The sequence below is a fragment of the Staphylococcus sp. Marseille-Q5304 genome (assembly GCF_943737015.1).
GTDB lineage: Bacteria > Bacillota > Bacilli > Staphylococcales > Staphylococcaceae > Staphylococcus > Staphylococcus hsinchuensis.
Window position 1 is genome coordinate 1499459 of record NZ_CALSFP010000001.1, and the last position, 115343, is coordinate 1614801.

The following is a 115343-nucleotide window of genomic DNA, read 5'->3' on the forward strand; positions in this document are numbered from 1 at the left end:
CTATTTACCCCATTTTAATGTTACAGCGCCCCATGTGAGACCGCCACCGAAACCTACAAGTACTAAAACATCTTCATCTTTTATTTTACCATTTTCTAATTCCTGAGCGATACTTAAAGGAATTGAAGCTGCTGATGTATTACCGAATCTATCTACTGAAACACTCATTTTTTCTTTAGGAATGCCTAAGCGTTCTCTAGATGATTCCATGATTCGAATGTTTGCTTGGTGTGGAATAAACATATCCACATCTTCTGGTGTTAAGTTTGCTTTTTCTACTGCATTTGTAGATGCTTCACCCATAATTCTAACAGCAAATTTGAATACTTCTCTTCCATTCATAAATATTTTACCGTTATCTGGATTTAAGTATAAGTATTTTCCACCTGAACCATCTGAACCTAATTCATAACTTAGAATTCCTCGACCTTCTGATACTTGTCCAACAACGACTGCGCCTGCACCGTCTCCGAATAGAATTGCAGTCGAGCGATCAGTCATATCTGTAATTTTAGAGAGCTTATCAACTCCGACTACAAGTATATTTTGATAGTCTCCAGATTGGATAAATTGCTTCGCATTGATTAATGAATACATAAAGCCACTACAAGCAGCCAGTTGATCCATAGAGGCAACTTTACCTATACCTAAGCGTTCTTGTAACGAGTTCGCTACAGTTGGGAAAGGATGCTCCCCTGTTGAAGTAGCTACAAGTATCATATCAATCTCTGATGCTTCTATGCCTGCATCTTCAATTGCTCTAACACTTGCCTTATATGCTAAATCAGTTGTGTCTTCATCTTCATTCGCCCAACGACGTTCTTTAATACCAGTCATTTTAGAAATCCATTCATCTGAAGTTTCTAAAAATGATTCAAAATAGGCATTATCTACAATATTTTCAGGTGCATAAGCACCGAAACCTTTAATACCCACATTCATGGTTGTACACCTTCTTAAACTATATTTTTAATACCAGGTATTAATTTAACATAATTTTTCTTTCAATTACAAGAATGTCGATCCTTATGTAGTTGTCTCTTTATAAAAAGAATCTACAGTTACATAATGGCACATTTTTCTTCATCTTAATAGTGTGAAAATGAAATGTAGAATCATAGATAAATGATTGAACTACTTGATTGCTACTATACAAATAGTACTGAGTTATTTATAATGAAGTTATATAAAACTTATTGGAGGCATTACATAATGAGATACCTCGCAGTTCTATTTTGGTCTATTGTTTTAATACAAATGGTCAATTTCGTATTAAATAGTTTACAAGGTGGCGGGACTTTAAATCTAATTACACCACTCATTGTGGCAGTAATATTTACAATTTTTGTAATCTTATTTGATTTAGCCATTAAACCTACTACCAAACATCCAGATAAACAGCAATAGATTCAATATAAATAAAAAAACCATGGTACTTCATCAGTACCATGGTTTTTTGTTATGCATTTTGAGGTTGGTTAACTTCGAATGTTAATCCATCTTCAGATAATCCGACATTAACTGTTGTACCTTCGATTAAGTTTTCTCTAATCATCTTTCTAGCTAATGGAGTTTCTATTTGTCTTTGTACAAATCGTTTTAGTGGACGTGCACCGAATTGTGGTTCGTATGCTTCTTCACCTAACCATTTTTTAGCTTCGTCTGAAACGTTGATAGAGATACGTTGATCCATTAATCGAATATTTAATTCATTAATAATTTTATCGACGATGTGTGACATATCGTTTACAGTTAATGGTTTGAATAATACAATATCATCCATTCTGTTAATAATTTCTGGTTTGAAGTATTGATTTAGACTCGTCATTACAGATTTTTCAGTACTTTCAGTAATAACGCCTGCATCTTTAACATTTTCAAGCAAGATTTGTGAACCAATATTGCTTGTCATGATAATAATTGTGTTTTTGAAATCTACGACTCTACCTTTGGAATCTGTTAAACGACCTTCTTCAAGAATTTGAAGTAATACATTGAATACATCTGAATGTGCTTTCTCTATTTCATCTAATAAAATCACCGAATAAGGGTTACGACGCACAGCCTCTGTTAATTGACCGCCTTCATCATGACCTACATAGCCTGGAGGTGCCCCAATTAATCTAGACACAGAATGTTTCTCCATATATTCACTCATGTCGATACGAATCATATGTTTCTCTGAATCAAATAATGTTGAAGCTAGTGATTTTGCTAATTCTGTTTTACCTACACCAGTAGGACCTAAGAATAAGAAACTACCGATTGGTCTATTAGGATCTTTGATTCCGGCACGCGCTCTTACAACTGCATCCGATACTAAATCTACTGCTTTATCTTGTCCAATTACACGTTCGTGTAAGATATCAGATAGATTTAATAGTTTTTCTCTTTCAGTTTCGACTAATTTAGAAACTGGAATACCTGTCCATGAACTTACGATGTCACCAATCTCTTCATCAGTAACAATTTCTCTAATGATTCGATCTGTGTCTCCATTTTGTTCGTCTTGGAAAGTTGCTTCCATTTCACGTAATTCTTTTTCAATTTGTGGTATTTTTCCATGTTGTAGTTCTGCTGCTTTTTCTAAATTATAGTTCGTTTCAGCTTCTTCTAACGCTTTACGGCTTTCATCTAACTCTGTACGTTTTTCTTGAAGTTTAGAAATTTTACCTTTTTCTTCTTCAACATGTGATTGAATCGCATTTTGTTTTTCTTTTTCATTTGATAATTCTTCCTGTAATTCTTGTAGTCGTTGTTTACTTGCGTTATCTGATTCATTTTTTAATGCAGATTCTTCAATTTCAAGTTGCATTACACGACGATTGACTTGGTCTAACTCAGTTGGGTTAGAACCCATTTCTGTTCGTATTGTCGCACATGCTTGGTCAACAAGGTCGATAGCTTTATCTGGCAAGAATCGATCTGTGATATAGCGGTCAGATAATTCTGCTGCTGCAACTAACGCTCTGTCTTGAATACGTACCCCATGATAAACTTCGTAGCGTTCTTTCAAGCCACGTAATATTGAAATCGTATCTTCTACATCTGGCTCTGAAACGTTAACCTTTTGGAAACGACGTTCTAAGGCAGAATCTTTTTCAATATATTCACGGTATTCGTTTAATGTTGTTGCGCCGATACAATGTAATTCACCACGTGCAAGCATTGGTTTTAGCATGTTGCCAGCATCCATTGCACCTTCTGTTTTACCTGCACCTACGAGCATATGAATCTCATCAATGAATAGTAAGATTCTGCCTTCTGATTCTTTAACCTCTTTCAATACCGCTTTCAAACGCTCTTCAAATTCGCCACGATATTTTGCACCTGCAACAAGTGCACTTAAATCTAACTCAAATATTGTTTTATCAAGTAATGAATCAGGCACGTCTTTACGTACAATTCTTTGAGCAAGCCCTTCTACAATTGCAGTTTTACCTACACCAGGCTCACCGATAAGTACAGGGTTGTTTTTTGTTTTTCTACTTAATATACGAATCGCATTTCTGATTTCTTCATCACGACCAGTAACGGGATCCATATTACCTTGACGAACTTCTTCTACAAGGTCACGTCCGTATTTTTCTAATGCTTCATAGTTTGCTTCTGGATTTTGTGAAGTCACGTGATTCCCTCCTCTTATTTTTTTAATAATTTCTTTAATTACTTCATCTTTATTATTTACGAATCTTTTAGTTGTGTCATCTTCTTCCATGGCAGCCAAAGTTAAATGTTCCATCGAAATAAATTCATCTTCATATGCTTTCATATTAGCTTCAGCTTTGTTAAGCAATTGGTTCGCTTTAGGACTAATATATTGGCCATACTGTACATTGTCACCTTGGACAGTTGGATAATTTTTCAATTTCTGATTATAAGCTTCTATCAATTGTTCTGTATCAATATTTGCTCTCTCAAATACACTTTTAAATAAACTTTCATCTTGTTGTAATGCCGCTTTTAAAATGGCTTCTATTTCTACATTTTGGTTTTGATTTTCTTGTGCAATTTCAACAGCTTGTTGTAAAGTGCCTTGCATTGCATAAGTCATTTGATTAATATCCAAATCATTCACCTCACTATGTGTGATAGATCAAAGATTTATTTTTGACTTTGACTTTCTTTGACCTTAGTTTAATTATAATACTTACTCATCTATTATTCAACAATTTAAGTTCATAAAACACAAATTTTTTAATATTATTTGTTATTATCATTTCACTCATTTTATAGCATTTAAACTCAATAAAAAATAGACAAACCCTTCTCAAATTATTAAGGGTTTGTCTATTTTCTAATATTATTTTTTATCTTTTAATTGTTTTAATATTTCATCTGATAATGCCTCTACACCTGATTGTTGTAAATGAATACCATCAGATGCAAAGTATTCTGTGTGCCCCTCTGAACGTTTATGCCAATCGACTAATGTGACGTTTTTATGTTTCTTCGCTGCTTGAGCCATAAGCTTATTCACATGGCTTTCGTAGTTACGAGGAACACGTGTATTAACGAGATAAATATCGGCTTTACCAAATTCACCAATTAATTTGTTTAATTGATCTTCATTGAAATCACCATTTGTACCTAATTCTAATATAACTTTATCATCTTTCTTGTTATATTCACCGTACTTACTTTTCGCGTCTGGTAATACATCATATAAATTTCGACCAACTTTACCATCAATTTTGGCTTTCGGTACACGTGTTTTGAAGTTTTCTCCTATATCGACCATTACTGAGTCACCTATTAATAATGGCTTAATTTTTGTATATACCTTAGTATCGCTGTTGCTATCTTTTTGTCCAGTCAATTTCGATACATCAATAGGTAATGGTTGTACAATCTTATTATCTGCCTTTTCAGTATTAAATGTCGTCTTTTTATGTTTCGTTGTATCTTTACCTAAAGAATCAAATGCACCTGCAAAAATGATTAACGTCGGTACTGCAAATATTAATAATACAACTGTACGGATTAACGCTTTCGTTTTGAAACGATTGAACGTAAATGCTTTGAAACCTTGCTTTCTAAACGGTTGTTCAACGTATCTATATGACAGTTCTGCTAAGAGTAACGTTAAAATAATATCTATAAAATAAACATAGAACGGTATTTGACCATCAACAAAATAAGAATGGACAAAACTAATCACTGGAAAATGCCATAAATATAAACTGTATGAACGCTTACCTATATAAACAAATACTGGATTGCCTAAAGCTTTGGCAAAACGTCCTGTAGGATGAACTGCACTTAAAATAATAAATAGAGCTAGTACAGAAATTAAATAAAATCCTCCATTATAAATCCAGTTGCTATTATCATTAACAAAGAAAAATAATAGACATGTACTTAGTAATCCAAATACTCCGATTCCGTCAATTATATGCTTTAATATTGGTGCAGGATTTTTCTTTAATTTAAATGGAGGCCAAATAAACGCAAATAGTACACCTAACAAGATAGTTTGCAAACGTGTATCAGTACCAAAATATACACGTGAGTGTCCAACATTGGGTTGCGAAATAATGACCATTAATAGTAATGAAATCAAAGAAACTATCCAAAATATTAATGCAACATTTCTATATTTCTTTAAAGTAAGTAATAACGTTATCAATATAATAGGAAAGAATATATAAAACTGTTCTTCAATTGCTAATGACCATAAATGTTTTAATGGCATAAATGCAAATTGCTCGAAATAATTTACATCTGATGCAATATACCACCAGTTTGAAACATAAAATATAGCCGCCCAAGCATCGTGTTTAATATCTACAATATGCGCAGGTTTCAATATGAGTGTTGCTAACGTTACAACACTAACTAATACGAGCACTGCTGGTAATAACCTCTTTATACGTCTAATCCAAAAGTTCTTTAAATTAATAATTCCCGTTTGTTCGTATTCCTTCAAGAGTAAACTCGTTATAAGATATCCTGAAATAACAAAAAATGTATCTACACCAAGAAAACCGCCTGTGAGCCATTGTTTATTCAAATGGTAGATAATTATTCCAATAACGGCGATGGCTCTTAATCCATCTAATCCTGGCATATATCTTGAAGGATGTGCCTTGTTCTCACCATAATTTGAATTTTGATTCATGTTCCCCAAACTTTCATTTTTTATATTAATCGTTTAAATTTAATTCATACCATTTATTTATTGTAATATTTTTGTAATATTACTGCAATCTTTTATGTAACGACTCGCTAACTTTTTTAATGATTATTTTTATTTCACATAATAAACAGTATACAAGTAAAATGTTACCTTTTCCAAATAATCGTATAAAAATTAACATATAAAAAACTAGCCTGTTTGAAGTAAAGACTTAGGAAGCAACTTACCACCACATCTTCTGGTCGACAGTTACATTCTCGTACATCTTCCTTCATTCAGGCTAGTCTATATATAATTAAGCAATTATATTAGCCAATACCTAGAGCGATTTTTGCATAGCGAGACATCATCTCTTTACCCCATGGTGGGTTCCATACAATATTTACATCAGTATCTGATATTTCTGGTATTTCAGCTAAAACACTTTTCACTTGGTTAGTAATTTGCGGTCCAAGAGGACAACCCATTGAAGTTAAAGTCATTTCAACCGTACATAATCCGTCATCGTCTACATCGACGTTATATACTAAACCTAAATTTACGATATCGATACCTAATTCAGGGTCAATAACCATTTCTAGTGCATTTAAAATGCTATCTTTTAATCCTTCATCCATTTGTCTCACCTCTCCTTAAAAATATGATAACTACAATATATCAAATATCTTACAAAACGCCAATAAAATGCTATGATATTGATACATTACTGAAAATTCAATAAGGAGCTTTGCATGGAAACTCACTTAATATGTTTAGACCTAGATGGAACACTTTTAAATGATGAAAAGGAAATTTCATCTTATACTAAAAAAATATTAAAACAATTACAATCGCAAGGACACCAACTGATGATTGCTACTGGGCGTCCTTATCGAGCGAGCCAAAAATATTATCATGAATTAAATTTAGATACACCCGTTATAAATTTTAATGGTGCATACGTACACCACCCTAAGAATGATCAATTTGAAACCTTACATGAAGTTCTAGATTTAGAATTATCAAGAAGTATTATTCAATCATTAAATGACTATGGCGTTTCAAATATCATAGCTGAAATACAAGATCGTGTGTTCCTCGATAACTTTGATCAGAAATTATTTGACGGTTTCTCTATGGGTGATCCTAAAATAGAAACAGGTGATTTACTCACAACTTTAACTGAATCACCTACTTCTATTTTAGTAGAAGCTGAAGAAAATATGATACCGCGCATTAAACAAATGTTAACACGTTTCTACGCTGAGAATATTGAGCACAGAAGATGGGGTTCACCATTCCCAGTTATAGAAATTGTTAAAAAAGGTATCAGTAAAGCAACAGGTATCGATTACATCACAGATGAATTAAATATTGACCGAAATCATATCATTGCTTTCGGTGATGAAGATAATGATTTAGAAATGATTAAATACGCGAAACATGGCATTGCAATGGAAAATAGTTTAGACGAAATCAAGCACGTTGCAAACGAAATCACATATTCAAATAATGAAGATGGAATCGGCAGATATTTAAATGATTATTTCAAATTAAATATACCTTATGAAAATCATATCTCGACCCATATTTAATTTATACTTAAGGAGGTATAGATATGAATAAAATTGTTATAGTAGGAGCTGTCGCAGGAGGCGCCACTGTTGCTAGCCAAATAAGAAGATTAGATTCAGAAAGTGAAATCATTGTATTCGAAAAAGATCGTGACATGAGTTTTGCCAATTGTTCATTACCTTATTATCTCGGAAAAGTGGTAGATTCTCGCGATAAAGTTGTCGAAACAACACCTGAAATATTTTTCGATAAAAAACAAATCACTGTTAAAACTCATCATAAAGTAACGAGTATCAATGAAGATGATCAAACTGTAACCGTTCATAACCTTCAACAAGATAAAACATTTGAGGAAAGCTACGATAAACTCATATTAAGCCCAGGTTGTAGCGCAAATACTTTAGGTTTAAATAGCGACATGGCTTTCACGTTAAGAAACCTGGAAGATACAGATGATATTGATGCATATATTGAGCAGCATAACGTTTCAAACGCTTTAATTGTAGGTGCGGGCTATATTAGTTTAGAAGTGCTTGAAAATTTTTATGCACGAGGCATCACACCGACTTTAATTCACCGCTCCACACATATTAATAAACTCATGGATGAAGATTTAAACCAAACGATTATCGATGAATTAGATAAACGTGAAATCAATTATCGATTTAATGAAGAAATCGATAAAGTTGAGGGAAAAAAGGTTTACTTCAAATCTGGAAAAGTCGAAAGCTACGATATGATAATTGAAGGTGTCGGCATTAAACCAAATTCTGATTTCATTGCATCTTCCAGCATACAATTAGACGATCAAGGTTATATACCAGTGAATAATCGTTTCCAAACGAATATACCGAATGTATACGCTTTAGGCGATATCATAAAAGCTTGTTATCGTCATGTAGATCTCGAAGCCCACATCCCACTTGCTTGGGGTGCGCATCGTGCCGCCAGTGTTATTGCTGAACAAATTGCAGGTAATCCAAATATGGTATTCAAAGGATTTTTAGGTGCTAATATAGTTAAATTCTTTGATTATTCTTTAGCGAGCGTAGGTGTTAACCCTCAATTATTAGACCAATTTAATTATGAATATGTAGAAACTACTCAGGGTACACATGCTGGTTATTACCCGGGTAATACTCAAATAACATTACGTGTCTATTTTGATAAGTCTAATCGCCGCATCTTGCGTGCGGCCGCTGTGGGGCAACAAGGCGTAGATAAACGTATTGATATATTATCGATGGCGATGATGAATCAACTTACCATAGATGAACTTACAGAATTTGAAGTTGCATACGCCCCACCTTATAGTAGCCCAAAAGACGTTATTAATATGATTGGTTACAAAGCGCGAAATAAATAATGGTGACATTTATTAAATGTGTATAATGTTATATAAAAAGCCCATCATAAAAAGTTTATGCTTCTTATGATGGGCTTTAATTTATTTATTCATCTCTTATAGGCCGAACATTTGTGTAATTGGGCCTCTTGGTAAAATCGTACCTAAAGTCATTGTAATAAGGATTAACACGATAGTAATCCATAACATCCCATTACTAGGTTGTCCTTTTTTTCTTTTTGCTATTGTCACTTCCATTAAAGCGATAACGCCTACACCGCATAACATTTTAAGTAACAATACGATATGACTACCTGCGTTGTCCATAGTAAATGCTTGAATCCATAACCAAAAACCAGAAATCAGTACTAATACCATAAATAATCTTAGTAACATATGAATTGGTTTGAAGTATGGCGTCGCACCTTGCTTTTCTGAAAAGTTAAAGTAAGTGGCGAAAAATAGTATAATCGCCAACGCCCATGTCATAATATGAATATGTAACATAGTTGGTCCCCCCTACAATTTGAACTAATAAAGTAAAATAAACATGTCTTTGTAGCGTTAGTAAAAACATACAATTGTACATTTAACTCAATATTGTATGTCATATTGTTAATGTAGCAAAACATAAACGATTGCTCCATACACATTCCCATGATACTGAACTGTTAATCATTTTTAAAGATTTTTCTAAAGATATACCTAGCCTTTTCACCAACAATGCAAAAGGTAGATAGTTATTACATGTATTTCAGTATAACTATCTACCTTGTTTATGCGTGATTTAATTTATTTCTCAATATAATTTGTTAATGTACCAATGTTATCGATTGTTACTTTTACTTCATCACCTGGTTGTAGGAATTGTGGTGGTTCCAACCCAGCACCAACGCCTGCCGGTGTACCTGTAGCAATAATATCGCCTGGGTGTAATGCAACGTATTTTGAAATTTCTTCAATTAATTCATCAATTTTAAGAATCATTTCGCTTGTATTGCCATCTTGACGGATTTCATTATTTACCTTCGTTACGATATTTACATTTTCCGGTGTTGGTAATTCATCTTTAGTAACGATGTAAGGTCCAATAGGACATCCACCTGTTAAACTTTTAGAAAGGAATGCTTGATCTTGTGATGATTGCGCCTTACGATCAGTAATATCATTGATGATTGTATAGCCATACACATAATCTAATGCTAAACCTTTAGGTATTTTCTCACCTGATTTACCAATTACTACACCAAGTTCACCTTCGTAATCTAGTTGATCAGTAATATCTTTGTGGTTAGGAATCGTACTATTGTCACCAGTTAATGATGAAGCTGCTTTAGTGAATACATATAAGCGTTCTACTTCATGATTTAACTCGCTTGCATGTTCTTTATAATTACGTCCAAAAGCAATGACGTTATTTGTCGGCGTTACTGGTGGTAAAAATTCAATATCTGAAAATTGTACTTTATAATCTTCTCCTTTACCACTTTCTTCAGCAGCTACAACTGACTTACGTACTTGCTCTTGAAAATCTATCGTTTGATTTTGTTGTAGTCCGTTTAGTAATTGTTTAGGGTGAAATTCTCCTTCTGAAAAATCAGCAAAAACTTTCTTCAAGTCCCAAGCCGCTTCTTCGCGTTTTACTTTCACACCATAAGATGCCTCTCCGTCATGTCTGAATGATAGGAATTTCATTCAATATCAGCTCCTCATCTTTTATTAATATTTATTATAACTTCATCAAGGATGAAATAACAAATAAATACGCATTAAAATTCTTAAAATTCTAACAAATTTGTTAAAGTATGAAATTACTTAAGATAAGTGAATTTTCGCCATATCCATTCAAATGGACCTTTCTTAAATTTCTTCAAATAATAGTAACTCAATATCATTTGAAGTATAAATATTACAATAGCAATCATATAGGACTGATATAGTGCCAAACGGTCATATAAACCGAACCCAAAACCTAAACCGCCGTAAATAAGTGTGAAAATTATACTTTGTGTTAAATAAATTGTGAGACTTAACTTCCCCGGATATTTAAACATTGAAATGAAGCGCACAAAATTACTTTTTTGACATAATATTATAAATAATAATACATAACCTGTTGCAACTAGTGGACCACCAAGCATTGTACTCAAAGTTGACAATGCCTGATTGGCGTAATCTATAGCATATGGCAATTTAACTAAATATCCTATTATGAGAAAGGTACAACCCCACTTCATCGCTTTTCGTTGATTATTTCGTATGTAGTCAATTAAGTTTACCTTTTGAGCAACCATACCTAATAAGACATAAGGCAGAAATTCAAAAAAAGCACCAAACGTCACTAAATCTAAAATGTGCATTGTTTTTTCATAAGTATTTAAAGCAATATTACTCATATAACTTCCATGTTGCTTCGTATTAATAAGCTTCGATATAGATGTGCCCGTAAAGTTTGCAGTGTCATAGCGACCATTCAACCAAGTAAAGAGTGATTTTGGTATAGCGATAAGTACTATTTTTACTGTAAATAATACAATCGCTGTAATAAATAAGGCTTTTGGTCTTTTCTTAATTAAAAGTACAGCAATCATCCCAGTAATTGCATAATCAACTAAAATGTCCCCTGAAAATATGAAGTAACCATGGATTAAACCTAATGCTAATAAAAAGGTTAACCGTCTAAATATCACTGGATAGTACCCGTAATCACGTTGCACGCTATGGTCAAACATTATCGCCAGACCATACCCAAATAAAAAGGTAAATATAGGATAAAATGAACTGATAATTAACGTCGTGACAATACGAATAATCAGTTCATCCACCCCATCTACTTTATCAGGTAAAAAAGATTCATCGTATGGAAAACTAAATGGCAAAATATTCATTAATAGTATTCCAAATAAGCTCAATCCTCTCAGTGCATCTAACTCAAATACTCTCTTAGATGTTGTCATTTACGTTGCTCCTTTATTAAGATTAATCAATTGAGAGTTGACCAAATTTAAAGAAATAGAGGTATCCTTTTACTTCTTTATTTAATATTGTCTCCAACGTATTTCTATAATATGCCATCTGTATTTTATAACGATCTTTCAATTGTTGACCTATTTCCTCATCTGTCATACTGCGACGTCTATTGAAAGCATCTGTTTTGTAGTCTACAAAGTAATATTCACCGTCACTTACAAAGATTAAATCAATCATACCTTGAATGATTGAAGCATCTTGGTCATCTGGCCTTTTATCTACTTTATTCTGATTAACTACAAATGGAAGTTCACGATAGATTGCATCACTATTTGCAATTTTGCGATATAGCGGACTTTCGATAAAATGCATAATATCATCTATTTGAATATCTTTTTTAGCATCTTCTGTAATAATATTCTTATCAATTAAACGGTCGATGTAATTTAAGAGTTGCTCACGTGTTAAACCATCTTCAGTAAATGGTAAGTGTTGCATTACTGTATGCATCAACGTACCAATCTCATTGGCTCTACGTACTTTTGTATGACTCAAGAAAGCAGGTCGTTCATATGTTCTCGTACCGATACGATATTGACGAACGCGATCATAGTTCGTATCTGTTTGAGCTGTTTCTAATTGTCGTTTCAACTCAGAAACTGATTGTTTAGATGGTTGATGTATAGCAGTTTGATATGGATATCGGAAAGCTAACTGACGTTCGATTTGCATTCTAACTTCTTCGTTACCTGAATTAAATGATTCCATTTCGTTTAATGTATGCGCACGCTCAATCTCACCCACTGATTCAGTTGCGATATCCTCATAAAGATCAATATTTAATTGAACATAAGGTTTCATTGAGGTATCAACCTCATCAATATTCCGTTCAAAACGCAACTCATTGGACAGTTCTGTAGACTGATACTTTGAAAGTATCGGATAAATCATTGAAATTGGACTTTGTGCAGTTAAACGGTAACTCACTGGAAGATGCGTACCTGAAACAGAAACTTGTTCCCAATTTTGTAACTCTTTCTCTGACTTTACACGTCCGATTAAAAAGAGTTGCTCTTTCGCACGTGTTAATGCCACGTAAATTAATCTCATTTCTTCAGAGATCATTTCCTTTTCATTGATAGCTTTATACGTAACTGAAGATAATGATGGGAAAGTTAATTGATGTTCCACATCATAATATTCCATTCCTAGACCATATTGTTGGTTCAAAGTAACCGGTTTATAAAGATCTGCACGACGAAACTTTCTTGATAAACCTGAATAAATGACAAAAGGAAACTCTAAACCTTTACTACTATGAATCGTCATCATACGTACGACATTGTCATTTGGTCCAACGACATTTTCTTCACCAAAATCTTTTCCTCTATCTATCAATTCGTCTATAAATCTTATAAATTGATATAACCCTCGGAAACTAGAATCTTCAAATTCCACTGCTTTATTAAACAATCCATATAAGTTAGCGCGACGGCCTTTCCCACCAGTAATACCACTAAAATATTGAATGACGAAATGGTCATTATAAAATTTATCAATTAATTGATAAACGGCATGTGTTTGACTATATTCTTGATAAAGCTCGATATCTGTTAAAAATGCTTTTAACTTTTCAACGAGATTTTGATCAACATCATCATGTTGAATATAATGTTGAATCGACTGGTAAAAATAATCATCATTCGGACTGATAATTCGAATATTTGAAAGTTCGTCTTCAGTAAACTGATAAATGACTGAACGCATCAACCCGACTAAATATATATCTTGTAACGGATTGTCTATAGTTTTTAAAAATGACAAGATTAACTGTACTTCAGTTTGTTCGAAGTACCCTTCTTTGCTGTTAACATGAAATGGTATATTGTGATCTTTAAACGCTTGTTGAATATTACGTGCTTGGCCGTAAGAACGTTCAAGTATAACGATATCTTTGTATTCAGCTGGACGATATTGCTCAGTTTTAATGTCATAAACTTTATAGTCATTTATAATTTTTTCCACTTGTTGCACAATGTACTCCGCTTCTTGTTCAGAACCTTTTAAATCTGATTGATCATCTTGGATAAGCATATTCAAATGTACATCATGATTTTCCGTATCAAATGGTGCTCCGTAATAGAGTTGTGCTGCAGCATCATATTTTATTTCGCCAACCGCTTCATCCATCATGTGTTTAAATAAATAGTTGGTTGTAGTTAATACCTCTTTCCTGGAACGGAAATTTTGAGATAAATCGATGCGCATACCGTATTCAGAGCCATCAGTTGTAAATCTGTTATATTTTTCAATAAAGAGGCTTGGATCGGCTTGCCTAAACTTATAAATCGATTGTTTTACGTCTCCGACCATAAATAAATTCCCATCAGATTCGGTTCCACGTTTAATACACGTTAGAATTTGTTCTTGCACGCGGTTCGTATCTTGATATTCATCGACGAGTAATTCTTCAAACTGCTTTCTATAAAGGTCTGCTATTTCCGTAGGTTCTCCGTCATCATCCATTAAGATACGTAACGCGAAGTGTTCATAATCTGAGAAATCTAATATGTTACGGCGACGTTTTTTCTGATTAAATTGATTTATTACATCTGATGTGATCTGTGTTAAATATTGTATGCGTGGTGCCAACTGTTGCATATCATTAGTTAAACTTTCCGCATCTCTGGAATAGTAATCTGTTTGTACTTTTGTGACTAAATCTTTGTATTGGTCGTAATATTTTTTAGCATCATCATAGACATCCATCATCATTTCATTCGCTTCTTTGACCTTTTTATTTTTGGCAGGGAAACGTACGATAAATTGATGATCTGCAATAAGTTGTGAATTTAAATATCCATCTTCCATAGCCTGTGCCATAAACTGGCGTTCTGTCTCTATGACTTCTACTTGTTTTTCAACTGATTCTAACATCATAAATAAATCATAACTCTTATTCAGTGCTTCCAATGCAGAGGTCATAAATATAGACGCAATGTCATTTAATAATGTTAGTAATTCTTGTTGCTGCTGTTCATCTTCATATGGATCTGATAAGTGAGCTAACCAGTTTAACGGGTTAGGGTTAGCCACACTAAAGTAATACAGCTCTTTTACAGTGTCGCGCAATAGTTCATCATTACGGTCAGAAGATAAATGTTCCGTTAAATCAATAAAATGCGGGTCTAGTTTGTCATAATGTTGCTCTAATACTTCATCAATTGTTTGCTCGAGTAATAAAATATTTTCCGCTTCACTACTCGTTTTAAAGTTTGGATCTATATCTAATACATCATAATGTTGTTGAATTAATTTCAAACAAAAACTATGTAATGTTGAAATTTGTGCTTGATGAATTTTGATACGTTGATTTTTTAAATGTGTATTCTCTGGTGCTTCCAATGATGCTTCTTGAATGCGTTGATCAACACGATGTTTCATCTCACGTGCACTCGCATTTGTAAACGTCACGACTAATAAGCGATCGACGTCGATCTCATCTTTAATGATACGTTGGATAATACGTTCAACAAGTACTGCAGTCTTTCCTGACCCAGCTGCTGCAGCTACGAGTACATCTTGGCCTTTAGCATAAATACTGCGCCATTGACCATCCGTCCAACGTGTATTTGTCGGCTTTATTGGAATTTGACTCATCATTTACTCACCCTCTTCGCTTTCATCATTTCGCACTGCTTCTAACGGATCAATGGATTCATCTACAACACGATAACGTTTACTATCAATCATCCCGTCCACATGACAAACGGATTTGTAGTTACAAAATTCACACGGTAACTTTTGATCATATTTTAACGGTGCAACTTCTGTATGTCCGTCCATAATATCCGATGCAGTTTTAATAAAATTACGTTTGTTATGCTGGATTAATTTATAAATCGTATCTTCATCAGCAACTTTACTTTGACTTTTTAACCCGCCATCTTTTTTAAGTCCAATCGGAACGATATCAGAAGTATAATTAGGTTCAATTCGCGTATCCACGGCTTCTATAACTGATTCATCATCATTAATTAAACCGCTCAATTTAAATGAATTAATAAACTCTTTGTTACGTTTCTCTTTATCAATTTCACTCCATGCAAGTTTGATACGAGGTTGGTGTACATGGAAGTATAATAATCCACCTGGTTTAGTTTCAGGTGTAAGTCCGAGTCGTTCTTTGTTATTAAGGACGATATCCATATACGTCATCATTTGCATCTGCATGCCATAATACACTTTAGTTAAATCTAACGTGCCACTATATTTTGACGATTTATAATCGATAACATTTACGAAGCTACGACCGTCACGTTGATAAGTATCAATACGATCAATTTGACCGCGGATATTTATTGGTACACCTTGAGAAGTTTTCAGTGTTTCAGCAAGTAATTCTTGGTTATCGCGTGGTTTTCTTCTAAATCCTGCTTCAAAACGCTCTGGCGTAAATTTTGAATAGTTACCTTGATATTTAAGTGCAGTTAGTGTCGTTTCAACGATTGCACCAATTTTCTGTGAAAGATAACGATAGTACGCTGTTGAATTAAGTAAATTAAATTGAACGCCAGGTAAAATATCTGACAGTGCTTCCGCCGTTAATTTATGAATTTGATTCGTATTTAAATTTTTAAAGTCCCCTTGAATTTTATCTGAGATTGCCTTTAATACTCTGTGGAAGATATCACCTAAATCAAAGTTCTCCAATTTATATTTCGTACGTTCATTTAGACGCAGACCATGCGATGCGAAATGTTTAAACGGACATGCTTGATATCCTTCAAAGCGCGATACACTTGCATTTATCGTTGAACCGTATAGTGATTTCGCTTGTTTTTCTGAAAGTTGAACTGTCTCATTATCATAAGTTAATGCAGTTAATAGATAATTAAGTCCTTTGTTGAGTTCATTATTATCACGGATAACTTGATATGTGTCTAACCAAATATCGGCGACAATTTCATCATCTAACCACGACTTTAATGCTTCAAATAAAGAGATTTTTGTCTGGTGCGGATGCTCAATTAACGTTAACGGATGTGCTTGATGATTATATTGAATATTCGTAGCATCTAGATTTGTATATAATGCGCACACTTGGTCTAAAAATGGACTCGGTTCTTTCTCATCACCACTCACGCCCATTAATGAATATGAAAATGTCACTGCTGCTTGACTACGTGTCATCGCAATGTAAAATACGAACGCTTCATCCATTTGCAACACGTCAGAAGTTGGACTCAACTCAATATCTGTTTGTTGTTGGAAATTTTTCTTTTCTTCATCTGTAATTAATCCTGAAGAAGATACTGTTTGTGGCATGACACCATCATTCACACCAACTAGATATACATGTGCTTTATTATCAACTTTGGCTAAATCCATCGTTCCGATGCTCACCTGATCTAACGTTTGAGGAATCATAACGAATTCCAATTGATCCAAACCAATATCTAACAATTCTAAAAATCTAGATTTTTTCATCGATTGATCTTCGAACACAGTTACAACATCATCAAGTGTTTGAATTAAACCATTCCATATTTGATCAATTTCTTCAGCCTTTTGATGATTACCCTCTGCATCGTACGTATCTCTTTCTGTCATTAATTGACTAGGTAATTCAAATGCCTCCATGGATTCATAAAATGCCGTCGCAAAGGATATTGCAGTTGAAGCTTCATTCATTTTACTTTCGAAAATTAATATTTTATCAATAACATTATTTTTCAACTGTACAACACGATTAAATGTTTCGCGTTCTTCGTCTGTCAGTTTATTTCGTTTAATGCCCATAATTCGAAATTGTTCGATATCAAAAAATGAATCATCTAACCAACGCTTACCATATATTCCACGTTCTAATACAAAGTTTTCCAATATATCAATAAGATATTTACTCTCTTTAATAGATTTCGTAAGGACGTTCGTTTTAAATAGTCTCATCATCGGTTCGAAGTTCCAATTTGACTGAATCACTTCAATCATTGACCGAATCATTTCCATAATAGGATGGTGTGTCATAGATTTTTTGACATCGATATTGTATGGAATATCATACTGCTCTAGAATAGATTCCAATAAGAATGCGTATGACTCATCTCGATACAAAATTGCAATATCTTGATACCTTCTATTTTGTTCACGTGTTTCCTTTAATATGCGTCTCGCTATCTCATTTACTTCTTCACGCATCGCTGAAGATTCTAGTATTTCAACACTTTGTTGAGCTGGTATTGTTTGTGGCTGCAACGCATTAAAATTGCTTTCAAGATGTTCCAAATCTTTGTTTTCAAAGCGATACGTTTGGTCAAAATAGGTTTTATTTAATTGAATATTCAAATCTTGTGCAACTGTTTCTAAATGCGTTAACGACTCAGATGGCTTTCTAAATAAACTGAATGGGTCTTTATCACCATCTGTAGTTAATAGTACAGTCACTTTCTTTGCATTCTTTACAAGCCCACGAATCATTTCATATTCAATTGTTGAAAAGTTATGGAAACCATCAATGTAAATTTCACTTTTTTTCAACCATTCTGATTGATCCATCATTTGAATAAATCGTTTTAAACTGTCTTCTGAAGATACGTAATTCCCTTGCATACGTTCTTCTAACTTTTTATATACTAATGCAATATCTTGGAGTTTGTGTTTTGATCGTGTTGGTAATTGATTTTCTGTTATGTATGTTTCTAACGCTTCTGGAGAAACTGAATATTTTTTAAAGTCTTGTATTTGTTCATACAATTTCTCACTAAAACCATAATATTTCACTTGGGATTGATATAAATTCAACTCACTTTGGTGTCGTTGAATAATATCGTAAATCATCATTTCTGTGCCGACTTTAGAAAGTTGCTGTTCTAATATGCCGCCCACTTCTTGAAAAACTCTATGACTTAGACGTTCAAAGTGAAGCACTTCTGTTCTTAAACTGCCATTTAGCGATGAATCATTTACAAACGCTTGTTCAAGTTGAAATGTATTTTGGGTCGGGGCAATTAAAATGATAGGCTCACCTAATGGTTGTTCACGCATTTTTTGTCGAATCTCGTCAATCATCTTTGAAGATTTACCTGTCCCTGCTCTTCCAATATAGGCATTTAATTCCATAACCATCCCACTCCTTTGTTTTCCATTTTAACATATAAAGTGTTACACAATGATAATGATCAACAGCTAATTTCAGCATCCATGCATAAAAAAGCTAGAACATTTTTAACATGTTCTAGCTCTTATAATTCTTTATTTACCGTAATCTGTATCTGGATCAAATCCAAATTTCATACCATTTAATGGCCAATATCTAAACCAAACTTTACCTACAACTTTATCTTTATCAATTAAGCCAAATGAACGGCTGTCTTTGCTGACTTCACGATTATCTCCAAGCACTAGTAATTTGCCTTTAGGAATTTTATTTTTATGTGTTTCTCTATCTATATCTTTTGTTTTAAAGCTTCCAGTAATATAATCATAATGTTTGTGTTTTTCATTATAGTTTAAGTAAGGTTCATCGACTTTCTTACCGTTAACATAAAGTTTGTCTTTTTTATATTCGATTGAATCTCCAGGCGTACCGATAACACGTTTTACGTAATCAGCATTTTTTGTAGCGTGGAACACAATAACGTTACCTTTTTTAATGTCGCCTAGTTTGTAATCAAATAAGTTTACAGCTACGCGTTCTCCGTCTTTCAATGTAGGATCCATTGAATCACCTTTAACTGTATATGACTTTGCAACAAAATTTGTTACTAAAAAAAATATAGCAAGCGCTGCAATTATTGCGACAATCCATTCTATTACTTCTTTTCTCAATTTGTACACCTCATCTATTTAGTTAAAATTAGCCGTGAATTGATCAAATGGATAATACTTTAAACTCACGTTGCCAATCACATCTCGTTTTTTAATCAGTCCGAATGTTCTTGAATCTTTATCATTACCTCGGCGATCATTTAATACAAAATATGTATCGGGTGGTAATATATCGCCTTCGGAGTGTTTCACTTTTCTTAATGATAACGATTCAATTTGTTTGCCATGAGTATAAGGCTCATCAACATATTTATCATCTCGATAAAGTTTACCATGTTTATATTCAACAGATTGACCAGGTTTCCCAATAACTCGGCTTACATGGACTTTGTCACCCTTACGATACAATATAATATCACTATTGCCTAGTAAATTAAAAGTAGTTTTTAGTTTATTTATTATAACACGGTCGTCTTTTTGTAAAGTCGGTTTCATCTGATTATCTTGTATCACAGCACCAGAAATGACAAAGGCTTGTAACATCAGCACAAAAATTAAAGCACATATTAAAGCGATGATATGTTTGATGATGCGTTTCACATAGACACTCTCCTGACGTTTTTTCAACCTTTACACAATAATACAAACTACGGTATTTCATTATAAGTGTAAAAACACCTTATTGGAACCATTTAATATCTTTTTACTTAAAAATCGGTCTCTAGTCCCAGGTAGTTTCGACTATTAAAATTAAAGATTTATAATTTTATTGTGTTATTTATGAATGTTTATATAAAAAACAACCCAATCATCATCGTTTTTGTTAGAATTAGAATATATAAGTAAAATCCAATTACTCATAATAACTTTGATACTTCTTACCTTTGAATAGTAATGACACTTGCCATTGGAATTTATTTTAATTTATCCAACAATTTCTATTTGAATGATGCAATATGTTGAATATTTTTTAATGAAAATCAAGGAGACGATTCAATGAAAAAGTTAGGAGTCATACTTTCGTTTTTAATTTTACTTTCAATCTATGCTCCGCTATATACATTTGCTGGACAATCCCCATACCAAATCGCAGAAAATGAACATATTCATGTAAATAAACAAAATAATCCAAAAAGCGCTCAAGTTACTACCAAAAATGGACAAATTTTATATAACTACAATATTCATAAACAAGTCGATCCTGCTTCAACTACAAAACTTATGACCCTCGCCCTCATTCTTGATGATATCAAACATAAAAAGTTCAATTTTTATGACACAGTTAAAATCGATTTAAGGGAACAAAAAATGTCCCAAATACCTAATTTGACAACTTTCCCTTTAAAAACAGGCCAAACCTTTTCTATACTCCAATTGGTTAAGCAAGCTATGCTTGAATCTAGTAATGCTGCTACTTTAGTACTCGCAGAAGAAATTGATGGAAATTCTTCTCATTTTACAAACCGTATGAACAAAAAAGCGAAACAAATCGGTATGCAAAACACTCATTTTACAAATCCAAGCGGTGCAAACATTAAACTACTCAAACCGTTTGCGCCTAAACAGTATCAAAATCAAACTTATAGTTATACGACTGCCAACGATATGTCATTATTATCACATTATATATTAAACCACTATCCTGAAGCTTTAAAAATCACAAGTCTAAAAAGCGATTTACAATATCACAAGTCTCTACACAATACGAATACATCTCTCCCCTCTTTTCCAGACGGAATGAAAGATGTCGATGGTTTAAAGACTGGAACAAGTGATAATGGATATAATTTAGTATTAACCGCGAAAAGAAATCATTTACGCGTAATTTCTACATTGTTTAATACACAACCTTATCCAAGTGATAAAGCAAAGCATGCACGACAACAAATTTCTAATGGATTAATTAAACATGCTTTTGACCATTATGAATACCGCAAAGTTTTAACTAAAGGTCGACATACAATAAACGGTAAAGTATATAAAGTAAAGCATGACCTATACGATGTCGTTCCTACAAAGTTACATGATTACAGTTTCAAAATTTCAGATGATAACACATTGACTCTCAATTATAAGCGTACATTTTTAAAAGGCGCCCACCCACCTAGTGTTGAAGTTGAACCTGTGATTAATTGGAAACAAATCATTACCTATATATTTATTGCTATATTACTAATATTTATAATCATCATGATATTTGTACTTAAAAATACGTATAAGAAAAAACATAGTTAGCAATGCATGTGCTTTATTTTTAATACAAAGGTCAACCCAAAAGAAATTAATCTTAAGGGTTGGCCTTAATTTTGTACTTATGTCAAAGCTTCTTCAAATGAATTTTTTATAAACGTTCTTCAAGTTCTTGTTTCTTATCTTCAAATCCTGGTTTACCTAATAACGCAAACATATTTTGTTTATATGCTTCAACGCCTGGTTGATTAAATGGATTCACACCGAGTTGGTAACCACTCATAGCACAAGCTAATTCAAAGAAATAAACCAAGTAGCCAAATGTCTCTTCATCTAATTGAGGTACATTTACAACTAAATTAGGCACGCCACCATCAGTATGTGCAAGTAAAGTACCTTCAAATGCTTTCGTATTAACCTCATCAATTGTCTTACCAGCTAAATAATTTAAACCGTCTAGATCATCTGGGTCTGCTTCAATCTTAATATCATGTTTAGGTGTATCTACTTTAACTACTGTTTCAAATAAGAAACGACGCCCTTCCTGAACATATTGTCCTAATGAATGTAAATCAGTAGTGTAGTTAGCGCTTGATGGATAAATACCTTTAAAGTCTTTTCCTTCAGATTCACCAAATAATTGTTTCCACCATTCATTGAAATATTGTAATGATGGTTCGTAGTTAATTAACATTTCTGTCGTATACCCTTTTGTATAAAGAATGTTACGAATTGTCGCATATTGGTAGGCAATGTTTTCTTCTAATTTGTCTGATGATAGTTCCTCACGTGCTTTCGCTGCACCGTTCATGATGGCTTCGATATCAATACCTGCTACTGCAATTGGTAATAATCCTACTGCAGTTAAAACTGAGTAACGGCCGCCGATATCATCAGGTACAATAAATGTTTCGTAACCTTCATTTGTCGCTAATTGTTTTAGCGCACCCTTTTCTTTATCAGTTGTGGCGAAGATGCGTTTTTTAGCTTCTTCTTTTCCGTATTTATTTTCTAATAATTGTTTGAACAGTCTAAATGCAACTGCAGGTTCTGTTGTCGTACCTGATTTAGAAATAACGTTTACAGAAAAATCTTTTCCATCTAAATAATCAACTAATTGTTGAGTATAAGTTGATGATAAATGATTACCGACGAAGACGATTTCTGGATATTCATCACTATTTCTAAATGATGATGTCAACATTTCAATCGCTGCACGCGCCCCTAAATAAGAACCTCCAATACCAATGACTACTAATACTTCAGAATTCTCTTTCACACGTTTAGAAGCTTCTAGAATACGTGAAAATTCGTCTTTGTCATAATCTACAGGTAAATCTAACCAACCTAAGAAATCATTTCCTGCGCCTGTACCTTTATGGATTATATTATGAATCGTAGAAACCACTTCTTGTTGTTGTTGCATTTCATGTTCACCAAAGAACTCTAAAGTCTTACGATAGTCTAATTGAATATGAGTCATGTGAATTGCCTCCCGTGTTTATATTTCAAAACTAATTTTACTAAGTTTAAATTCACTATTCAAACAACTGGCTTTGTACAAAATAAGTTTTCACACAATTGACCCTGAAAACAAATTGTTCACCAAACCTAATATACATATAATATACAATATCCAAACACATTAGAATAGACAAAAACGATTATTCAACTTACTTATAAATTGTTGCCAAAAGATTTTATTTTCTGAAATTTGCATATTTATGTAATTTATTGGTTTTATTTTCCTAACAAATCTGCTATACTCATTTTTAACAAATTAAATTTCAATTAATATATAGAGGTGAAACTTATGAAAGAGAAAATCGTATTAGCATATTCAGGCGGATTAGACACAAGTGTTGCAGTAAAATGGATATTAGATAAAGGTTATGACGTGGTAGCTTGTTGTTTAGACGTCGGCGAAGGAAAAGATTTAGAACTTGTACACCAAAAAGCATTAGATATGGGTGCAGTCGAATGTCATATCATAGATGCTACAGAAGAATTCAGTGAAGACTTCGTAGCCTATGCAATCAAAGGTAACTTAATGTATGAAGGTACTTACCCACTCGTTTCTGCTTTATCCAGACCTCTAATTTCAAAAAAATTAGTAGAGATCGCTGAGAAAACAGATGCAGTAGGTATTGCCCACGGTTGTACAGGTAAAGGTAACGATCAAGTTCGTTTTGAAGTTGCAATAAAAGCTTTAAATCCAAACTTAAAAGTTTTTGCTCCAGTTAGAGAATGGGCTTGGAGTCGTGAAGAAGAAATCGATTATGCATTAAAACATAATATTCCAGTTCCTATTGAACATGATTCACCATACTCAATTGACCAAAATTTATGGGGTAGAAGTAACGAATGTGGCATACTTGAAGATCCTTTCGCAGCACCACCTGCAGATGCATATGATTTAACTCGTGAGTTAGAAGACACACCTGATGAAGCTGAAGAAATCTTACTAACTTTTGAAGAAGGTCTACCTACTTCACTAAACGGACAAACTTATAAACTCAGCGACTTAATTTTAGAATTAAATAAATTAGCTGGAAAACATGGTATAGGAAGAATAGACCATGTTGAAAATAGACTTGTCGGTATTAAATCAAGAGAAGTTTATGAAACACCTGCAGCAGAAGTTATTTTAAAGGGACATAAATCCTTAGAAACCATCACATTGACAAAAGATGTTGCGCATTTCAAACCAGTCATTGAAAAGCAATTTTCTGAGCAAGTCTATAATGGCCTTTGGTATTCACCACTCACAGATAGCTTAAAAACATTTATAAATAGTACGCAAAAATATGTTAGTGGTGAAGTACGCATTAAATTATACAAAGGTAATGCAATTGTTAATGGTAGAAAATCTCCTCACACTTTATATAATGAAAAACTAGCGACATATACAAAAGAAGATGCATTCAATCAAGAATCAGCGGTTGGATTTATCGATATCTTTGGTCTTCCTACTCAAGTGAACGCAATGTTACATGGAGGTTATAACGATGAGCAATAAAGCTTGGGGTGGTAGATTTAGTGAAAAACCCGAAGATTGGGTAGATGAATTTAATGCTTCAGTAGGATTTGATCAAATATTGATTAAATATGATGTTCAAGGAAGTATTGCACATGCGAAAATGTTAGCCAAACAAGATATTATTTCTCAAGCTGATTGTGATGCAATTATCAAAGGATTAACTGAAATACTAAAGGATTACGAAAATGGAAACTTGCCTTTAGATATATCTCTAGAAGATATACATTTAAATATAGAACATGAGTTGATTAAACGTATAGGCGATGCTGGAGGTAGATTGCATACTGGTCGTAGTAGAAATGATCAAATCGCGACGGATATGCATTTATACACAAAAGATGAAGTTAATGAAATAATTTCCCTCATTAACGCTTTCCAACAAACAATCGTTGATATAGCTGAAAAGCACATCGAAACAATTATGCCAGGTTATACGCATTTACAAAGAGCGCAACCAATTTCATTTGCACATCATATATTAACGTATTATTGGATGCTCGATAGAGACAAAACACGTTTCCAAGATAGTTTAAAACGTATCGACATATCCCCTCTTGGAGCAGCAGCATTAAGCGGAACAACTTATCCTATCGATCGTCATACTACGCAAGAATCACTAGAGTTTGCAAATCTATACGAAAATAGCTTAGATGCAGTAAGTGATCGTGATTACATTGTAGAGACACTCCACAATATTAGCTTAACGATGGTACACCTTTCTCGTTTTGCTGAAGAAATTATTTTTTGGTCTTCAGCTGAAGCCAATTTTGTCACGTTATCTGATGCATTTTCAACTGGCTCATCTATTATGCCCCAAAAGAAAAATCCTGACATGGCTGAACTCATTCGAGGTAAAGTGGGGAGAACAACAGGTCATTTAGTAAGTATGCTAACAACATTAAAAGGACTGCCTCTCGCATATAATAAAGATATGCAAGAAGATAAAGAAGGATTATTCGATGCAATCCACACCATTAAAGGCTCACTTCGTATCTTTGATGGTATGATCGCATCGATGACGGTAAACGTAAATCAACTACAAAGTGCTGTTGAACAAGATTTTTCAAACGCAACCGAACTCGCTGATTATCTCGTAAATAAAGGGGTTCCTTTTAGAACAGCACATGAAATCGTAGGTAAACTTGTATTATGGGCTATACAACATAATGTATATTTATTAGATGTCCCACTTACACAATACAAAGATGCCCATGCGAGCATTGAAGCGGATATTTATGAGTATTTAAAACCTGAAAATTGTATAAGTCGTAGAACAAGTTACGGTTCAACAGGACATGATGCCGTAAAAAAACAAATCGAAGTCATCAAACAAAAATTTAAAACTACAAATGAATAATATGGTTAATGCGATACAGAAATATTTTCAAAAATTTTCTGTATCGCATTTTTAGTATTACAGTAAAAATTGAACAAAATTAATCCAATATTTATATTGTTATGGATGAGTTAACATTATTTATTTTAAATAAAGATAGCGTAAATAGTATTCTATTCACTCCTCTTTTTTTGTAATGTGAGAATATAGTAAAAATTGAGGAGTGAACGTATTTATGAAAAAAGCGACAAAATTAATGGTTTCAAGCGTTACTGTATTATCATTATCTTTACTAGGTACTTCTGCTGTATCACAAGCAAGTACTAACGACAATTCAAACAAAGGTCCAAATGAAAATCGTTATTCTTCAGCATCACAATTAAAATCAAATCCAAACAATGCTAGCCATAAAGAAGCGCATAATTTAACTGGCGAGAAACACACAACTATCGCACACAGAGGCGCAAGTGGTTATGCACCTGAACATACATTCTATTCATATGACAAAAGTCATAACGAATTAGGCGCATCATATATTGAAATTGACTTACAAAGAACGAAAGATGGTCATTTAGTAGCTATGCACGACGAAACAGTGGATAGAACTACAAATGGTACAGGCAGAGTTGACCAATATACATTAGATGAATTAAAAAAATTAGACGCTGGTAGCAAATTCAATGCAACACATCCTGAATATGCTAACGAAAAATACGCTGGTGCAAAAATACCTACTTTAGACGAAATCCTTGAACGTTACGGCCCAAATGCAAACTACTATATCGAAACAAAATCACCAGATGTATATCCAGGTATGGAACAAGATTTACTTAATACATTAAATAGACACAACATGTTAACAAATCAATCACTTAAAAATGGTCACGTAATGATTCAATCATTCTCACAAGCAAGCTTAGAAAAAATGAAGAGATTAAATCCAAGCGTACCTCTTGTGAGATTATTAGATAAAGGTGAATTAACGAGCATGACTCAACAAGACTTCAATACTTTACGTCAAACTGCAATTGGTGTTGGCCCTGAATATACAGATTTAACTGCTCAAAATGTTCAAAACCTTAAAAAAGCAGGGTTCCTCGTTCACCCTTACACTGTAAATACAAAAGCTGATATGGAACGTTTAAATCAATACGGCGTTGATGGTTTATTTACAAACTATGCTGACATGTACGAGCAAGTAAACCAAGAACAATAAACTCAAATACATTTACTATTAATCTATGACATAGACCGTCATATATCATAAACAAAGCCCTACCAAAGATGTTGATTATAAATCTTTGGTAGGGCTTATTTAAATTCTTCAAAATGTATACAAAAGCATTTGGAGACTTTGATTTTATAGTCGAAATGACTATGACGATTTATTCTGTATAACTGATATTAGCAAAATCACAAAAAAGAGTTGGAAACTAGATAAGTTTCCAACTCTTTTTATCTTAAACAAACACTATTAAATATTATGCCCAACCACGGTAACGTGCAGCTTCTGCTGTACGTTTAATACCTACGATGTATGCAGCTAAACGCATATCAATCTTACGGTTTTGTGAAAGTTCATAAATCGTATTAAATGCTGTAGTTAATTTCTCACGTAATTTTTCATTTACTTCTTCTTCAGTCCAATAATAACCTTGGTTATTTTGTACCCATTCGAAGTAAGATACCGTTACGCCACCAGCACTTGCTAATACGTCTGGTACTAATAAGATGCCACGTTCAGTTAAGATACGTGTACCTTCTGGAGTAGTTGGTCCATTTGCTGCTTCAACTACTACATCAGCTTTAATGTCATGTGCATTGTCAGCTGTAATTTGGTTCGCAATGGCAGCTGGCACTAATACATCACAATCAATTTCGAATAATTCTTTATTTGAAATTGTCTCTTCAAATAAGTTTGTAACTGTACCAAAACTATCTCTACGATCTAATAAATAATCAATATCTAACCCTTCTGGGTCATGTAATGCACCATATGCATCTGAAATACCGACTATTTTTGCTCCCATATCGTATAAGAATTTAGCTAAGAAACTACCAGCATTACCGAAACCTTGGATAACGACACGAGCACCTTTAAGCTCTAGGTTTCTTCTTTGAGCAGCTTGTTCAATCGCGATAACTACACCTAACGCAGTTGAACGATCGCGTCCTTGAGAACCACCTAATACTAGTGGTTTACCTGTGATGAATCCTGGTGAGTTGAATTTATCTAATGAACTATACTCATCCATCATCCATGCCATGATTTGTGAGTTAGTAAAAACATCTGGCGCTGGAATATCTTTTGTAGGCCCTACGAATTGAGAGATAGCACGAACATATCCACGTGATAAACGCTCTACCTCATGTATACTCATTTGGCGTGGGTCACAAACGATACCGCCTTTACCGCCACCGTATGGTAAGTCTACGATGCCACATTTCAATGACATCCACATTGATAATGCTTTAACCTCTTCTTCATCTACATCTGGGTGGAATCTTACCCCACCTTTAGTTGGCCCAACAGCATCATTATGCTGTGCACGGTAACCAGTGAACGTCTTAACTGTACCATCATCCATACGTACAGGAATTCTTACTTGAAGGAATCTTAAAGGTTCCTTAACAAGATCATACATACCATCGTCAAATCCCAGTTTGTGCAAAGCTTCTTTAATAATGTGTTGCGTAGAAGTAACTAAACTATTATTCTCAGTCATGATCCTTTTCGCCTCTTTTTCGTTACTAATGTTTTCGCTTTCATGCTAATTGTAACATAAGATAATGCATTTTAAAGTGTTAATAAAACTTATATTACATTTTTTGATAATTATTCAAATACAGCTCTAACTTTATCTAAAGCAAAGTCTAATTCTTCTTTAGAAATGATAAGTGGTGGAGCAAAACGAATTACTGTTTCATGCGTTTCTTTACATAATAGACCTTTTTCCTTAAGTGCTTCACAATATGGTCTTGCATTTTCAGTAAGTTCGATTCCAATGAATAAGCCACGGCCACGTACCTCTTTAATAGCCGGATGGTCTATCTTTTGTAATTCTGATTTGAAATATTCACCAAGCTCTAATGAACGACCTGGTAAATCCTCATCAATGATAACATCTAAAGCAGCATTTGAAACAGCACAAGCTAATGGATTTCCACCAAATGTTGAACCATGTGAACCTGGAGTAAATACGCCTAATACTTCTTTATCTGCTAGTACTACTGAAATTGGTAATACACCGCCACCTAAGGCTTTCCCAAGAATATAAACATCTGGTTTCACGTCATCCCAATCAGTTGCGAATAATTTACCTGAACGACCTAACCCAGCTTGGATTTCATCAGCAATGAAAAGTACATTATGTTCATCACATAACTCTCTGATTTGTTTTAAGTAACCTTCAGGAGGTACGTTAATACCTGCTTCCCCTTGAATTGGTTCGATTAATATAGCTGCAGTATTCTCATTGATACTTTCTTTAACCGCTTCAATATCACCGAAATCTACTTTACGGAAACCATCAAGTAATGGGCCATAACCTCTTTGATACTCCGCTTCTGATGAAAGTGAAACAGGTGCCATAGTACGACCATGGAAGTTACCATTGAATGCAATAATTTCTGCTTTGTTCGGTTCAATGTTTTTAACTTCATATGCCCAACGTCTTGCAGCTTTTAAAGCTGTTTCTACAGCTTCAGCACCAGTATTCATAGGTAGTGCTTTCTCTTTTCCAGAAATTTTACAAATCTTTTCATACCATTCGCCTAAATTATCACTATGGAAAGCACGAGAAACAAGTGTCACTTTGTCAGCTTGATCCTTTAATGCTTGAATAATCTTTGGATGTCTGTGACCTTGGTTAACAGCTGAATATGCTGACAACATATCCATATACTTGTTACCTTCAGGATCTTTAACCCATACCCCTTCGCCTTCTGAAATAACGATAGGAAGTGGTACATAGTTTGAAGCTCCAAAATGATTTGTTAATTCAATGATTTCTTCTGATCTTGTCATGATATCTCCCCTTAGTTTAAATATTAGCGTCTCAAATGCACTTTCAACACTTATCAATAGCATAACTCATTTTACTGTCTAACTGAAACTATATGCTAATTCTAAAAACGCTTTGAATTAGGATTTCAGCTTAATATTTAGAGGCCTTTAATACACCTCTATATTAGGTCATTCAGCGTTATGAAAACCCTTACATATATAATGACATATAACGATATAAATATACAAGTCTATTACATAAAAAATTCAAAATCTTTAAATAACTCTTTATACCAATCTTTTATTAGAATAAAAGAATTATTAGAGCCAATTCATTGGATTAAAATATATACTAAAAACGACTATATATGCTTACAAGCATATATAGTCGTCTCTCATACTCATGAATTATTCTTCTTCATCTGTTCTTGGCAATGGATAGAAACCATTATTGAATTGATCCCATAAATTTGGTGGTAATTGATGTTTGTCTTTTCGCTCTGGATCAAATTTAGAAATAATTTCATCTTCTTTGCCCGCTTGTATTTTTCCAACGAATTCATAGTCTAATAATATTTCTCTACCTAAAGCAATAAAGTCAGCATCTGTATTTTCAATTGCATCAAGAGCTTGTTCTGCAGTAAAGATTGAACCGATACCTAGTAATGGCATTTCACCATCTAACCATTGGCTTAATAATTTAATTCGACTTTGATCTTTATATTTTCCTTCGCGAGTTTTTGAATGAATGTCCATAAGTGAAGCGTGAACATAATCTAATGGTTTTTCTTTTAATAATTGAATAAGTGATTCTGTAATCTCCATACTAATACCAGGTTCTTCTGCTTCTTCAGGTGAAAGCCTATAGCCAATGATGAAATCATCATTACCATAGTGACGTGCTGTATTTACAACCTCATCTACTACGAGTGATGGGAATTTAAATTTATCTTTACCCCATTCGTCTGTACGACGATTATAATATGGTGAAACAAATTGGTGTATTAAATAATGATTTGCACCGTGGATTTCCACACCATCAAATCCAGCTTCTATAACACGGCGTGTCGCTTCGCCGAAAGCTTTAATCGTTTCTTCAATTTCTTCCGATGTCATTTCTCTCGCATCGTGTTCTTCTTTTTGTCCGAAACTTTTTAATGAAATTGGGCTTGGACCAGCAACGTCTCCATCTGGTGTTAAATTAGGCAGAGCTTGTACACCACCATGATGTATTTGAACAATGGCTTTTGCTCCATTTTTCTTCATCACTTGGGCAAGTCGTTTTAATCCTCCAATGTCACTATCATGTGCTACAGAAGGTTGTCCTGGGAAAGCTTTTCCTAAATCAGTTACATTACTTGCTGCCGTGATAGCGAGACCTACATCTTGAGAGCGTTGTTCCATATATGCAATCTCATCTTCTGAAGCTGTACCATCATCATTTGATGACACATGCGTTAATGGGGCTAATACAAATCTATTGCGTAACTTAACCTTATTTGGCAACTCCAATTCTTCAAACAATGGGTTAAACTTATCATTCACGTTACATTCCTCCAAATCAATTGATTGTAATTACTTACTTTCATATTGTATTTAACTAATTCCTATTTTAGTGATACGTTTTATCAAATGAAACTTTTTTGCTTACATTTAAACTCTAATTTTTTAAAGTTATAATATACCTTTATTTGATATAAAAAAATAAGGTTAAGACACAACACATGCCCTAACCTTATTCATTAATTAAGATTCATTATTCATCTTATTTTTTGACTGTTTAATCCAAACCGGTAAGCGTTCTTTTATTGTTTGAAACCCATATTTTTCGGTTTCCTTTATTTCATCTAATACTGATTGTTTTTCTTTCTTACGTTCATAATTTTTAAAATAGTCATTATCTTTTAAAGAAAGATTCAATTTGCCTTCTTTATCAATCGAAATTACTTTCGCTCTAACAATTTGGCCTTCTGATAAAAACTTTTTCAAATTATGGACGTAATCATCCATAATTTCCGAAATATGGATTAATCCTTCAGCATTATCCGGGGTTTCAACAAACGCGCCATACGGTTGAATACCAGTCACACGTACTTTGATATGTTGACCTACATTATAGTGATGATTCAACGTTATAACCCCTTACTTCGTAATACTTAACACTATTATAATAGCACATATTAATTCTCGGCACTAATATTATAAATAATATGGGGTTACCACGCCTTTAAGTTCCAACACTATAAAAAAACAGAATCAACTCCTTCGTTTAATTACACCTCATATTTACAGTGTAGATTAAATTCAAGAATGTTAATCCTGTTATAATTTCCACTTTGCCCCAAGTAATTAAACTTATCATGCTAACACTTAGGACAAAATCATATATTCAACTCTTTACAATAAGTATTGATCACTTAATTCTAGACTTATTCTTCAACTTCAATTTTATCGATAGTAATATCGAAATCGGGTTTATCTTGTGCACCTACTTTAGTCGCTGCGATATCTTCTAATGTAGATTCACCTTCAATAATTTGACCGAAAACAGTATGTTTCTGGTCTAACCATGGCGCGCCGCCTCGTTCACCATAAGCATCAGCAATTTGTTCAGGCCAACCTCCATCTTTCAATTGGCTTAACATTGATTCAGGTACTTCTTTCGCTTGAACGATAAAGAATTGTGATCCATTTGTATTAGGGCCTGCATTGGCCATTGATAAAGCACCATATAAATTGAAAGCTTCTAATGAGAACTCATCTTCAAATGGTCCTCCATAAATACTTTCACCACCCATACCTGTTGCTGTAGGGTCGCCTCCTTGAACCATAAAGTCTTGGATTACTCTGTGAAATGTAATGCCATCATAGTAACCATTCTTTGCATGCGTAACAAAGTTTTCTACTGTTTTTGGTGCGATTTCTGGAAATAGTTTGAATGTCATATCTCCTTTATTTGTGTGCATTACTAATTTAATTTCATTATCTTGTACTTGTTTATTTAATTGAGGATAGTTCGTCATGTTCATTCTCCATTTCATGTTAATATGATAAATGTATTTTAACATAAAAGAATAGAAAGGATGAAATGAATGGAGTTATATAAATTTGCACATAAAACAGGCGTTTACGGTGTAACGATTAAGGAGCAAAATGATGATCAAGTGTTAGTCCAAATCGAACAAGTGATTAAACATCCGAAGCAAGGTGATTTACATAATCCAAAGGAAACAGAAAATGTATTTTTCCATGAACGTAAAGCTTTGAGTCAATATGAAAAGCGTTACACGACAATGGCGCAACTTAAACCATTTAATGTAGAGCAATTACCTTATACCCAATCACTTCAAAATGCGATTACAGAACTTGAAGAAAAATTAAAATCTAAAGATACATTGCACGCTCAAAAATCATTAAACAATTTGCAACAATTGAAACGAGATTATGGTATTCAGTATAAACAAGAATTTGTATAAAAATTGATTTTTTTAACGCGTTTCTTCCTATTTAACAACCTCTTAAATATTGTCAATATGGGGAAGATCGTTGTTTTTCAGATCCGTATAATTCATGTATAATGACGTTATACTCAGTTTTTTTAAAGGAGGATAAATAATGAGTTTGTTACATTTAGCGGTTCTCTTGCCGTTAATATTTGCACTCATTATTCCATTTGTATATCGATTTCATAAACGAATACATATAGGATGGTTTGTGTTACCAATCCCCGTCGTCTTATTTATATATTTCTTAACTCAAATTTCGACGACGATGTCAGGAGATACCATCTTAAAACAGGCTAAGTGGATGCCTCATTTTGGGATGAATTTTGATTTATATGTAGATGGTTTAGGTTTACTATTCGCACTACTTATTACTGGTATCGGAAGTTTAGTTGTTTTATATTCAATTAGCTATTTAAGTCGACAAGAACAGTTAGGGAACTTTTACTGTTATCTCTTACTATTCATGGGTGCAATGTTAGGTGTTGTTCTATCCGATAATATTATTATTTTATATTTATTTTGGGAGTTAACATCATTTTCAAGTTTCTTATTAATTTCATTTTGGCGTGATAAACAGAAATCAATCTACGGAGCACAAAAGTCAATGCTCGTCACTGTATTTGGTGGCTTGTCATTACTTGGTGGATTGATTTTACTTACAATGTTAGGTGGAAGTACAAGTATACGTACTTTAATTGCACATGCCTCAGAAATACAAATTAGTCCGTTATTTATATTAGCGATGGTATTTGTACTTATAGGTGCAATGACTAAATCTGCTCAGTTTCCATTTTACATATGGTTACCAGATGCGATGGAAGCCCCTACTCCGGTAAGTGCTTATTTACATTCAGCAACTATGGTTAAGGCCGGTCTTTATCTCGTTGCACGAATGACCCCGATTTTTGCAATTTCTCAAGGTTGGATATGGACTGTGACAGCTGTTGGGCTTATCACTCTATTTTGGGGTTCATTAAACGCCACTAAGCAAGAAGATTTAAAGGGGATATTAGCATTCTCAACAGTCTCACAACTCGGAATGATTATGTCGATGTTAGGTATCGGTGCTGTGAGTTATCATTTTGAGGGTGCAGAAAGTAAATTATACGTCGCAGCCTTTACTGCAGCTATTTTCCATCTAATTAACCATGCAACATTCAAAGGTTCATTATTTATGATTACTGGTGCTATCGATCATGCAACAGGTACACGTGACGTTAAGAAATTAGGCGGATTATTAACCATCATGCCAATTTCTTTCACATTAACAATCATTACAACGTTAAGTATGGCTGGGGTACCGCCATTTAATGGTTTCTTATCTAAGGAAAAGTTCTTAGAAAGTATGATTGAAGTTACGCATGCAAATTTATTCAGTCTCAATACACTTGGTTTACTCATACCAATCGTTGCTATCGTTGGTAGTATATTTACATTTGTTTATTCAGTTCGTTTTATCGGCCAAGTATTCTTAGGCAGTCACAAACCAGATGCCTTGCCGAACAAAGCACATGAAGCCTCAAAACTCATGTTAGTTTCACCAATTATATTAGCAGTACTCGTTATTGTATTTGGTTTTGCACCGTCAATTTTATCTAGTTCAATCATTGAACCAGCTGTTAATGCCATAAGTATGAAAGACAATGCACATGCCGAATTTCATATGTTCCATGGATTTACGCCAGCTTTCTTCACTACTTTAGGTATTTATGTAGTAGGTATATTATTAATTTTAAGTTTTGCATATTGGGTGCGTGTGTTAAAAGCGCAACCTACACAACTCACAATAAACTATTGGTACGATAAATTAGGTGAGTGGACACCTCAATTTTCTAAAAAGCTAACTAATAGTTATGTAACTGGGTTTACACGCAATAATTTATTAATTATTTTTGCAGCTTTAATTATACTCACAATCGTTACATTAAGTGTGACCCCTTTCCATATTAACTTTAAAGATGTCAGTGCTGTACGACCATTTGAATTAATTATTGTAGTGTTGATTATTACTGCGACAGCTATGATTATCTTTGCACATTCAAGACTATTCAGCATTATTATGGCAAGTGCTGTAGGTTATGCAGTTGCGATATTCTTTATCTTCTTCGGTGCACCTGATTTAGCATTGACTCAATTTGTCGTTGAAACGATTTCGACAGCACTCTTTTTACTTTGTTTCTATCACCTACCGAATTTAAACAGACATCAAGAGACACAATCATTTAAATGGTTGAATGTAATCATTTCGGTTGGTGTTGGCATAGTAGTAACAGTGATCGGTTTAATCGCATACGGTAATCGACACTTCGGGTCAATTGGTGAATTTTATAAAACGCACGTTTATGATTTAGCACACGGTAAAAACATGGTCAACGTTATTCTTGTTGACTTCAGGGGTACTGATACATTATTCGAGTCCTCTGTGTTAGGTATCGCAGGCTTAGGCGTCTACACGATGATCAAACTTCGTACAAAGAACAAAGCTAACGATCAAGGAGGTAATCACGTTGAAGAGACAGAAAAATAATTTAATCTTTCAATATTCAGCAGTTGTTATCTTCTTTCTTATCGTAATGTTCGGTATATCTTTATTTTTAGCTGGCCATTATACACCAGGCGGCGGTTTCGTCGGTGGTTTGTTGTTATCAAGTGCACTTGTCATTATCGCAGTCGCTTTTGATGTCAAAACGATGCGCAAAATTTACCCATGGGATTTTAAAATTTTAATAGGTATTGGGTTACTATTCTGTTTATTAACGCCAATGGCAAGTTGGTTTTATCATAAGAATTTCTTTACCCATACGCCATTCGAAATCCCATTATTTATACTAAAACCAGTGCATTTGCATACTGCAATGTTCTTCGATTTAGGTGTTATGTGTGCAGTCATAGGTACAATAATGACAATAATTTTAGCGATTGGAGAGAATGAGTAATGGAAATAGTTATGATTTTTGTTTGTGGTATTCTCACATCAATGAGCGTTTACCTCATTCTTTCTAAAAGTTTGATACGCATCATTATTGGGACTACGATACAAACACATACTGCTAATTTATTCTTAATCACCATGGGAGGATTGAAACAAGGTAAAGTTCCTATCTTTGAAAAAGGAATTAAATCTTATGTCGATCCTATCCCTCAAGCATTAATATTAACAGCAATCGTTATCTCATTTTCTGTAACTGCTTTCTTCTTAGTATTAGCTTTCAGAAGTTATAAAGAATTAGGTACAGATAATGTAGAAAGTATGAAGGGAGTGTTGAATAATGATCGAGAGTAATCTCATTATTTCACTTCTTGCCATACCGATGTTTACAATCATCTTATTAATTTTTATTGGTAAGCGACCAGTGTTGAAACGTTATGTATCATTAATTGGTACAGCAATTACTTTAGTCTTTGCATTTATTAACTTAAATAATGTTTTAAAGGAAGGACCAATCAAATTAGAGCTCGGTTCTTGGGCAGCACCTTATAGTATTGTGTTTGTCATAGATATATTTAGTATTTTACTAGTTATAACGACTTTAATTATCACGCTATTAATTATGCTTTATTCCTATCAATCTGTAGGAATAGAACGCGAAACGTATTATTACTACTTCGCAATACTCTTCATGTTAATTGGTGTAATTGGTGCCTTTATAACTGGCGATATATTTAACTTATTCGTATTCTTTGAAGTATTCTTAATGGCGTCTTATATATTACTCGTCATCGGTGGCACAAAGATTCAGTTAAGTGAAACCATCAAATATGTACTTATAAACGTTACTTCATCTGCATTCTTTGTAATGGCTGTAGCAATTTTATACTCTGTCGTAGGAACGTTAAACTTAGCAGATATAAGTGAGAAACTCAGTCATCTATCAACGAAAGATACAGGAATCGTAAGTATCGTCTTTATCATGTTTATATTTGTGTTCGCAACTAAAGCTGGGGTATTCCCACTTTACATTTGGTTACCAGGTGCTTACTATGCTCCCCCTATTGCAATCATTGCATTTTTCGGAGCTTTATTAACAAAAGTCGGTGTGTATGCCATCGCAAGGACATCAAGTCTTTTCTTTACTGATACATCTAATTTTTCATTCTATACGATACTATTCCTAGCGTTACTTACAATCATCTTCGGGTGCGTAGGTGCGGTAAGTTATTACGATACGAAAAAGATTATTCTATATAATATTATGATTGCAGTTGGTGTCATACTAGTTGGTGTCGCAATGATGAATGAATCAGGTATGATGGGTGCGATTTATTACACATTACATGATATGCTCATAAAGGCAGCACTTTTCTTCTTAGTCGGTATCATTTATAAAATCACAAAATCCTATGATTTACACCAATTTAGTGGATTGATTAAAGCGTATCCTGTACTTGGGTGGACATTCTTTTTCGCTGCTTTAAATTTAGCAGGTATCCCACCATTTAGTGGTTTTTATGGAAAATACTACATTGTACAAGCTACATTTGAAAAAGGATTTTATATTAGTGGCATAATCGTTCTCTTATCTAGTTTAGCGGTTTTATATTCAGTCATCCGTATTTTCTTAAAAGGATTCTTCGGAGAACCTAAAGGCTATCAAGCGAATCAACAAATTAGATATAAAGGCTTGCTCACAGTCGCTATTATATCTGTAATCATTTCTAGTATTTTCGGATTGTCTGCAGATGTGTTAAACCCGATTATCAAAGAAGCTGCGGAAACATTCTACAATCCAACTGTCTATATCGATAGCGTATTGGAGGGAAAATAATATGGCAGTCCAAGTATTCGTAAATATATTACTTTCCGTTTTTTGGTTATTTATTACAGGCAGCTACACTTTGAATAATTTTGTACTCGGGTATTTATTAGGCATCTTACTTGTTTATATACTACGTGGTGTATTACCTGGAAGATTTTACATTATTACAGTTTATAAGATTATTAAACTCGTTTTTGTATTTTTAATTGAACTCGTAAAAGCTAATATTGATGTGATTCGCATCATTATCAAACCGAAGATGGACAATAAGCCAGCATTTTTCACTTATACGACAGACTTAAAACACGATTGGCAAATTGTATTACTATCAAATTTAATTACATTAACACCAGGTACAGTAGTTTTAGGTGTTAGCGATGATCGTACGAAAATTTATATACATTGCTTAGATTTCAGCACAAAAGAAGAAGAAGTTGAAAGTATTAAATCTTCCCTTGAAAAAGTGGTAAGAGAGGTAGGCGAATAAGTATGAATTACAGTATTATTCTCATTATTGCTTTGGTCATCGTTTCGTTATCATTGATTGCAATGCTCGTTCGTGTCATCCTTGGTCCTTCATTAGCGGATCGTGTCGTAGCATTAGATGCTATGGGGATTCAACTTATGGCTATCGTAGCGTTGTTCAGTATTTTTACTGGCACGAAATACATGCTAGTAGCAATTTTATTAATCGGTATTTTAGCCTTTTTAGGAACAGCTGTTTTTGCGAAATATATGGATGAAGGTAAGGTGATACGACATGATAGCAAAGATAGTGATTAGTATTGCACTGATACTCGTGGTCCTCGGATCAATCATTAGTGCATTAGCAGCGATTGGTCTATTGCGTTTAGAAGATGTTTACTCAAGATCTCACGCAGCAGGTAAAGCAGCAACATTAGGATCCATGTTACTCATCTCAGGTGTCTTCTTATTCTTTATCGGTGAGGAAGGCTACGTGAATATGCAATTGTTAATAGGTATTCTATTTATTTTAATTACTGGCCCCCTTTCGAGCCATCTCATCATTAAAGCAGCATATAATTTAAATACACCTTCTTCAAAAAGAACGAAGTACGACGATATTAAAGACGATTTACCAAATACGAAAATATAAAGATGACCCCACATCATACATTATTGATGTGGGGTATTTATTTGTTTAAAAAGGTTAAATTACAATGTAATAAAAAACGCTACAAAGAATGGTTAATGCATCCTTTGTAGCGTTTACTTAATTTATTTTCTTTTCTTAATTGCAATTGTGCCTCTCATCACACTAATTAAACGTTCAGTGTCATCTTTAATTTCGATGTTCCATACTTGAGTGGATTTACCTTCATGTATAATTGTTGCTGTAGCATAAATTGTACCGTCCGTTGTAGAGCTAATATGGTTCGCATTCATTTCTAAACCGAGTGGAATATATTTTTCAGTATCAATTAAATTTGCAGCACCAATCGAACAAGCCGTTTCTCCTAACGCTAGGTTTGCTCCCCCATGCAAATAACCAAACGGTTGTTTTACTGCATCCGAAACTGGCATAGACATGATAACTAAACCATGATTTTCTTTTTCAACTTTCATACCTAATGTTTCTAACATATTAGTCATTACGGACACCCCATTTTAAATAATTACTTCTACATCATTATAATATCATTGCTGCTATCGTTCCAAATATTATTAATGGAACATTATAAAAAATAAAGTTTGGTATACATGTATCTCTAATATGATCATGTTGGCCATCAATATCTAGGCCGGCAGTTGGACCTAATGTAGAATCACTCGCTGGCGACCCTGAATCGCCTAATGCGCTTGCCGTACCAATTAATGCGATTAACGCCATTGTACTTAATCCAAGTTGATCGCCTAGTGGTACAAATAGAGCCGAAATAATAGGTATCGTTGCAAATGAAGAACCAATACCGAGTGTCACGACTAACCCAATGATATACATTAAGATAATACTAAGTAATTTATTATTTCCTGTGATATCACTCAAACCATGCACAAGTTTATTAATGTCTCCTGTTTCGTTCATAACTCCTGCAAAGCCATTTGCCGTTAAAATAACCACGCCAATAAATGACATAATCTTTATACCTTCAATAAATTGATCATCTAGCTCTTTCCATTTATAAGCTCGTGAAATAAAGAAGACGAGCACCCCAGCTAATGCACCAAATATCATTGAATCTGTTAACATTTGTACAACAAAAGTAACGATGATAGCTACAATTGTAACGCCAAGTACATAAGGTTTGAGTTGAGTAATGTTCTCTGCTTTTTCAGTTTTATGCTCTGTATAGCGTCTCGGCTTTCTATAATAATAAAGACCTATCGCTAATCCTACAATATAACCGATGGATGGAATAACCATTGCTTTCCAAACCATACCGATTTCTATTGGGTGATGTGCTTTTTCGAATCCATTTTGAATGATTTGGTGGAATATTTGACCGAAACCAAATGGAATTAATACATACGGCCAACATAACCCGAATCCAATAATTAAAGCAATCTGTCTTCTATCAATTTGTAATTCATTAAATAAGCTAACTAAAGGTGGAATCACAATTGGAATAAAGGCAATATGTACTGGAATTAAATTCTGACTCATGATACTTAAAACAAGTAAAGCTATGACAATAATTATCTTTACTTTCACACGAGAAAGTTTACTATTTTCTGCTTTTATCCCTTTAATAATCTTGTTTACTAAATAGTCTGTAATACCACTATAAGAAATCAATGCTGCGAAACCACCTAATAAGGCGTAACTTAAAGCAACTTCTGCACCATCTACGATATTCTTACCGAATACTGATACAATTTTAGTAATATCCATCCCCGATAATAGTCCACCGACAACTGCACTAATAAATAAACTGATTACAACATTCAATCGACAAAGACATAGTACAATCATCAGTGCTACTGCAATTACTACTGAATTGAACACGCTCCCACTCCCTTTACTTCATTATCGTACTAAAGTATTATAAAAACATACTACCAACTTATAATTGATATGTCAATGTGACTTTTATCAACGTTTTCATACCAAAGCGTTAATATAAAAAGCCAATATATGGGAGTGAGACTGAAATCAAATTTACTAATAAAGCTTTCATAGTCCCACTAGTTGAAAAAAGTCTGAGACAGCTATTTTTTGTCTCAGACTTATGTTACCTCATAAATTGTTAAGTTATTGTTTTCTTAACCAATCCACTATCGTTGCAATCAAGTAACCTGTTGGCCCCTTTGGCCCTAGATGTGTTGCTTTATTAATGGTAGCTGGTCCAGCAATATCAAAATGTAAATGTGGTGTAGCACCTGCAAAATGACTTATAAATGTCGCAGCAAATAATGCTTTACCATGGCCGTTAGTATGATTGACAAGATCTGCGACATCATTTTTTCTAATGAGTTGCTCTTCCGTATCAGTCATAGGTAATTCAAATACGTATTCATTCATAAGTTGAGCTGAAGATAATATTGCGTCTAGTGGGGCTTGTTGGTTGTTTTTAAACACTGCAGCTTTATCTTCTCCTAATGCTGCGACTGCTGCACCTGTAAGCGTAGCGAAATCTAATATCATACTTGGTTGGAATTGATTAGCGTAAAATACTGCATCACCTAATACAAGGCGACCTTCTGCATCTGAATTTAACACTTCAACCGTTTCACCACTTAAAGCAGTAAACACATCATCCGGTTTCATAGCAGCATCATTGATCATATTTTCCGCAGCAGCAATAACCCCGATGATATTCACTTTAAGTTCTAATCGTTGTGCAGCATCTATCATCGCTACAACGTTTGCAGAACCACACATATCATATTTCATTTTCTGCATGCCTACTTTGCTCTTTATAGAATATCCTCCAGAATCATAAGTAACACCTTTACCTACTAAGGCAATTGGTGCCTCATCTTCACTTGCGCCTTGGTACGATAATGTTATTAATCTAGGAGAATGAATTGACCCTTTTCCCACAGCATGAATTAAACCAAAGCCTTCATTTTGTAACGTTTCTCCATCTTTAACATCAACACGAACTTGTGTATCTTTAAAATGATTAATCATACATTCCGCATAATAAGATGGCGTTAAAATATTAGGAGGCATGTAACTAAAATCTTTCGCTAAATTAATTGATGCGCCAATAGACTCTCCCTGCTTGATATCATCATCTATAGCATCGTGTGTAGTTTGAATAGTTAAATTCAATTGATACGGTGCTGCTTTATTGTTTTTATAACTATCAAACTGATAAATAGATTGTACACTTTGACGACCTAGCATCTCTGCTGTATTAGAAGTAGCTATGGCTTGAGATAACATTGTATCAAATAGCAACGTACCTTCATGGATACGTTCTTTTTTTAAAAATTGGAATAAATTCCCAAATACTACAAGTAAGTCACTGACTTTAAGCGACTTTAAATTACCTAATCCAACTGTAATCACTCTTATAGATTGTCCTTTAAGTGGATAATACGTAGACGTCATTTTACCTAAATTACTACTAATGATTTTGTGCTTTTTCAATTCTTCTAATATTTCATTTACTGATTCATTATTGACCGTTACAGAAACAAGTTGATTCAAATGTTCTGGTACCCCTGCTATAATGACTTGATTTTCGAGTTGATCATTTTCTTTAATGTTTAATTGCATAACAAAACCTCACTTCTAAAACAAAATTCAACTTTATATGATAGAACGTTGATTAATAGTAAAAAAAGGCTGAGACATACAATGATGCCTCAGCCCTCGGTATTTCTTAAATATTTGAATTGGATTTAAATTAGAATTTACCTTTTTTGAAAGCTAAGCCCATGCCACCGATTTTGAAGATAGCACGTGTATCGATAACTTTCTTCATGAATGCTGCTTTTTTACCTTGGATGTCTCTACCGTAAACGATACCAACACCATCATTTGCACCTAATGAACATACTGTTCCGCGATCAACGTAATTGAATTCTTGAGTTGGTTGACCTTCTAAAATATTCTTGATGTTTAATGCTGTATGCTCACCTTCTTGCATAGCGATTTGAGCTGTAGTTGGTAATGGACGTTCTTCACCTTCTGGGATGAATGCTGAACAGTCACCAATAACAAAGATGTCTTCGTAACCTTCGATTGATAAATCTTGTTTGTTAACGATACGGCCACGTTTAACGCCTTCGAATGACTCTTCCATTAATTTGCTACCGCGAACACCTGCTGCCCATACAACTGTGTTAGCTTCTAATTGTTGTTCTACATCGTTAACTTTAACTACGAAACCTTTTTCGTTTGCTGCAACGATAGGTGTAGCAATCTTAAACTCAACGCCTTTGCTTTCTAAATAGCTTACTGCGTGGTTAACTAATTCGTCTGAGAATTGAGGTAACATTTTTGGAGCTGCTTCAACACAAGTAATTCTAACTTTGCTTTGTTCAACGCCATATTTGTTACATAATTCAGGAATACGATCTGTTAATTCACCTAGGAATTCGATACCTGTGAATCCTGCGCCACCAACTAAGATTGCTAAATCTTTGTCGTCTTTTTCTTTAGAAGAAGCGTAGTTCGCAAATTTGTCTTCGATGTGACGAGATAATTTACGTGCTGTTAATACGTTTTCAATTTGGAAAGCATAGTCTTTCATGCCTTTGATACCAAATGTTTCGCTTTCGAAACCTAATGAAACTACAAGGATATCAAAATCGAAAATGCCAGCGTCAGTTTCTACTTTCTTAGCATTGCGGTCGATTTTAGTAACTTCTGCTTTTACAAAGTTTACTTTATCTTTGTCTAATACACTTTCAACTGGGTAAAGTACGTCTTCGTAACTCTTAGTACCTGCTGATGCTTCGTGTAACCAAGTTGCTTCATAGTGATAGTCATTTTTATTGATTAAAGAAATTTCCGCTTGGTCTGCTGAAATTTCTTTTTGTAATTTAGTAATAGTTTGTAATCCAGCGTACCCCGCGCCTAGAACTAAAACTTTTTTACGATCTTGAGCCATTTCATTCACCTAAACTTTCATAGTTTTTTTGTTGCTTCAGTCTTTTTCTATACCCTCATTACTCCTATGTAAGTCACAAAAAAGACAATTTTTCATCCAATTCTAATTTTATAGTTTTTAACATTGATTTTCAAGCGCTAGCCCCAGATATTGAAAGGGAATTCTCAATTAAAATAAAAGACTACAACGCCGTCATACTTTATAGCGACGTGTAGCCTTAAAAATCTATATTATTCGCTTAGCAATCTTCTGGAGTGCCTGCGACTTTAGCTGTTCTAAATGAGCTGCCACAACCACAAGATGCAATTGCATTTGGATTATCTATTTGAAATCCTCCGCCCATTAATGATTGTTTGAAATCGATTGTTGTACCTTCTAATACAGGTTTATCTCCTTTATCAACAAGCACTTTTAAACCATGAAATTCTAAGCATTCATCATTGTCTGCAGGTTCATTCTCTGCTGACATACCATAAGTAAGCCCTGTGCAGCCTCCACCTTGTACTTTAAGTTTTAAATAGCCATCTGCCATATCGTTTTTTTCAAGCATATCTTTAACTTCATATGCAGCTGCTTCTGTTACGTTAATTACTGCCATAATCTATTACCTCCTTAGAAAATCCATGTAGATTCTATATGTGCATAAATATTTTGTAATAAGTCATCTGGTGATTCACCTTCAACGATATCACCATTCACCAATGCATACAATTCACTAGAACATAGTCCACAGTTTTGTAAGCAACCATATTCTAAAACATCAACGCCTGGATCGTTTTCGAGTTGTTGATATACGTAGTCTCCACCTTTTGCTAAATTTGAGATGCAGAACTCAACTATTGGATTCATAATACACCCTCTCATTAATTAATCAGTTATCCAATTATAACAAAAATAACATCGTACTGACTACAGACTAGCTTAATCGTTTAAATCCATGTTTTATTATGTATATTCCCTCAATACGTATGTTAATCGTCTAAAAAATTTGATATCATGAAAAAGCTATTAATATTTTTTAAATTTAATCTAATTTTCACACAATATGCATTTGTAGTCACTTTTAAAAAAGCATATAATAGAAACAAGTAAGTAGGTTATGAATTTGGTATAATAAAGTAAAATATGACATTACCACATTGCATTTAGTAACTTACAACAACACTTTTTTATTTAATACTACATACGTTATTCAATAATTTAACTGAAGGGGTATCAAAAATGAAAAATTTAGTTCTTTTAGGTGGCGGTTATGGTAATATGCGCATAATGTCACACATTTTACCTAGTGCACTACCTGAAAATTATTCACTCACATTAATTGATCGTATGCCATACCATGGTTTAAAGCCAGAATTTTACGAACTTGCGGCGGGTACTAAATCTGATAAAGATGTTCGTATGAGCTTCCCAGATTCAGATCGTATTAATACTGTTTATGGTGAAATCAATGACATTAATCTCGATGATCAAATCGTATCTGTCGGAGACACAAAGGTAGATTATGATGAATTGGTCATCGGACTTGGTTGCGAAGATAAATACCATAACGTACCTGGAGCAGAAGAGTATACACATAGCATCCAAACGTTATCTAAATCCCGTGAAACATTCCACCATATAAGTGAATTGCCAAATGGTGCCAAAGTCGGTATCGTTGGTGCGGGTCTAAGTGGTATTGAATTAGCAAGTGAGTTACGTGAGAGTCGTGAAGATTTACAAATCTTCCTATACGATCGCGGTGAACGTATCTTAAGTAGATTCCCAGAAAAGCTCAGTACATATGTAGAAAAATGGTTTAAGAAAAATGATGTAACAGTCGTACCAAATTCTGACATCAATCGCGTTGAACCAAACAAAATCTACAATAATGATGTTCCTGAAGAAATGGATCTTATCGTCTGGACTGCAGGTATACAACCAGTTGAAGTCGTAAGAAATTTACCAATCGATATTAGTAAAAGTGGCAGAGTAATATTAAACCAATATCATCAGGTGCCTACATACAAAAACGTCTTTGTCGTTGGTGATTGTGCAGAATTACCTCATGCACCAAGTGCGCAACTTGCAGAATTACAAGGTGATCAAATTGCTGACGTGATGAAATTACAATGGGAAAATAAACCATTACCAGAAAAAATGTCTGAAATTAAAATCCAAGGATTCTTAGGATCTCTTGGTGACAAAAAAGGCTTTGCCTATATTATGGATCGTACTGTAACTGGTCGCCTTGCTTCAATATTAAAATCAGGCGTACTATGGATGTACAAATATCATAACGGTTAAAGTTATTAAAAAGAAAGGCAATGAACGATGGTTCATTGCCTTTCTTTTTTGTGTTGTTAAATTATAAATCGGAATGTTGTTCCATAAATTTTTTAATATCATTTAATTGCACATACCCATCAGAAACATATTCATCATTCATCGTAACTAACGGATAAAATAACTCATCATCTTGGATACGTTCTATAAACTGTTGATCATGATCCGTTAAATTTTCTGTATCGCGCTCAATATCTATATACGTAAATTCAAACTGTACATCCGGATACTTTCTGTTTAATAATGGTTTTAACCAATCATACGTATTCCGTGATGTAGGTGCATTAACACAACTCGCACATATAACGTCCGCGCCATACACAACTACACTTACCTTATCCATATTATTCATCCCTTTAGTTTCAATTATAGATTTTTCTCCACGTATCTATTATAATAGAAAAATAAGTAGAACTTGAAATTATATACTTGAAAGGAGGCATTTCCATGCCAACTGAAAACGCAACGATGTTTGATCAAGTAGCAGAAGTTATAGAGAAATTGCGTCCATTTTTACTACGTGACGGTGGCGATTGCTCACTCGTGGATGTAGAAGATGGTATTGTTAAATTACAACTCCATGGCGCTTGTGGTACATGCCCTAGTTCAACAATTACATTAAAGGCTGGTATCGAACGTGCATTACACGAAGAAGTACCAGGTGTAGTTGAAGTAGAACAGGTATTCTAATAAACTATTTTTCATTTTTAAAATATCATTTATCGGTACGCGATAATGCGACATATATATTTTAAATAGAAAGCCTAAGACAAATCCCATTGTCTCAGGCTTTTAATAATTACAATCATCTTTTATTAATCATCTAACTGGACTGGTGTCTTTGGAGGTTGGTTATTAAGGACTCTTGTAATGTTATCTACACACAATTGAACCATACGATCTCGTGTCGTTACTGAAGCACTACCAATATGAGGTAGGATGACAACATTATCCATCTTTAATAGAGGATGCGACATATCAATTGGTTCTTTACGTAAAACGTCTAAGCCACACCCTGCAATTTCTTTATTTTGAAGTGCATCGATTAATGCCTTTTCATCAACGACGGCTCCTCTACCGATATTGATAAATATCGCGTCACTTTTCATTTTTTCAAATACAGGTTTATCGAATTTATTTCTTGTTTCCTCTGTTAGTGGCGCAGTACAAATAATGAAATCACTATGTTCAATAAGTGTATCAAATGGAACATATAACGCGCCTAGCTTTTCTTCGGCATGTCTATTGCGAGTACGATTATGATACATAACTTGTGTATTAAAGCCTTTGAGTCTTCGCGCAAATGCTTTACCGATATCACCCATGCCGTAAATACCAACTTTTGAATTAAATAAATCCTTTCCAGCAAGTAAATATGGTGCCCAACTTTGCCAATCACCTTGTTGTACATAATGTTCCGCTTCAACGATACGACGTGCGACAGTTAACATTAACGTAAAGCCTAGTTCTGCCGTAGTTTCAGTTAATACTTTCGGTGTGTTCGTTACGACGATACCTCGACTTTGAGCAAGAGACACATCAATATTATCAAAGCCAACAGCCATATTGGCGATGACTTTAAGATTCGGTGCTTGGTCTATCACCGTATCGTCAATCTTTTCACTTAATGTTATAAAGCATGCCGTTGCATCTTTAATACTTTCTAAAAACTGATCTCTTGGCATTGGTTCATAGGCTTCGTCCCACATGTACACTTCATAGCTTTGTTCTAATTGCTCAATAAACTTTTGAGGAATCTTTCTAGTCACAATAACCTTGTCCATATAAACACCCCTATTTTTCTAATTCGTTTATAACTTCATTTAAATCTTTAAAGCTGTAAGTTGGTGCTATATCTTTTTGTTCTATCTCAGATTTTGTAGTAACACCTGTCTGTACATGAATCGTATCGATATTTGCGTTAATACCAGACATAATATCTGTATCATACAAATCTCCGACCATCGCAACATCAGATAAATCCATATTCAATATATCTAAAGCCATGTCCATAATAATCGTTTGTGGTTTACCGATAAAGATGGGTTGTGTGCCTGTTGAAACTGATACGACACTAGTAATTGCACCATTTCCAGGTAAAAAACCTCTCTCTTTAGGTATAGATACATCTTGGTTTGTTGAAATAAATTTCGCACCATTTCTAACGCCTAACGTAGCAGTAGCTAATTTATCATACGTCACTTGTTCGTCTAAACCGATGACTACATAGTCTACGTGCTCATCCTCTTTAAGCACTAACCCTTTATCTGTTAGTGCCTTTGATAAACCTGTACCACCTAACATAAATACAGAAGCACCAGGTGTTAGCTCAGTTATATATTCCGCAGTAGCCAAAGCAGAAGTGATAACTTCCTCTTCTTTTGCTTCAATACCCATCGTTTGTAACTTAGATACTACATCTTTCGGTTCTTTAGTAGAATTATTCGTCACATAAAGATGTGGGATGCGTTGTTGATTTAAATATGAAATAAATTGCTTCGCACCATCTATCGGCTCATCACCTTTATATAATGTGCCATCTAAATCAATTAAATAAGCTTGATATGCTTTCACTCTATATCATTCTCCTTTTTGACCAAAAGCTGTAATCGGTACATTTTCATTGTCTAAAAATTGCACGACCTCTTCAATAAATTGTTGATAATATTGAAGGGCTTCATCAAATAATGGTATTAGTTGTGTCGTATCTAGTTCATCATACTTATGAACAAATTGTTTACGCACATCAACAGTTTGATTGATTTGGGTTTGTGTATCTTTTGATATCACACCTTCAAGTTCCATGATATCAATCACATCTTTATAGTTACCAGGATCCCTTAATATAAAGCCGTCGATAATCATATTACCAATGTCGACGGATGATTCTATCAACATCTGTGCAATTCGTTCAAATGCATAATAATTATCTTTATTTTTTGGATAATCCTTGATGAGTTGTTGTAAATAGTTCAATTTTTTACTAAGTTGTTGTTTATTAACAAAATACATTTGCGTCACTCCTAACACTATTATCTTACCATATCTTTACAGGCTAAATCATTTATGGTTATACTGAAAAGCATGATGAATCTTAGGATTTTCGACCACTTTAATTTAACAGTAAATTAATGGTTCAACCATGATGATAAGGAGCTATTATTATGATAGATATGTTCTTATATGATGATGACGAAACATCACAAGTACAATTTGTCGGTTTCGTCGGTGATCATAGCCGTTATGATCTCATGCTTGTTCAAACAGATCGCCACTTCGGTAAGACCATCGTTCTGAATATGCAAACGAATAAGTTTGGTATTATCGGTACAGATGATTTAGAAGAAGAAGGCTATATCGCCCATATTCTTGGCGTTTCTGAAGAAGAAGGCAATGAAATCACAGAATATTTACAAGAAGTAATTCAATAGTCAAAAAGCTAGGAATGAGATGAAATAACATCGTTCATTCCTAGCTTTTATTTTTTGATCACTTATTAATTATGGGTGCTCATTTTCTTGGATTGTCGGTTTTATCTTTACATCTTGCAGTTTATCCTGCTCCGTCACTACCTCAGTCTCTACTTCCTCAGCATTTTCGCGTTTTAGTTCACGATGGGGTATGCGTTTTACAATAAAGTAAGGACAACCGAAATTACAGTATTCTAGTAAGTAGTCTTGTATAGTAGAAAATCGCTTACTTACCTCTGCTTTCTTATTACTATCTTTGTAAAACCCTTTAAGTCTGAGTTGTTCGTAGCCATAATCACCAACGATAAAATCGTATTTATCTAATATTTCTGAGTAACGGTTCGCAAAATGCGTTTCATCAAAGCACTCTCTATAATCTTCTATCAATTCGAAGTAGAGATTATTTATCTTTATCATATAATTCACCTATTTTAATCCTCTATTTAAACATACCATAGCTTTTTAAGCCTTATTCATCAACTATTTATACTATACCATAATAAAATTTTATCAGTTGAATCGTAATCGTCCAAAGTAATACCTATGTATTTATTGCGAAATAAAGACTTAGTTCATACAAAGCAACACATTTTTATCAGTTGCCTTATAAATTGAACTAAGTCTTCAATTCATTTTATATTTTTATTTCATATTTTGTTCTTTTTGAAGTTGTTCTTCACCCATACGGTGTTTTTCTTTAGCTGCTTCGTTAACTTGTTCGTCTGCATGGTAAGAACTTCTAACTAATGGCCCTGCTTGGCAATGTTTGAAACCTTTGTCCATTGCAATTTTTCTTAATTTACCGAATTCTAATGGTGTGTAGTATTTCTCAACCTTTAAGTGTTTACGTGAAGGTTGTAAATATTGACCAATTGTTAAGATGTCTACATCATTCGCGCGTAAGTCATCCATTGTTTCTAATATTTCTTCATGTGTTTCACCTAGTCCAACCATTAAACTTGATTTTGTAGGGATATCTGGTTGTAATTCTTTAGAACGTCTTAAGAATTCTAAAGTACGATCATACGTAGCACGTGCACGGACTCTAGGTGTTAATCGACGAACAGTTTCAATGTTGTGGTTAAGAATATCAGGTTTAGATGCCATTAACGTTTCTAACGCTTCAAAATCTCCGCCCATATCTGATGGTAAAATCTCGATTGAAGTGTATGGATTACGTTCACGTACTTTACGTACAGTTTCCGCATACACATTTGAACCAGCATCTCTTAAATCATCTCTTGCTACAGCTGTAATAACAACATGCTTCAAGTTCATTAATTCAACTGATTCAGCTACTCTTTCTGGCTCATCTAAGTCTAATTCATTAGGAAGTCCCGTTTTAACAGCACAGAAACGGCAAGCACGTGTACATACCGCACCTAAAATCATAAATGTTGCAGTACGACGTTCACCCCAACATTCGTGTATATTTGGACACTTTGCTTCTTCGCAAACAGTGTGTAAGTTCTTTTCTCTCATCATTTTTTTAAGACCAGTGTAATTCTCGTTAGTATTTAACTTGATCTTCAACCAATCCGGTTTACGTAGAATTTCTTCATTTTTTGTAGCCATATCAGCAAAATCCTCCCGATTTCAAATTTATCCTCATTATAACAAATATAATTTATTTTAAAACGTAAATCGCTTACAAACTATTACGTGAGTAATGCATTTTTAAAAATATCTCGTAAAAATTCTGGCATCAAATATTCTATAGATTGCTCTTTTAACATCGGGAAATAGCGTCCGAATGTATACATATCTACTGTGCCCAATATATATGTTTCATCGTCTTGTATCTCTTCATCCCCAATAAAATATCGCGATTCTGATTCAATTAAACCGATATTATATAAAATATATCCGCCAAAGATATCACCTCTAAATCCTAATCCTTGCGCATGTTCATTTATATATTCTTGCTTTTGACTTTTAATTATAACATCTTTCAATACTTTACCGGAGAGTTTAACACGAACAAGATTAATAGGATGTGGCAACATTTGATGGATATTGTACTCTGTAACTTGATCTGCAATCATATCACGCACAACTAAGCCAGCGTTAATAATTGTACCATCTGCTTGAGTGAATTCGAACACACTTTTAGCTAACATATATGATGCTTGTGAAATAGAATCGGTGTGTCGAGGTAAGTTAACAGGTCTATCAATTACCGGTTCACTCAATAGTCGTTTACCTTCTTCAGCAAAGTGCGTCTCAACATCAGGCAATGTTTCTACAGGATGTATCTTTGCTGTTTTATTTACGACCGTTTTATTTTCAATCTCTAATGTAACTTCTCCTACAAAGTGACCGTATTTTCCGGCTGCAGCCATTAATACACCGTTATTCATTTCTCCATTTTCAAAATAGTGGTGTGTATGACTACCTAATATGAGGTCAATTTCAGGTATTTCTTGGCACAACTTTTCATCGAAGAATATACCAACGTGACTCATCACAATTAGGATGTCGTACTGTCCTTGTTGCGCGTTAACTTCATCTTTTATCGCTTGTAGTGGATCCGTTACGAGCCAATTTAATGCACGATAGAAAGGCGTAAACTGTGCGGTTGCAGCTACAAACAAAATACGAACGCCATCAATTTCTTTAATATATGATGACGAAATATGGTTTGGTAATTGTCCTTGCTCATCAAACACATTGGCACAAGTGATATCAAATTGTGCATCATTATATAGATTGTTTAAAGCTTCATGAGAAATGGTCATGCCTTCATTGTTTCCTATAGTAGCTAAATCACACTGTGCTTTGTTTAATAATTCAACATTTCTTAATCCCATCGTTGCTTCTGTGACGGGAGCGGATAAATCAACATGATCGCCGATATCTAAATAGAGTGAGGGGTGTGTAAGCTTTGGACGTGCTTCGGCTAAATATGCTGAAATCCTAGCATATTCATGGAGATGACTGTGTATATCATTCGTATGAAAAATTGTTAATTTCATCTTGGCATTCCCTCCTCTGATTTATAGCAATGATTTTATAATTAAGTATATACCCATCAGTAACATCATTGTACGTAATAACATCACGACGGTATCAGATTTCACTGATTGATTAATTTTAACGCCAATCTTCGCACCAATATAACTTGAAATGATAAGTACGATAGAGTATAACCATGCCACATGACCAAGTACAATATGACTAGCTGAACTCATGACACTTGAGAAGAAGATCATCATCATACTTGTACCTACAGCTACATGAGGCGGAAATCTAAATACTATAAGCATGAGTGGTGTCATTAATGCGCCACCACCAATTCCGAATAATCCTGTAAGTATACCGATAAAGAACGTTGCCACAAAGGCTACTAAAGGTGGCACACTGTAATGATATGTTTTACCTTCCCCATCGACATATGATTTTCGAAACTTTTCTTTATCAAATACTTTAAATGGTTTAATCTTATGTCTAACCATCAATAAGATTGCCACTAATATAAGAAATATCCCAAAGTATAAATTAAATGACTCAAGTGTTAAATAACGGCTCAATAACGATCCGATTAATGAACCAGGTAACAACCCAAATAGAAAAATAGATCCATTTTTAACATCAACTTGTTTCGTTTTTAAATAACCTAATGTGGAAGAAAGTCCTGTAACTATGAGTATAACAGATGAGGTACCTATCGCTATTTGTGGTGTAATACCCTTTAATAAATGATGGTCTACACCTAAAAATACTAATGTCGGTACGATGATTATGCCACCACCAATACCTACTACGGAACCTATAATCGCTGATAGCCCACCAATTAATATCAATAATAATATTGTTAACATGATATCGCTCCTAGAATAATTTTAACTGTTGCGGGGCCAATCCTTGGTAATCTATACCTAAGATTTGTTGATATGTTTTGGCATTCTGAGCTGCATGACCACCGGAATTATTATTAAACACAACGTATACTTTTTTAGCCTTCTGTTCTAAAAACTTTACTTTATTCGCTAAATCTGTAAGTTCTTGTTTATTGTAATCATAAAGATACCTGACATCGCGCCATGCTTCATCTGTCATATCTTTTTTCGTCCAACCATGTGCATTACGCCCATGATATCGTACAAAAGCGATATTATTAGTTATTCGATTAATAAGCGGTATTGAACCTTGACCCACTTGAGGCTCATCACAAACAGAATGAATAAGGTTCTGTTGTGTTAAGAAAGAGAGTGTTTCTTCTTTAAATTCTTTATTAAACCAAGACTGGTGGCGAAATTCAATACAGACTGGAAAATCCTTTAATTGTTCGCGGACATATCGTATATATGTAATATTTTGCACAGTACAATCAAACCAAGGTGGAAATTGTACTAATACCATTGCCAATTTCTGAGCTTCTTGAAGTGGTTGAATCATGCCGATAAATTGCTCAAATAAAGCCTTACGAGATTCTGCATAATCTCGGTAATCAGCATGCAAAGTGAGTGCTTGATGTATTTTAACAATAAATTCAAATCGTTGTGGAGTTTCGTTAATCCATTTATTTATATTTCTATCTGGTTGAATTGCATAATAACTTGCATCCAACTCAACGATTGGGAAGTAACTCGCATATGTAATTAATTTGTCTGATTTGCGTTGTAAATCTTCATATAACGAATCGTGATCTCCCCATCCTGTAAGACCAATATTTATCATAGTATCACCAAAACTATGATACCATAGATGTTTTATTAAATTCACTTGTTTCATTTATATTTTCATAACTCAAACAGTCGTAACATGAGTTCTATCCATAGATTGAGTTATGGTAAACTATTCATCATTTTTTTCATTATACCTTTTAAATAAAAAGATAGTGCCACAAATTATAGGTATAAAAGCAGTAGCAATCGTGTAGTAATTTTTATGTTGGATTACACTTGGTAAACAAATGAGTATTATGAGAATACACAGTATTTGAATCATTATCACAATTTTCGTTGATTTATCCATTTTGATCATTACTCCTCTAACTTTAATTTGTATTAGAAAAGAGAGTAGAACAGAAATCGAATTTTCAAATGGTGATTTCGTACTCCCACCTCATCAAGGACGACAGGGATTGAAAAAGCTTAATATGAACGCTTTCTCAATTCATTCATCTACTGCATAGTTGACAAAAAGTCTGAGACATCTATTTTTGCCTCAGACTCTTTTTTACTTATTTTATTAAATCAGATGATTCCTTAATTATATTTTCAACTAATGTCGCAGCTGCTATAGCTCTAGCAAGTCTAGGACTTTGGCCACTCCATAAATGCGTCCATTCTTCCTTTCCTTCTTTAGCTGCTTTTTTTCGAATTGGATTGGTAAGTTGGTTTTGAATTGGATAATCTGGAATTTCATCATTGTATTCGTTCATTTCTTCAATAAAGGCATTTTTAATACCTCTTGCTGGCTTACCACTGAATACTTTAGTTACTACTGTGTCGGTTTCTATACTGTTTTCGATAGCATTTTTATATAAGTTTGAAGCACCGCTTTCATCAGTTGTTAAAAATGCAGTACCTAGTTGAACACCTTGAGCACCTAAGGCCATACTTGCTGTAAGACCTCGACCATCCATAATGCCACCTGAAGCGATAACTGGAATGTTTACATGATCCACTACTTGAGGTACCAACGACATCGTACCTATCATAGGCGTTTGACCATTATCACTCTCTGTAAAAGCACCACGATGGCCACCTGCTTCACTTCCTTGTGCAACAACTACATCCATACCTGCTTGTTCATTAGCGATAGCTTCTTCAACTGAAGTCGCTGTACCAATAACTTTAATGTTTCTCGCTTTAAGTTTTTCAATCACTTCGGCATCCGGGATACCAAATGTAAATGAAACGACCGGTACACCTTTTTCTATAATAATATCAATCGCATCATTAAATTTTTGTTGTTCATCAATGTTTACGACTGGTTCTTCTAAATCAAGTGCACGGCGATATGGTTTTAACCACGCTTGCATTTTCTCAACATTTTCAGGAATGTAGAGTTGTCCTCCCGGTACAAATAAATTTACAGCAAACGGTAAATCTGTGAGTTCTTGAACGGCTGTTATTTCATCTTCTAATTTCTCGGCGGTAAAATATCCAGCACCAATTGTTCCAAGACCTCCACTATTACTAACAGTAGCCACGAGCTCTGGTGTCGTACTACCAGCCATACCTGCTTGGACGATTGGGTATTTAACACCAAATATACGTGTAAACTCAGTAGTTAAATTCATAATCCTCACTTCCTTTCAAAATAAACATTGAAATTGATATTTATCGTTGACTGTGAGATTTCATTTGTTGACGTAACTTATATTCTTCCTCTTTATCCATTTCATCTTCAATTTCCATACCTAACATTTCTTCAATTAAATCTTCGTGCGAAACAATGGCATCAGTGCCACCATATTCATCTAACACAATCGCTAAATGTTTACGTGTGACAGTCATCTTTCTTAAAACCCATTCAGCCTTATTATGTTCATTAACAAACAATGGTTCAGAAATATAATTCATTATTGTATCTGATTGATTCCGGCTCCACGTAAGCAAATATTTCGAATGAAATACACCAATGATATCATCAATATCTTCGCCATATACAGGATAGCGTGTAAATGGATTAGAAGTAACCGTATCGTATGCTTCCTCATACGAAATATCCGAGGGGAAAGCCGTAACGTTAATTCTTGGCGTTGTATCAACATCTGTTATTTTATATTTTTCAAAATCCATAACGCCTTGAATGCGGTTATGTTCAATCTTATTGAATGCACCTTCGCTTTCAGCAATCGTAACAATTTGACGAATTTCTTCTTTAGAAAAACGCTGTTCATCCTTTTGCGCATTTGGTAATACATTCTTCATCGCATTCGTAAATCCATGTACAACTAATGTTAGAGGTGAAAATATAATGATAAATATAGTTAAAGGCCAATACACGAGACGTGAGATGGTATAAGGGTACGTTTCGGCTAGTGCTCTTGGTAATACCTCAATTAACAGAAGCACCGCTAAAATAGTAATAATTGTTGCCCAAATAATATTAGTATCAGATTTCAATGTTAATATCGTCACTAAAGTAATCAACAAAACATTTGAAATGTTCTTCCCAATTAAAATTGTCGTAATCATTCGACGTGGTTTCGTTAATAATTTAGTAATGTTTTTTGATTTTTTATTTCCTTCTTCAGCTTCGGTTTGAAGTTTCAACCGATTCACTGCTGTTAAGGCTGTTTCACTAATTGAAAAGAAAAAAGAAGCAAATAAAAGTATGATTATCGCTATAATCATATAAGCATAACTCCTTAATTATATTAATTTTGATTACATCAATGTACAATTCCCTTTATCTTACATTATAAACGCTTACCCATCTGTATGCTAATTAACGTATAAACAATAAAAAAGCATGCGATGATGCCATATATAGCGTTATTGTTCTTTTTAATAACACTATTGTTAGCATCACCCATGCTTGTATAAAATATTCAGATGTGAAACATCAATGATATTGATTAACCGATTGAACCTTCCATTTCGAATTTGATTAAACGGTTCATTTCTACCGCATATTCCATTGGAAGTTCTTTTGTGAATGGTTCAATGAAGCCCATTACGATCATTTCTGTAGCTTCTTCTTCAGAAATACCGCGACTCATTAAGTAGAATAATTGTTCTTCTGATACTTTTGAAACTTTCGCTTCGTGTTCTAATGAGATGTTGTCATTGAACACTTCGTTGTAAGGAATAGTATCTGAAGTTGATTCGTTATCTAAGATTAACGTATCACATTCGATATTTGAACGAGCACCTTTCGCTTTACGTCCAAAGTGAACGATACCACGATAAATTACTTTACCGCCATTTTTTGAAATTGATTTAGATACGATTGTTGATGATGTGTTTGGTGCTTTATGAATCATTTTCGCACCCGCATCTTGTACTTGGCCTTTACCTGCAAATGCGATTGATAAGGTACTACCTTTAGCACCTTCGCCCATAAGTACACAGTTTGGATATTTCATTGTTAACTTAGAACCTAAGTTACCGTCAACCCATTCCATATTACCATTCTCATGAACCATTGTACGTTTAGTAACTAAGTTATAAACGTTGTTTGCCCAGTTTTGAATTGTAGTATAACGAACGTGAGCATCTTTGTGTACGATGATTTCTACAACAGCTGAGTGTAATGAGCTTGTTGTGTAAACTGGTGCTGTACAACCTTCAACGTAGTTTACTGATGCGCCTTCGTCCGCAATAATTAATGTACGTTCGAATTGCCCCATGTTTTCAGAGTTGATTCTAAAGTATGCTTGTAAAGGAGTATCTAATTTAACGTTTTTCGGAACGTAGATGAATGAACCACCTGACCATACAGCTGAGTTTAATGCAGCGAATTTATTGTCTGCTGCAGGAACAACTGTTGAGAAATATTCTCTAAATAGGTCTTCATTTTCACGTAAAGCACTGTCAGTATCTTTGAAGATGATACCTTTTTCTTCTAGTTCTTTTTCCATGTTGTGGTATACAACTTCTGATTCATACTGTGCTGATACACCAGCAAGATATTTTTGTTCTGCTTCAGGGATACCTAATTTATCAAATGTACGTTTGATTTCTTCTGGTACTTCATCCCATGAACGTTCAGTATGTTCTGAAGGCTTTACGTAGTATGTGATATCATCGAAGTCTAATTCTGATAAATCTCCACCCCATTGTGGCATTGGCATTTTGTAGAAATGCTTTAATGCTTTAAGTCTATAGTTAAGCATCCACTCTGGTTCTTCTTTCATATTTGAAATTTCACGAACGATATTTTCTGTTAAACCACGTTCTGATCTGAAAATTGAAACATCTTCGTCGTGGAATCCGTATTGATATTCTCCAACATCAGGTGCTTTTTTAGCCATTTCAATCACTCCTTTAATATATTTAAAACACATTTATTTCAAAAGTAGCTAATCACTTTAGTTTCTTAAATTGTTATAGATAGTCTGCCATTTTATCATTGTTGTTACCTTCAGTTTGAATGGAATATTACACAATGTCAATGTTTAGAGACTAATCTTTATTCTGCTTGGTTACCTTCTTTATCAACAGTACCTTTTTCAAGGGCTTTCCAAGCTAATGTTGCACATTTAATTCTCGCTGGGAATTGTGAAACACCTTGTAAAGCTTCGATGTCGCCCATTTCTTCTGTGATTTCATAATCTTCACCAAGCATCATTTTTGTGAATTCTTGGCTCATTTGCATCGCATCAGCTAAAGTATTACCTTTCACCGCTTCAGTCATCATTGATGCACTAGACATTGAAATAGAGCAACCTTCACCGTCAAACTTTGCATCTTTGATTAAGCCATCTTCAATATCAAACGTAAGATGAATACGATCACCACAAGTAGGGTTGTTCATATCAACAGTCATCGAACCATTGTCTAATGTACCTTTATTTCGTGGATTTTTATAATGATCCATAATTACAGAACGATACAATTGATTTAAGTTGTTAAAATTCATAAGAGAAAAACTCCTTCGTTTGTTTCAACGCTTCAACGAATTGGTCGACGTCCTCTTTTGTATTGTATACATAAAAACTTGCTCTTGCAGTTGAAGATTGACCTAACCATTTCATTAATGGTTGCGCACAATGGTGTCCTGCACGAACAGCAACACCTTCAGTATCCACTGCTGTTGCAACGTCATGTGCATGAACATCATCTAAATTGAAAGTGATGACGCCTGCTCTACGATCTTTCGGTGGACCGTAAATGTCTATACCTTCAATTTGTGCCATTTGTTCATAAGCATATTGGGTCAATGTAGACTCATGTTGGTGTATCGCGTCGAAACCAATATTTTCCAAGTATCTGATTGCTTCTGCAAGTCCAATAGCTTGAGCGATTAATGGTGTACCTGCTTCAAATTTGGTTGGAAGATCTGCCCAACTCGCATCGTATTTACTTACGAAATCAATCATGTCTCCACCAAATTCAACAGGTTCCATATTATTGAGTAATTGTCGTTTACCGTATAAGACGCCTATACCTGTTGGGCCTAACATTTTATGACCACTAAAGCTATAGAAGTCCACGTCTAATTCCTGCATATCTAAATCCATATGTGGAGCAGCTTGTGCGCCATCAACACTTATAATTGCGCCATGTTCATGTGCAACTTTAGCAATAGATTGAACATCGTTAATTGTTCCTAGCACATTAGAAACGTGTGCGATAGCAACAATTTTTGTGTTGTCATTAATCGTAGCTTTAACGTCTTCAATGTTTAACTCGCCAGTTTCAGTCATTGGTATAAACTTGAGTTCTGCATTTTTACGTTTAGCTAATTGTTGCCATGGAACAATGTTGGCATGGTGTTCCATCTCTGTCACAACAATTTCATCGCCTTCGTTTACATTTGCATCACCGTAACTATGGGCTACAACATTGATGCTCGCTGTCGTACCACGTGTGAAGATGATTTCTTCGAAGTATTTAGCGTTAATAAAGCTACGTACTGTTTCGCGTGCATTTTCATAACCATCTGTCGCTAACGAACCAAGTGTATGCACACCACGATGCACATTTGAGTTATAGCGTTTGTAATAATCCGCCATCTTTTCAATAACTTGAACTGGTGTTTGACTTGTAGCCGTTGAATCTAAATAAGCCAATCTTTTATTGTTTACCTTTTGGTTAAGAATTGGAAAATCTTTTATAATCTCATTTACATTTAATTCGGTCACAGTATTCACAGACCTTTCTATTTAAGAATCTATATTCAATCTTAAGGTTTGGTTAATAACACATAGTTGGGAAGGTTTACTTAAATAAACTGCAACTACTTTTAACACAAACCTTCTCATGTTTATTGATATGTTCTTAAAATTATTTATTTACTTTCAATTCAATAACTTCGCGTAATTGACGTTTAACGTCTTCAATTGGTAGCTCACGAACAACTGGATCTAAGAAACCATGAATAACTAATCTTTCTGCTTCACGTTGTGAAATACCACGACTCATTAAGTAATATAGTTGCTCAGGGTCAACACGACCTACTGAAGCAGCGTGTCCAGCTTCTACATCATCTTCATCGATTAATAGAATTGGGTTAGCATCACCACGTGCATTTTCAGATAGCATTAATACACGTGATTCTTGGTTAGCCATTGATTTCGTACCACCATGTTTGATTGAGCCGATACCGTTAAATACAGTAGATGCATTTTCACGCATAACGCCGTGTTTTAAAATGTAACCGTTCGTTTCTTTACCGAATTGTACAATTTTCGAAGTAAGGTTAACCTTTTGATCACCTGTACCAACGACAACTGATTTCAATGTACTTTCTGAGCGGTCACCGATTAAGTTTGTTGTATTATCAATGATTTGGCTACCTTCATTCATTAAACCTAATGCCCAACTGATTGTTGCGTCTTCAGCTGTTACACCACGACGGATAATGTGTGCTGTAAATCCTTCATCTAGATAATCTACTGAACCATAATTGATTCGTGAATTAGCACCAGCGTTCACTTCTGAAATGATATTAATTTGGTTGTCATTACCAGCAACTTCTGATAAATAGTTCTCCACGTAAGTCACTTCTGCACTTTTTTCAGTCGCGATAATAACGTGGTTATAGAAGCTTGCATTTTCATCATCGTGTAACACAACGTATTGAATTGGATGTTCTACGACAACATTTTTAGGAACATATACGAAGATACCACCATTGATAAGTGCTGTATGCAACGCTGTTAAACGGTGTTCATCCATTGATACTGTATCTTCATTCATTAAATATTGTTTAACTAAATCAGGATGCTTAACAAGTGCTTCAGAAAGACCTTCTACAATAACCCCATCATTGATTGCTTTGTCTGAAACCTTTGTAAAAGCAAGTGAATTGTTATGTTGTATTACTAAATTTTCTGTATTTTCGACATCAATAATTTCTTTTAATGCGTTTGGGATATCTTCTAATGTATTAAACTCGCTACCTTCTGTGTGTAGTTGTTTAAATGAATCAAAGTCCCATCTATTAATTTTTGTTTTATCTGGTTTTGGCATTTCTAAAGTTTCTGTAATCTTTAAAGCTTCTCTACGAAGTTCTGTCATCCAAGCAGGCTCATTATGGGCTTGTGAATATTCGACAATTTGTGCTTCAGAAATGTTCAAAGTTTCTGTCGTCATACTTTTTTTCCTCCCATTCGATGATTATTTAATAAATTTCATTGATTGTCGGTACAATCTAATGCATTGACTTTACTATTTGAAAGTTGAAGTGAGGCTTATTCTGTCGCACCGTATTCTTCTTTAACCCATTCGTAACCTTCTTCTTCAAGACGTTTCGCTAATTCTGGTCCACCTGAAGTTACGACTTTACCACCGAACATAACGTGTACATGATCTGGCGTGATATAGTTTAATAAACGTTGATAGTGCGTAATGATTAATGAACCGAATGACTCGCCGCGCATTTTGTTGATACCTTTAGATACAACTTTTAACGCATCGATATCTAAACCTGAGTCAATCTCGTCTAAGATTGCGAATTTAGGATCTAACATCATTAATTGAAGAATTTCATTACGTTTTTTCTCACCGCCAGAGAAACCTTCATTTAAGTAACGTTGAGCCATGTTTTGGTCAATGTCTAAGTAGTCCATTTCTTGGTCTAACTTTTTAATGAATTGCATTAAGTTGATTTCATCGCCTTCGTCACGTTTTGCATTGATTGCTGAACGCATGAAATCTGCATTTGTTACACCAGTGATTTCTGATGGATATTGCATAGCTAAGAATAATCCAGCTTTAGCACGTTCATCGACATCTAATTCTAAAATATTAACGCCGTCTAATAATACTTCACCTTTTGTAACTTCGTAGCTAGGGTGACCCATGATAGCTGATGATAATGTTGACTTACCAGTACCGTTTGGTCCCATGATTGCATGTATTTCGCCAGTATTAATTGTTAAATTAACACCCTTTAAAATTTCTTTATCTTCTATAGACACGTGTAGGTCTTTAATTTCTAATGTTGATGGCATACATATTCCCTCCGTAATATATGATATATAATACTTACTAGTTTATAATAATTTTAATTTAACGTCAAAAGACTATAACCTAATTACACCCTCTAATTATAACGTAGTTAAGTTTGAATATAAACCTTTTCAGGCTCTAAATTAAAATAGTTCTTATAATGCAATCATTTTTGTTAAATAAGTCTTTATCATGTTAACTGATAATAGGAGGTGTGTTGTTCTCAATTTCTATTATCACTTTTATCGAAATTTATAGATGTGTAATTAATAAACATATGAAATCTGTTTCTTGCTATTATTACTGTATGAAATCATTTTATGCTATTATCATTAACAACTAAGTCATGAGAGGAGGTTCTTTATTGAAAATTAAATGGTCCAATCTTTGGAGAGGTTTCGCGATGGGTACGTCTGATTTAGTACCCGGTGTGAGCGGAGGAACAATTGCTCTATTGCTAGGAATATATGATGATTTCATAAACTCTATTAGCGGTCTCTTTTCTAAAAACTTTAAGAAAAGCTTAACATTCCTAATTCCTATTGTGATCGGTATGTTATTAGCTATGGGATTATTAAGTAAAGTTATCAATTATTTACTAATTGAGCACACTGTACCTACGATGTTTTTCTTTGTAGGATTAATTGCTGGAATTATTCCCTTCCTATTAAAAATATCAAAATTCAAACAAACATTTACGATAAAACATTACGTTGTATTATTGATCGGCATTGGTCTTATTGTCTTATTTACTTTATTAAACAATGGTGATAAACATGCGGGAGAAACTTTAACGTTATCTACCGGTTTAGCCATTAAATATTATTTATGTGGAATTTGTGCCTCAAGCGCAATGTTATTACCAGGTATTTCAGGTTCGTTTATGTTGTTAGTATTTGGTGTTTATGGCACAGTGATGTTTGCAGTTTCTGAATTAATTTCATTAAACTTCAAAGCATTACCAATATTAATCATCGTTGGGTTAGGTATTCTAACAGGCTTCTTACTTTCAAGTAAGTTAATCCAATATTGTTTAACACATCACCCATATATCACTTATGCTTTAATTATCGGCTTTGTTGTAGGTTCGCTATTTGCTGTATTTCCTGGTTTACCGACATCGATTTTAACTTGGGTAATTTCAATTATTACACTTATCGTCGGTTTCATTATTAGTTACAAACTCGGTGAAGTCACGCATAAAAACGAAACACTTTAACAAAGTTTTAAATTTAAAAATTTGAGGGAGAGGGACAGAAATCGAATTTTTAATAAAGATTTCGTAGTCCCTCCCCGGCAAGGATGACTAGGATTGAAAAAAGCTTGATATAAGCGTATTTTCAATTCAGACCTCTACTGCCAAGTTGGCAATGAGTCTGAGACATCTATTTGTGTTTCAGACTCATTTTTTTATTTCATTCATTAAAAGTTCAAACAATATATGTTAAAGTTTAAATAAAATATGATATAGGAGTTATGAAATGAATAAACAATAAAACATCGTATTGGATATTCTAATTGTTATTACAATCATAACTACATTGCATGGGGCATCAAACCCATATGATGACATTAAAACTATCATTAATTGTGTTGGTTTTATTTTTATCATATTAATGGCTATCTTTTGTTGGATTTGGACGCGTAGAGATAAGGGGACTAGACTCATTTTTAATAAGGAGTGGATTTTTTTGGAGAAAAAGAATAAACTACTTCCGTTAAATATATCTTTGATTATACATACTATTTTTATAATTACTTCAATCAACACTATTGTGACAAAGTCAAACGTAACAGCTGAATTATTAGCTATAGGTGGCTTAATAGGTTTTACTGCTTTAATGACTGTAACCATCATTGCATTAACACATGAACTCAAGCAAATGTGAGATTAAATACGACAAACAGTAACCCCTTCATTTGAAAATGAAGGGGTTATGTTTATTCTTATTTCGCTGGAACAACTGAACCATCGTATTGTTTTTCAATGTATTCTTTAATTTTTTTCGATTGTAATACATCGACTAAAGCTTTGATTTTCTTATCATCTTTATGTTCTTCTTTAACTGCAATTAAGTTAGCATATGGATTATCTTTCGCTTTTTCGATTGCGATTGAATCTTTTTTAGGATTTAATTTTTGATCAATGGCGAAGTTAGAATTGATAATAACCGCATCGGCTTTTTCTTTTTGGTAAATTTTTGGTAGGTACTCGGCAGATTGCTTATTGTTGAATTTAATATGTTTTTTGTTTTCTTTAATGTCATCGAAAGTTGCGTCTTGGATTTTAACGCCATCTTTCAATTTAATTAATCCTGCGTCAACGAAGAACTTTAAGAAACGCCCTTCTTCAGCTGGGTTGTTAGAAACGTAAACAGTTGCACCTTTTGGTAAATCTTTTAAGTTTTTATATTTTTTTGAGTATACTGCCATAGGCTCTAAATGCACATTACCTGCTGATTCAATTTTGTAGTGCTTGCTTTTCTTATCCTTGTCTAAATATGGTGTATGTTGGAAATAGTTTGCATCTAGTTCACCTTTGTTTAATAACTTGTTCGGCGTCGTATAGTCATTAATTGTTTTGATTTTCAAATCATAGCCTTTATCTTTCAATAACGGCTTAGCTTCCTCTAAAATTTCAGCATGCGGTGCTGGTGATGCCCCAACTGTGATTGACTTATCCTTTTTACCGCCATTTCCACATGCAGCTAATACTAGTACTAAAGCAATAATCGAAGTTAAACTCAATATCTTTTTCATAATAACTCACCCTTTTTATATAAATTTATCTTTTATCTAATTTATTTGTCGCCCAATCACCAACGAATTGAATGACAAATACTAATACTAAAATGAACAACGTCGCAATAAAGATGACATCGTTATGGTTACGTGTGAAACCTGTCAAATAGGCTAAGTTACCTAAACCACCTGCCCCAATCACACCTGCGATGGCAGTAGAACCTACTAAGGCAATAGCTGTAACAGTAATGCCAGAAATCAAAGCCGGCATCGCCTCAGGTAATAAAACTTTCTTAACCACGGTTGATGTTGTGGCACCCATTGACCACGCTGCTTCAATAACACCTTTATCAATTTCTTTAAAAGCAATTTCCACTAATCTTGCATAAAACGGAGCTGCCCCAATAATTAATGCAGGCAATGCACCCGTTGGACCACTAATCGTTCCTAAAACTAAACTTGTGAATGGTATTAATAGCAATATGAGTATAATGAAAGGAATTGCTCTAAATAAGTTAACTATAAATGATACAACGCTATAAAAAATACGTGCCGCTTTTGATTCACTTTTTGCACTTAAAAATAATAATATGCCTAGAATCAAACCAAATATAAATGCAAATATAGTTGAAATTACGGTCATGTAAATCGTTTCATATGTTGCTACCCAAACTTCGTCCCATTTAACATTAGGCATCGTAAACATTTCCTGAAGGATACCACCCAATGAATCATTCATGTTTTAACACCTCCACAGAAACACCTTGATCCGACAAATCACTTTCTAAATTTTCAAATTTTTCAGAATTTAGATTTTGTAAATGTGCGACGAGAAACCCTATTGAACCTTCTTTTGTATGTTTAATATTAGCTTCTAAAATATTTACATTGATGTCATGTGCTTTAGTTATGTATGAAACTAATGGTTTCGTAGTGTTCGTTCCTGAAAAACTAAAGCGAACAATAAAATCATTTTTATCAATTTCAATAAGTTCTGTATTCGTTTTTTCATAATCATCATTTAAATCATCTTTTACAAAGCGTTGAGTGACAGGTTGTTGAGGATTTTCGAACACTTCTTTCACATTACCATGTTCAACCACGCGCCCAGCTTCCATCACAGCGACTTCATCACAGATTCTTCTAATCACGTGCATTTCATGTGTAATAATGACGATGGTTAGGTTACGTTCCCTCTTAATCTTAAGTAATAAATCTAAGATTTCATCAGTTGTTTGTGGATCTAAGGCACTCGTGGCTTCATCACAAAGTAACACGTCTGGTTCATTCGCTAAAGCTCGAGCAATACCGACACGTTGCTTTTGTCCACCTGATAGTTCAGAAGGATAAGCATATTCTTTACCTTTCAATCCAACTACATCTACTAATTGTTTAGCGCGTAGTGCTGCTTCTTTTTTAGAAACACCTGCAATTTCTAATGGAAACATAATATTTTGAACCACTGTACGCGACCAAAGCAAATTGAAATGTTGAAATACCATGCTTAGCTTTTGTCGTTTCTTTCTTAACTGTGCCTTGGATAATTTATTTATCGTTGCGCCATCTATAATAACTTCTCCTGAAGTTGGCGTTTCGAGATTATTTAACAGCCTTATCAAAGTACTCTTTCCTGCACCTGAAAAACCAACGACCCCAAAAATCGTACCTGATTGAATACTTAAATCAACATGATCAACTGCCAAAATGTCTTGATCTTTGGTTCGATATTTTTTGACAATTTGATTTAACTCAATCATTATTACTACCTCCCTATATTTCGACTAATTAAAAAATGCTTTCTCTTTTTATGGAGAAAAAGAGAAAGCATTAAGTCCGCTTCTCTCATCTCCAAAAGTCATTAAGACTTTATGTGAATTGGCACCATTTCTTTTAAAAGACGGTTGCCGGGCTTCGTAGGGCACATCCCTCCACCACTCTTGATAAGAGTTTCATTATTTAATTATCATTAATCCTACCACCATACTAAAGTATAGTCAATAATTATTTTAAATTTTCTAACAAATAGGGAACTGAGCGAAAAGCATAGATTCTTTTTTGCTCTTGTCCTTTTGACATAACCATTAATATAGGGACTGATTGTATTTCGTATTCTTGGCTAAAATCTGGATGTAAATTTAAATCTATCTTTGTTATTGGTAACTTTAAAATGTCATTAGCAATATCTAACATGCGTTCTGACATCTTGCAAGTTCCACAAGTGGGCGTATACCCAAATATTAAATATTTGTCTTTATCTATATGTTCGCGTACATCTACGCGTTGTTGACTTGCGACATTCATGTTAATAAACTTACCCTCTCAGCTATATAATCTAATCGTGCCTTAGCAACCTTTTCTTCGTCACGAACGTCAAAACCATGTTTAGATAAGACCTTTGATAAATACGGTTTTGGACATCTAGCTACTTCGCAATATTGCTTATCGACACGTATATGTTTACTTTCACTTAAATATTTTTTAAACCATTTACGGATTTTTTCACCTTCATCATCTGAATCAACGAGTATATAAACTTGTTTGTCATATAATGATTCAATCATGGCATCCAATTTATCAATACCCATAGTTCCGTTTGTACATATGATATCAATCGGTTGATCTATCACTTGCTTTACACGTTTTTTGTCTGATTTCCCTTCGACAATAATCACTTGGTTTAATATCGTCATGACATCCACCTTCTATAAAGTTGATAATAAATCTACTCTTTAGTTCTTAACAATACAATAAACTTATAAACATCAATTACAAATACGTAAAAATTATTTAATAATCAAGATCATTTTACGTAATTTATCGTCGTAGTCCGTGAGATATAACATATACAAACTCTAATATAGGTTTTTAAAAATAATATATAAAGAAAACTCCAAGATAGTATGTATCATGGAGTTAAATCTTAATATTATTCACCAATCATTTCAGCGTATTGGTCTGCTGATAGTAATGAATCTAATTGACTTTCATCACTTAATTCAACTTTAACCATCCATGCTTTTTCATATGGTGATTCATTTACAAACTCTGGGCTATCTTCAAGTTCGTCATTAACGCTTACTACTTTACCAGAAACTGGTGCGTATAATTCAGAAACTGTTTTGACAGATTCAACGCTACCAAATGTGTCTTCTTCTTTAAGTTCATCGTCTACTTCTGGTAGCTCAACGAATACGATATCACCTAATTCGTTTTGTGCGTATTCTGTAATGCCTATTGTAACTGTTTCTCCATCAACTTTAACCCATTCGTGATCCTTGGAGTATTTTAATTCATTCGGTACTGCCACGAGAATCCCCTCCTAAATAATATTACAAGTTAATAATGCCATATGACTTTATGACATTCAACTATTTACTTAAATCATATGATTACCGTTAATAAGCATCTTAACAATCCTTAGCAACTGTCACAGATCAATTATACATAGGTATAAATGGTGACAATTTATAGCCAAGTTTGTTTATATTCCTCTTCTTTAAAACCTACTGTAACTTTGTCCCCTGATACAGCTAATGGTCTTTTAATGAGCATGCCATTTGATGATAATAAATCAAGTTTCTCATCATCACTTAATGATTTAAGTTTATCTTTTAAACCGAGTTCACGATATTTTGCACCACGTGTATTAAACAATTTATCTATTTCAATATCTGTACCTTTTAAAATTTCTTTGAACTCACCTTTCGTAGGTGTATGTTGGACGATATCAATCGGTTCAAAGCTAACGCCATAGTCTTTTAAAAACTTGGCTGCTTTTTTACAAGTTGTACAATTGGAATATTGGTAAAATTTTATCATAATGCTCAACCTCCTCTAATAACTTATATCTAATATATCAAAAATCGAATGAAAACGCTCTATAAATTAAGCTGAATTTTTTTATTTCCATAAAATGTTAGTTATAATAAAACCAATTAAAAACAGAAAAAGGAGAATTACGATGCAAACTATTAACTCTACAGAGAACTTTAATGAAACTATACAAAGTGACCAACCCGTTATCGTTAAATTCGAAGCAGGCTGGTGCCCAGATTGTAAAGCTATGGACATGTGGATTGATCCAATCAAAGAAAAATATAACGACTATCAATGGTTTACAGTGAATCGCGACGAATTAGAAGATGTAGCTGCTGATAACGAAGTGATGGGTATCCCAAGTTTACTTGTATTCAAAAATGGAGATAAAGTTGCGCACTTACATTCAGCAAATGCAAAATCACCTGAACAAGTTGAATCATTTTTAGAAGAAACTTTTAAATAATATATACTCAACTTTTAAAACTTTAAGGACATTACATTTTAATTTACCCCCATTAGATTTTTAGTTGAAATCTTTTGGAGGGTATTATATTAATCATTCATTTTGTATCATGTATAAAAACGAGTCTGAGACAAAAATAGGTGTCTCAGACTCGTTGTCAAATTGGCAGTAAATGTCTGAATTGTAAATGCGCTTAGAACAAGCTTTTTCAATCCTAGTCATCCTTGCCGGGGTGGGACTAGGAAAACTCTAATAGAAAATACGATTTCTGTCCCACTCCCGTTTTATTCTTATTCTGAAATATTTTTAACAGCTTGTATTCCATCCGACTACTAAAATTTTTGTACGAAATTTTGTTTTTTACGTTTAGGATGAGGCATGTCCACTTCTAAGTCTGTTAAATAAAGAAAACCTACAAGTTTTTCATCTTCAGCTAAATTAAATATCGCACCAATATCCTTGTTGTTGAAAATATATTTTGGTGTCTTCCAACAACTACCTATGCCGGCCTCGTGTAAGAGCAACATTAAGTTTTGAGCAAATGCACCAAAGGCCATATGATTTTCTAAATTATCTTTCACATCAGGTTCTTCTTTTACGATGAGTGTAAGCATACCACCTAAATTCGTAACAGTATCATAATGATCCTTTTGTTTATTTGGTTCGTCTGGAAATGTAATCTTTGTAAGCTGTTTACTCATTTCACCTAATCGATCTTTCGTAATATGAACAATTCGCCATGGTTGTCTCAAACCATGGTTGGGAGCATCTGTCGCATTATCTATTGCTTCATATAAACGATTGTCGTCTATATTCATATCTCTTTTGAAGATTTTGATGCTTCTACGTTGTGCTATCGCTTCTTGTAGTTCCATAACTTAATCTCCCTTTCGTCAAATGATAACTATTTTCAATTATAAATCAGAAAAGGCTACATTTCAAATTACTCATACACTTCAAGTAATTGCTTCAAGCGTTCAACATGTATTTGTCCTGGTGCTTTCGGCTCATCTAAGCAACCATATGAAACGCTTCCACCAAAAAGACCTTGCGCAGTTCTTGAAACGATACCTAAATGTGACATCGCGATACCTATCGCTTTTTGCGGTACATGTTCAGCCGTTATTACAAGTGCTTCAAGTAGATGAATGACATCAAGTTTATCATTAGGCATCACCGCAACCTTTAAATATGCTGGTGCAAGTTGATGCATTTTAAAGTAAAGGTGTTTAAGTTCTTCTAATGAAGGGGTCTCTTGAAAGTCATGGTAAGATAATACAACTTCGATATCTTTATGATTCGCTTGGGCAATTAATGCTTTTAAAGGGTCGCGGAATTTTGATTTATCAAATTCTACATCTATCATATCCACAGAATCGATTTGAATAATTTCGGTCAATAGTTTCATATATTCATCTTCGTCCAGCTTCCCTGAACCACCTTGTGAAAGTGTTCGGTACGTAACCAATATTTGTTTATTTAATTCTAAAGCGTGGAGTGCCTCTAATGCTTTAATTAATTGTGCCGTAAATGCCTTTTCCCATTGATCTATTCTTAATTCAATGATGTCGAATGATGCTTGAAAAAGAATTAACTGTTCTTTGGTTGTTTGATTTAATAACGATTCAGGTTCAATCGTCACTGCTATTTGTGTATTTGCCATAAAATTAGACTTCCTTTGTAAAAATAGTTCTTCTTACACTTCGATTGGTCTAAGTTTATCAATTTTTCTATAATTATTAAATGCATATGTTCTTTCAGAATGATGATGCTCTGTTTCACTAACGGCTTGAATTTAAATGAAAAACTGAACTGGAATGAAATGATTGGAAAAACGTAAACGTGGGTAATACATATAATGAAGATAAAAGGAGGTTATAAAATGGCAGTAAAATATGAAACTAGTGCAGTAAACACAGGCGGACGTAACGGTCATGTTCATACTGATGATAAAGCAATTGACGTAGCAGTGATTCCTCCAGATCAAGCTGATGCTGAGAAAGGTACTAACCCAGAGCAATTATTTGCAGCTGGTTATGCATCTTGCTTTAATGGTGCGTTTGATTTAATTCTTAAACAAAACAAAGTAAGAGACGCTAAACCAGAAGTAACTTTAACAGTACGTCTTGAAGACGATCCAGATGCTGAAAGTCCAAAATTAAGCGTTTCAATTAATGCAAAAGTAAACAACGTATTATCTCAAGAAGACGCTGAAAAATATTTAGAAGATGCGCATAACTTCTGTCCTTATTCTAAAGCAACACGTGGTAACATCGACGTTGACTTAAACGTTGAAGTTGCAGAATAATAACTAGATGCGTTTATATATAACAAATGGCGAGTGAATGTTTAAGCATTCACTCGCCATATTTTTTTACCTTATGTTTGTTAAATTCACGTTGCACTATCCCCACTCGGGTTAATCATCTTTCTCATTGTAAAATCTTGGCAGAAATAGATTTAATATTAAAAAAGCAATTAACACGAGAATTAATAATGATACAGTAATTGTAATTAAGGACTTCAACAGTTACGCCCCCTTTATATCCAACTCTACATTACCACATTTATGTAACGCAAGACAATATTATTCTAGTTTTCTTATATATAAAAAAATTAAAATATTAAGTTTTCAAAACAATATCATCTTTTTCGAAAAAATTAAACCAAATCAATAATTTCAATTTTATAAATTTTCTGAAATTGATATAATCATATGAATAAGGGGGTTTTTTTATGAATTTAGCAATACTCGGGTTTATTATGATTATTGTATTCATGGCATTGATTATGACACGAAAGATGTCAGCTTTGATTGCTTTAATTGTAATCCCAACTATTTTCGCATTAATTGGAGGTTTCTACTCTGGGCTTGGTAAATATATGCTCGATGGGATAGAAACTGTAGCACCGACAGGCATTATGTTAACATTTGCCATTCTCTATTTCGGTGTCATGATTGACGCAGGTTTATTTGAACCTGTCATTAATCAAATTATTAAAGTTGTTAAAGGGGGTCCAGTAAAAATTACTATTGGAACTGTCATCTTAGCTTCAATGGTAGCATTAGATGGTGACGGGACAACAACTTTTATTATCACAGTAACGGCAATGATCCACTTTATAAAAAGATTGGTATGAGTTTATACACGCTTTCAACGTTAGCGCTATTATCAATTGGCGTAATGAATATGCTGCCTTGGGGAGGACCAACAGCAAGGGCTATTTCTGCTTTACAAGTTTCAACTGAGGATGTATTTATTCCACTCGTTCCAGTGATGGCTGCAGGAATTTTATTTGCATTAATCGTTGCATTTATTTTAGGTAAACGAGCACGTAAAACATTATCATATCAATCTGACATTGAATTAGAAGATGTGAAGAAAGACGAAACGAAAGAAGAATCTTTATTAAAGAGACCAAAGATGATTATTCCAAACGCAATTTTAACGATTTCGCTTATCGTCTGTCTCGTTCTTGAAGTATTACCCATACCTGTTCTATTTATGGTTTGGTTCGGAGTAGCATTATTGATCAACTATCCAAATTTAAGCATCCAAAATTCAGTAGTTAAAAAACACGCTGGCAATGTTTTATCTGTAATCAGTTTAGTGTTTGCATCAGGTATTTTCACAGGAGTAATGGATGGAACAAAGATGGTAGATGAAATGGCAAATACTTTAGTACATATTATTCCAGATGCGATGGGGAGTCATTTCGCAATTATCACTGCAGTACTAAGTGGACCTTTCACATATTTTATGGCAAATGATCCATTTTATTACGGAGTATTACCAATTCTAGCTGAATCTGCACATCAATTTGGAGTGTCCAAAATTGATATGGCTAAAGCGTCTGTACTCGGTCAGCCTTTACACGTGTTAAGTCCTTTATATGCAGCGGGATATTTACTTGTAGGTATGTTAGATATTGAATACGGTCAAAACCAACGTGTCGTAATTAAGTGGGCAATTGGTTCCAGCCTATTTATGATACTTGTCGCATGTATATTAGGCATTATTCCGTGGTAACTCTCAAAATCTATTATGACTATAAATAATAATGATAGAAAAGCTTGGAGAAAAATAAATAAATTAAAGAAGTTAAATTGAAAAGAAAAAGTAGAGGATTGGAAGCATGTCACCCACATGTTTCCAATTTTTTAATGGAAATATTGAAAAATAAGGTTCAAACATCTAAAAAAAGGGGAATACATAAATAACGACACGAATCAATGTCAATTATTTCATTAGAATGTATTAATTACACGCCATACATTTCATAATGATTAAATATTTACAGCAAGGCGTTTGTAAAAAAAATATCAAACGCGTTTAACTGTATGACATATATTTTAAGGGGTGTTTATCTATGCAACCACAAAATGAGTGTAACTACATTAACCCATCCAACATTTCACTTGATTGGGAATGCTTTGTATTAAGTAAAAGTGATATGGAACTTGATGGTTTACCTAATGAACTCATAAGTTCCTGGATGGCCCAAAATATAATTGAACCATTTTCAATTATAGATAACGAAATTAATTTTAAAACAGCCGACATCAAAGTCGCATTAGAAAAACAGAATTGGTATTATACGAAATACTAGTGCCTGATTAATGTATTAATTATAAGCTACACTAGAACCGTATAAACTCAATGCTCTGTTTGCTGAAGCCAACACTTCACCATCTAGGTAATTGTCATAAAAATAATCGCGCAAGGTATCAAGACAAGTTTCATGTTTAGGAAAACTTTGATCCACCATGATACAATTTGCAAGCTTACCAAGTGGTGTATCATCATCAATAAAGCCAATTACAAAATCATAAAATGTCATTTTTTCAACCTCGATTTTTATAAAATTTAATGAAAATATTTTTATAACTTTGAATGTTAATTGTAATCATATCAAATTTAAATAATTTGTCTATTCCTAAAATATAACTTTAATATTTCGAATTCGAGATATTCCTATTATACCAGTATGTATACTAACTTTGTAAAGATTGTAAAATTTTCGTGACACTAGAAAAATCGTCTCAAAAGTCGACTAAATCATAGGTTATAGACAATAATTACACATCTTTTTTTAATAATTAAGAGCAACTCAATTCATGTTATTTAATTGAACTCAGTTGCTCTTTGTGCTGAAAATAAATCCGATCAAAGACAAGTCTTCATTAACTTTTAAGTTTTATAGAAAATTAAACAGCGATGTTACCATTTTCATCAGATGGTACGAATAACGTCATAATTGCGCTAATGATTGCGATTAAATGTGGTATAAATGTCCAACAGAATGCTAAATGTAAGAAACCTGAAAGTTTTTTGCCAGCATAAAATTTATGAATGCCGAAACTACCTAAAAATAATGCTAAAACGATGTAAATCACTTTATTTACTTCAGTCATACTTAACTCTCCTTTTTAAGAATCTATTTTTAGTATAACTTAAATACAAATATTTATTAAATAATTGTAACTATACACGAAAATATAAAATAAAATAGTGACTTTTCTTCTAACTTATAGGGAAAAGAAACTTTTCTGCTACTGCTGAAATGGTATAAATGATAAAATAAGGATATTATTTATAGTATTTGGATTGTTTCGAGGAGGTGCGTCAATATGAGCGTTCATTTTATGATCGTATTTTGGTTATCCGTAATATTTTTAGTCAGTGGTATTATCTCTTTAATTATATATAAAGTAAGAAATTCTAGTGAAGCGAAAGAATCTTTGCTCGGCTTAACTGTAATGTTAATCGTTTTCGGAGTCGTGGGTATAGTCTTTTCTCTCGTATTTAGCTAGATTATTATAAATTATAGATATTTCAACACAACTCAGGAGGCATTTACTTTGAAACTAACTTACTTCCCCGATTGGCAAATTGATAATCAAAGTAAGCATGAATTTTCCATTCAAGAAGACCAACATTCTATTTCGATTGTGAGTGCAATTAATGATTTTGCAATGGGCATTTTAAGTGAAGTTACTTTCACCGTTGAAAATAATCAAGTTGTTGCAACACATGTTGAAAATAATAGCAAAGCATTAAAAGTTGAAGTAGATGAACAACATCACAAATTAACAATTGTTGATTTGTAATATTTCAAATGTACCAATAGTATACAAACCGTCGTAAAATGAATGTTTTACGACGGTTTTCTATGTCCCTTCCACTTATGGATAAATTTTTTCAAAGCAACCAACATCCTTATTTCAAACACCATTATTTATTTCGAATTCATTATAATCAAACTGTTGGAAAATAAAATACAAAAAAGTTATCATTAGGATAATACATTATCATTTATTTTATATAATGATGAATGAAATAAAATGTCTATGCGATTGTTTATCTTTATTATATTTGAGTGTTTTGGTTTGTTTTAGAAAAAAGGGTGATGGTATGGAAGTATTGCGTAAAGTATATAAAGACAACGAGCCTGTTTACCACGTTAAAACAGATAAGGGGACCGTTGTAAGAATTAAAGGCTCAGATGAGTTAACTGATAACGAAACAGAAGAGTTATTAACTTTAGTTTCACAAGATATAGATAAAATGAAAAAATAATCGTAACACGGTAAAAATAATCAATATACATAAACTCAAAAAATAAAGATTCTATTTAAAATTAAAAGAGACTCGGATAGTGCACATTTTGAATCATGGCGTCTATCCGAATCTCTTTATCCAATTAATTAATGAAATTTTATTGTTCAATTATTTGTATTAAATTACCGCAAGTATCTTTGAAAATAGCATATTTAACACCGCTCATTTCTGAAAGTTCTGTATGAAATTCAACGTCGGCATCTTTTAAATTTTTAACAGTATCTTCTAGATTTTCAACACCAAACATCGTAGCAGGTATTCCTGCTGAAAGTAACCCTTCTTGATAGTTTTTCGCAATCATGCTTTCATTAGGTTCAAGTACTATTTCTACTGGATTGTTTGAATGTGCTTCTTTAACAGTTAACCAAGAAAATCCATTTCCTAAATCTTTATCGTGCACTAATTCAAATCCTAATTTTTCAGTATAAAACTTTTTTGCTTTTTCCTGGTCATCTACGAAAATACTCATAGCAATTATTTTCAATTTAATACACTCCCATTACCTTATTTTTATCTATTAAACATCTCACTGTGCGATTCCCTTTCAATATCAAATTAAACTGATATTCTAATTATAAACACGATATATTTTAACCTTGTTTATAAACTACTGTTATAAAATAATCTACACCTTCAACACTATTCGTAACTGTAGGCGTAACGCTCACGACAGAATAATGATGTTGTTTCAATATTTCATCGAGAAATTGATTGACACGTTGATCAAATTCTTCAAAATTTTCTTCATATTGCATATGAAATGTCTTAATTTTCATAATCTCATCCCTTTAATCATACTAATTATTAAATCATGTGTGTATAAATAATTTACCCTAATACACTCATTTCCACACCAGGCCTTTCGCCCTACAATTATTAAGTCTATGCGTATTTCAGTATTTCTTACGACTTCTATTTACAAAACTAGACATCTTACAACTTAATGCATATAATCATATTTAATATACAAAATCAAAACGCTTTCAAATAAAAAGACAATTATTATAACCATAAGTAATCATAATAATCTTAACGATAAATTTATACAATCATTTATCGCACTTAAGTGTAGTACAATATATTTAATCTACTTACGTTATGTTATTACCTGGCATTCAGATATTTCATTTTCCATTGAACAACAGGAGGCTCCAAATTGAATATTTTAGCAATTATTTTTATATTAACCAGCATTATTTTACTTGTTCTCGCATATTTTTCATTCCGTGAAAGTAAACGTGAATTAACTCGAACTACAAACGCAAATGAATATGAAAGTAAAGCGGTTCATATACAATCAAGAAAAGTGCGTATATTCGGTATCATTTTAATTATATTAGCAATTATTTTATTTGTATTTGCACTTACTATGTTATTTTAAATCCCTCTTAATAAAAATTATGAGTCTGAGACAAAAATAAGTGTCTCAGACTCTTTGTCAATTTGGCAGTAGATGTCTGAATTGAAAATGCGCTTAGATTAAGCTTTTTCAATCCTAGTCATTCTTGCCCGGGTGGGACTACGAAACCTTTATTAAAAATTCGATTTCTGTCCCACTCCTCACACATTTCTTTTTATATTAACTTGGCACAGTCATTATGACTAACAACGCAATACCACACACTGCAGCTATCAATAAAGTATATATTCCAGGTTCTAGATTCATTTTTTTGTGACTTTTTATAAGGGCTTTATACATTTCATAACTCATATATATCATTGCACTAATACCAAATACCAAGAATCCGATGGCTAGAAGAGAAGCTGTACTATTAAATAACATTTTATTCCCCCTAGTATTCTATACATTTATATTAACAAAGACACATGGGCAGTGAGCTTACACTTTTGTCACATGGTGAAATATTAAAACTCCCCTCAAATGTCATCTCACACGTACGATAACTTCTAAGGGAAGTTTGATTTTTGCTTAATTATATTTAGGTCTTATAAACCACATTTCGGTATCATAATTATGAACTACCTTATGTGCTACTTCAGTTCGTGTTGCGCCACCGCCGTACCAGTTTTGATCAAGTGACTCAAATTTATAATAATTACCATCTGCATTGCCGTTTGTAACGATTGCCGTGTGTCCAGCACCGTTACCATAGTTATCATTAAATACGACGATGTCCCCTGCCTTAGCTTTAAATTCTGGTGTATTTTTATAAACAGTCGCTTCCCCTGTGAAGTCATTGGCAAATGGTATTTGTTTTGCATAAGCCCCTTTCAAACCATGGTTATATAAATAATCCCATTGTTCATTAACGAGGTCGAAACACTGCCATCCATAAGCGTTATCATAATCCCAACCTTTACCTTCAAGCGTATCAACATGGGTAATTGCTTCATTTTCGGTAGCAGCTGAAACTGTTTCATGAGTTAAAAATATACATATCGAAGTAACAAGTGACATGATTATTAAACGCGATATAACTTTAGACATACATATCCCTTTCAAAAAATATCATTATTAAAGACAAAAACAATTAAGTTGTTTTAAATTACTTCACCTTTAATCCTGGGATAATATATCATAGTCACTTTTCTAAAAGATTACATATAGATGAATGTAATATAACTAAATTTAACTACTTTGTAAAAAACACAATAATCAGAATAACTAAATTTTTAAATTATTCTACAAGTGTAGCTAAAAATTCTACTTCATCATAAACACGTATGTTGTATTCACTTAATAATGCTGATAATACGCCGGGGCCTGCTGTTTTCCCCCCATTAAATTGCCCATTATAAATCGTCCGTGTACCACATGAAGGGCTGTTCGATTTTAAAACTACCGTATCGCACTCAAATGACTGTATTATCTTTAACGTCTGCTTGGCACCTGTTTTAAATGCTTCAGTAACATCTCTACCTGTCACGGTCATCACTTTAGCCTCGTCGTTCCATACATCAAATCCGTCTCCACCTACGATTTCAGACGGTTCTCTTGGAACAGAAAGTCCTCCAAGCAACTCTGGACAAGCAGTAATCGCTTCTCCTTTATCTACGAGGTCTTTCAATCTTTGATCTAATTTATGACCTCCATCATATCGTACCGCTTCTCCTATCAGACAAGCACTAATCAATATCATATCATTTCACACCTTTAAAATAACTACACTTCAATTCCGTACTATTATCAAAGAGAAAACTTTAAAAAGCAATATCAATTGATGTATGTTTAATAATAAATCATTTATGTAAGATATTACGTCTTTCTCTTTTTAAAAAACACGACGGCCACGACAACGATAGCAATGACTTCTAAAATATCAAACGACTTCATTATTGAAGAAGTAACTGAGTGACCTGCCCAAAAAACTCTAATTAAAAATAACAGTATAGAATGCACAATCATAGCAATAATTGTATATTTTAATGATTTATCTAATATTAAATTAAAAATAATTATAAAAAGCACCACAGTCACTGTTAAAAGTAACATAACAATTTCTGCTAATGACATCGTTGGTCTCCTTACTTAAATAAATAGATTTCTACGTTCTCTTTTTATAATAATTTCATATTCTATCTACCTAAACAAGTGCATGCGAATATCTTTCTACGAGGGATTAACACTTTCAAACCCGAACCTTGTAATACATACTCTTTTTTGCACTTTCATTTTTAATTTTGGTAACAAAAAAATTTATATTAGTATATACTGGGTATTATGTTATTATCCTTTAAGAGGTTTTAAATTTTCAATGAATGGTGATTAAAAAATGAGCAAAGTAAATAAACCATTATATTTCTATCTACTCTTATTTCTATCAACGACGATAATAGGAGCATTGTTACTTTATTTACCGTACACCGGTAAAAAACCTATCAATTTTATTGATGCGTTATTTGTAGCTTCGAGTGCATTTACAGTGACTGGCTTATCTCCCGTTGACGTAGGAACCCAATTTAATCTCTTAGGTGAGCTTGTTATTCTCGCCCTGATTCAAATCGGTGGTTTAGGGATTGTAACGGTGACGATGTTGACACTCGTTATTTTAAATAGAAAGATCTCAATAAAAAACAGATTCTTAATTATGGTTACTTGGAATATCGATGAACCGGGTGGCATTATTAAATTAATTAAGCATCTCGCAATTTACAGTATAGTAAGTGAAACAATTGGTGCGCTATGTTTATGTTTAACATTTATTCCTAAATACGGCTTAGGAAAAGGCGTGTTTATTAGTATATTTACATCAATATCTGCGTTTAACAACGCTGGGTTTGCATTATTTAAAGACAATTTAATTCATTTTGCGAATGATCCAGTGGTCATAATTGTTGTTCCGTTGTTAATCATCATGGGCGGTCTCGGTCATTTTGTAATTATAGACTTATTATATTGTAGAAAGTTAAATAAACTATCATTGCATTCAAAGCTTGTACTATCGACAACATCGATTTTGATTGTTTCAGGTATGGTACTCTTTTTCTTACTTGAACAAGCGAATACTTTAAATCACATGGGTATTATTGAAAAGATAGGAAATGCATTCTTCCAATCTGTCACAACGCGTACAGCAGGATTTAACACTGTCGATATTGGTAGTATAACGACACCTACTGCCCTGTTATTCATGTTATTGATGTTTATCGGGGGCGCACCATTAAGTGCAGCTGGTGGTGTTAAAGTTACAACTTTCGCGATTATTGTCATATTTGTGCTAAACACTTTAAGAAAAGAACACAGTATTTCATTGTTCAATAAAGAAATATTCGATAAATATATTAAAATGTCTATTGTGATAATCAATATTTCTATCGCATTTATATTTTTCATGACTTTCATTATATCAATGATTAACCCGACGATTTCCTTTATTAAAATACTATTTGAAGTCGTTTCAGCCTTTGGTACAGTAGGATTGTCAATGAACTTAACACCGGAGTATCATGGAATAACTAAATTGTTAATCGTTATTGTGATGTTATGTGGTAAAGTCGGTTTACTCACGATTGCTAGAGCAATTATACCACCAAAAGAACCTAAAAATTATCACTTCCCTAAAGCGCACATACATTTATAACTCATATGTCGTCGCGCTAATCCATTGTTAAAGTATAAAATAAAAGTAGACACAAAGGCGAATCACCTTTGTGCCTACTTTTTTAATGATAAAAAACTCACAACCAATAAAATTGTGCGTCCATCAACCAAATTTTTAATTTTATGAAAGATATTAACGATTATTTTTCTAAAAAATAAATAAAATGCTTTTTAATTATATCAAAGGCCTTTGATATCGAAAGTTAAAATATTAACAAAAATTTTACTTTTATAATCATTTGTTTCACTTTATTATAAAATTACAATTGTTATACTATAATTACCAACCAAGGAAGGAGGTGTTTATTGTGGCTACAAATAATTCAAACAATAATAACAACAACAACAATAATAACAATAGTACAAATAATAACAACTCAAACAATCAAGAACGTACTGGTCAAGTAAAAGATCGTTCTCAAGTTAAAAACCCTCAAAACGATAGCTATGTTAAACGTGATACTGAAACTGGTGAATTCATGCAAGTAAAATCAGATTCAGAACCATTCAAAGGCGTTCGTAAAGAAGACTAATATGTGTGTGGAGCTACTCTATTGCCGTAGAGTGGCTTCTTTTTTGTTGAAAATAGTCTTTTTAGATAACACTAAACGTCACGTTTAACATAGCTTATTTAACATATATAAATATATTTTAAACCTAGAAACGATATTTTGCAAATTCACACAACTTACATACAATTGTGTAGATATCACACCTAGTTTTAACAAAAACTTAAATTTCATAAGTTAAGAGGCTAATATATTTCTCAACGCAAACTGTTAGCTATTATTTTAATTACATTAATATTGAGCATTTTTATGCCAATCGTTGGTTACATTTGCGATATACATATACTCAAATTTGGTTCATTCTTGATGAAAATAATAGATATATTACTCATTATAAGTTTACTGTTTATATGGGTAAAAAGATAAAAAGTAATGATTTTTAAATTAAATTGCCCCTTTACATATAAGAAATTGCTAAATAGTTGTAGCCATTATTCATGTTTGGATGATGGCTTTTTTTATAGGCTCTGTGGCAATATTAGGGCAAAACTGTGGCAACAAAAATGAAAAAGCCCACAACCATGCGGGTTGTAGGCTCAATAGTGGAGACGGCGGGATTTGAACCCGCGTCCAGAGGTCCTGATACAGATCTTTCTACGTGTGTAGTCTATCTGTAAGTTTCACATAGTGATAGGAGACAGACAACCAACACTATGCTAGTTTGATTAGTTCTCTTCTAAACAGACTTCAAACGGCAGTGTTTAGCGTATCCTACTAAGGTTGAATCGCGTTAACTGCACATAGGAGATGCAGTTAGGCGATGCAGTGGCTATTACGCAGCTACTGCTAAATTATCGTTTGATTTGTCAGTTAATTTTAACTGTGTGTGTTGATACGGAGACAACCCTCCGACACGCTTAATCAGCTCGGGGGACCCCTGTCGAATCCAAGAACGTCCCCTTAATAAAAATTAACAAGCATTCTCTTAGAAAAAATGCTTATATTAACTGACATTTTTTAGAAAGCATATTCAATATTACCAAAGATTAATATCTTTGGCAATATCTTTCGCTTAATAACGGGCTTTCATCTCTCTGTCCACATCGCGTTTGACTGCTTTTTCTTTCAATGCTTGACGTTTATCGTATTTCTTCTTACCTCTTGCAACGCCAAGTAATACTTTGCAGTTACCATGCTTTAAATATAGTTTTAAAGGAACAATAGAATAACCAATTTCTCTCGTACGGTCGCCAAGTTTTAATATTTCTTTTTTATGAAGTAATAGTTTTCTTGAACGACGTGGATCATGGTTGAACTGGTTACCTTCTTCGTACGGCGCAATGTGCATATTTTGAAGGAAGATTTCACCTTTTGATACTTGTGCGTAACTATCCTTTAAATTTGCGCTACCACGACGAATTGACTTAATTTCAGTTCCTTTCAACGCAATGCCCGCTTCAATCGTATCTTCTATGTTGAAATCATGTCTTGCTTTACGATTTTCAGCTAATGTTCCTGGTGATTTTTTCTTCTTTTTCGGCATTGAGTTTCACCTCTTTGTTGAGTTATTTTTTCTTTTTACGTGCTTTCTTTTTAACCTTTTTATCTTTATAAAATGGTTTATGGTTGGTATTACCTTTTTTATCTTTATTACGTTGGTTTTTACCCTTACGTTGTTTTGATTTCTTTTTACCTTTTCGATCGTCTTTAGACTTATCTAAAGCGTTGCCTCTTGTTTTAGTTTGAATTGTTTTTCCTCTTGCAGGTCTTTGACTGCCACGATCATTTTTCGGTAATGGCATACCTACAATTTGGAAATCAATCATACGCTCATCTACGTCTACATTAACGACTTTAATTTTTACTGGATCCCCAATACGGAATACTTTAGCTTGTCTTTCACCAATCATTGCCATTTGACGTTCATCAAAGTGGTAATAATCGTCAGTTAAGTTTGATACATGAACCATACCTTCAATTGTATTTGGTAATTCAACGAACATACCGAAGTTTGCCACTGAGCTGATAATACCTTCGTATTCTTCACCGATATGTTGTACCATGTATTCTGCTTTTTTCAGTTCATCCGTATCTCTTTCTGCATCAATCGCTCTACGTTCTCTTGTAGAAGTATGATCTGCAATTTCAGGTAACATTTCTTCCCATTTATTAAGGGTTTCATTATCCATGGATTGCTCAATGATATATTTACGGATTAATCTGTGTACGATTAAGTCAGGATATCTACGGATAGGTGATGTGAAATGAGTGTAGAACTCAGCTGATAAACCGAAATGACCTAAGTTTACATCGTCATAACGTGCTTGTTGCATTGAACGAAGCATCATAGTAGAAATCACCATTTGTTCTGGTTGACCTTCAACTTCTTGTTGAATTTTCTGTAATGTCGATGGATGAATGTCTTCACCTGTACCTTTGATCATTAAACCAAAGTTCGTAATAAAGTCGAAGAATTGACGTAATCTTTCTGATTTAGGTTGTTCGTGAACACGGTAAATAAATGGTACTTGTAAGTTGTCAAAGTGTTCAGCGATTGTTTCGTTGGCTGCAAGCATGAATGATTCAATTAGACGTTCACCTTCGCCACGCTGTCTTAATTCGACATCCGTTGGAATACCTTCATCGTTTACTAATACTTTAGCTTCACTAATATCAAAGTCAATTTCACCACGATGTCTTCTCATCGCAATTAAACGATTTGATAAATCTTGTGCTAAATCTAGCATAGGTGTAACGTCTGGATACTTTTGTCGTGTTGCTTCATTTTGATCAGTGATGATTTCGTTTACTTCATCATAAGTCATTCGATGATTAGAATGAATGACACTATCAAAGATGCTATGATTTATAACGTCACCACGCTGGTTAATTTCCATTTGACAACTTAATGTTAAACGGTCGACCTTCGGATTTAGTGAACAAATACCGTTACTTAAACGATGCGGTATCATAGGTATAACGCGATCAACTAAATACACACTCGTGGCACGTTCATACGCTTCTTGATCTAGTGGTGAATCTTCAGTCACATAATAGCTTACATCCGCGATGCTTACTGTTAATTGCGTATTACCATTATCTAGTTTCTTCACACTAATCGCATCATCTAAGTCTTTAGCATCTGCACCATCAATCGTAATTGTTAGTTCATCACGTAAATCTGTGCGTCCTTCAATTTGTTCTGGTTTAATTTCTTCAGGTACTGCTTGAGCATCTTCCAGTACTTTATCTGGGAAGTCAATTTCTATGCCATGTTGATAAATAATAGATAAAATATCTACACCTGGATCATTTTTATGACCAAGTATTGCTGACACATGACCTTCTGGATTATCAGTACCGTCCGCATATTTCGTTATTTGAACTAATACTTTATGTCCATCTACTGCACCTAAGTTTTGACCTTTAGGAACAAAAATATCTTGCATGATACGTTTATCATCCGGCAGAACGAAGCCGAAATGACGCGCCTCGCTATAAGTTCCTACAACCTGTGTCACAGAATGAGTTTCGATGGATTTGACTTCACCTTCAACTTTACCTTTATGTTCACCTTTAGATTTTTGTAATTCAACAAGAACAGTGTCCCCGTCCATTGCTCTGTTTATTTTAGTAGGTGGAATGAAAATATCTTCCATATCATCTTCTTCTGGACGTAAAAATGCAAAGCCTTTTTTGTTTTGGCTTAATTTACCTTTAATTAATTTAGATTGCTTTGATGATTTAGTTTCTTTGCGTTGATATCTATCTGTTTTTGTACGTTCAATCAAACCAGTTTGTTCTAATTCTACTAATATTTTAATTAATTCTCTAAATGAATCAGCACTACTTAAACCGAGCGCATCTTGAAAGTCTGACACTGACATCGGTTCATAATCAGGTTGTTTAATAATTTCTTCTATGGATTGTTTTAAATTCATTTTGTCCCCTCCTTTCTTATTTTCTATCTACTTTATTATTTGGACCAATCTAACGATTCTAAAAATTGGTATACATCTTCAAATACAGTTTCTTTTTCTTTATCAATTGTAATAACATGACCAGAGTTTGCATACCATTTTATATCTTTAATATCTGAATCACTTTCGTTGTATATAATGTTTGCTGAATCAGGATTAATCATATTATCCAATTCCCCTTGGACAACTAATAGTGGATCCATAACTTCATCTACTTGGGATCTAATATCTTTAATTTGGCTTTGCAACTCATGTAATGTAGAAGTAGGTTTAAAGGCAGCCATTTCTTGCTCAATTGTAGACTCATCTTTTCCTTCGTATTTCTTAAAGTTACACGCGTAGTCTAGTACACCTACAAACATTGCTCCTTCTGTTTTGATATACATAGGAGAACACATGGTTACAATACCCTTTACATCTCTATTTAAGCTTAATTTTAATGCATAACATCCACCTAATGATAATCCGGCCACGACAATTTCTTCATAACCTTGTTCTACGAGAAAATCATACCCATCAAGTGCATCTTTATACCATACATGTGGACTTGATTTTAAAATTTCTTCAGGTGGTTCCGCATGCCCTTCATAATGTGGAGCGTAAGAAGTATAGCCTTTTTTCTGGAGATATCTTCCTAACTGTCTGACATCTGAAGAATTCCCAGTAAAACCATGTAACAATAACACAGCTCGTGGTCCTTCTTCAAAAAAGAATGGTTTTGGTAATTTAATTTGCATCGTTATTCAATCCTTTCGCCTTACAACAACTGTACTTTTATGATAAATGGAAAACTATCTTTTGCTAAACTCACAAATAAAAAAGCCCGACTTTCGAATCGTCGGACCTTATAAACCAAAATAACTTATGCCTACCATTAACAAGAAGAATATAACTGCTAAAACGATCGTCAATCTATGCAAAAATAAATCGATGCCACGTTGTTTTTGTTTACCAAATAACTGCTCGGCACCACCACTTATCGCGCCTGATAATCCATTACTTTTACCTTCTTGGAGTAATACAACAGTTACTAATGCAATACAATCTAATATTAAAAGTATGATGATTAATGTATGCATAAAAATTGTCCTCCATTCATTATATACGAGTGGCATTATACCATACGTGAATTACATTTAGCAAATTACTACTTATTAAATGTACTTTTTCTTTTAATTGAAACAATTAACATATAAATTGCCATAATTATCGATAATAATAAAGCGATGCTCAATGGCAAGATATTCAGTGGCGACTTAACGTCACTAATCGCAACAAATAAAGAACTAATATTTACTAAGTTATACAAGACTTGTGCGACAAATACTGCAAACATGAACCACCATAAGTAAGTATGTTTATTCCATATAGCAATAATGCCGGCTAAATTCGCAAGTACGTACATCACACCTGTGAATTGTAAGTTATTTCTTATGAGGCCAATAGCGTTGTCAGTAGGTTTCTGTCCACTATTAGATAACATTTGTTTAACGACATGATCGTCTATTACTACAAATACATGAATCGCATATAATATTGCAATCGCAAGTGAAGTATATGCTAACAAATGCGCCGTTTTCGTAACTCTTGACTTAGTCTGTTCGTCCATATAAGTAAAAAATCCCTTCTATAAATTACAATTCTAATTATATCAGTTCCAATAGGAAATATGAACAATTAAGGTTGATCATTCAGTGTTGAACTTAAAGATACTTTTAAAATAAAAAGCCAGCCAACATCGAAAGACATTGGCTGACGTTACATTAACACTTAAATGTTAGCGTGAACTCATGATTTAAGTTGTTATTATTTAGATAAATTGTAGAATGATTTTAATCCTTCAAATTTACCTGTTTCGTATAATTCATCTTCAATACGTAATAATTGATTGTATTTAGCAATACGATCTGTTCTTGATAATGAACCTGTTTTGATTTGGCCAGCGTTTGTGGCAACTGCGATATCAGCAATTGTAGTATCTTCTGTTTCACCTGAACGGTGTGATACAACTGCAGTGTAGCCAGCTTTTTTAGCCATTTCAATAGCTTCAAATGTTTCTGTAAGTGTACCGATTTGGTTAACTTTGATTAAGATTGAATTACCGATGCCATTTTCAATACCTTTAGATAAGATGGCAGTGTTTGTTACGAATAGGTCGTCACCTACTAATTGTACACGGTCACCGATACGGTCAGTTAATACTTTCCAACCGTCCCAGTCGTTTTCATCCATACCGTCTTCAATTGAAATGATTGGGTATTTGTTTACAAGTTCTTCTAAGTAGTCGACTTGTTGTTCCGCAGTTAATTTAGAACCATTGTCTCCTTCGAATTTAGCGTAGTTATAAACGCCGTCTTCGAAGAATTCTGAAGAAGCACAGTCAAATCCTAAGAATACATCTTTACCTGGTTCTAATCCTACAGCTTTAATTGCTTCTAAAATTGTTTCAACAGCATCTTCTGTACCTTCAAATTTAGGTGCGAAACCACCTTCGTCACCTACTGCTGTTTCTAAACCACGATTTTTAAGGATTGATTTTAAGTTGTGGAAGATTTCTGCTCCCCAACGTAATGATTCACTGAATGATTCAGCACCTACTGGTAAGATCATAAATTCTTGGAATGCAATTGGAGCATCTGAGTGTGAACCACCATTTACAATGTTCATCATTGGAACTGGAAGTTCAGTACCATTGAATCCACCTAAATATTTGTAAAGTGGTTGGCCTAATAAGTCAGCTGCTGCGCGAGCTACTGCGATTGACACACCAAGGATTGCATTTGCACCTAATTTACCTTTGTTTTCAGTACCGTCTAATTGAATCATCATTTTATCGATTGATACTTGTTCTAATACTGAAAATTCACCTTCAACAATTTCTGGTGCGATGATTTCGTTAACATTGTCAACTGCTTTAGTAACACCTTTACCTAAATAACGTGACTTATCACCATCACGTAATTCAACGGCTTCGTGTTCACCAGTTGAGGCACCTGATGGTACTAATGCACGACCAAATGCGCCACTTTCTGTTAATACTTCTACTTCAACTGTTGGGTTACCACGAGAGTCTAAGACTTCGCGTGCGTAAACATCTGTAATAATTGGCATGTTTAAAATCTCCTTTTTAAATGAGTAGTTTAGAAATATGAAATTTCATTTTCATTATAGCCTTTACAACTATAAATACAAAATATTTCACTTATGTTTTGTAGCAATGAAAAGCTTTTATATAAGCCCTCCATTGCTTTGTTTTAAAGAAAGTTATTAATCATTAATTAATGATTCACCTGTCATATCATCAGGTTGATTAACGTTTAATAAGTCTAATAATGTTGGTGCTAAATCACCAAGACGACCTGTTTCACGTAACGTTACGCCTTCTTTAGTAACGATAACTGGAACAGGATTTGTAGTGTGCGTTGTCATTGGCTCATCATCATCTGTTAATACCATGTCTGAGTTACCATGATCAGCTGTAATTACTGCATGACCGCCCATGTCGATGATTTTATCCACGACTTCGCCTAGACATTCATCAACGGCTTCAATTGCTTTTACCGTTGGTTCTAATTTACCACTATGACCTACCATATCTGGATTAGCAAAGTTTAATAAGATTAAATCTAAGTCACCTTTGTCTAATTCTTCTAATAGTGCGTCTTTCACTTCGTAAGCACTCATTTCTGGTTTAAGATCATACGTAGCAACTTTCGGTGAATCAATTAAACGGCGACGTTCTCCTTCGAATTCGTCGTTACGTCCACCACTCATAAAGTAAGTCACATGAGGGAATTTTTCTGTTTCTGCAATACGTAATTGTTTTAAACCTTCATTTTGTGCTACTTCACCGATTGTATTTTTTAAGTCAACTTTTTCAAAGACAACTTCAGCATCGATGTTATCGTTATACTTTGTAAATGTTGTATAGAATAAGTCATTTACGCGTTCTACTTTAAATCCATCAAATGCTTTATCTGTGAAGATCTCTGAAAGTTGTGCCGCGCGGTCAGGACGGAAGTTATAGAAGATGACTGAATCACCATCATTCACACCATTATTTTGACCTTCTACGATAAATGGTTCAACGAATTCGTCAGTAACATCTTTGTCGTAACTAGCTTCGATTCCGGCTTTAGCAGATTCAAATGTTTCTCCACCGAAATTACGAATCGCGTTGTATGCTTTTTCTTCACGATCCCAACGTTTGTCACGATCCATTGCATAATAACGACCTGAAACAGAGGCAAATTGACCTACGCCAATTTCTTTAAATTTCTCTTCTGTTTTTTCTACGTATTTCAATGCTGATTTTTGATCAACATCACGGCCATCTAAGAATGCATGCACATAAACTTTGTCGATGCCTTGTTTTTTAGCTAATTTTAAAATAGCAAATAAGTGTTCATAATGACTGTGTACTCCGCCATCTGATAATAAACCGAATACATGTAAAGCTGAATCGTTATCTTTAACGTGATCCATCGCTTTATTCAACACTTCGTTATCGTAGAAACCTTCATCTTCAATCGCTTTATTGATACGTGTAAGACTTTGATAAACAACACGCCCTGCACCGATGTTCATATGACCTACTTCAGAGTTACCCATTTGGCCTTCTGGAAGTCCAACATCTAAGCCGCTTGCTTCGATTTGAGTTGTTGGATATTTACTATAATAACGATCAAAGTTAGGTTTGTTCGCTTGTTTCACAGCGTTACCATGTTCACTGTCTCTATTTGCGAAACCATCTAAAATGATTAAAGCAGTAGGTTGTTTTGCCATATTACTTAGCACCTTCTAACAATTGAACGAAATCATCTACTTTAAGTGATGCGCCACCAACAAGTGCGCCGTCAATGTCTGATTGAGCCATGTATTCATTGATGTTATGAGGTTTAACACTACCACCATATTGAATACGTGTAGCTTGAGCCACATCATCATTTGCTAAATCAGCAATTGTTTGTCTTACATGTCCGCACATTTCGTTTGCATCTTGTGCGTTAGATGATTTACCAGTACCGATAGCCCAAACAGGTTCATACGCGATGACAACTTGTTTTAGTTGTTCTTCTGATAAACCTTCAACAGCTTTCTTAACTTGATTGCCAACAACTTCGTTAGCTTTACCACTTTCGCGTTCTTCGTCTGTTTCACCTACACAAATAATAGGTGTCATGTCATGGTTGAATACAGCGTGTGCTTTCTTGTTAATTTCTTCATCTGTTTCGTGGAAAATATCACGACGTTCAGAGTGTCCAATAACTACATATTTAACACCTAAATCTGCTAATGCAACTGGAGATGTTTCACCAGTAAATGCACCATTATCTTCATAAAATGCATTTTGAGCACCTATTTGTAGGCCTTCAGCTTTACCGTCATTTACTAAAGTAACAAGTGCATCTAATTGAATAGTTGGTGCACAAATTACTGATTCTACTTCTTTAGTATCTGGTAATACTGGTAATTCATTAATAAAATCTTTCGCTTCTTGAACTGTTTTATTCATTTTCCAGTTACCTGCAATAATTGGTTTTCTCATTATATTACACTCCTATTTATTAGTTTTATATATTCATAAACGAATGATACATATCATTTTTAATATACGTTCGTGTGTAAATTATTTATCTGAAATAGCTTGTACGCCTGGTAATGTTTTACCTTCTAGATATTCTAATGAAGCACCGCCACCAGTTGAAATGTGGCTAAAGTCATCAGCATACCCTAGAGAGATTGCTGCTGCTGCAGAATCGCCGCCACCGATAATTGTGTTAGCGTCTTTTAATTCAGCGATGGCTTCACAAACACCAATTGTTCCTTTTGCAAAGTTGCTGAATTCGAATACACCCATAGGTCCATTCCAGACTACTGTGTGAGCACCTTGAAGTTGTTCTTTGAATAGTTCAACTGTCTTCGGACCAACGTCCATCGCTTCTTGGTCTTCTGGGATTTCATCTACAGATACTTCAGTGATTTCAGCATCATTTGAAAATTCTTTCGCTACTTTACAATCAACTGGTAATACGATTTGATCGCCATGTTGATCTAGTAATTCTTTTGCGAAATCAATTTTATCTTCTTCTAATAGTGATTGGCCAATTTCTTTACCTTGCGCTTTAAAGAATGTGTATGACATGCCTCCACCAATTAATACTTTATCCGCAATTTTTAATAAGTTAGTAATTACGCCGATTTTGTCTGAAACCTTAGCTCCACCAAGTATAGCTACTACTGGTTTTTCAGGATTCTCAACAACACCGCCGATATACTTAATTTCTTTTTCCATTAAGAATCCAGCTACTGTTTCTAAATTAGATGCGATACCTACGTTTGAAGCATGTTCACGGTGAGCTGTTCCGAATGCGTCATTTACAAATACATCTCCAAGAGACGCCCAGTATTTACCTAGTTCAGGATCATTTTTAGATTCTTTTTTACCATCTAGGTCTTCAAAACGTGTATTTTCTACTAATAACACGTCACCTTCATTTAATTCCTTTACTGCTTGCTCAAGTTGTTCGCCACGTGTTTCAGGAACAAATTTAACCTCTTGACCTAATTTGTCAGTAAGTTCTTGAGCTACAGGTTTTAATGTTAATGATTCTTTATCGCTTTCTTCTTTAACTTTACCTAAATGTGAGAATAAAACGACTTTCCCGCCATTTTCAATTAAATGTTTAATTGTAGGCAAAGCTTGAACGATACGGTTATCATCAGTGATTTCTCCGTCTTTCATTGGAACATTGAAATCCGCACGAACAAGAACAGTTTTACCTTTAACTTCTATGTCAGATACAATTTTTTTAGCCATCTAAATTTCCTCCTCTTAATGGAACAATAAAGTAAAATAAGCGGAGAAGCGTTTGTGCTCCCCGCTTACTCCTAAGCTTTTAGTTAAATTTAACACAGCACAATGAGCTTGTTAAATTAATATTTTAATTCAATCTTATTTAGATTGTGATGCTAAGTGATCTAAAGTACGTACTAATTGTGAAGTATATGACATTTCGTTGTCATACCAAGCTGCAACTTTAACTAATTGGCGATCTCCAACTGTCATAACACGTGTTTGAGTAGCGTCAAATAATGAACCGTAAGTCATACCAATTACATCTGATGAAACGATTTCGTCTTCAGTGTAACCGAATGATTCAGTTGAAGCGTTTTTCATTGCTTTGTTTACGTCTTCGATTGTAACGTCTTTTTCTAATACAACAGTTAATTCAGTTAATGAACCAGTTGCAACAGGTACACGTTGCGCACCGCCATCTAATTTACCATCGATTTCAGGGATTACTAAGCCGATTGCTTTAGCAGCACCTGTTGAGTTAGGGATGATGTTTTCTGCTGCAGCACGCGCACGACGTTTGTCGCCTTTACGGTGAGGTGAATCTTGTGTACTTTGGTCACCAGTGTATGCGTGGATTGTTGTCATGAAGCCTTCAACTAAACCAAAGTCATCATTTAATACTTTAGCTACTGGAGCTAATGAATTAGTTGTACATGAAGCACCTGAAACAACTGTTTCTGAACCGTCTAATTGGTCATGGTTTGTGTTATATACGATTGTTTTTAAGTCACCTTTAGCTGGTGCTGAGATTAATACTTTTTTAGCACCTGCTTCGATGTGAGCTTCTGCTTTTTCTTTTTCAGTGAATAAACCAGTACATTCAAGTACTACATCGATGTCTAAGTCTTTCCAAGGTAATTTGCTTGGATCTGGTTCTGAGAATGATTTGATTTCTGAACCATTTACGCGGAAACCATCTGATTCTACTTCAACTTCTCCTGTGAAGCGTCCTTGCATAGTGTCATATTTTAATAGATGCGCTAACATTTCGTCGTCAGTTAAATCGTTAACTGCTACTACGTCGATGCCGTCAACTTTTTGAATTCTTCTGAATGCTAAACGACCGATTCTACCAAAACCATTAATTGCTACTTTTACTGCCATAGATAATGGCCTCCTTTATAATGATATTTAAAAAGTGAAATCACTTTTTATTACTATGATTTACGATAATATTTGCCGCACCTTCATCAGTGATTAACACTGTATTTTTAGGAGCTATTGAAAGATAAGCTTTTATTGCTTCTCCTTTTGACTTACCCCCTGCAACGGCAAAAATAAACTTCTTTGATTCAAGGTCTTCTAATTGAAGTCCAATTGTTCTTGCTTTATGAACAATATTTCCTTGATCATCAAAATAATATCCGAATGCTTCGCCTGAAGCTTTATGATGTTGAAGTTTTTCGATGACTTCGATTGACGATTGACGTCTACGTGCCATCTTCAGCGCATCACCAATTCCATGAACTGTAATATCGGATTCTTTAATCTTACTGAGCGTTTGAATCACAGAAGGTTCCAACATTAACGTATTATAAGTTGATTCATTTACATTATCCGGAACGTATAATGTTGTATAATCGCCACCTGTTTGTTGTGCCATACTTGCGGCAATTGTATTTGCTTGGTAAATCACATTCTCGCCAAGACCACCACGTGCTGGGACGAAAAATACACTATAGGGTTGCCGATGCATAGCATCGCTTAAATATGCCATTGTTGAGCCACCAGTCACTGCAACAACTGCATCTTCGTGTAACACCTCTTCAACGAGCTGTCCACCTTGCGTCGATAGTTCAACTTTAACTGTTTTATCAGAATCAGAATCACCTGGCACAATAAATACATCTTGAATGTTAAATTGCTCTTTAATTGATTGAGCGAGATGATGTTCATCAGAATAACTATTAAAGTAACTTTGCAATTGTCGAATAGTGGATTCACCTTTATCTGTGATTTCCATACCAGTTGGTTTAACCTTTATGAGTGATTGTTCCTTTAACACATCTGTTTCAGAACGTAACACACGCTCAGTTAAATCCATATACTCACTTAAACTTCGTCTCCCCACTGGTTGATATTTTGAGATAGTAGTGAGAATTGAAAAACGTCGATACATTTTTTCAACGAGTTCTGGAACTAGATTCTGTTGAATTTTTATCAAGTCTTTCACTACTATCCTCCTCCTTGTGTAAATAAAGGGTCAAGTTTCAACCACGGATTGACTAATATTGTCCCTGGTGGGACAAAAAAATATAACCTCTACAGTTGCAATCCTACTACTATCGTTATAGAAATGCAAGAGAAAAACTTGCTACAATTTTTTTACCAATACATACTCAGTTTACTTTGTAACTATATTTCATACATTACCCTTTAATTTGAAATTTAATCATAGATGTTTAAAGCCTGATTTAGAGGAAAAGATTATATATAAGAAATTTTAAAACTTAGTCGTATTAATTTTTATATTAAAATAAAAAATTAACGATTACAAAATCTATAAAACATAAACTCAAACGCCTTGTAATTAGAAGGAGGATAGACTATGACTAAAAAAGATGAACCTACTGTAATAGATCCTAATGATCCATCTTATAAAGGATCAGATCACTTTGAAGATGAGAGACATACGTCAGAGCAATTTAGCGAAATGAATGGCACTGGTTTTAGAATAATGGGTTGCGGTCCATTTGGATGTTTTGGCGGTTGTTTAACTAGTATTATACTTTCAATATTACTCACTATTTTATTAAACTTTTTATTCAATCTCCCATTTTAACGTATTAAAAAACTGGCACGTCAGGATGATTTACATTCTGACTGCCAGTTATTTTTTAGTCCTCGTCACTTTGTTCAGAGGATTGTGAACTACTATTTGAGCTAGAATCACTACTTGATGATGGCTCATCACTATTTTGTGATGAGCTTTGGCCACTATTTTGGTTAGATTGTTGTTTGCTTGATTGTTGTTTACTTGATGACTGTTCAGATGATCTTGGTTGTTGCGAAGAAGACTGACTAGTTGATTGTTTAGTTTTTTTTTCCTCTGTCGAAGCTTGTTGTTTCGCACTATTGCCTTCTTGGGATGATTGTTGTTTTGAGTCATCTTCAGCTGTTTTTTCTTTTGTTGAAGGTTCCTGCGTTGAGCGCTCTGTTGTAGAACGTTGCTCTGTTGATTTTTGTTGTGTAGATGGTTTTTCTGAAGTGCGTTTTTCTTGTGTTTTTTCTTCAGTGGATTTTTCTTGTGTACGCTCTTGTGTTGATTTTTCTTGTGTTGATTTTTCTTCTGTCGTACGTTTTTCACGTGTTGATGGCTCTTGAGTACTACGTTTTTCAGAAGTTTGTTCTTTTGTTGGTTTCTGCTCTGTTGATTTTTCTACTGTTTTACTTGGTTGTTGTTTCTGTTGTGTTTGTTGTGTTTGTTTAGATGAGTCATTATCTTTTTTGTCTTTATCTTTGTCTTTATCTTTGTCTTTATCCTCATCCTTTTTATCGTCTTTTTTCTTATCTTTATCTTTGTTCTCTTCTTGCTTTTGTTCGTTTAAGCGTTCTTTAGCCTTATTAGAATGATCAACGAATGCAAATACTGCAAACACTAAACCACTGATCAATAATAAAACGATAACGCCACTAACAATTTTAGCAAAAGAACTCATTCCACCATTTCGGTTCGACATATGCTCCCCTCACTTCATTTCAATAAATTTATTTCTCAAGTGACATTGTTTCAAAATAACAAAAATATATTCTACACGAATTTTTTTAAACTGCAACAACTTTTAATCTATTATTTTTTAGCCATTAACATGTTACCATGAGTATGTCGCTAATAAAATAGCTACTTCCCTTTTAACTGTTTCAGAAGTACTCAAACCCTGAACAGTATTATTTCTTAAAATAAACACATTTTACACTTTATTAACTATTACAGGAAGTGACCCTTTTAATGACTAATAATAACTACAATCCGCATGATATCTTCAATGAAACAGATAATCACAAGCAAAAAGGATTACGACGTATGATGTCGGAAAACGATGATTATGAATCTCAACCAAAATCGAAGAAACAAATAGTTATTTTATTATTAATAATAGTTACACTTATAATTACTGCTTTAGTTATATCTCAGATCTTTATTCACTAATCTATAACTAACGTTAGTATAAAGAGAAATGGACGACTATGCAAAAAATACACTATTTTTTGAAGTAACATCTAACTCTTCGTAACCACCTTCAGCAATACCCCTTACTTACTCAACTTTCATTTGTAACTTACAAAAGCCTGAAACGTTGTAACGTCTCAGGCTCATTACTAAAGGGAGTTAGATATTTACCTTCGTAAGTATATTATGGGTATACTGAAATAATTAAGAGATGATTAATTTCTATCGAAGGTACTTTAATTATAAATCTATATAACCTCAAATAAAATAGATTTCAACGCAACTTAATGACATATTGATGACTAATTTTTGAACACTATATGTCATTTGCGTATTAAATAAATTGTAGCTACTCACTAACATTCGTATAATAGAATACATAGCGAAGAGGTGATCTATTTGAAAAATTATTTAATTACAGGCGGCACTGGTATGATCGGTTCAGAGTTAATCAATGCCATTGTCCATAGTGAAGCCCATATCACTGTATTAACGAGACAGAATATTCAAACGTCACAATCACAAATAACATATATCAATTGGTCACAGCCAAATTGGGAATCACAAGTTCCAAGTGACATCGACTTTGTAATCAATCTCGCAGGTGCTAGTTTAAATCAACGATGGACACAATCGTATAAACAAGAAATTATGTTAAGTCGACTGAAAGCTACACAAGCTTTATACGACTTATTTAAAGACCGCACACATAAGCCGTCAGTGTTCTTTAATGCGAGTGCTGTCGGGTATTACCCGCCTGATTTATATCGTACCTATACTGAACTAGATCAAACGTTACCTTTTGATTTCTTATCTGAAGTGGTCTATCAATGGGAACGTAAAGCTCGACAGTTTGAGACTTTAGGTACACGCGTCATCATTGGACGATTTGGTATGGTACTCTCAAATCAAGACGGTGCATTACCATTAATGAAACTACCTTATGAATTAAATGTCGGTGGTAAGGTTGGTTCAGGTAGGCAATGGTACTCATGGATTCACATTGATGATGTAGTTCGAGCTATTCTTTTCACAATTAATTCCGATAAAGCTCAGGGTGTATTTAATTTCACAGCGCCTATCATCGAACGTCAAAATATGTTCGGCTATACGATTGCACGTGTGACAGAGCGTCCACATTATACTTGGGTGCCCGCACCATTTCTTAGATTACTACTCGGTGAAATGTCGACAGTCGTATTAGATACTCAAAAAGTAATCCCTAACAAACTTCAAGCGATCAATTTCGAATTTAAATATTCAAACTTAAAATCAGCGTTAGAATCAATATTAAAATAACTAGACAAAAGAGGTGCTAAATGATGAAATATGATGCACTCACGCACATATTATTATTAATTGTAGGCTTGTTACTACTTGCAAATGGTATATTGTCTTTTGATAAAACGATTGCGATGAGCATTGTTTCTATAATCTTCATTATAGTTGGATTAATCATCGTAGCCTTTGGAGGAAAGTTAATTTACGATAATAAATTTTCCAATAGTAAAAGTAAATAAAACGACAATATAAAAAACCTGAGACAATGTATGTCTCAGGCTTTTTATTTCACAAATTATGCTTCAGGTTCCATAACATGGTCTACTAAGCCGTATTCTTTTGCTTCTTCAGCAGATAAGAAGTTGTCACGGTCTGTATCTTTTTCAATTTTTTCTATTGATTGACCTGTACGTTCTGCTAAAATTTTGTTTAATTTAGCACGTGTTTTTAAGATGTGGTTAGCAGCAATTTCGATTTCTGTTGCTTGTCCTTGTGCGCCACCTAATGGTTGGTGAATCATTACTTCAGCATTTGGTAATGCAAAACGTTTACCTTTCGCACCTGCTGAAAGTAGGAATGATCCCATAGACGCTGCCATGCCGATACAAATTGTTTGTACATCTGGTTTGATGTGTTGGATTGTATCGTAAATAGCGAAACCAGCAGTTACGCTACCACCTGGTGAATTTATATAAAGATAAATATCTTTTTCAGCATCTTGAGCTTGTAAGAATAATAATTGTGATACAATTGAGTTTGCTACGTTATCATCAATTTGTGAACCTAACATGATGATACGGTCTTTTAATAAACGTGAGTAAATATCATAAGCACGTTCCCCACGGTTTGTTGTTTCAATTACTGTAGGTATTAAATTCATTATTACTGCCTCCTTAATTCTAACTGATAAATACATTTTAACCTAAAAGTCAAATATGGTCAAAAAATATAACTCCCAGATTTAAAAGTTTTTTATATTTCCATTGACCGACAAAATGATCATTTGTACACTATTACTAATGTCCTTTTATCCCCTCGTAGTGTAATGGATAACACATAAGATTCCGGTTCTTAGAATAGGGGTTCGATTCCCTTCGAGGGGGGTTTTTTATGATAATTTGACTTTATGACTAAATCACAAAATAAGAAATGATTAATATGATGATTGAAATAGCAGTTGTAATGGTGAAAACCGGTGATATGTTGTTGATTAATTTTTTATATTCACTGTCTGGCGCATTTTGCTTTTTGAGGTCAACACATTTTTTCATTACATACAGTGCTTCAATTAATGAAACAATTAATACAACTAATAGTAAAATAAGCATTCATCATGATCCTTTCATCTTGGGAATAAATATGTAAAAAAAGACGGTACGTTTTAACTCAACGTACCGTCTTTACTCTTTCACAATTATTACATTATTGTCAAACTTATAATTCAATAGTTTCACCACTGCGGAGTTTATCTGCCATTTCGTTTAACTTTCTTAAACGATGGTTTACCCCAGATTTCGAAATCTTTCCGGTAGACATCATTTCACCTAACTCTTTTAATGAAACGTCTTGATGTTCAACTCTTAACTTCGCAATTTCTCTCAATCTATCAGGTAAGTTATCTAAACCAATTTCTTGATCAATCAGTAAAATGCTTTCAACTTGTTTCATAGCAGCACTTACTGTTTTGTTTAAGTTTGCAGTTTCGCAATTAACTAAACGATTAACTGAATTTCTCATATCACGAACAATACGCACGTCTTCAAATTTCAATAACGCTTGATAACCACCGATTAAACTTAAGAAATCAGAAATTTTTTCAGCTTCTTTTAAATAGGCAATACTGCCCTTCTTACGTTCTAAATGTTTAGCATTCAATCCATAACTATTCATCAATTGCGTTAAACCTTCTGAATGATCTTCATATAATGAGAAAATCTCTAAATGATACGAAGATGTTTCAGGGTTGTTGACTGAACCACCTGCTAAAAAAGCACCTCGTAGATAACTTCGTCTCATTTCATCATCTTGAATCATCGCTTCATCAATCTCATGCGTGAATATACCATTCTTTAAAATGCCTAAATCATTTAGTATTTCACGTGCGCGAGCTTTTATGCGACAGATATAAATATTGTTCTTTTTTAATTTCATTTTCTTTCTTACAAGTAGTTCAACTTCAACTTTAAATACCTTTTTAATTAATGAATAAATTCTACGTGCTGTCGTGGCATTTTCAGTTTGAACATTAATGATAAATTGTTGGTTGGATAAACTGAGTGCACCATTCATTCGGATAAGTGCACTGAGCTCTGCTTTAGCATTGATTTCATCTACTTCGATTCTCGTCAGCTCATTTTTCATATCAGACGCAAAGCTCATCGTATCATCAGGCCCTTCTTTACTAAGCTGAGTGCTTAGATTTATTCATCTGTATTTCTCTTGAATTGGATTGTTGATGTTTCTCTTAACGCAATTTCATAAATCATCTTCGCCAACACTTCGGTATTATGTCTTACATAATTTTCCGATGAAATTTCAATTAAATCTGGATGTGTAAAAACCTTAATACCAAGTCGTTTCATAGCTTCTGAATCGTTTTTAACAGGTGCAGCATTATCTTTTTTATAACGTTCAAGTACATCGTTATTATATGTTTGTGAACCACAAAGTGCATAATCAATACATTTTTCACCAATTTGATTATGAATTGCGTTGACGTGATCTAATACAGTATAGCCATTTGTTTCACCTGGTTGTGTCATAACATTAGACACATACAATTTAGGGGCATCACATTTTAATAATGCTTCTGAAATACCTTTGACACAAAGATTTGAAATCACACTTGTATATAATGAGCCTGGCCCCATAACTATGAGGTCGGCATTTTCTAAAGCCTGTACGGCTTCTTCCATAGGTTCAACATCTTCGGGTTCTAAAAAGACATTTTTTATACGTTTATTTCGTTTAGGAATTTCAGACTCTCCATAAACGACCTCACCATCTTCCATGACAGCATTTAAACGTACACTCGCGTTTGTAGATGGTATGACGCGTCCTTTAATGTTAAGTATTTCGCTTAGCTCTTTCACCGCATGACCAAAGTCATCAGTAATATTTGTCAGAGCCGCAATTAATAAATTTCCTAATGAATGCCCTTCAATTTGATTTTCTTTAAAGCGATATTGGAATAATTGTTCCAATGTCGATTCAGTTTCACTTAATGCAGAAATTACATTTCGTATATCCCCTGGTGCTGGTATATCCATTTCATTTCTTATCTTACCTGTACTACCACCATCGTCTGAAACAGTTACAATCGTCGTAATATCAATTTGATAATCCTTTAAACCTCTTGCTAAAACGGATAAACCTGTACCTCCACCGATGAGGACAAGTTTGATTCTTCTCATAGTATTATTTCACGCCACTTTCTATATGTGCATCACGATGATGAACATAAACATTATAATCAAAGCTCTCTTGTAGTTCTGCCCCAATGCGTTTCGCTAAGGCAACTGATCTATGTTGTCCACCTGTACATCCAATTGCTATGACAAGTTGTGATTTACCTTCCTTCTTATAACCCGGAACCATAAATTTCAACAAGTCCATTAACTTTTCATAAAATATATTCGTTTCTTTCCATTTCATCACATATTTGTATACCGCTTCGTCTTCACCAGTTAATGGCCTTAATTCATCAACGTAGTGCGGATTTGGTAAAAATCTTACGTCGAATACCAAGTCTGCATCTATTTGAATGCCATGTTTAAAACCGAAACTGATGACATTGATATTAAATGTTTGGAAATCACTATCGTTAAAATAGTCACGTATCTGATTACGTAGCGCTTTAGGTTTCATATGTGAAGTATCTATTGTGTAATTCGCAAGACTTTTAATTTCACTCAATAAACTGCGCTCTTCTTCAATTGCATCAATTAATGAACGTTGACCATTATAAGTTAATGGATGTGCTCTTCGTGTTTCCTTATAACGAGAAATAAGCTTATTATTTGTAGCTTCAAGAAACATAATGTCTACAATAACGTCTGTATTACTCTTAATTTGATCAATTTCTTGAATTAACGCTTCAAATAATTCCTTACCACGTAAATCAATAGCAATCGCTACCTTTTGTAAAGATGGATTACCTTGATCCATTAAATCTACAAATTTTCCCAATAAGATTGGAGGTAAATTATCTACGCAAAAATAACCAATGTCTTCTAAACTTTGAATGACTACTGATTTTCCTGCTCCTGATAATCCAGTAACAACCAATAATTCGCTTTTTACTATTTCTTTTTCTTCTCGTTGCATTTTTCCACACCATCCATAGTTATTTTTAACTAGAACAAATCGTCTCGTGCTCTATTGAAAGTCTAAGTCGTTAATATATTTGTACATGATACATGCTATCATATTATATTTTACATTAAAATCTGTGACTATAGTAGTCGTAACATCAAAATAAAAAGACTAGTCACTTCATAGATGAATGAACTAGCCTTTTCACTAATGATCTTATAAACAAGCTAATATAAGCAATTTATCATAATCTGTACTTAAAATAAGAGATGCTTAAATTTACTTTATACTTCTAATTTTTCTTTCAACTGTTCGATATATGCAATTGCACTTTGCGCTGCAATACTACCGTCGCCCGTAGCTGTTACAATTTGACGTAACCCTTTGTCGCGCACATCTCCTGCAGCATAAATACCAGGCACTTTCGTGCTCATATCATCATGTGTTTCGATATACCCAACGTCATTTGTGATGCCTAAATCTGTAAATGGCGCTGTTAATGGTTTCATTCCAATGTAGACGAAAACACCGTCAGCATCTAATTGTTGTTCTGAACCATCTTTCGTTGATTCAAGCGTTACTGAGCCTACTTTACCATCTTTTTCATTGATTGTTTTCAATGTGTGGCTCCAAATAAAATCAATCTTGTCATTTTTAAACGCTCTTTCTTGTAAAATGCTTTGGGCACGTAATTCATCTCTACGGTGAACAATTGTTACGCTATCTGCGAATTTCGTTAAGAAAGTACCTTCTTCGACAGCAGAATCACCGCCGCCAATGACGAATAGCTTTTTCCCTTTAAAGAATGCACCATCGCACACTGCACAATAACTTACGCCACGGCCACCAAGTTCTTCTTCACCAGGTACACCGATTTTTTTATATTCAGCACCAGTTGAAATAATTACTGCACGTGCAGTAATTTCGTTGTTCCCTAAATCAATGACTTTGTAATCAACTTTATCTTCGATAGACTTGATATCTCCGTATTGATACTTTGCACCGAACTTTTTAGCATGTTCAAACATCTTAGTTGAAAGGTCAGGTCCTGTTATCATTTCAAAGCCAGGAAAGTTTTCAACCTCTTCGGTATTGGCCATTTGTCCGCCTGGCATACCACGTTCGATCATAACTGTACTTAAATTTGCACGTGATGCATAAACTGCTGCCGTCATACCAGCAGGTCCAGCACCAATAATAGCCACATCAAAATCCACTTGTTCAGTCATTTTAATAGCCTCCTGTTTTCTAAATCAATATGCGAATTATATATGATAATCAACACATTATAAACCTATATGCTCAACAATACATCTATCATTTTATTCAAACGGTATTGTGAAATATCAAACCATTCTTCAACTTGTCGCTTCGTCACTTTGTGCTCATTATTGCGATAATAATTATATACGAACGCAGCAACATAAGCATCTACAGAGCTCAAATCCAGCTTCTCTGCAATCACTGCTTTTGCTTGATCAATCCACGTGACAAATAATAACGAATCATGCGTTAATGAATCAACCTCATAAAGTTTGACCATTCCTCGGTGGATAAAATCTAGCTTATTTAACTTTAAATCTTGAATCAAATAAGTTAAATAAAGCTTTTCATAATCATTCATCGTTTCCAATACCGACCAGATATCTTCGGTCATAAACACTTCTTTACCTTTTAATTGGTTTAATAGAAATATACCATACAATCTGTAATGGCTATCGTCACTGTGCAATAAAGGTAAAATTCTACTCTCAAAAATAGCTTTACTTTCATCAATCACCCAAGGTGCATAACCGACATTAACTTTAGCAATTTCTTGTAATTTGTTCCAGAAGAATTTACTTTCTTCTATATGGTTTAAATGATAATGATTAAAGCTCAATGCATTATACATTTGTAATGAAAGGAACTTGCCTTTTTTATAAAGCGGTTGCAGTATCTTTTGAGAAGCTTCGTATTGTTTCAAATAACAAAGTACAATACCTAATTTAAACGATTCATCGTCATTCATCGGCATCACTTTGTTTAAAATTTTTAAATAACGCTCATATTTTTCAGTATCATTCGTGTTATAAAGTAATAAAGTATAATGACACAATGCATAGACATCTGTACTGTCTTCGGATAATAACCTTTCGAACATGACTTTCGCACTATCAAAATCATTTAAATATAAATAACACATCGCCAATAAGTTACGTACGATACGATGATCTTGTATTGAAGCATCTTGGCGTAAAATATAATTTTGCGCTTCTTCCAAACGCCCTTGTGAAAATAAAAATTGGAAGATAACCTGCGCGACAAATAACTGACTTTCTATTTTAATATCGTTGTTAGATGAATATGAGACCTCAAACATCTCTTCAAGTTCAGTTTTATAATCTTCATCATCCGTCAATATGACGTAATTCATACCAAATAAAAAAGATTTATTCGGATCATTAAGCGTAATATTTAACTGACTTAATTGGTAATAACTTTCAGGAATCATCGTTCCAGCCGCGATATTTTCATAGAATAAATGCTCAGCTTGGTTACTCATGCCTATGTGGGTCAGAGACTCAGCATATTTAACTTTAATATCAAAATCTTGAGGTGACATATCAAGCACTTTGGCATAATACTCAGCTGCTTTTTTATAGTTTTGTTGCGAAAACTTTTGTTCACCCATTTTTTTATAAAACTGACTGTCTAACGTCATAGGTATAATATTGTTATTGCGTGCCATCCATGCTCACCTCCTCTATTACTTAATTTGCATGGGATTGCCATATGCAAATGCTGAATCAGGAATACTCTTTGAAACAACTGTGCCGGCGCCTACTTTCACATTAGAACCTATTGTAACACCAGGCAATATCGTCACATTGGCACCGATTAAAGTATTGTCACCAATATACACTTCACCTGTGCGATATTCATCCACTAAAAATTCATGCGTTAATATTGTTGTATTATAACCTATAACACAATTTTCTCCAACGTGTATGAGACTGGGATTTAGTATATCAGGTACAACTTTATATGCAAAGGCTGAATGTTGACCTACCTTCATGTTTAAAACGTGGCGATATAACCAATGCTTTATTCGTACATCGGGTAAATATCTACATAACTCGACAATAAATGTATTTTTAAAAACTTTTAACCCGTTAACATATTGGTACATATGCCAGAGCGGGTTTTTAGTCTTAACAACTATCTTTTTTAAGTTTCTCATCTCGTTACTCCTTATTACAGTCCTTTTTCAGGCCAAGTTAAAGCGCCTGCATCTTTATAACGCGGTGCTTTATATCTAACTCTACGAAGAACGATGACAGTAATACCTATGATGATTAAAATAATAGACATTAATTGGGCTATTCTGATTTGTCCAAATAGCATAAGACTATCAGTTCGTAAGCCTTCTACGAAAAATCTGCCTAATGAATACCATATAAGATATAAACAAATCGTATCTCCAACACGTAAGTGCTTTCTGATAAATAATAATATGACAAATCCACAAAAATCCCAAATGGATTCATATAAAAATGTTGGTTGGTAATAATGTCCATCTATGTACATATTCTTAATGATGAAATTCGGAAGATGCATATTTTCTAATACGTGTTTAGAAACTTCACCACCATGTGCTTCGTGGTTCATAAAGTTCCCCCATCTCCCTATACCTTGACCTAGAATTAAACTTGGTGCAATGACATCACCAATTTGTAATGGGTTTAAATTCTTTTTCTTACACATGATTACACCTGTAATAAAGCCACCAATTAAACCGCCATGTATCGCTATACCGCCGCGCCAAATCATCGGAATTTCAATCGGATGTTGCATGTAGTATGGCCATTGGAAGATAACGAAATAAATACGCGCTACAATAAATCCAAAGAACGCACTCCAAAAGATAATATCGACTAATTTCTCTTTGTCATGACCTAAACGGACTAAGCTCGATTGTGCGATGAAATACCCTATGAGAATACCAATTCCGATAATAATGCCGTACCAACGTACTGAAATTGGACCGAGTTGAATCGCAACTGGATCAATATAATTTAAAATCATTTGTTAGTTCTCCTTATTGTGATTTCCATTTCGTAAGATTTCAGCATTTAACCGATCGTTAAATTCTTCTGCAGTATTAATACCCATAATATTTAATCGGTAATTCATGGCAGCTACCTCAATAATCACTGCTACATTACGTCCTGGTCTCACTGGGATTGTCTTTTTCGTGATTTTATTATCTAAAATACGTAATTTCTCTTCATCTAAACCAACACGATCATATAATTTACCTTCGTGCCAATTTTCTAAATGTATATTCAATCGTAATCGTTTTTCAGTCAATATAGAGCCAGCACCAAATAACGTCATAACATTAATAATGCCTAATCCTCTAATTTCTAATAAATGTTCAATCAGTTTAGGTGGTTTACCTATTAATTCATCTTTACTAATTTCACTTATTTCAACATTATCATCTGCAACAAGACGATGCCCTCTTTTAACAAGTTCGAGTGCTGTTTCACTTTTACCGATACCAGAGTCACCCGTAATCAAGACGCCTACACCATAAACATCCACAAGTACACCATGAAGCGATGTTGTACGGGCTAAGTTATGTTCTAAAAACGTCGTCAATCGACTCATCAGTTGCGTCGTTGCAGCAGAAGACTCAAATAAAGGCGTATTGTTTTCCTCGGCAGCTTTAATGAGTTCTGTTGGTGGCTCTAAATCTCGCGTTACAATAATGGCAGGGGTTTCTGGACGACATAACTTTCTCATACGCCCTTTTCGTTCCTCATCAGGTAATAAATTATAAAATGATAATTCCGTTGTACCTAATAATTGAATACGGTCAGATGCATAATGCGAGAAATAACCAGCCATTTCCAAACCAGGTCTTGAAATATCAGTATTTTTAATTGCTTTATTTAATCCTGATTCACCAGTTACGAGTCTTAACTCAAACCGTTCGATCAAGCTCTTTGTTGTTAACATAGGTTCACCTCTATTTATAATTCCCTTTCAAAACTACTTGCTTTCATCATATCAAAAAGCGCTAATAATCCATATTAAAAAGTGTATCAGAGCCGGAGTTATATGCACAATTATATTTATTATAACCTATATTCCAATTTTTAAAGCTAAGGTGCTCCTCCCTATACTAAAGGGTTCAAGTATTAAATATGACATAGTTATTTTAAAGAAGCATCATTTCTCACAAAAAAATAATGATTTCCATCACATTCGATAGAAATCATTATTTTTTATTACCTAGGAAATACTTATTTTCTATTCTATTTATCACGTTCTAATACTAGCTTTAAATATTGTCCTGTATAACTATGAGGAACATCTGCTATAGCTTCAGGCGTTCCAGTGGCAACAAGCGTTCCTCCACCATCGCCACCTTCAGGTCCTAAGTCTATAATATGATCTGCCATTTTAATTACGTCTAAATTATGTTCGATGATGACTACAGTATCACCATTTTCAACGAGTTTATTTAGCACCTTTAATAATCTACTAATATCATCCACATGCAGACCTGTTGTTGGTTCATCAAGTATATAAATTGAGTTACCTGTTGAACGTTTGTGTAATTCCGAAGCGAGTTTCACACGTTGTGCTTCACCACCAGAAAGTGTGGTCGCAGGTTGACCTAATGTCACATAACCTAAACCAACATCAACGAGTGTTTGTAGTTTACGATGAATTTTCGGAACATTTTCAAAGAAATGCGTTGCATCTTCAGCAGTCATTGCTAACACATCAGCGATACTCTTACCTTTATAAGTAACCTCTAATGTTTCACGGTTATAACGTGAGCCGCCACACACTTCACATGGTACATACACATCTGGTAAAAAGTGCATTTCAATTTTAATAATACCGTCACCTTTACATGCTTCACAACGTCCGCCTTTAACGTTAAAGCTGAAACGTCCTTTTGAATAACCTCTCACTTTCGCTTCGTTTGTTTGAGCGAAGATATCTCTAATATTGTCAAAAACGCCAGTATAAGTCGCAGGGTTTGAACGTGGTGTACGACCGATTGGAGACTGATCAATATCAATAATACGCTCAATTTGATCTATGCCTTTGATTTCATCACAATCCCCTGGCTTAACTTTCGATTTATTAATAGCTTTAGCTAATGACTTATATAATATTTCATTTACTAAAGTACTCTTACCAGAGCCTGAGACACCCGTAACTACAGTCATTGTTGAAAGCGGGAAGTCAACATCAATATTTTTAAGGTTATTACTTTTAGCACCTCTGATTTGAATTTGTCTGTCAGTTAATGGACGACGTGCTTCGGGTAATTCGATGCGTTTTTTACCGCTTAAATATTGACCTGTAAGAGATTGTTTATTTTGCATGACTTGTTTCGGCGTACCACTCGCAACGATTTCACCACCGTGATCGCCTGCGCCTGGGCCGACATCGACTAAATAATCAGCTGCACGCATCGTATCGTCATCGTGTTCAACGACAATAAGCGTATTTCCTAAATCACGCATCTCTTTCAACGTATTAATGAGTCGGTCATTGTCTCGTTGATGCAACCCGATAGAAGGCTCATCTAACACGTATAGTACACCGGACAATCTTGAACCAATTTGTGTTGCCAGTCTAATACGTTGTGCTTCACCACCAGATAATGAACCTGAAGCACGATTAAGTGTTAAGTAATCGAGACCTACGTTATTTAAAAACTCAAGACGTGCGATAATTTCATTTAAAATTTGTGTCGCGATTTTACGATCTTGTTCTTTCAGCTCAATATGTTTGTATTGGTGTAATGCATCTTTAATTGAATTCTCTACAATTTCACCGATATTATAACCTGCAACATAAACTGATAAAGCTTCACGACTCAAGCGTTTACCATGACACGTTTCACATGGTAACTGTGTCATATATTTACTCATCATTTCTCTTACTAATTCAGAAGGCGACTCATGATAACGACGACTAATGTTATTTACTACACCTTCGAATTCCATCGTTCTTTTGCGAGTTGTACCGTTACGTTGTTTAAATGTAAATTCAATTTCTTTACCGTTTGAACCGTACAAAATAATATTTTTTTGGCGGTCAGTTAACTTTTTAAACGGTTTGTCCATTTTAATCTTATAAACTTCACAAACTCGTTTTAATAAAGTTGGATAGAAATCAGAACTTGTAGGTTCCCACGGTACGATTGCACCTTCATCTAACGTCTTATTTTTGTCTGGAACGACTAAATCTAAATCTACTTTTAGTTTTTGTCCTAAACCATCACAAGTTGGACAAGCTCCAAACGGGCTGTTGAAACTAAACATACGCGGCTCTAACTCACCAATAGAGAAACCACAAATTGGACAGGCATGATTCTCTGAGAATTTAAGCTCTTCATCTCCAATTACATCAACTATGAGGTTGCCATCAGCTAGGTTAAGTCCAGTTTCAATCGAGTCGGCAAGACGTGTTTCAATGCCATCTTTAACTACAAGTCTATCTACTACAACTTCTATCGTATGATTTTTATTTTTATTTAAATCAGGTACTTCATTGACGTCTGTTATTTCACCATCAACTCTTACACGCACATAACCTTTTTTACTAATGTCATCTAATAATTTCTCATGTGAACCTTTACGATGTGACACTACAGGAGCTAAGAGTTGAATCTTACTACGTTCTTCTAATTGTAAGACACGATCTACCATTTGTTGAACTGTTTGCGATTCGATTTCAATACCGTGATTGGGACATATAGGTTTACCTACACGCGCATATAATAAACGTATATAATCATAAATCTCTGTGACTGTGGCAACCGTCGATCTTGGGTTTTTGCTTGTCGTTTTCTGATCGATTGAAATCGCTGGTGACAAACCTTCTATAGTATCTACATCTGGTTTGTCCATTTGTCCTAGAAATTGACGTGCATATGCACTTAAAGATTCAACATATCTACGTTGCCCTTCAGCGTAAATCGTATCGAATGCTAATGAAGATTTACCTGACCCTGAAAGACCAGTCATGACAATCATTTTGTTCTTCGGTATTTCGATATCAACATTTTTTAAATTATGAGCACGTGCTCCTTTAACTACAATGGATGGTTGTTTCATATTTTTCACCCTTCTGCTTTTAATTCAAATAACATATCTCTAAGCTCTGTTGCCTTTTCGAAATCTAAATCTTTTGCTGCTTGCTTCATTTCTTTTTCTATATTTGCAATTGTTTTTTCGCGTTCTTTCTTCGTCATTTTCTTAGGTAATTCAGTTTGCTCTTGTTCGTTTGTCTCGTCACTCTCTACTGTAGCACTAATCACATCATGAATCTTCTTATTAATCGTCATTGGTGTAATACCATGTTCTTCATTATATGCTTCTTGAATTGAACGACGTCGATTCGTTTCATCAATCGCATATTGCATAGAATCTGTGACTTTATCACCATACATGATAACTTCCCCGCCACTATTACGCGCTGCACGACCAATCGTTTGTACAAGAGAACGTTCTGATCTTAAGAAACCTTCTTTATCAGCATCTAAGATGACGACTAACGATACTTCAGGAATATCTATACCTTCTCTTAATAAGTTAATACCAACGATAACATCATATGTGCCCATTCTTAAATCACGTATAATTTCAATACGTTCAAGTGTTTTTATTTCAGAGTGTAAATAATTGACTTTGATGCCCGCTTCTTTCATATATGTCGTCAAATCTTCACTCATTTTTTTAGTGAGTGTAGTCACTAACACGCGTTCATCACGATCAATACGTGTTTGTATTTCACTTAATAAGTCATCGATTTGATTTTCTGTAGGTCGCACATCAATCTTAGGATCTAATAATCCAGTTGGACGAATAATTTGTTCAACCATTTCATCAGTATGTTCTAACTCATACGGACCAGGTGTAGCAGAAACATATACGAGTTGATTCGTCTTATCTTCAAACTCTTCAAATTTCAATGGTCTATTATCTAAAGCACTTGGTAAACGGAAGCCGTGATCTACTAAGACTTGTTTACGTGCACGGTCACCGTTATACATACCTCTAATTTGAGGTAAAGTCACGTGAGATTCATCAATCATAACTAACCAATCATCACCAAAATAATCAAGTAAAGTATAAGGCGTAGACCCTGTTGGACGTAAAGTTAAATGTACTGAATAATTTTCAATTCCTGAACAAAATCCCATTTCTCGCATCATTTCAAGATCATAATTTGTACGTTGCTCCAAACGTTGTGCTTCAAGTAATTTATTTTCGTTACGTAATTCAGTTAATCGTTCTTCTAATTCATTTTCAATACGTTTAATTGCTAATTTCATCTTTTCATCACGTGTTACGAAGTGAGACGCTGGGAAGATAGCAAAGTGATCTCGTTCGCGCAATACTCCCCCTGTTAGGTAGTTCACTTCTCTAATGCGATCAATTTCATCCCCGAAGAACTCAACTCGGATACACATTTCTTCACGAGATGCCGGGAAGATTTCTACAACATCCCCACGTACACGGAACGTACCACGTCTAAAGTCAATGTCATTTCTTGTATATTGCACATCGACAAGCTTTCTTAACAGTTCACTTCTATCCATTTCCATTCCGACGCGAACACTTACAACTAATTCTTTATATTCTTCTGGATTACCTAAACCATATATACAACTGACACTAGCAATAATAATAACATCGTCACGTTCAAACAGTGCACTTGTCGCTGAGTGTCTCAATTGATCAATTTCGTCATTAATAGAAGCATCTTTCTCTATGAAAGTATCCGTTGAAGGTACATATGCTTCTGGTTGATAATAATCATAATAACTCACAAAGTACTCTACACGATTTTCAGGAAAGAACTCTTTAAACTCGCTATATAACTGACCTGCAAGTGTCTTATTATGAGCGATAATTAGAGTTGGCTTTCCAACGCGTTTAATTACATTACTCATCGTAAATGTCTTACCTGTTCCTGTGGCACCGAGTAATGTTTGGTGACGTTTCCCCTCTTCTACACCCTTAACAATTTCATCAATCGCTTGAGGTTGATCACCTTGGGGTTCAAAGTTAGATTCTAATTTAAATGGAGAATGTTCCATAATGATCACGCCTCCTACAAAATTTCACATTAACGTTCCTATGCGATATCCCACATTAATCCTCTATAATTACTTATACTTTTCGTTTATATTAATTGTTCACGATAAACATTTTAACAGATTTACCACTACAAATACAAACATTTGTTCGTTATTGGTTTTGAGAAAATAAAAAACAAACATAGTTATTCCCATGTTTGTCTTATGCGCGTTAAGTTGTTTCTTATTATGATGTAATATGCTAAATAAATAATGAACTTTCGCACTTATATATTAACTAATCGTCCATTTTTTTGTGTAACTCGAGTTGGTCGATAATTAAATATCCTGCTAATAATGACACTACGTCAATAAAGATAATCCACTGACTATGGAAAAATCCTTTTTCAACTGAAACGCCAATGAGTATTAACGCCAAAATCGTTCCAACCCATTTGTTCCTTGTAACTACACTAAAAGAAACTACAAGAATACAAGGGAAAAATGCAGCAAGTAAATACCAAATCATACATCTCACTCATTTCTTTTATTTAGGATGGCCATTGTCGTTTCTCTTAATTCTGAGCGTGGGATAAAGTTTTCAGTAAGCATTTCCGGAATAATATTTTCAATGAAGTCATTTACAGAGCTCAAATGATCGAATTGCATAATCGTTTCTAATGACATCTCATAAATTTCAAAGAATAGAGGTTCAGGATTTCTTTTTTGTATTTCACCAAATGTTTCATATAATAAATCAATTTTGTCGGCTACTGATAGTATTTGCCCTTCTAAAGAGTCATCTTTTCCCTCTTGCAGACGTTCACGATAAATGGCTTGATATGGTTCTGGAATCTCTTCATTAATAAAATGATTGACCATTTCTTCCTCAACTTGTGAGAAGAGCTTCTTTAACTCGCCACTCGCATATTTTACAGGTGTTTTGATATCACCGGTAAATATTTCGGCAAAGTCATGGTTAAGCGCTTTTTCATATAAACTTTTCCAATCAACTTTATTGCCATGATATTCTTCAACCGTACCTAAATATTGTGCAATCTTCGTGACTTTAAAAGAATGTGCAGCCACGTTATGTTCGAAATATTTAAATTGACCTGGCAACCTAATTAACTTTTCCAAATCGGATAAACGCTTAAAGTATTGATGTACGCCCATGACATCGCCTCCTAAATTATTTAGTGTGATTTTACTTGCTTTTATATTATCATTCAATAATCAAAATGTCTTTCGAATTTAATTATAGAATATTTTAATTTCTATAAGAGGTAAAACTTTCATTAAAAACAATTACGGTTCAGTTATGTGCTAACTCAACTTAATTGTTATTATCCATTTGACTACGTAAGTACGCTTCAATAAACGGACCAATTTCGCCATCCATTACTGCATCAACTTTCGCAGTTTCTTCGTTCGTTCTATGGTCTTTAACCATTGCATACGGATGGAAAACATAAGATCTAATTTGGCTTCCCCAACCAATCTCTTTTTGTTCACCACGAATTTCAGCCATCTCTTGTTCTTGCTCTTCAAGCTTTAATTGATAAAGTTTTGATTTTAAAGTTTTCATTGCGGCTTCTCTGTTTTTAATTTGAGATCTTTCGTTTTGGTTATTTACGACGATACCAGTAGGATGGTGTGTAATTCTTATTGCAGATTCTGTTTTGTTGATGTGTTGTCCACCTGCCCCAGAAGCTCTAAAAGTATCTACCGTAATATCGTCAGAATTCACTTCAATTTCTATTTCCGAATTATTAAATTCTGGAATAACGTCACATGATGCGAATGAAGTATGACGACGCCCTGAAGAATCAAATGGGGAAATTCTCACAAGTCGGTGAACACCTTTTTCAGCTTTCAAATAACCGTAAGCATTATGTCCTTTAA

At 34.0% G+C, this 115343-nt stretch carries 115 protein-coding genes, 1 tRNA gene, 1 other RNA gene, 1 pseudogene and 1 riboswitch (1 of these 119 cut by a window edge); of the genes and pseudogenes, 35 read left to right on the forward strand and 83 right to left on the reverse strand.

Features of this window, described 5'->3' with window-relative positions; genetic code table 11:
• Positions 1-942, reverse strand: a complete 942-nt coding sequence (locus NGI30_RS07435) for a beta-ketoacyl-ACP synthase III (protein ID WP_251519396.1) — start codon at positions 940-942, stop codon at positions 1-3.
• A gap of 270 nt (positions 943-1212) precedes the next feature.
• On the opposite strand from NGI30_RS07435, the gene NGI30_RS07440 reads away from it, so the two are divergent.
• Positions 1213-1407 (forward strand): YjzD family protein, encoded by a 195-nt coding sequence (locus NGI30_RS07440; protein WP_251519395.1) that lies wholly within the window; start codon positions 1213-1215, stop codon positions 1405-1407.
• A gap of 52 nt (positions 1408-1459) precedes the next feature.
• Here the strand turns inward: NGI30_RS07440 and clpB are convergent, their stop codons facing one another.
• The 3 genes from clpB to NGI30_RS07455 form a co-directional block, all read right to left on the reverse strand.
• Positions 1460-4069 (reverse strand): ATP-dependent chaperone ClpB, encoded by a 2610-nt coding sequence (gene clpB / locus NGI30_RS07445; RefSeq protein WP_251943211.1) that lies wholly within the window; start codon positions 4067-4069, stop codon positions 1460-1462.
• Positions 4070-4303: 234 nt separating this feature from the next.
• Positions 4304-6121, reverse strand: a complete 1818-nt coding sequence (locus NGI30_RS07450; protein ID WP_251519393.1) for an acyltransferase family protein — start codon at positions 6119-6121, stop codon at positions 4304-4306.
• 326 nt (positions 6122-6447) lie between these two features.
• The gene (locus NGI30_RS07455; RefSeq protein ID WP_251519392.1) at positions 6448-6756 is read right to left on the reverse strand and encodes a metal-sulfur cluster assembly factor; all 309 of its coding nucleotides are present in this window, start codon (positions 6754-6756) and stop codon (positions 6448-6450) included.
• Between the two features lie 114 nt (positions 6757-6870).
• Between NGI30_RS07455 and NGI30_RS07460 the strand changes: the two genes are divergently transcribed.
• Positions 6871-7713, forward strand: a complete 843-nt coding sequence (locus NGI30_RS07460) for a Cof-type HAD-IIB family hydrolase (protein WP_251519390.1) — start codon at positions 6871-6873, stop codon at positions 7711-7713.
• Between the two features lie 23 nt (positions 7714-7736).
• Entirely contained in the window at positions 7737-9059 is a 1323-nt protein-coding gene (locus NGI30_RS07465) for a CoA-disulfide reductase (protein WP_251519388.1), read from the forward strand.
• A gap of 96 nt (positions 9060-9155) precedes the next feature.
• Here NGI30_RS07465 and NGI30_RS07470 read toward each other — a convergent pair whose 3' ends face one another.
• From NGI30_RS07470 to lepB (NGI30_RS07500), 7 genes are all read right to left on the reverse strand, one after another.
• A complete protein-coding gene (locus tag NGI30_RS07470) occupies positions 9156-9545 on the reverse strand; it encodes a YisL family protein (protein ID WP_251519387.1) in 390 nt (129 codons plus the stop codon).
• A 285-nt stretch (positions 9546-9830) separates the two neighbouring features.
• Complete coding sequence (locus tag NGI30_RS07475; RefSeq protein WP_251943214.1) at positions 9831-10733, reverse strand: fumarylacetoacetate hydrolase family protein; 903 nt, start codon at positions 10731-10733, stop codon at positions 9831-9833.
• A gap of 116 nt (positions 10734-10849) precedes the next feature.
• Positions 10850-11995 carry a DUF418 domain-containing protein gene (locus NGI30_RS07480; RefSeq protein WP_251943216.1) on the reverse strand — a complete coding sequence of 382 codons (1146 nt, stop codon included), beginning with the start codon at positions 11993-11995 and terminating at the stop codon, positions 10850-10852.
• A gap of 22 nt (positions 11996-12017) precedes the next feature.
• Positions 12018-15671: a helicase-exonuclease AddAB subunit AddA gene (gene addA, locus NGI30_RS07485; protein ID WP_251943218.1), complete on the reverse strand. Its 3654-nt coding sequence runs from the start codon at positions 15669-15671 to the stop codon at positions 12018-12020.
• Entirely contained in the window at positions 15672-19130 is a 3459-nt protein-coding gene (gene addB, locus NGI30_RS07490) for a helicase-exonuclease AddAB subunit AddB (RefSeq protein WP_251519383.1), read from the reverse strand.
• A gap of 132 nt (positions 19131-19262) precedes the next feature.
• Entirely contained in the window at positions 19263-19838 is a 576-nt protein-coding gene (lepB, locus tag NGI30_RS07495; protein WP_251519535.1) for a signal peptidase I, read from the reverse strand.
• Between the two features lie 18 nt (positions 19839-19856).
• On the reverse strand, positions 19857-20378 hold the full coding sequence (gene lepB, locus NGI30_RS07500; protein ID WP_251943220.1) for a signal peptidase I: 522 nt from the start codon (positions 20376-20378) through the stop codon (positions 19857-19859).
• Between the two features lie 396 nt (positions 20379-20774).
• Between lepB (NGI30_RS07500) and NGI30_RS07505 the strand changes: the two genes are divergently transcribed.
• Positions 20775-22013 (forward strand): DUF1958 domain-containing protein, encoded by a 1239-nt coding sequence (locus tag NGI30_RS07505; protein ID WP_251943222.1) that lies wholly within the window; start codon positions 20775-20777, stop codon positions 22011-22013.
• Positions 22014-22119: 106 nt separating this feature from the next.
• Here the strand turns inward: NGI30_RS07505 and NGI30_RS07510 are convergent, their stop codons facing one another.
• Entirely contained in the window at positions 22120-23451 is a 1332-nt protein-coding gene (locus NGI30_RS07510) for a glucose-6-phosphate isomerase (RefSeq protein ID WP_251519379.1), read from the reverse strand.
• Between the two features lie 330 nt (positions 23452-23781).
• Here NGI30_RS07510 and NGI30_RS07515 point away from each other — a divergent pair, with 330 nt between their 5' ends.
• From NGI30_RS07515 to NGI30_RS07525, 3 genes are all read left to right on the forward strand, one after another.
• Positions 23782-24987: an argininosuccinate synthase gene (locus NGI30_RS07515; RefSeq protein WP_251519377.1), complete on the forward strand. Its 1206-nt coding sequence runs from the start codon at positions 23782-23784 to the stop codon at positions 24985-24987.
• The gene (gene argH, locus NGI30_RS07520) at positions 24977-26365 is read left to right on the forward strand and encodes an argininosuccinate lyase (protein ID WP_251943224.1); all 1389 of its coding nucleotides are present in this window, start codon (positions 24977-24979) and stop codon (positions 26363-26365) included. The genes NGI30_RS07515 and argH overlap by 11 nt, the downstream gene beginning before the upstream one ends.
• A 214-nt stretch (positions 26366-26579) precedes the next feature.
• Positions 26580-27560, forward strand: coding sequence for a glycerophosphodiester phosphodiesterase (locus NGI30_RS07525; RefSeq protein ID WP_251519374.1), 981 nt, complete (start codon positions 26580-26582; stop codon positions 27558-27560).
• 265 nt (positions 27561-27825) lie between these two features.
• Here the strand turns inward: NGI30_RS07525 and NGI30_RS07530 are convergent, their stop codons facing one another.
• From NGI30_RS07530 to NGI30_RS07550, 5 genes are all read right to left on the reverse strand, one after another.
• Positions 27826-29070, reverse strand: a complete 1245-nt coding sequence (locus tag NGI30_RS07530) for a Glu/Leu/Phe/Val family dehydrogenase (protein ID WP_251519373.1) — start codon at positions 29068-29070, stop codon at positions 27826-27828.
• Positions 29071-29180: 110 nt separating this feature from the next.
• Positions 29181-30371 (reverse strand): ornithine--oxo-acid transaminase, encoded by a 1191-nt coding sequence (locus NGI30_RS07535; protein ID WP_251519372.1) that lies wholly within the window; start codon positions 30369-30371, stop codon positions 29181-29183.
• Positions 30372-30758: 387 nt separating this feature from the next.
• Positions 30759-31895: an NADH-dependent flavin oxidoreductase gene (locus NGI30_RS07540; protein WP_251519350.1), complete on the reverse strand. Its 1137-nt coding sequence runs from the start codon at positions 31893-31895 to the stop codon at positions 30759-30761.
• 201 nt (positions 31896-32096) lie between these two features.
• The gene (gene ygs, locus NGI30_RS07545; protein WP_251943227.1) at positions 32097-32480 is read right to left on the reverse strand and encodes a S1 domain-containing post-transcriptional regulator Ygs; all 384 of its coding nucleotides are present in this window, start codon (positions 32478-32480) and stop codon (positions 32097-32099) included.
• A gap of 299 nt (positions 32481-32779) precedes the next feature.
• Positions 32780-33373, reverse strand: a complete 594-nt coding sequence (locus NGI30_RS07550; RefSeq protein WP_251519334.1) for a peptidylprolyl isomerase — start codon at positions 33371-33373, stop codon at positions 32780-32782.
• A 69-nt stretch (positions 33374-33442) separates the two neighbouring features.
• Between NGI30_RS07550 and kapB the strand changes: the two genes are divergently transcribed.
• The 8 genes from kapB (at position 33443) to NGI30_RS07590 (ending at position 39730) form a co-directional block, all read left to right on the forward strand.
• On the forward strand, positions 33443-33826 hold the full coding sequence (gene kapB, locus NGI30_RS07555; RefSeq protein ID WP_251519332.1) for a sporulation phosphorelay system protein KapB: 384 nt from the start codon (positions 33443-33445) through the stop codon (positions 33824-33826).
• Positions 33827-33965: 139 nt separating this feature from the next.
• On the forward strand, positions 33966-36383 hold the full coding sequence (locus tag NGI30_RS07560) for a Na+/H+ antiporter subunit A (RefSeq protein ID WP_251943229.1): 2418 nt from the start codon (positions 33966-33968) through the stop codon (positions 36381-36383).
• Entirely contained in the window at positions 36364-36792 is a 429-nt protein-coding gene (locus NGI30_RS07565) for a Na(+)/H(+) antiporter subunit B (RefSeq protein ID WP_251519328.1), read from the forward strand. The genes NGI30_RS07560 and NGI30_RS07565 overlap by 20 nt, the downstream gene beginning before the upstream one ends.
• Entirely contained in the window at positions 36792-37139 is a 348-nt protein-coding gene (mnhC1, locus tag NGI30_RS07570; RefSeq protein ID WP_251519326.1) for a Na+/H+ antiporter Mnh1 subunit C, read from the forward strand. Before NGI30_RS07565 ends, mnhC1 begins: the two co-directional genes overlap by 1 nt.
• Positions 37126-38622 carry a Na+/H+ antiporter subunit D gene (locus NGI30_RS07575; protein WP_251943231.1) on the forward strand — a complete coding sequence of 499 codons (1497 nt, stop codon included), beginning with the start codon at positions 37126-37128 and terminating at the stop codon, positions 38620-38622. The genes mnhC1 and NGI30_RS07575 overlap by 14 nt, the downstream gene beginning before the upstream one ends.
• 1 nt (position 38623) lies before the next feature.
• Complete coding sequence (locus NGI30_RS07580) at positions 38624-39100, forward strand: Na+/H+ antiporter subunit E (protein ID WP_251519322.1); 477 nt, start codon at positions 38624-38626, stop codon at positions 39098-39100.
• 2 nt (positions 39101-39102) lie between these two features.
• Positions 39103-39396 (forward strand): Na(+)/H(+) antiporter subunit F1, encoded by a 294-nt coding sequence (locus NGI30_RS07585; RefSeq protein ID WP_251519320.1) that lies wholly within the window; start codon positions 39103-39105, stop codon positions 39394-39396.
• Entirely contained in the window at positions 39374-39730 is a 357-nt protein-coding gene (locus NGI30_RS07590) for a Na+/H+ antiporter subunit G1 (protein WP_251519318.1), read from the forward strand. Before NGI30_RS07585 ends, NGI30_RS07590 begins: the two co-directional genes overlap by 23 nt.
• A 122-nt stretch (positions 39731-39852) precedes the next feature.
• On the opposite strand, the gene NGI30_RS07595 is transcribed toward NGI30_RS07590, so the two are convergent.
• The 6 genes from NGI30_RS07595 to NGI30_RS07620 form a co-directional block, all read right to left on the reverse strand.
• Entirely contained in the window at positions 39853-40227 is a 375-nt protein-coding gene (locus NGI30_RS07595) for a PaaI family thioesterase (protein WP_251519316.1), read from the reverse strand.
• 37 nt (positions 40228-40264) lie between these two features.
• Positions 40265-41581 carry a Na+/H+ antiporter family protein gene (locus NGI30_RS07600; RefSeq protein WP_251519314.1) on the reverse strand — a complete coding sequence of 439 codons (1317 nt, stop codon included), beginning with the start codon at positions 41579-41581 and terminating at the stop codon, positions 40265-40267.
• 246 nt (positions 41582-41827) lie between these two features.
• Positions 41828-43303 carry a M17 family metallopeptidase gene (locus tag NGI30_RS07605; RefSeq protein ID WP_251943233.1) on the reverse strand — a complete coding sequence of 492 codons (1476 nt, stop codon included), beginning with the start codon at positions 43301-43303 and terminating at the stop codon, positions 41828-41830.
• Positions 43304-43433: 130 nt separating this feature from the next.
• Positions 43434-44642, reverse strand: a complete 1209-nt coding sequence (locus tag NGI30_RS07610; RefSeq protein ID WP_251519310.1) for an NAD(P)/FAD-dependent oxidoreductase — start codon at positions 44640-44642, stop codon at positions 43434-43436.
• Positions 44643-44880: 238 nt separating this feature from the next.
• Complete coding sequence (locus NGI30_RS07615) at positions 44881-45240, reverse strand: HesB/IscA family protein (RefSeq protein WP_251519308.1); 360 nt, start codon at positions 45238-45240, stop codon at positions 44881-44883.
• A 14-nt stretch (positions 45241-45254) separates the two neighbouring features.
• On the reverse strand, positions 45255-45491 hold the full coding sequence (locus tag NGI30_RS07620) for a YuzB family protein (protein ID WP_251519306.1): 237 nt from the start codon (positions 45489-45491) through the stop codon (positions 45255-45257).
• Between the two features lie 372 nt (positions 45492-45863).
• On the opposite strand from NGI30_RS07620, the gene NGI30_RS07625 reads away from it, so the two are divergent.
• Complete coding sequence (locus NGI30_RS07625; RefSeq protein WP_251519304.1) at positions 45864-46928, forward strand: NAD(P)/FAD-dependent oxidoreductase; 1065 nt, start codon at positions 45864-45866, stop codon at positions 46926-46928.
• A gap of 61 nt (positions 46929-46989) precedes the next feature.
• On the opposite strand, the gene NGI30_RS07630 is transcribed toward NGI30_RS07625, so the two are convergent.
• A complete protein-coding gene (locus NGI30_RS07630; protein WP_251519303.1) occupies positions 46990-47310 on the reverse strand; it encodes a YuzD family protein in 321 nt (106 codons plus the stop codon).
• Positions 47311-47414: 104 nt separating this feature from the next.
• Between NGI30_RS07630 and NGI30_RS07635 the strand changes: the two genes are divergently transcribed.
• Complete coding sequence (locus tag NGI30_RS07635; RefSeq protein WP_002472275.1) at positions 47415-47657, forward strand: NifU family protein; 243 nt, start codon at positions 47415-47417, stop codon at positions 47655-47657.
• 125 nt (positions 47658-47782) lie between these two features.
• On the opposite strand, the gene NGI30_RS07640 is transcribed toward NGI30_RS07635, so the two are convergent.
• Genes NGI30_RS07640 through NGI30_RS07650 form a run of 3 tightly spaced genes read right to left on the reverse strand, consistent with a single transcriptional unit; the run spans position 47783 to position 49979 of the window.
• Positions 47783-48751: a 2-hydroxyacid dehydrogenase gene (locus NGI30_RS07640; RefSeq protein ID WP_251519301.1), complete on the reverse strand. Its 969-nt coding sequence runs from the start codon at positions 48749-48751 to the stop codon at positions 47783-47785.
• A gap of 10 nt (positions 48752-48761) precedes the next feature.
• Positions 48762-49541, reverse strand: a complete 780-nt coding sequence (gene nucF, locus NGI30_RS07645) for a 5' nucleotidase NucF (protein ID WP_251519299.1) — start codon at positions 49539-49541, stop codon at positions 48762-48764.
• 6 nt (positions 49542-49547) lie between these two features.
• A complete protein-coding gene (locus tag NGI30_RS07650; RefSeq protein WP_251519297.1) occupies positions 49548-49979 on the reverse strand; it encodes a DUF86 domain-containing protein in 432 nt (143 codons plus the stop codon).
• A gap of 152 nt (positions 49980-50131) precedes the next feature.
• On the opposite strand from NGI30_RS07650, the gene NGI30_RS07655 reads away from it, so the two are divergent.
• Entirely contained in the window at positions 50132-50398 is a 267-nt protein-coding gene (locus NGI30_RS07655) for a DUF3055 domain-containing protein (RefSeq protein WP_251519295.1), read from the forward strand.
• A gap of 69 nt (positions 50399-50467) precedes the next feature.
• On the opposite strand, the gene NGI30_RS07660 is transcribed toward NGI30_RS07655, so the two are convergent.
• The 12 genes from NGI30_RS07660 to sufC form a co-directional block, all read right to left on the reverse strand.
• Positions 50468-50854, reverse strand: a complete 387-nt coding sequence (locus tag NGI30_RS07660; protein ID WP_251519293.1) for a YutD family protein — start codon at positions 50852-50854, stop codon at positions 50468-50470.
• Positions 50855-51079: 225 nt separating this feature from the next.
• A complete protein-coding gene (gene lipA / locus NGI30_RS07665; RefSeq protein ID WP_251519291.1) occupies positions 51080-52012 on the reverse strand; it encodes a lipoyl synthase in 933 nt (310 codons plus the stop codon).
• Between the two features lie 83 nt (positions 52013-52095).
• Positions 52096-53412 carry a bifunctional metallophosphatase/5'-nucleotidase gene (locus NGI30_RS07670; protein WP_251519289.1) on the reverse strand — a complete coding sequence of 439 codons (1317 nt, stop codon included), beginning with the start codon at positions 53410-53412 and terminating at the stop codon, positions 52096-52098.
• Positions 53413-53433: 21 nt separating this feature from the next.
• Positions 53434-54261, reverse strand: a complete 828-nt coding sequence (locus tag NGI30_RS07675; protein WP_251519534.1) for a sulfite exporter TauE/SafE family protein — start codon at positions 54259-54261, stop codon at positions 53434-53436.
• A 7-nt stretch (positions 54262-54268) separates the two neighbouring features.
• Positions 54269-55117 carry a DUF72 domain-containing protein gene (locus tag NGI30_RS07680; RefSeq protein WP_251943953.1) on the reverse strand — a complete coding sequence of 283 codons (849 nt, stop codon included), beginning with the start codon at positions 55115-55117 and terminating at the stop codon, positions 54269-54271.
• 505 nt (positions 55118-55622) lie between these two features.
• The gene (locus NGI30_RS07685) at positions 55623-56687 is read right to left on the reverse strand and encodes an NAD(P)H-dependent flavin oxidoreductase (RefSeq protein WP_251519288.1); all 1065 of its coding nucleotides are present in this window, start codon (positions 56685-56687) and stop codon (positions 55623-55625) included.
• A 40-nt stretch (positions 56688-56727) separates the two neighbouring features.
• The gene (locus tag NGI30_RS07690; RefSeq protein ID WP_251943235.1) at positions 56728-57747 is read right to left on the reverse strand and encodes a hemolysin family protein; all 1020 of its coding nucleotides are present in this window, start codon (positions 57745-57747) and stop codon (positions 56728-56730) included.
• Between the two features lie 224 nt (positions 57748-57971).
• On the reverse strand, positions 57972-59369 hold the full coding sequence (gene sufB, locus NGI30_RS07695; protein WP_251519281.1) for a Fe-S cluster assembly protein SufB: 1398 nt from the start codon (positions 59367-59369) through the stop codon (positions 57972-57974).
• 158 nt (positions 59370-59527) lie between these two features.
• The gene (sufU, locus tag NGI30_RS07700) at positions 59528-59977 is read right to left on the reverse strand and encodes a Fe-S cluster assembly sulfur transfer protein SufU (RefSeq protein ID WP_251519280.1); all 450 of its coding nucleotides are present in this window, start codon (positions 59975-59977) and stop codon (positions 59528-59530) included.
• The gene (locus tag NGI30_RS07705; RefSeq protein WP_251519279.1) at positions 59967-61202 is read right to left on the reverse strand and encodes a cysteine desulfurase; all 1236 of its coding nucleotides are present in this window, start codon (positions 61200-61202) and stop codon (positions 59967-59969) included. Before NGI30_RS07705 ends, sufU begins: the two co-directional genes overlap by 11 nt.
• Before the next feature lie 142 nt (positions 61203-61344).
• Positions 61345-62655 carry a Fe-S cluster assembly protein SufD gene (gene sufD / locus NGI30_RS07710; protein ID WP_251519278.1) on the reverse strand — a complete coding sequence of 437 codons (1311 nt, stop codon included), beginning with the start codon at positions 62653-62655 and terminating at the stop codon, positions 61345-61347.
• 98 nt (positions 62656-62753) lie between these two features.
• Complete coding sequence (sufC, locus tag NGI30_RS07715) at positions 62754-63515, reverse strand: Fe-S cluster assembly ATPase SufC (RefSeq protein ID WP_251519277.1); 762 nt, start codon at positions 63513-63515, stop codon at positions 62754-62756.
• Between the two features lie 362 nt (positions 63516-63877).
• Here sufC and popT point away from each other — a divergent pair, with 362 nt between their 5' ends.
• Positions 63878-64732 carry a polyprenyl-phosphate transporter PopT gene (popT, locus tag NGI30_RS07720; protein WP_502960379.1) on the forward strand — a complete coding sequence of 285 codons (855 nt, stop codon included), beginning with the start codon at positions 63878-63880 and terminating at the stop codon, positions 64730-64732.
• Positions 64733-65204: 472 nt separating this feature from the next.
• Entirely contained in the window at positions 65205-65402 is a 198-nt protein-coding gene (locus NGI30_RS07725) for a hypothetical protein (protein ID WP_251519275.1), read from the forward strand.
• Between the two features lie 58 nt (positions 65403-65460).
• Here NGI30_RS07725 and NGI30_RS07730 read toward each other — a convergent pair whose 3' ends face one another.
• The 7 genes from NGI30_RS07730 to NGI30_RS07760 form a co-directional block, all read right to left on the reverse strand.
• Positions 65461-66273 (reverse strand): MetQ/NlpA family ABC transporter substrate-binding protein, encoded by an 813-nt coding sequence (locus NGI30_RS07730; protein ID WP_251943239.1) that lies wholly within the window; start codon positions 66271-66273, stop codon positions 65461-65463.
• Between the two features lie 25 nt (positions 66274-66298).
• On the reverse strand, positions 66299-66994 hold the full coding sequence (locus NGI30_RS07735; RefSeq protein WP_251943241.1) for a methionine ABC transporter permease: 696 nt from the start codon (positions 66992-66994) through the stop codon (positions 66299-66301).
• The gene (locus NGI30_RS07740; protein ID WP_251519272.1) at positions 66987-68012 is read right to left on the reverse strand and encodes a methionine ABC transporter ATP-binding protein; all 1026 of its coding nucleotides are present in this window, start codon (positions 68010-68012) and stop codon (positions 66987-66989) included. Before NGI30_RS07740 ends, NGI30_RS07735 begins: the two co-directional genes overlap by 8 nt.
• 82 nt (positions 68013-68094) lie before the next feature.
• A riboswitch (SAM riboswitch) is annotated at positions 68095-68202 on the reverse strand.
• Between the two features lie 54 nt (positions 68203-68256).
• Positions 68257-68556 carry a thioredoxin family protein gene (locus tag NGI30_RS07745; RefSeq protein ID WP_251943243.1) on the reverse strand — a complete coding sequence of 100 codons (300 nt, stop codon included), beginning with the start codon at positions 68554-68556 and terminating at the stop codon, positions 68257-68259.
• Positions 68553-68945, reverse strand: coding sequence for a toprim domain-containing protein (locus tag NGI30_RS07750; RefSeq protein WP_251519270.1), 393 nt, complete (start codon positions 68943-68945; stop codon positions 68553-68555). The genes NGI30_RS07745 and NGI30_RS07750 overlap by 4 nt, the downstream gene beginning before the upstream one ends.
• A gap of 236 nt (positions 68946-69181) precedes the next feature.
• Entirely contained in the window at positions 69182-69562 is a 381-nt protein-coding gene (gcvH, locus tag NGI30_RS07755) for a glycine cleavage system protein GcvH (protein ID WP_251519269.1), read from the reverse strand.
• A gap of 158 nt (positions 69563-69720) precedes the next feature.
• A complete protein-coding gene (locus NGI30_RS07760; protein ID WP_251943245.1) occupies positions 69721-70074 on the reverse strand; it encodes an arsenate reductase family protein in 354 nt (117 codons plus the stop codon).
• A gap of 142 nt (positions 70075-70216) precedes the next feature.
• Between NGI30_RS07760 and NGI30_RS07765 the strand changes: the two genes are divergently transcribed.
• Entirely contained in the window at positions 70217-70537 is a 321-nt protein-coding gene (locus tag NGI30_RS07765) for a thioredoxin family protein (RefSeq protein ID WP_251519267.1), read from the forward strand.
• A gap of 332 nt (positions 70538-70869) precedes the next feature.
• On the opposite strand, the gene NGI30_RS07770 is transcribed toward NGI30_RS07765, so the two are convergent.
• Positions 70870-71412 (reverse strand): nitroreductase family protein, encoded by a 543-nt coding sequence (locus NGI30_RS07770; RefSeq protein ID WP_251943248.1) that lies wholly within the window; start codon positions 71410-71412, stop codon positions 70870-70872.
• Between the two features lie 68 nt (positions 71413-71480).
• Positions 71481-72200, reverse strand: a complete 720-nt coding sequence (gene aroD / locus NGI30_RS07775; protein WP_251943250.1) for a type I 3-dehydroquinate dehydratase — start codon at positions 72198-72200, stop codon at positions 71481-71483.
• Positions 72201-72419: 219 nt separating this feature from the next.
• Here aroD and NGI30_RS07780 point away from each other — a divergent pair, with 219 nt between their 5' ends.
• The 3 genes and pseudogenes from NGI30_RS07780 to NGI30_RS07790 all read left to right on the forward strand — a co-directional run bounded on the left by NGI30_RS07780 (position 72420) and on the right by NGI30_RS07790 (position 75148).
• Positions 72420-72845 (forward strand): organic hydroperoxide resistance protein, encoded by a 426-nt coding sequence (locus tag NGI30_RS07780; protein ID WP_251519263.1) that lies wholly within the window; start codon positions 72420-72422, stop codon positions 72843-72845.
• Between the two features lie 428 nt (positions 72846-73273).
• A pseudogene (locus NGI30_RS07785) lies at positions 73274-74568 on the forward strand (CitMHS family transporter).
• 340 nt (positions 74569-74908) lie between these two features.
• A complete protein-coding gene (locus NGI30_RS07790; protein ID WP_251519261.1) occupies positions 74909-75148 on the forward strand; it encodes a hypothetical protein in 240 nt (79 codons plus the stop codon).
• Positions 75149-75163: 15 nt separating this feature from the next.
• On the opposite strand, the gene NGI30_RS07795 is transcribed toward NGI30_RS07790, so the two are convergent.
• Together NGI30_RS07795 and NGI30_RS07800 are read right to left on the reverse strand one after the other, a co-directional pair.
• The gene (locus NGI30_RS07795) at positions 75164-75379 is read right to left on the reverse strand and encodes a YozE family protein (RefSeq protein WP_251943252.1); all 216 of its coding nucleotides are present in this window, start codon (positions 75377-75379) and stop codon (positions 75164-75166) included.
• 367 nt (positions 75380-75746) lie between these two features.
• Positions 75747-75953, reverse strand: coding sequence for a TM2 domain-containing protein (locus tag NGI30_RS07800; RefSeq protein WP_251519259.1), 207 nt, complete (start codon positions 75951-75953; stop codon positions 75747-75749).
• A 216-nt stretch (positions 75954-76169) separates the two neighbouring features.
• Between NGI30_RS07800 and tsaT the strand changes: the two genes are divergently transcribed.
• The 3 genes from tsaT (at position 76170) to vraX (ending at position 77118) form a co-directional block, all read left to right on the forward strand.
• Positions 76170-76352, forward strand: coding sequence for a type II toxin-antitoxin system toxin TsaT (tsaT, locus tag NGI30_RS07805; protein ID WP_251519258.1), 183 nt, complete (start codon positions 76170-76172; stop codon positions 76350-76352).
• Positions 76353-76400: 48 nt separating this feature from the next.
• Positions 76401-76649: a hypothetical protein gene (locus NGI30_RS07810; RefSeq protein ID WP_251519257.1), complete on the forward strand. Its 249-nt coding sequence runs from the start codon at positions 76401-76403 to the stop codon at positions 76647-76649.
• A 304-nt stretch (positions 76650-76953) separates the two neighbouring features.
• Complete coding sequence (vraX, locus tag NGI30_RS07815) at positions 76954-77118, forward strand: C1q-binding complement inhibitor VraX (RefSeq protein WP_251519256.1); 165 nt, start codon at positions 76954-76956, stop codon at positions 77116-77118.
• A 139-nt stretch (positions 77119-77257) separates the two neighbouring features.
• Here the strand turns inward: vraX and NGI30_RS07820 are convergent, their stop codons facing one another.
• Together NGI30_RS07820 and NGI30_RS07825 are read right to left on the reverse strand one after the other, a co-directional pair.
• Positions 77258-77644, reverse strand: a complete 387-nt coding sequence (locus NGI30_RS07820; protein ID WP_251519255.1) for a VOC family protein — start codon at positions 77642-77644, stop codon at positions 77258-77260.
• A 106-nt stretch (positions 77645-77750) separates the two neighbouring features.
• The gene (locus NGI30_RS07825; RefSeq protein WP_251519254.1) at positions 77751-77936 is read right to left on the reverse strand and encodes a hypothetical protein; all 186 of its coding nucleotides are present in this window, start codon (positions 77934-77936) and stop codon (positions 77751-77753) included.
• 380 nt (positions 77937-78316) lie between these two features.
• On the opposite strand from NGI30_RS07825, the gene NGI30_RS07830 reads away from it, so the two are divergent.
• Complete coding sequence (locus NGI30_RS07830; RefSeq protein WP_251943253.1) at positions 78317-78541, forward strand: hypothetical protein; 225 nt, start codon at positions 78317-78319, stop codon at positions 78539-78541.
• A gap of 198 nt (positions 78542-78739) precedes the next feature.
• Here the strand turns inward: NGI30_RS07830 and NGI30_RS07835 are convergent, their stop codons facing one another.
• From NGI30_RS07835 to NGI30_RS07850, 4 genes are all read right to left on the reverse strand, one after another.
• Positions 78740-78943: a hypothetical protein gene (locus tag NGI30_RS07835; RefSeq protein WP_251519252.1), complete on the reverse strand. Its 204-nt coding sequence runs from the start codon at positions 78941-78943 to the stop codon at positions 78740-78742.
• 147 nt (positions 78944-79090) lie between these two features.
• A complete protein-coding gene (locus NGI30_RS07840) occupies positions 79091-79609 on the reverse strand; it encodes a CHAP domain-containing protein (RefSeq protein WP_251519251.1) in 519 nt (172 codons plus the stop codon).
• Positions 79610-79799: 190 nt separating this feature from the next.
• On the reverse strand, positions 79800-80261 hold the full coding sequence (locus tag NGI30_RS07845; protein WP_251519250.1) for a 2-thiouracil desulfurase family protein: 462 nt from the start codon (positions 80259-80261) through the stop codon (positions 79800-79802).
• Between the two features lie 116 nt (positions 80262-80377).
• Positions 80378-80635, reverse strand: coding sequence for a hypothetical protein (locus NGI30_RS07850; protein ID WP_251519248.1), 258 nt, complete (start codon positions 80633-80635; stop codon positions 80378-80380).
• Between the two features lie 259 nt (positions 80636-80894).
• Between NGI30_RS07850 and NGI30_RS07855 the strand changes: the two genes are divergently transcribed.
• Both NGI30_RS07855 and NGI30_RS07860 read left to right on the forward strand, forming a co-directional pair.
• The gene (locus NGI30_RS07855) at positions 80895-82202 is read left to right on the forward strand and encodes a TrkH family potassium uptake protein (protein ID WP_251943255.1); all 1308 of its coding nucleotides are present in this window, start codon (positions 80895-80897) and stop codon (positions 82200-82202) included.
• Between the two features lie 328 nt (positions 82203-82530).
• Complete coding sequence (locus tag NGI30_RS07860; RefSeq protein WP_251519246.1) at positions 82531-82755, forward strand: hypothetical protein; 225 nt, start codon at positions 82531-82533, stop codon at positions 82753-82755.
• 576 nt (positions 82756-83331) lie between these two features.
• Here the strand turns inward: NGI30_RS07860 and ssrA are convergent.
• The 12 genes from ssrA to NGI30_RS07920 form a co-directional block, all read right to left on the reverse strand.
• Positions 83332-83691, reverse strand: a transfer-messenger RNA (tmRNA) gene (gene ssrA, locus NGI30_RS07865).
• Positions 83692-83803: 112 nt separating this feature from the next.
• A complete protein-coding gene (gene smpB, locus NGI30_RS07870) occupies positions 83804-84274 on the reverse strand; it encodes an SsrA-binding protein SmpB (RefSeq protein ID WP_251519245.1) in 471 nt (156 codons plus the stop codon).
• Positions 84275-84296: 22 nt separating this feature from the next.
• Positions 84297-86672, reverse strand: a complete 2376-nt coding sequence (gene rnr / locus NGI30_RS07875) for a ribonuclease R (RefSeq protein ID WP_251943257.1) — start codon at positions 86670-86672, stop codon at positions 84297-84299.
• Positions 86673-86707: 35 nt separating this feature from the next.
• On the reverse strand, positions 86708-87448 hold the full coding sequence (locus NGI30_RS07880) for an alpha/beta hydrolase (RefSeq protein WP_251943259.1): 741 nt from the start codon (positions 87446-87448) through the stop codon (positions 86708-86710).
• Positions 87449-87556: 108 nt separating this feature from the next.
• On the reverse strand, positions 87557-87790 hold the full coding sequence (secG, locus tag NGI30_RS07885; protein WP_251519242.1) for a preprotein translocase subunit SecG: 234 nt from the start codon (positions 87788-87790) through the stop codon (positions 87557-87559).
• A gap of 68 nt (positions 87791-87858) precedes the next feature.
• Positions 87859-88320: a hypothetical protein gene (locus NGI30_RS07890; RefSeq protein ID WP_251519241.1), complete on the reverse strand. Its 462-nt coding sequence runs from the start codon at positions 88318-88320 to the stop codon at positions 87859-87861.
• A 197-nt stretch (positions 88321-88517) separates the two neighbouring features.
• Positions 88518-89822, reverse strand: a complete 1305-nt coding sequence (eno, locus tag NGI30_RS07895) for a surface-displayed alpha-enolase (protein ID WP_251519240.1) — start codon at positions 89820-89822, stop codon at positions 88518-88520.
• Between the two features lie 156 nt (positions 89823-89978).
• Complete coding sequence (gene gpmI, locus NGI30_RS07900; protein WP_251943261.1) at positions 89979-91496, reverse strand: 2,3-bisphosphoglycerate-independent phosphoglycerate mutase; 1518 nt, start codon at positions 91494-91496, stop codon at positions 89979-89981.
• A gap of 1 nt (position 91497) precedes the next feature.
• The gene (gene tpiA, locus NGI30_RS07905) at positions 91498-92259 is read right to left on the reverse strand and encodes a triose-phosphate isomerase (RefSeq protein ID WP_251519238.1); all 762 of its coding nucleotides are present in this window, start codon (positions 92257-92259) and stop codon (positions 91498-91500) included.
• An 81-nt stretch (positions 92260-92340) separates the two neighbouring features.
• The gene (locus NGI30_RS07910; RefSeq protein WP_251519237.1) at positions 92341-93531 is read right to left on the reverse strand and encodes a phosphoglycerate kinase; all 1191 of its coding nucleotides are present in this window, start codon (positions 93529-93531) and stop codon (positions 92341-92343) included.
• Positions 93532-93666: 135 nt separating this feature from the next.
• Positions 93667-94674, reverse strand: coding sequence for a type I glyceraldehyde-3-phosphate dehydrogenase (gene gap / locus NGI30_RS07915; RefSeq protein WP_251519236.1), 1008 nt, complete (start codon positions 94672-94674; stop codon positions 93667-93669).
• A 40-nt stretch (positions 94675-94714) separates the two neighbouring features.
• Positions 94715-95743: a sugar-binding transcriptional regulator gene (locus NGI30_RS07920; RefSeq protein WP_251519235.1), complete on the reverse strand. Its 1029-nt coding sequence runs from the start codon at positions 95741-95743 to the stop codon at positions 94715-94717.
• A gap of 375 nt (positions 95744-96118) precedes the next feature.
• Here NGI30_RS07920 and NGI30_RS07925 point away from each other — a divergent pair, with 375 nt between their 5' ends.
• Complete coding sequence (locus NGI30_RS07925) at positions 96119-96352, forward strand: hypothetical protein (protein ID WP_251519234.1); 234 nt, start codon at positions 96119-96121, stop codon at positions 96350-96352.
• A gap of 55 nt (positions 96353-96407) precedes the next feature.
• Here NGI30_RS07925 and NGI30_RS07930 read toward each other — a convergent pair whose 3' ends face one another.
• Positions 96408-97250: a DUF4887 domain-containing protein gene (locus NGI30_RS07930; RefSeq protein WP_251943263.1), complete on the reverse strand. Its 843-nt coding sequence runs from the start codon at positions 97248-97250 to the stop codon at positions 96408-96410.
• Between the two features lie 269 nt (positions 97251-97519).
• Between NGI30_RS07930 and NGI30_RS07935 the strand changes: the two genes are divergently transcribed.
• From NGI30_RS07935 to NGI30_RS07945, 3 genes are all read left to right on the forward strand, one after another.
• Positions 97520-97720 carry a hypothetical protein gene (locus NGI30_RS07935; RefSeq protein WP_251519232.1) on the forward strand — a complete coding sequence of 67 codons (201 nt, stop codon included), beginning with the start codon at positions 97520-97522 and terminating at the stop codon, positions 97718-97720.
• 420 nt (positions 97721-98140) lie between these two features.
• Positions 98141-99040, forward strand: a complete 900-nt coding sequence (locus NGI30_RS07940) for a TIGR01777 family oxidoreductase (RefSeq protein WP_251519231.1) — start codon at positions 98141-98143, stop codon at positions 99038-99040.
• A 20-nt stretch (positions 99041-99060) separates the two neighbouring features.
• Positions 99061-99261: a hypothetical protein gene (locus NGI30_RS07945; protein ID WP_251519230.1), complete on the forward strand. Its 201-nt coding sequence runs from the start codon at positions 99061-99063 to the stop codon at positions 99259-99261.
• 56 nt (positions 99262-99317) lie between these two features.
• Here NGI30_RS07945 and clpP read toward each other — a convergent pair whose 3' ends face one another.
• Entirely contained in the window at positions 99318-99902 is a 585-nt protein-coding gene (gene clpP / locus NGI30_RS07950; protein ID WP_251519229.1) for an ATP-dependent Clp endopeptidase proteolytic subunit ClpP, read from the reverse strand.
• 151 nt (positions 99903-100053) lie between these two features.
• Here clpP and NGI30_RS07955 point away from each other — a divergent pair.
• A tRNA-Arg gene (locus NGI30_RS07955) sits at positions 100054-100125 on the forward strand.
• Positions 100126-100456: 331 nt separating this feature from the next.
• Here NGI30_RS07955 and whiA read toward each other — a convergent pair.
• The 13 genes from whiA to prfB all read right to left on the reverse strand — a co-directional run.
• A complete protein-coding gene (gene whiA / locus NGI30_RS07960) occupies positions 100457-101401 on the reverse strand; it encodes a DNA-binding protein WhiA (RefSeq protein WP_251943266.1) in 945 nt (314 codons plus the stop codon).
• 41 nt (positions 101402-101442) lie between these two features.
• A complete protein-coding gene (gene mgfK / locus NGI30_RS07965; protein WP_251943268.1) occupies positions 101443-102435 on the reverse strand; it encodes a gluconeogenesis morphogenetic factor MgfK in 993 nt (330 codons plus the stop codon).
• A 4-nt stretch (positions 102436-102439) separates the two neighbouring features.
• Positions 102440-103348, reverse strand: a complete 909-nt coding sequence (gene rapZ / locus NGI30_RS07970; protein WP_251519226.1) for an RNase adapter RapZ — start codon at positions 103346-103348, stop codon at positions 102440-102442.
• 272 nt (positions 103349-103620) lie between these two features.
• Entirely contained in the window at positions 103621-104565 is a 945-nt protein-coding gene (gene trxB, locus NGI30_RS07975; protein ID WP_251519225.1) for a thioredoxin-disulfide reductase, read from the reverse strand.
• Positions 104566-104630: 65 nt separating this feature from the next.
• Complete coding sequence (locus NGI30_RS07980; RefSeq protein WP_251943270.1) at positions 104631-106067, reverse strand: tetratricopeptide repeat protein; 1437 nt, start codon at positions 106065-106067, stop codon at positions 104631-104633.
• An 18-nt stretch (positions 106068-106085) separates the two neighbouring features.
• Complete coding sequence (locus NGI30_RS07985; RefSeq protein WP_251519221.1) at positions 106086-106559, reverse strand: acyltransferase; 474 nt, start codon at positions 106557-106559, stop codon at positions 106086-106088.
• 14 nt (positions 106560-106573) lie between these two features.
• The gene (gene lgt / locus NGI30_RS07990; protein ID WP_251519219.1) at positions 106574-107404 is read right to left on the reverse strand and encodes a prolipoprotein diacylglyceryl transferase; all 831 of its coding nucleotides are present in this window, start codon (positions 107402-107404) and stop codon (positions 106574-106576) included.
• 3 nt (positions 107405-107407) lie between these two features.
• Entirely contained in the window at positions 107408-108343 is a 936-nt protein-coding gene (gene hprK / locus NGI30_RS07995; protein WP_251943271.1) for an HPr(Ser) kinase/phosphatase, read from the reverse strand.
• Positions 108344-108642: 299 nt separating this feature from the next.
• On the reverse strand, positions 108643-111471 hold the full coding sequence (gene uvrA / locus NGI30_RS08000) for an excinuclease ABC subunit UvrA (RefSeq protein WP_251519215.1): 2829 nt from the start codon (positions 111469-111471) through the stop codon (positions 108643-108645).
• Positions 111472-111476: 5 nt separating this feature from the next.
• Entirely contained in the window at positions 111477-113462 is a 1986-nt protein-coding gene (gene uvrB / locus NGI30_RS08005; protein WP_251943956.1) for an excinuclease ABC subunit UvrB, read from the reverse strand.
• A gap of 274 nt (positions 113463-113736) precedes the next feature.
• Complete coding sequence (locus tag NGI30_RS08010; RefSeq protein ID WP_251943273.1) at positions 113737-113967, reverse strand: CsbA family protein; 231 nt, start codon at positions 113965-113967, stop codon at positions 113737-113739.
• Between the two features lie 5 nt (positions 113968-113972).
• Positions 113973-114614 carry a YfbR-like 5'-deoxynucleotidase gene (locus NGI30_RS08015; RefSeq protein WP_251519210.1) on the reverse strand — a complete coding sequence of 214 codons (642 nt, stop codon included), beginning with the start codon at positions 114612-114614 and terminating at the stop codon, positions 113973-113975.
• Between the two features lie 160 nt (positions 114615-114774).
• Positions 114775-115343 (reverse strand): peptide chain release factor 2 gene (prfB, locus tag NGI30_RS08020; protein ID WP_251519183.1); it runs 545 nt beyond the window's last position. Within the gene, positions 114775-115343 belong to an annotated coding region that runs on past the window's edge; the region does not span the whole gene.

What these genes read in the sequence shown, in the direction of transcription:
- NGI30_RS07435 (WP_251519396.1), bottom strand. Translation starts at nt 942, where the DNA reads ATGAATGTGGGTATTAAAGGTTTCGGTGCTTATGCACCTGAAAATATT.
- NGI30_RS07440 (WP_251519395.1), top strand. Translation starts at nt 1,213, where the DNA reads ATGAGATACCTCGCAGTTCTATTTTGGTCTATTGTTTTAATACAAATG.
- NGI30_RS07450 (WP_251519393.1), bottom strand. Translation starts at nt 6,121, where the DNA reads ATGAATCAAAATTCAAATTATGGTGAGAACAAGGCACATCCTTCAAGA.
- NGI30_RS07455 (WP_251519392.1), bottom strand. Translation starts at nt 6,756, where the DNA reads ATGGATGAAGGATTAAAAGATAGCATTTTAAATGCACTAGAAATGGTT.
- NGI30_RS07460 (WP_251519390.1), top strand. Translation starts at nt 6,871, where the DNA reads ATGGAAACTCACTTAATATGTTTAGACCTAGATGGAACACTTTTAAAT.
- NGI30_RS07465 (WP_251519388.1), top strand. Translation starts at nt 7,737, where the DNA reads ATGAATAAAATTGTTATAGTAGGAGCTGTCGCAGGAGGCGCCACTGTT.
- NGI30_RS07470 (WP_251519387.1), bottom strand. Translation starts at nt 9,545, where the DNA reads ATGTTACATATTCATATTATGACATGGGCGTTGGCGATTATACTATTT.
- NGI30_RS07475 (WP_251943214.1), bottom strand. Translation starts at nt 10,733, where the DNA reads ATGAAATTCCTATCATTCAGACATGACGGAGAGGCATCTTATGGTGTG.
- NGI30_RS07480 (WP_251943216.1), bottom strand. Translation starts at nt 11,995, where the DNA reads ATGACAACATCTAAGAGAGTATTTGAGTTAGATGCACTGAGAGGATTG.
- addA (WP_251943218.1), bottom strand. Translation starts at nt 15,671, where the DNA reads ATGATGAGTCAAATTCCAATAAAGCCGACAAATACACGTTGGACGGAT.
- addB (WP_251519383.1), bottom strand. Translation starts at nt 19,130, where the DNA reads ATGGAATTAAATGCCTATATTGGAAGAGCAGGGACAGGTAAATCTTCA.
- NGI30_RS07505 (WP_251943222.1), top strand. Translation starts at nt 20,775, where the DNA reads ATGAAAAAGTTAGGAGTCATACTTTCGTTTTTAATTTTACTTTCAATC.
- NGI30_RS07510 (WP_251519379.1), bottom strand. Translation starts at nt 23,451, where the DNA reads ATGACTCATATTCAATTAGACTATCGTAAGACTTTAGAGTTCTTTGGT.
- NGI30_RS07515 (WP_251519377.1), top strand. Translation starts at nt 23,782, where the DNA reads ATGAAAGAGAAAATCGTATTAGCATATTCAGGCGGATTAGACACAAGT.
- argH (WP_251943224.1), top strand. Translation starts at nt 24,977, where the DNA reads ATGAGCAATAAAGCTTGGGGTGGTAGATTTAGTGAAAAACCCGAAGAT.
- NGI30_RS07525 (WP_251519374.1), top strand. Translation starts at nt 26,580, where the DNA reads ATGAAAAAAGCGACAAAATTAATGGTTTCAAGCGTTACTGTATTATCA.
- NGI30_RS07530 (WP_251519373.1), bottom strand. Translation starts at nt 29,070, where the DNA reads ATGACTGAGAATAATAGTTTAGTTACTTCTACGCAACACATTATTAAA.
- NGI30_RS07535 (WP_251519372.1), bottom strand. Translation starts at nt 30,371, where the DNA reads ATGACAAGATCAGAAGAAATCATTGAATTAACAAATCATTTTGGAGCT.
- NGI30_RS07550 (WP_251519334.1), bottom strand. Translation starts at nt 33,373, where the DNA reads ATGACGAACTATCCTCAATTAAATAAACAAGTACAAGATAATGAAATT.
- kapB (WP_251519332.1), top strand. Translation starts at nt 33,443, where the DNA reads ATGGAGTTATATAAATTTGCACATAAAACAGGCGTTTACGGTGTAACG.
- NGI30_RS07560 (WP_251943229.1), top strand. Translation starts at nt 33,966, where the DNA reads ATGAGTTTGTTACATTTAGCGGTTCTCTTGCCGTTAATATTTGCACTC.
- mnhC1 (WP_251519326.1), top strand. Translation starts at nt 36,792, where the DNA reads ATGGAAATAGTTATGATTTTTGTTTGTGGTATTCTCACATCAATGAGC.
- NGI30_RS07575 (WP_251943231.1), top strand. Translation starts at nt 37,126, where the DNA reads ATGATCGAGAGTAATCTCATTATTTCACTTCTTGCCATACCGATGTTT.
- NGI30_RS07580 (WP_251519322.1), top strand. Translation starts at nt 38,624, where the DNA reads ATGGCAGTCCAAGTATTCGTAAATATATTACTTTCCGTTTTTTGGTTA.
- NGI30_RS07585 (WP_251519320.1), top strand. Translation starts at nt 39,103, where the DNA reads ATGAATTACAGTATTATTCTCATTATTGCTTTGGTCATCGTTTCGTTA.
- NGI30_RS07590 (WP_251519318.1), top strand. Translation starts at nt 39,374, where the DNA reads ATGATAGCAAAGATAGTGATTAGTATTGCACTGATACTCGTGGTCCTC.
- NGI30_RS07595 (WP_251519316.1), bottom strand. Translation starts at nt 40,227, where the DNA reads ATGACTAATATGTTAGAAACATTAGGTATGAAAGTTGAAAAAGAAAAT.
- NGI30_RS07605 (WP_251943233.1), bottom strand. Translation starts at nt 43,303, where the DNA reads ATGCAATTAAACATTAAAGAAAATGATCAACTCGAAAATCAAGTCATT.
- NGI30_RS07610 (WP_251519310.1), bottom strand. Translation starts at nt 44,642, where the DNA reads ATGGCTCAAGATCGTAAAAAAGTTTTAGTTCTAGGCGCGGGGTACGCT.
- NGI30_RS07615 (WP_251519308.1), bottom strand. Translation starts at nt 45,240, where the DNA reads ATGGCAGTAATTAACGTAACAGAAGCAGCTGCATATGAAGTTAAAGAT.
- NGI30_RS07620 (WP_251519306.1), bottom strand. Translation starts at nt 45,491, where the DNA reads ATGAATCCAATAGTTGAGTTCTGCATCTCAAATTTAGCAAAAGGTGGA.
- NGI30_RS07625 (WP_251519304.1), top strand. Translation starts at nt 45,864, where the DNA reads ATGAAAAATTTAGTTCTTTTAGGTGGCGGTTATGGTAATATGCGCATA.
- NGI30_RS07630 (WP_251519303.1), bottom strand. Translation starts at nt 47,310, where the DNA reads ATGGATAAGGTAAGTGTAGTTGTGTATGGCGCGGACGTTATATGTGCG.
- NGI30_RS07635 (WP_002472275.1), top strand. Translation starts at nt 47,415, where the DNA reads ATGCCAACTGAAAACGCAACGATGTTTGATCAAGTAGCAGAAGTTATA.
- NGI30_RS07640 (WP_251519301.1), bottom strand. Translation starts at nt 48,751, where the DNA reads ATGGACAAGGTTATTGTGACTAGAAAGATTCCTCAAAAGTTTATTGAG.
- NGI30_RS07650 (WP_251519297.1), bottom strand. Translation starts at nt 49,979, where the DNA reads ATGTATTTTGTTAATAAACAACAACTTAGTAAAAAATTGAACTATTTA.
- NGI30_RS07655 (WP_251519295.1), top strand. Translation starts at nt 50,132, where the DNA reads ATGATAGATATGTTCTTATATGATGATGACGAAACATCACAAGTACAA.
- NGI30_RS07660 (WP_251519293.1), bottom strand. Translation starts at nt 50,854, where the DNA reads ATGATAAAGATAAATAATCTCTACTTCGAATTGATAGAAGATTATAGA.
- lipA (WP_251519291.1), bottom strand. Translation starts at nt 52,012, where the DNA reads ATGGCTACAAAAAATGAAGAAATTCTACGTAAACCGGATTGGTTGAAG.
- NGI30_RS07670 (WP_251519289.1), bottom strand. Translation starts at nt 53,412, where the DNA reads ATGAAATTAACAATTTTTCATACGAATGATATACACAGTCATCTCCAT.
- NGI30_RS07680 (WP_251943953.1), bottom strand. Translation starts at nt 55,117, where the DNA reads ATGATAAATATTGGTCTTACAGGATGGGGAGATCACGATTCGTTATAT.
- NGI30_RS07685 (WP_251519288.1), bottom strand. Translation starts at nt 56,687, where the DNA reads ATGAATTTAACTACTGAGTTTACACGTATATTTGGTGTTAAATACCCA.
- NGI30_RS07690 (WP_251943235.1), bottom strand. Translation starts at nt 57,747, where the DNA reads ATGATTATAGCGATAATCATACTTTTATTTGCTTCTTTTTTCTTTTCA.
- sufB (WP_251519281.1), bottom strand. Translation starts at nt 59,369, where the DNA reads ATGGCTAAAAAAGCACCTGATGTTGGAGAATATCAATACGGATTCCAC.
- sufU (WP_251519280.1), bottom strand. Translation starts at nt 59,977, where the DNA reads ATGAATTTTAACAACTTAAATCAATTGTATCGTTCTGTAATTATGGAT.
- sufD (WP_251519278.1), bottom strand. Translation starts at nt 62,655, where the DNA reads ATGACGACAGAAACTTTGAACATTTCTGAAGCACAAATTGTCGAATAT.
- sufC (WP_251519277.1), bottom strand. Translation starts at nt 63,515, where the DNA reads ATGCCATCAACATTAGAAATTAAAGACCTACACGTGTCTATAGAAGAT.
- NGI30_RS07730 (WP_251943239.1), bottom strand. Translation starts at nt 66,273, where the DNA reads ATGAAAAAGATATTGAGTTTAACTTCGATTATTGCTTTAGTACTAGTA.
- NGI30_RS07735 (WP_251943241.1), bottom strand. Translation starts at nt 66,994, where the DNA reads ATGAATGATTCATTGGGTGGTATCCTTCAGGAAATGTTTACGATGCCT.
- NGI30_RS07740 (WP_251519272.1), bottom strand. Translation starts at nt 68,012, where the DNA reads ATGATTGAGTTAAATCAAATTGTCAAAAAATATCGAACCAAAGATCAA.
- NGI30_RS07745 (WP_251943243.1), bottom strand. Translation starts at nt 68,556, where the DNA reads ATGAATGTCGCAAGTCAACAACGCGTAGATGTACGCGAACATATAGAT.
- NGI30_RS07750 (WP_251519270.1), bottom strand. Translation starts at nt 68,945, where the DNA reads ATGACGATATTAAACCAAGTGATTATTGTCGAAGGGAAATCAGACAAA.
- NGI30_RS07760 (WP_251943245.1), bottom strand. Translation starts at nt 70,074, where the DNA reads ATGATAAAATTTTACCAATATTCCAATTGTACAACTTGTAAAAAAGCA.
- NGI30_RS07765 (WP_251519267.1), top strand. Translation starts at nt 70,217, where the DNA reads ATGCAAACTATTAACTCTACAGAGAACTTTAATGAAACTATACAAAGT.
- NGI30_RS07770 (WP_251943248.1), bottom strand. Translation starts at nt 71,412, where the DNA reads ATGGAACTACAAGAAGCGATAGCACAACGTAGAAGCATCAAAATCTTC.
- aroD (WP_251943250.1), bottom strand. Translation starts at nt 72,200, where the DNA reads ATGGCAAATACACAAATAGCAGTGACGATTGAACCTGAATCGTTATTA.
- NGI30_RS07780 (WP_251519263.1), top strand. Translation starts at nt 72,420, where the DNA reads ATGGCAGTAAAATATGAAACTAGTGCAGTAAACACAGGCGGACGTAAC.
- NGI30_RS07790 (WP_251519261.1), top strand. Translation starts at nt 74,909, where the DNA reads ATGCAACCACAAAATGAGTGTAACTACATTAACCCATCCAACATTTCA.
- NGI30_RS07795 (WP_251943252.1), bottom strand. Translation starts at nt 75,379, where the DNA reads ATGACATTTTATGATTTTGTAATTGGCTTTATTGATGATGATACACCA.
- NGI30_RS07800 (WP_251519259.1), bottom strand. Translation starts at nt 75,953, where the DNA reads ATGACTGAAGTAAATAAAGTGATTTACATCGTTTTAGCATTATTTTTA.
- tsaT (WP_251519258.1), top strand. Translation starts at nt 76,170, where the DNA reads ATGAGCGTTCATTTTATGATCGTATTTTGGTTATCCGTAATATTTTTA.
- vraX (WP_251519256.1), top strand. Translation starts at nt 76,954, where the DNA reads ATGGAAGTATTGCGTAAAGTATATAAAGACAACGAGCCTGTTTACCAC.
- NGI30_RS07825 (WP_251519254.1), bottom strand. Translation starts at nt 77,936, where the DNA reads ATGAAAATTAAGACATTTCATATGCAATATGAAGAAAATTTTGAAGAA.
- NGI30_RS07835 (WP_251519252.1), bottom strand. Translation starts at nt 78,943, where the DNA reads ATGTTATTTAATAGTACAGCTTCTCTTCTAGCCATCGGATTCTTGGTA.
- NGI30_RS07840 (WP_251519251.1), bottom strand. Translation starts at nt 79,609, where the DNA reads ATGTCTAAAGTTATATCGCGTTTAATAATCATGTCACTTGTTACTTCG.
- NGI30_RS07845 (WP_251519250.1), bottom strand. Translation starts at nt 80,261, where the DNA reads ATGATATTGATTAGTGCTTGTCTGATAGGAGAAGCGGTACGATATGAT.
- NGI30_RS07850 (WP_251519248.1), bottom strand. Translation starts at nt 80,635, where the DNA reads ATGTCATTAGCAGAAATTGTTATGTTACTTTTAACAGTGACTGTGGTG.
- NGI30_RS07855 (WP_251943255.1), top strand. Translation starts at nt 80,895, where the DNA reads ATGAGCAAAGTAAATAAACCATTATATTTCTATCTACTCTTATTTCTA.
- smpB (WP_251519245.1), bottom strand. Translation starts at nt 84,274, where the DNA reads ATGCCGAAAAAGAAGAAAAAATCACCAGGAACATTAGCTGAAAATCGT.
- rnr (WP_251943257.1), bottom strand. Translation starts at nt 86,672, where the DNA reads ATGAATTTAAAACAATCCATAGAAGAAATTATTAAACAACCTGATTAT.
- NGI30_RS07880 (WP_251943259.1), bottom strand. Translation starts at nt 87,448, where the DNA reads ATGCAAATTAAATTACCAAAACCATTCTTTTTTGAAGAAGGACCACGA.
- secG (WP_251519242.1), bottom strand. Translation starts at nt 87,790, where the DNA reads ATGCATACATTAATCATCATACTTTTAATATTAGATTGTATTGCATTA.
- NGI30_RS07890 (WP_251519241.1), bottom strand. Translation starts at nt 88,320, where the DNA reads ATGGACGAACAGACTAAGTCAAGAGTTACGAAAACGGCGCATTTGTTA.
- eno (WP_251519240.1), bottom strand. Translation starts at nt 89,822, where the DNA reads ATGCCAATTATTACAGATGTTTACGCACGCGAAGTCTTAGACTCTCGT.
- gpmI (WP_251943261.1), bottom strand. Translation starts at nt 91,496, where the DNA reads ATGGCAAAACAACCTACTGCTTTAATCATTTTAGATGGTTTCGCAAAT.
- tpiA (WP_251519238.1), bottom strand. Translation starts at nt 92,259, where the DNA reads ATGAGAAAACCAATTATTGCAGGTAACTGGAAAATGAATAAAACAGTT.
- NGI30_RS07910 (WP_251519237.1), bottom strand. Translation starts at nt 93,531, where the DNA reads ATGGCTAAAAAAATTGTATCTGACATAGAAGTTAAAGGTAAAACTGTT.
- gap (WP_251519236.1), bottom strand. Translation starts at nt 94,674, where the DNA reads ATGGCAGTAAAAGTAGCAATTAATGGTTTTGGTAGAATCGGTCGTTTA.
- NGI30_RS07925 (WP_251519234.1), top strand. Translation starts at nt 96,119, where the DNA reads ATGACTAAAAAAGATGAACCTACTGTAATAGATCCTAATGATCCATCT.
- NGI30_RS07930 (WP_251943263.1), bottom strand. Translation starts at nt 97,250, where the DNA reads ATGTCGAACCGAAATGGTGGAATGAGTTCTTTTGCTAAAATTGTTAGT.
- NGI30_RS07935 (WP_251519232.1), top strand. Translation starts at nt 97,520, where the DNA reads ATGACTAATAATAACTACAATCCGCATGATATCTTCAATGAAACAGAT.
- NGI30_RS07945 (WP_251519230.1), top strand. Translation starts at nt 99,061, where the DNA reads ATGATGAAATATGATGCACTCACGCACATATTATTATTAATTGTAGGC.
- clpP (WP_251519229.1), bottom strand. Translation starts at nt 99,902, where the DNA reads ATGAATTTAATACCTACAGTAATTGAAACAACAAACCGTGGGGAACGT.
- whiA (WP_251943266.1), bottom strand. Translation starts at nt 101,401, where the DNA reads ATGAGCTTTGCGTCTGATATGAAAAATGAGCTGACGAGAATCGAAGTA.
- mgfK (WP_251943268.1), bottom strand. Translation starts at nt 102,435, where the DNA reads ATGAGAAGAATCAAACTTGTCCTCATCGGTGGAGGTACAGGTTTATCC.
- rapZ (WP_251519226.1), bottom strand. Translation starts at nt 103,348, where the DNA reads ATGCAACGAGAAGAAAAAGAAATAGTAAAAAGCGAATTATTGGTTGTT.
- trxB (WP_251519225.1), bottom strand. Translation starts at nt 104,565, where the DNA reads ATGACTGAACAAGTGGATTTTGATGTGGCTATTATTGGTGCTGGACCT.
- NGI30_RS07980 (WP_251943270.1), bottom strand. Translation starts at nt 106,067, where the DNA reads ATGGCACGCAATAACAATATTATACCTATGACGTTAGACAGTCAGTTT.
- NGI30_RS07985 (WP_251519221.1), bottom strand. Translation starts at nt 106,559, where the DNA reads ATGAGAAACTTAAAAAAGATAGTTGTTAAGACTAAAAACCCGCTCTGG.
- lgt (WP_251519219.1), bottom strand. Translation starts at nt 107,404, where the DNA reads ATGATTTTAAATTATATTGATCCAGTTGCGATTCAACTCGGTCCAATT.
- hprK (WP_251943271.1), bottom strand. Translation starts at nt 108,343, where the DNA reads ATGTTAACAACAAAGAGCTTGATCGAACGGTTTGAGTTAAGACTCGTA.
- uvrA (WP_251519215.1), bottom strand. Translation starts at nt 111,471, where the DNA reads ATGAAACAACCATCCATTGTAGTTAAAGGAGCACGTGCTCATAATTTA.
- NGI30_RS08010 (WP_251943273.1), bottom strand. Translation starts at nt 113,967, where the DNA reads ATGATTTGGTATTTACTTGCTGCATTTTTCCCTTGTATTCTTGTAGTT.
- NGI30_RS08015 (WP_251519210.1), bottom strand. Translation starts at nt 114,614, where the DNA reads ATGGGCGTACATCAATACTTTAAGCGTTTATCCGATTTGGAAAAGTTA.